This is a genomic window from Archangium lipolyticum (assembly GCF_024623785.1).
Lineage (GTDB): Bacteria > Myxococcota > Myxococcia > Myxococcales > Myxococcaceae > Archangium > Archangium lipolyticum.
In genome coordinates this window covers 1-113,992 of sequence record NZ_JANKBZ010000031.1, presented here as the reverse complement: position 1 = coordinate 113,992, position 113,992 = coordinate 1, and the positions used below count along the sequence as shown (strand labels likewise).

At 68.4% G+C, this 113,992-nt stretch carries 100 protein-coding genes and 1 pseudogene (1 of these 101 cut by a window edge); 64 read left to right on the top strand and 37 right to left on the bottom strand.

The window, feature by feature from the left end:
• The 5 genes from NR810_RS41535 to NR810_RS41515 form a co-directional block, all read right to left on the bottom strand.
• A protein-coding gene (locus NR810_RS41535) for a nucleotidyltransferase domain-containing protein (RefSeq protein ID WP_257460804.1) crosses the window boundary here: on the bottom strand, window positions 1-1,144 show its 5' portion. It extends 161 nt beyond the left edge of the window; the window shows 1,144 of its 1,305 coding nt (coding positions 1-1,144); it begins with the start codon at window positions 1,142-1,144; its stop codon lies off the left edge, out of view.
• A gap of 81 nt (window positions 1,145-1,225) precedes the next feature.
• Window positions 1,226-1,657 (bottom strand): hypothetical protein, encoded by a 432-nt coding sequence (locus NR810_RS41530; protein WP_257460801.1) that lies wholly within the window; start codon window positions 1,655-1,657, stop codon window positions 1,226-1,228.
• A gap of 128 nt (window positions 1,658-1,785) precedes the next feature.
• On the bottom strand, window positions 1,786-2,277 hold the full coding sequence (locus tag NR810_RS41525; RefSeq protein WP_257460799.1) for a serine/threonine protein kinase: 492 nt from the start codon (window positions 2,275-2,277) through the stop codon (window positions 1,786-1,788).
• Between the two features lie 14 nt (window positions 2,278-2,291).
• Window positions 2,292-3,209 carry a DUF2381 family protein gene (locus tag NR810_RS41520; protein ID WP_257460797.1) on the bottom strand — a complete coding sequence of 306 codons (918 nt, stop codon included), beginning with the start codon at window positions 3,207-3,209 and terminating at the stop codon, window positions 2,292-2,294.
• Between the two features lie 167 nt (window positions 3,210-3,376).
• Window positions 3,377-3,544, bottom strand: a complete 168-nt coding sequence (locus NR810_RS41515; RefSeq protein WP_257460795.1) for a hypothetical protein — start codon at window positions 3,542-3,544, stop codon at window positions 3,377-3,379.
• Window positions 3,545-4,028: 484 nt separating this feature from the next.
• On the opposite strand from NR810_RS41515, the gene NR810_RS41510 reads away from it, so the two are divergent.
• The 4 genes from NR810_RS41510 (at window position 4,029) to NR810_RS41495 (ending at window position 7,392) form a co-directional block, all read left to right on the top strand.
• Window positions 4,029-4,157, top strand: a complete 129-nt coding sequence (locus NR810_RS41510) for a hypothetical protein (RefSeq protein WP_257460793.1) — start codon at window positions 4,029-4,031, stop codon at window positions 4,155-4,157.
• A 179-nt stretch (window positions 4,158-4,336) separates the two neighbouring features.
• Window positions 4,337-5,995 carry a SitA5 family polymorphic toxin gene (gene sitA5 / locus NR810_RS41505; protein ID WP_257460790.1) on the top strand — a complete coding sequence of 553 codons (1,659 nt, stop codon included), beginning with the start codon at window positions 4,337-4,339 and terminating at the stop codon, window positions 5,993-5,995.
• A gap of 11 nt (window positions 5,996-6,006) precedes the next feature.
• Complete coding sequence (locus tag NR810_RS41500) at window positions 6,007-6,639, top strand: hypothetical protein (RefSeq protein ID WP_257460788.1); 633 nt, start codon at window positions 6,007-6,009, stop codon at window positions 6,637-6,639.
• Window positions 6,640-6,741: 102 nt separating this feature from the next.
• Entirely contained in the window at window positions 6,742-7,392 is a 651-nt protein-coding gene (locus NR810_RS41495; RefSeq protein WP_257460786.1) for a hypothetical protein, read from the top strand.
• Between the two features lie 54 nt (window positions 7,393-7,446).
• Here NR810_RS41495 and NR810_RS41490 read toward each other — a convergent pair whose 3' ends face one another.
• The gene (locus NR810_RS41490; protein ID WP_257460784.1) at window positions 7,447-8,244 is read right to left on the bottom strand and encodes an alpha/beta fold hydrolase; all 798 of its coding nucleotides are present in this window, start codon (window positions 8,242-8,244) and stop codon (window positions 7,447-7,449) included.
• A 290-nt stretch (window positions 8,245-8,534) separates the two neighbouring features.
• Here NR810_RS41490 and NR810_RS41485 point away from each other — a divergent pair, with 290 nt between their 5' ends.
• From NR810_RS41485 to NR810_RS41430, 12 genes are all read left to right on the top strand, one after another.
• Window positions 8,535-9,524: an AAA family ATPase gene (locus NR810_RS41485; protein ID WP_257460782.1), complete on the top strand. Its 990-nt coding sequence runs from the start codon at window positions 8,535-8,537 to the stop codon at window positions 9,522-9,524.
• A gap of 33 nt (window positions 9,525-9,557) precedes the next feature.
• Entirely contained in the window at window positions 9,558-10,439 is an 882-nt protein-coding gene (locus tag NR810_RS41480) for a DUF58 domain-containing protein (protein WP_257460780.1), read from the top strand.
• Window positions 10,436-11,449, top strand: a complete 1,014-nt coding sequence (locus NR810_RS41475; RefSeq protein WP_257460778.1) for a hypothetical protein — start codon at window positions 10,436-10,438, stop codon at window positions 11,447-11,449. The genes NR810_RS41480 and NR810_RS41475 overlap by 4 nt, the downstream gene beginning before the upstream one ends.
• Window positions 11,424-12,434, top strand: coding sequence for a vWA domain-containing protein (locus NR810_RS41470; protein ID WP_257460776.1), 1,011 nt, complete (start codon window positions 11,424-11,426; stop codon window positions 12,432-12,434). The genes NR810_RS41475 and NR810_RS41470 overlap by 26 nt, the downstream gene beginning before the upstream one ends.
• Complete coding sequence (locus NR810_RS41465) at window positions 12,434-13,489, top strand: VWA domain-containing protein (RefSeq protein ID WP_306818955.1); 1,056 nt, start codon at window positions 12,434-12,436, stop codon at window positions 13,487-13,489. Before NR810_RS41470 ends, NR810_RS41465 begins: the two co-directional genes overlap by 1 nt.
• 11 nt (window positions 13,490-13,500) lie before the next feature.
• Window positions 13,501-14,499 carry a tetratricopeptide repeat protein gene (locus NR810_RS41460; protein ID WP_407653881.1) on the top strand — a complete coding sequence of 333 codons (999 nt, stop codon included), beginning with the start codon at window positions 13,501-13,503 and terminating at the stop codon, window positions 14,497-14,499.
• Window positions 14,483-16,381, top strand: a complete 1,899-nt coding sequence (locus NR810_RS41455) for a BatD family protein (protein ID WP_257460772.1) — start codon at window positions 14,483-14,485, stop codon at window positions 16,379-16,381. Before NR810_RS41460 ends, NR810_RS41455 begins: the two co-directional genes overlap by 17 nt.
• Window positions 16,378-17,127 carry a tetratricopeptide repeat protein gene (locus NR810_RS41450; RefSeq protein WP_257460770.1) on the top strand — a complete coding sequence of 250 codons (750 nt, stop codon included), beginning with the start codon at window positions 16,378-16,380 and terminating at the stop codon, window positions 17,125-17,127. The genes NR810_RS41455 and NR810_RS41450 overlap by 4 nt, the downstream gene beginning before the upstream one ends.
• The gene (locus NR810_RS41445; protein ID WP_257460768.1) at window positions 17,124-17,816 is read left to right on the top strand and encodes an ABC transporter ATP-binding protein; all 693 of its coding nucleotides are present in this window, start codon (window positions 17,124-17,126) and stop codon (window positions 17,814-17,816) included. The genes NR810_RS41450 and NR810_RS41445 overlap by 4 nt, the downstream gene beginning before the upstream one ends.
• 273 nt (window positions 17,817-18,089) lie before the next feature.
• Window positions 18,090-21,140, top strand: a complete 3,051-nt coding sequence (locus NR810_RS41440; RefSeq protein WP_257460766.1) for a poly(A) polymerase — start codon at window positions 18,090-18,092, stop codon at window positions 21,138-21,140.
• A gap of 146 nt (window positions 21,141-21,286) precedes the next feature.
• A complete protein-coding gene (locus tag NR810_RS41435; protein WP_257460764.1) occupies window positions 21,287-24,145 on the top strand; it encodes an ELWxxDGT repeat protein in 2,859 nt (952 codons plus the stop codon).
• 83 nt (window positions 24,146-24,228) lie between these two features.
• Window positions 24,229-25,365: a hypothetical protein gene (locus NR810_RS41430; RefSeq protein WP_257460763.1), complete on the top strand. Its 1,137-nt coding sequence runs from the start codon at window positions 24,229-24,231 to the stop codon at window positions 25,363-25,365.
• 20 nt (window positions 25,366-25,385) lie between these two features.
• Here the strand turns inward: NR810_RS41430 and fliB are convergent, their stop codons facing one another.
• Entirely contained in the window at window positions 25,386-26,687 is a 1,302-nt protein-coding gene (gene fliB, locus NR810_RS41425; RefSeq protein WP_257460761.1) for a flagellin lysine-N-methylase, read from the bottom strand.
• 79 nt (window positions 26,688-26,766) lie between these two features.
• On the opposite strand from fliB, the gene NR810_RS41420 reads away from it, so the two are divergent.
• Together NR810_RS41420 and NR810_RS41415 are read left to right on the top strand one after the other, a co-directional pair.
• The gene (locus tag NR810_RS41420) at window positions 26,767-28,005 is read left to right on the top strand and encodes an amylo-alpha-1,6-glucosidase (protein ID WP_257460758.1); all 1,239 of its coding nucleotides are present in this window, start codon (window positions 26,767-26,769) and stop codon (window positions 28,003-28,005) included.
• Complete coding sequence (locus NR810_RS41415) at window positions 28,002-28,961, top strand: carbohydrate kinase family protein (RefSeq protein WP_257460757.1); 960 nt, start codon at window positions 28,002-28,004, stop codon at window positions 28,959-28,961. Before NR810_RS41420 ends, NR810_RS41415 begins: the two co-directional genes overlap by 4 nt.
• A gap of 15 nt (window positions 28,962-28,976) precedes the next feature.
• On the opposite strand, the gene NR810_RS41410 is transcribed toward NR810_RS41415, so the two are convergent.
• Window positions 28,977-30,689 (bottom strand): S8 family serine peptidase, encoded by a 1,713-nt coding sequence (locus NR810_RS41410; protein ID WP_257460756.1) that lies wholly within the window; start codon window positions 30,687-30,689, stop codon window positions 28,977-28,979.
• Window positions 30,690-30,942: 253 nt separating this feature from the next.
• Here NR810_RS41410 and NR810_RS41405 point away from each other — a divergent pair, with 253 nt between their 5' ends.
• Window positions 30,943-31,392 carry an inorganic diphosphatase gene (locus tag NR810_RS41405; RefSeq protein WP_257460755.1) on the top strand — a complete coding sequence of 150 codons (450 nt, stop codon included), beginning with the start codon at window positions 30,943-30,945 and terminating at the stop codon, window positions 31,390-31,392.
• On the opposite strand, the gene NR810_RS41400 is transcribed toward NR810_RS41405, so the two are convergent.
• A complete protein-coding gene (locus tag NR810_RS41400; protein ID WP_257460753.1) occupies window positions 31,373-33,052 on the bottom strand; it encodes a DUF885 domain-containing protein in 1,680 nt (559 codons plus the stop codon). The two genes, NR810_RS41405 and NR810_RS41400, sit on opposite strands and share 20 nt — an antisense overlap.
• Window positions 33,053-33,243: 191 nt before the next feature.
• On the opposite strand from NR810_RS41400, the gene NR810_RS41395 reads away from it, so the two are divergent.
• The 4 genes from NR810_RS41395 to NR810_RS41380 are packed head-to-tail and all read left to right on the top strand — an operon-like array spanning window position 33,244 to window position 37,772.
• The gene (locus tag NR810_RS41395; protein ID WP_257460751.1) at window positions 33,244-35,118 is read left to right on the top strand and encodes a serine/threonine protein kinase; all 1,875 of its coding nucleotides are present in this window, start codon (window positions 33,244-33,246) and stop codon (window positions 35,116-35,118) included.
• A complete protein-coding gene (locus NR810_RS41390) occupies window positions 35,115-36,110 on the top strand; it encodes a PEGA domain-containing protein (RefSeq protein ID WP_257460750.1) in 996 nt (331 codons plus the stop codon). Before NR810_RS41395 ends, NR810_RS41390 begins: the two co-directional genes overlap by 4 nt.
• A gap of 55 nt (window positions 36,111-36,165) precedes the next feature.
• Complete coding sequence (locus NR810_RS41385; RefSeq protein WP_257460749.1) at window positions 36,166-36,516, top strand: hypothetical protein; 351 nt, start codon at window positions 36,166-36,168, stop codon at window positions 36,514-36,516.
• A 17-nt stretch (window positions 36,517-36,533) separates the two neighbouring features.
• On the top strand, window positions 36,534-37,772 hold the full coding sequence (locus NR810_RS41380; RefSeq protein ID WP_257460748.1) for a substrate-binding domain-containing protein: 1,239 nt from the start codon (window positions 36,534-36,536) through the stop codon (window positions 37,770-37,772).
• Window positions 37,773-37,826: 54 nt separating this feature from the next.
• On the opposite strand, the gene NR810_RS41375 is transcribed toward NR810_RS41380, so the two are convergent.
• Genes NR810_RS41375 through NR810_RS41360 form a run of 4 tightly spaced genes read right to left on the bottom strand, consistent with a single transcriptional unit; the run spans window position 37,827 to window position 40,739 of the window.
• The gene (locus tag NR810_RS41375; RefSeq protein ID WP_257460746.1) at window positions 37,827-38,333 is read right to left on the bottom strand and encodes a cupin domain-containing protein; all 507 of its coding nucleotides are present in this window, start codon (window positions 38,331-38,333) and stop codon (window positions 37,827-37,829) included.
• A gap of 29 nt (window positions 38,334-38,362) precedes the next feature.
• On the bottom strand, window positions 38,363-39,094 hold the full coding sequence (locus tag NR810_RS41370; protein WP_257460745.1) for a hypothetical protein: 732 nt from the start codon (window positions 39,092-39,094) through the stop codon (window positions 38,363-38,365).
• Window positions 39,091-39,612: a hypothetical protein gene (locus NR810_RS41365; protein WP_257460744.1), complete on the bottom strand. Its 522-nt coding sequence runs from the start codon at window positions 39,610-39,612 to the stop codon at window positions 39,091-39,093. Before NR810_RS41365 ends, NR810_RS41370 begins: the two co-directional genes overlap by 4 nt.
• 5 nt (window positions 39,613-39,617) lie before the next feature.
• Complete coding sequence (locus NR810_RS41360) at window positions 39,618-40,739, bottom strand: hypothetical protein (protein ID WP_257460743.1); 1,122 nt, start codon at window positions 40,737-40,739, stop codon at window positions 39,618-39,620.
• Window positions 40,740-40,859: 120 nt separating this feature from the next.
• On the opposite strand from NR810_RS41360, the gene NR810_RS41355 reads away from it, so the two are divergent.
• Window positions 40,860-43,421 carry an ABC transporter permease gene (locus tag NR810_RS41355; RefSeq protein WP_257460742.1) on the top strand — a complete coding sequence of 854 codons (2,562 nt, stop codon included), beginning with the start codon at window positions 40,860-40,862 and terminating at the stop codon, window positions 43,419-43,421.
• Window positions 43,422-43,426: 5 nt separating this feature from the next.
• A complete protein-coding gene (locus NR810_RS41350; protein WP_257460741.1) occupies window positions 43,427-43,816 on the top strand; it encodes a response regulator in 390 nt (129 codons plus the stop codon).
• A 6-nt stretch (window positions 43,817-43,822) separates the two neighbouring features.
• Here NR810_RS41350 and NR810_RS41345 read toward each other — a convergent pair whose 3' ends face one another.
• Window positions 43,823-44,149 (bottom strand): PilZ domain-containing protein, encoded by a 327-nt coding sequence (locus tag NR810_RS41345; RefSeq protein ID WP_257460739.1) that lies wholly within the window; start codon window positions 44,147-44,149, stop codon window positions 43,823-43,825.
• A gap of 232 nt (window positions 44,150-44,381) precedes the next feature.
• Between NR810_RS41345 and NR810_RS41340 the strand changes: the two genes are divergently transcribed.
• The 11 genes from NR810_RS41340 to sctV all read left to right on the top strand — a co-directional run bounded on the left by NR810_RS41340 (window position 44,382) and on the right by sctV (window position 53,303).
• Window positions 44,382-44,849, top strand: coding sequence for a hypothetical protein (locus NR810_RS41340; protein WP_257460738.1), 468 nt, complete (start codon window positions 44,382-44,384; stop codon window positions 44,847-44,849).
• Window positions 44,850-44,860: 11 nt separating this feature from the next.
• A complete protein-coding gene (locus NR810_RS41335) occupies window positions 44,861-45,358 on the top strand; it encodes an ATP-dependent helicase HrpB (RefSeq protein ID WP_257460737.1) in 498 nt (165 codons plus the stop codon).
• Window positions 45,359-45,368: 10 nt separating this feature from the next.
• Window positions 45,369-46,163 carry a flagellar M-ring protein FliF gene (locus tag NR810_RS41330; protein ID WP_257460735.1) on the top strand — a complete coding sequence of 265 codons (795 nt, stop codon included), beginning with the start codon at window positions 45,369-45,371 and terminating at the stop codon, window positions 46,161-46,163.
• 19 nt (window positions 46,164-46,182) lie between these two features.
• On the top strand, window positions 46,183-46,707 hold the full coding sequence (locus NR810_RS41325) for a hypothetical protein (protein WP_257460734.1): 525 nt from the start codon (window positions 46,183-46,185) through the stop codon (window positions 46,705-46,707).
• Window positions 46,708-46,821: 114 nt separating this feature from the next.
• Window positions 46,822-47,976, top strand: a complete 1,155-nt coding sequence (locus tag NR810_RS41320; protein ID WP_257460733.1) for a FliM/FliN family flagellar motor switch protein — start codon at window positions 46,822-46,824, stop codon at window positions 47,974-47,976.
• An 8-nt stretch (window positions 47,977-47,984) separates the two neighbouring features.
• A complete protein-coding gene (locus NR810_RS41315) occupies window positions 47,985-48,389 on the top strand; it encodes a flagellar biosynthetic protein FliO (RefSeq protein WP_257460732.1) in 405 nt (134 codons plus the stop codon).
• Window positions 48,386-49,111, top strand: coding sequence for a type III secretion system export apparatus subunit SctR (gene sctR, locus NR810_RS41310; protein ID WP_257460730.1), 726 nt, complete (start codon window positions 48,386-48,388; stop codon window positions 49,109-49,111). The genes NR810_RS41315 and sctR overlap by 4 nt, the downstream gene beginning before the upstream one ends.
• Window positions 49,112-49,115: 4 nt before the next feature.
• Window positions 49,116-49,385 (top strand): flagellar biosynthetic protein FliQ, encoded by a 270-nt coding sequence (locus tag NR810_RS41305; RefSeq protein WP_257460727.1) that lies wholly within the window; start codon window positions 49,116-49,118, stop codon window positions 49,383-49,385.
• Window positions 49,382-50,176, top strand: coding sequence for an EscT/YscT/HrcT family type III secretion system export apparatus protein (locus NR810_RS41300; protein ID WP_257460725.1), 795 nt, complete (start codon window positions 49,382-49,384; stop codon window positions 50,174-50,176). Before NR810_RS41305 ends, NR810_RS41300 begins: the two co-directional genes overlap by 4 nt.
• A complete protein-coding gene (locus NR810_RS41295; protein ID WP_257460724.1) occupies window positions 50,173-51,219 on the top strand; it encodes an EscU/YscU/HrcU family type III secretion system export apparatus switch protein in 1,047 nt (348 codons plus the stop codon). Before NR810_RS41300 ends, NR810_RS41295 begins: the two co-directional genes overlap by 4 nt.
• Window positions 51,216-53,303, top strand: a complete 2,088-nt coding sequence (gene sctV, locus NR810_RS41290; RefSeq protein ID WP_257460723.1) for a type III secretion system export apparatus subunit SctV — start codon at window positions 51,216-51,218, stop codon at window positions 53,301-53,303. The genes NR810_RS41295 and sctV overlap by 4 nt, the downstream gene beginning before the upstream one ends.
• A 7-nt stretch (window positions 53,304-53,310) precedes the next feature.
• Here the strand turns inward: sctV and NR810_RS41285 are convergent, their stop codons facing one another.
• The 6 genes from NR810_RS41285 to ligA all read right to left on the bottom strand — a co-directional run bounded on the left by NR810_RS41285 (window position 53,311) and on the right by ligA (window position 61,286).
• Window positions 53,311-53,652: an HU family DNA-binding protein gene (locus NR810_RS41285; protein WP_204226152.1), complete on the bottom strand. Its 342-nt coding sequence runs from the start codon at window positions 53,650-53,652 to the stop codon at window positions 53,311-53,313.
• A 124-nt stretch (window positions 53,653-53,776) separates the two neighbouring features.
• Window positions 53,777-55,189, bottom strand: a complete 1,413-nt coding sequence (locus NR810_RS41280) for a YhjD/YihY/BrkB family envelope integrity protein (protein WP_257460721.1) — start codon at window positions 55,187-55,189, stop codon at window positions 53,777-53,779.
• A 126-nt stretch (window positions 55,190-55,315) separates the two neighbouring features.
• Window positions 55,316-57,943 (bottom strand): Rne/Rng family ribonuclease, encoded by a 2,628-nt coding sequence (locus NR810_RS41275; protein WP_257460720.1) that lies wholly within the window; start codon window positions 57,941-57,943, stop codon window positions 55,316-55,318.
• A gap of 576 nt (window positions 57,944-58,519) precedes the next feature.
• Window positions 58,520-58,966, bottom strand: a complete 447-nt coding sequence (locus NR810_RS41270; protein WP_257460718.1) for a DUF3052 family protein — start codon at window positions 58,964-58,966, stop codon at window positions 58,520-58,522.
• A complete protein-coding gene (locus NR810_RS41265; RefSeq protein ID WP_257460716.1) occupies window positions 58,963-59,247 on the bottom strand; it encodes an acylphosphatase in 285 nt (94 codons plus the stop codon). The genes NR810_RS41270 and NR810_RS41265 overlap by 4 nt, the downstream gene beginning before the upstream one ends.
• Before the next feature lie 11 nt (window positions 59,248-59,258).
• Entirely contained in the window at window positions 59,259-61,286 is a 2,028-nt protein-coding gene (gene ligA / locus NR810_RS41260) for an NAD-dependent DNA ligase LigA (protein WP_257460715.1), read from the bottom strand.
• 311 nt (window positions 61,287-61,597) lie between these two features.
• Between ligA and rho the strand changes: the two genes are divergently transcribed.
• Window positions 61,598-63,223 carry a transcription termination factor Rho gene (rho, locus tag NR810_RS41255; protein ID WP_257460712.1) on the top strand — a complete coding sequence of 542 codons (1,626 nt, stop codon included), beginning with the start codon at window positions 61,598-61,600 and terminating at the stop codon, window positions 63,221-63,223.
• An 11-nt stretch (window positions 63,224-63,234) separates the two neighbouring features.
• Window positions 63,235-63,549, top strand: coding sequence for a hypothetical protein (locus NR810_RS41250; RefSeq protein ID WP_257460709.1), 315 nt, complete (start codon window positions 63,235-63,237; stop codon window positions 63,547-63,549).
• Between the two features lie 200 nt (window positions 63,550-63,749).
• Here the strand turns inward: NR810_RS41250 and NR810_RS41245 are convergent, their stop codons facing one another.
• Genes NR810_RS41245 through NR810_RS41235 form a run of 3 tightly spaced genes read right to left on the bottom strand, consistent with a single transcriptional unit; the run spans window position 63,750 to window position 66,193 of the window.
• Window positions 63,750-64,940, bottom strand: coding sequence for an AI-2E family transporter (locus tag NR810_RS41245; RefSeq protein WP_257460708.1), 1,191 nt, complete (start codon window positions 64,938-64,940; stop codon window positions 63,750-63,752).
• Window positions 64,941-64,971: 31 nt separating this feature from the next.
• Entirely contained in the window at window positions 64,972-65,430 is a 459-nt protein-coding gene (locus NR810_RS41240) for a hypothetical protein (protein ID WP_257460706.1), read from the bottom strand.
• Between the two features lie 25 nt (window positions 65,431-65,455).
• Window positions 65,456-66,193 (bottom strand): glutamine amidotransferase, encoded by a 738-nt coding sequence (locus NR810_RS41235; RefSeq protein WP_257460704.1) that lies wholly within the window; start codon window positions 66,191-66,193, stop codon window positions 65,456-65,458.
• A gap of 117 nt (window positions 66,194-66,310) precedes the next feature.
• Here NR810_RS41235 and NR810_RS41230 point away from each other — a divergent pair, with 117 nt between their 5' ends.
• The 3 genes from NR810_RS41230 (at window position 66,311) to NR810_RS41220 (ending at window position 69,258) form a co-directional block, all read left to right on the top strand.
• Window positions 66,311-66,493 (top strand): hypothetical protein, encoded by a 183-nt coding sequence (locus NR810_RS41230; protein ID WP_257460703.1) that lies wholly within the window; start codon window positions 66,311-66,313, stop codon window positions 66,491-66,493.
• Window positions 66,494-66,548: 55 nt separating this feature from the next.
• A complete protein-coding gene (locus tag NR810_RS41225) occupies window positions 66,549-68,006 on the top strand; it encodes a glutamine synthetase family protein (RefSeq protein WP_257460702.1) in 1,458 nt (485 codons plus the stop codon).
• Window positions 68,007-68,073: 67 nt separating this feature from the next.
• On the top strand, window positions 68,074-69,258 hold the full coding sequence (locus NR810_RS41220) for an iron-containing alcohol dehydrogenase (protein ID WP_257460699.1): 1,185 nt from the start codon (window positions 68,074-68,076) through the stop codon (window positions 69,256-69,258).
• A gap of 106 nt (window positions 69,259-69,364) precedes the next feature.
• Here NR810_RS41220 and NR810_RS41215 read toward each other — a convergent pair whose 3' ends face one another.
• From NR810_RS41215 to NR810_RS41195, 5 genes are all read right to left on the bottom strand, one after another.
• Window positions 69,365-69,946: a hypothetical protein gene (locus tag NR810_RS41215; RefSeq protein WP_257460697.1), complete on the bottom strand. Its 582-nt coding sequence runs from the start codon at window positions 69,944-69,946 to the stop codon at window positions 69,365-69,367.
• Between the two features lie 140 nt (window positions 69,947-70,086).
• Complete coding sequence (locus NR810_RS41210) at window positions 70,087-71,922, bottom strand: ArnT family glycosyltransferase (protein ID WP_257460695.1); 1,836 nt, start codon at window positions 71,920-71,922, stop codon at window positions 70,087-70,089.
• Entirely contained in the window at window positions 71,919-72,881 is a 963-nt protein-coding gene (locus NR810_RS41205; protein WP_257460693.1) for a hypothetical protein, read from the bottom strand. Before NR810_RS41205 ends, NR810_RS41210 begins: the two co-directional genes overlap by 4 nt.
• On the bottom strand, window positions 72,868-73,380 hold the full coding sequence (locus NR810_RS41200; protein ID WP_257460691.1) for a zinc metalloprotease: 513 nt from the start codon (window positions 73,378-73,380) through the stop codon (window positions 72,868-72,870). The genes NR810_RS41205 and NR810_RS41200 overlap by 14 nt, the downstream gene beginning before the upstream one ends.
• A 43-nt stretch (window positions 73,381-73,423) precedes the next feature.
• Window positions 73,424-74,476 carry a CarD family transcriptional regulator gene (locus NR810_RS41195; protein WP_257460689.1) on the bottom strand — a complete coding sequence of 351 codons (1,053 nt, stop codon included), beginning with the start codon at window positions 74,474-74,476 and terminating at the stop codon, window positions 73,424-73,426.
• Between the two features lie 250 nt (window positions 74,477-74,726).
• On the opposite strand from NR810_RS41195, the gene NR810_RS41190 reads away from it, so the two are divergent.
• Window positions 74,727-75,542, top strand: a complete 816-nt coding sequence (locus NR810_RS41190; RefSeq protein ID WP_257460687.1) for a hypothetical protein — start codon at window positions 74,727-74,729, stop codon at window positions 75,540-75,542.
• 2 nt (window positions 75,543-75,544) lie between these two features.
• Here NR810_RS41190 and NR810_RS41185 read toward each other — a convergent pair whose 3' ends face one another.
• Complete coding sequence (locus NR810_RS41185) at window positions 75,545-76,255, bottom strand: peptidase associated/transthyretin-like domain-containing protein (RefSeq protein WP_257460685.1); 711 nt, start codon at window positions 76,253-76,255, stop codon at window positions 75,545-75,547.
• Between the two features lie 145 nt (window positions 76,256-76,400).
• Window positions 76,401-76,745 carry a hypothetical protein gene (locus tag NR810_RS41180; protein ID WP_257460683.1) on the bottom strand — a complete coding sequence of 115 codons (345 nt, stop codon included), beginning with the start codon at window positions 76,743-76,745 and terminating at the stop codon, window positions 76,401-76,403.
• A gap of 151 nt (window positions 76,746-76,896) precedes the next feature.
• Between NR810_RS41180 and NR810_RS41175 the strand changes: the two genes are divergently transcribed.
• Window positions 76,897-78,702: an acyl-CoA dehydrogenase family protein gene (locus tag NR810_RS41175; RefSeq protein ID WP_257460681.1), complete on the top strand. Its 1,806-nt coding sequence runs from the start codon at window positions 76,897-76,899 to the stop codon at window positions 78,700-78,702.
• Window positions 78,703-78,792: 90 nt separating this feature from the next.
• On the opposite strand, the gene NR810_RS41170 is transcribed toward NR810_RS41175, so the two are convergent.
• Complete coding sequence (locus NR810_RS41170; RefSeq protein WP_257460679.1) at window positions 78,793-79,515, bottom strand: PilZ domain-containing protein; 723 nt, start codon at window positions 79,513-79,515, stop codon at window positions 78,793-78,795.
• Window positions 79,516-79,624: 109 nt separating this feature from the next.
• Window positions 79,625-80,236, bottom strand: a complete 612-nt coding sequence (locus NR810_RS41165; RefSeq protein WP_257460678.1) for a hypothetical protein — start codon at window positions 80,234-80,236, stop codon at window positions 79,625-79,627.
• A gap of 346 nt (window positions 80,237-80,582) precedes the next feature.
• Between NR810_RS41165 and mraZ the strand changes: the two genes are divergently transcribed.
• The 17 genes from mraZ (at window position 80,583) to NR810_RS41080 (ending at window position 104,860) form a co-directional block, all read left to right on the top strand.
• The gene (gene mraZ, locus NR810_RS41160; protein ID WP_204226177.1) at window positions 80,583-81,035 is read left to right on the top strand and encodes a division/cell wall cluster transcriptional repressor MraZ; all 453 of its coding nucleotides are present in this window, start codon (window positions 80,583-80,585) and stop codon (window positions 81,033-81,035) included.
• A 63-nt stretch (window positions 81,036-81,098) separates the two neighbouring features.
• Window positions 81,099-81,476, top strand: coding sequence for an STAS domain-containing protein (locus NR810_RS41155; RefSeq protein WP_257460677.1), 378 nt, complete (start codon window positions 81,099-81,101; stop codon window positions 81,474-81,476).
• Between the two features lie 12 nt (window positions 81,477-81,488).
• Window positions 81,489-82,397: a 16S rRNA (cytosine(1402)-N(4))-methyltransferase RsmH gene (gene rsmH, locus NR810_RS41150; RefSeq protein WP_257460676.1), complete on the top strand. Its 909-nt coding sequence runs from the start codon at window positions 81,489-81,491 to the stop codon at window positions 82,395-82,397.
• Entirely contained in the window at window positions 82,394-82,798 is a 405-nt protein-coding gene (gene ftsL, locus NR810_RS41145; RefSeq protein WP_257460674.1) for a cell division protein FtsL, read from the top strand. The genes rsmH and ftsL overlap by 4 nt, the downstream gene beginning before the upstream one ends.
• A gap of 16 nt (window positions 82,799-82,814) precedes the next feature.
• Entirely contained in the window at window positions 82,815-84,821 is a 2,007-nt protein-coding gene (locus NR810_RS41140; protein WP_257460673.1) for a penicillin-binding protein, read from the top strand.
• Window positions 84,822-84,873: 52 nt separating this feature from the next.
• Window positions 84,874-86,391, top strand: a complete 1,518-nt coding sequence (locus tag NR810_RS41135) for a UDP-N-acetylmuramoyl-L-alanyl-D-glutamate--2,6-diaminopimelate ligase (RefSeq protein WP_257460671.1) — start codon at window positions 84,874-84,876, stop codon at window positions 86,389-86,391.
• A gap of 20 nt (window positions 86,392-86,411) precedes the next feature.
• Window positions 86,412-87,809: a UDP-N-acetylmuramoyl-tripeptide--D-alanyl-D-alanine ligase gene (locus tag NR810_RS41130; RefSeq protein WP_257460669.1), complete on the top strand. Its 1,398-nt coding sequence runs from the start codon at window positions 86,412-86,414 to the stop codon at window positions 87,807-87,809.
• Complete coding sequence (gene mraY / locus NR810_RS41125; RefSeq protein ID WP_257460668.1) at window positions 87,810-88,991, top strand: phospho-N-acetylmuramoyl-pentapeptide-transferase; 1,182 nt, start codon at window positions 87,810-87,812, stop codon at window positions 88,989-88,991.
• A gap of 20 nt (window positions 88,992-89,011) precedes the next feature.
• Window positions 89,012-90,388, top strand: coding sequence for a UDP-N-acetylmuramoyl-L-alanine--D-glutamate ligase (murD, locus tag NR810_RS41120; protein WP_257460667.1), 1,377 nt, complete (start codon window positions 89,012-89,014; stop codon window positions 90,386-90,388).
• 4 nt (window positions 90,389-90,392) lie between these two features.
• The gene (gene ftsW / locus NR810_RS41115; RefSeq protein WP_257460666.1) at window positions 90,393-91,565 is read left to right on the top strand and encodes a putative lipid II flippase FtsW; all 1,173 of its coding nucleotides are present in this window, start codon (window positions 90,393-90,395) and stop codon (window positions 91,563-91,565) included.
• Window positions 91,562-92,782 carry an undecaprenyldiphospho-muramoylpentapeptide beta-N-acetylglucosaminyltransferase gene (gene murG / locus NR810_RS41110; RefSeq protein ID WP_257460665.1) on the top strand — a complete coding sequence of 407 codons (1,221 nt, stop codon included), beginning with the start codon at window positions 91,562-91,564 and terminating at the stop codon, window positions 92,780-92,782. Before ftsW ends, murG begins: the two co-directional genes overlap by 4 nt.
• Before the next feature lie 15 nt (window positions 92,783-92,797).
• Window positions 92,798-94,228, top strand: coding sequence for a UDP-N-acetylmuramate--L-alanine ligase (murC, locus tag NR810_RS41105; RefSeq protein ID WP_257460664.1), 1,431 nt, complete (start codon window positions 92,798-92,800; stop codon window positions 94,226-94,228).
• Between the two features lie 3 nt (window positions 94,229-94,231).
• Window positions 94,232-95,164: a UDP-N-acetylmuramate dehydrogenase gene (gene murB / locus NR810_RS41100; RefSeq protein ID WP_257460663.1), complete on the top strand. Its 933-nt coding sequence runs from the start codon at window positions 94,232-94,234 to the stop codon at window positions 95,162-95,164.
• On the top strand, window positions 95,161-96,105 hold the full coding sequence (locus NR810_RS41095) for a D-alanine--D-alanine ligase (RefSeq protein ID WP_257460661.1): 945 nt from the start codon (window positions 95,161-95,163) through the stop codon (window positions 96,103-96,105). The genes murB and NR810_RS41095 overlap by 4 nt, the downstream gene beginning before the upstream one ends.
• A 126-nt stretch (window positions 96,106-96,231) precedes the next feature.
• A complete protein-coding gene (locus NR810_RS41090; RefSeq protein ID WP_257460659.1) occupies window positions 96,232-97,086 on the top strand; it encodes a cell division protein FtsQ/DivIB in 855 nt (284 codons plus the stop codon).
• A 45-nt stretch (window positions 97,087-97,131) separates the two neighbouring features.
• Window positions 97,132-98,364 (top strand): cell division protein FtsA, encoded by a 1,233-nt coding sequence (gene ftsA / locus NR810_RS41085; RefSeq protein ID WP_204226192.1) that lies wholly within the window; start codon window positions 97,132-97,134, stop codon window positions 98,362-98,364.
• Between the two features lie 517 nt (window positions 98,365-98,881).
• Window positions 98,882-104,860, top strand: coding sequence for an ATP-binding protein (locus NR810_RS41080; protein WP_257460656.1), 5,979 nt, complete (start codon window positions 98,882-98,884; stop codon window positions 104,858-104,860).
• Between the two features lie 15 nt (window positions 104,861-104,875).
• On the opposite strand, the gene NR810_RS41075 is transcribed toward NR810_RS41080, so the two are convergent.
• Window positions 104,876-105,847, bottom strand: a complete 972-nt coding sequence (locus NR810_RS41075; RefSeq protein WP_257460655.1) for a DUF2381 family protein — start codon at window positions 105,845-105,847, stop codon at window positions 104,876-104,878.
• A gap of 108 nt (window positions 105,848-105,955) precedes the next feature.
• On the bottom strand, window positions 105,956-107,725 hold the full coding sequence (locus NR810_RS41070) for a serine/threonine protein kinase (protein ID WP_257460653.1): 1,770 nt from the start codon (window positions 107,723-107,725) through the stop codon (window positions 105,956-105,958).
• A gap of 392 nt (window positions 107,726-108,117) precedes the next feature.
• Between NR810_RS41070 and NR810_RS41065 the strand changes: the two genes are divergently transcribed.
• Both NR810_RS41065 and NR810_RS41060 read left to right on the top strand, forming a co-directional pair.
• The gene (locus NR810_RS41065; RefSeq protein WP_257460651.1) at window positions 108,118-108,504 is read left to right on the top strand and encodes a hypothetical protein; all 387 of its coding nucleotides are present in this window, start codon (window positions 108,118-108,120) and stop codon (window positions 108,502-108,504) included.
• Window positions 108,501-108,971, top strand: coding sequence for an NUDIX hydrolase (locus NR810_RS41060; RefSeq protein ID WP_257460648.1), 471 nt, complete (start codon window positions 108,501-108,503; stop codon window positions 108,969-108,971). Before NR810_RS41065 ends, NR810_RS41060 begins: the two co-directional genes overlap by 4 nt.
• Before the next feature lie 183 nt (window positions 108,972-109,154).
• Here NR810_RS41060 and NR810_RS41055 read toward each other — a convergent pair whose 3' ends face one another.
• The 3 genes from NR810_RS41055 to sitA5 (NR810_RS41045) form a co-directional block, all read right to left on the bottom strand.
• A complete protein-coding gene (locus tag NR810_RS41055) occupies window positions 109,155-110,183 on the bottom strand; it encodes an Rpn family recombination-promoting nuclease/putative transposase (RefSeq protein WP_257460646.1) in 1,029 nt (342 codons plus the stop codon).
• A 110-nt stretch (window positions 110,184-110,293) separates the two neighbouring features.
• On the bottom strand, window positions 110,294-110,917 hold the full coding sequence (locus tag NR810_RS41050; RefSeq protein WP_257460644.1) for a hypothetical protein: 624 nt from the start codon (window positions 110,915-110,917) through the stop codon (window positions 110,294-110,296).
• Between the two features lie 11 nt (window positions 110,918-110,928).
• Window positions 110,929-112,599: a SitA5 family polymorphic toxin gene (gene sitA5 / locus NR810_RS41045; RefSeq protein ID WP_257460642.1), complete on the bottom strand. Its 1,671-nt coding sequence runs from the start codon at window positions 112,597-112,599 to the stop codon at window positions 110,929-110,931.
• A 249-nt stretch (window positions 112,600-112,848) separates the two neighbouring features.
• Between sitA5 (NR810_RS41045) and NR810_RS41040 the strand changes: the two are divergent.
• Window positions 112,849-112,995: pseudogene (locus NR810_RS41040) on the top strand (NUDIX hydrolase); the annotation flags it as partial.
• A gap of 256 nt (window positions 112,996-113,251) precedes the next feature.
• Window positions 113,252-113,659: a hypothetical protein gene (locus NR810_RS41035; RefSeq protein WP_257460641.1), complete on the top strand. Its 408-nt coding sequence runs from the start codon at window positions 113,252-113,254 to the stop codon at window positions 113,657-113,659.
• Window positions 113,660-113,992 lie beyond the last annotated feature (333 nt).

Sequence of the window (113,992 nt, the reverse complement as noted above, 5' to 3'; positions counted from 1 at the left end):
TGCGGTGGGCCTCTTCCAGCTCGGGTGCGAGGGCCTCGGCGTCGCGCAGCACCTCCTCCAGCGGGACGTGCCCGGCCTTGATGTCGAGCATGCGAGCCTTGTGGTGTCCGGAGACCTCGAAGGTGGGGACACCGTCGCGCAACCACCCGGTGGCGAGCACCACCAGGCGCAGCAGGTTGTAGGCGTTCTTCGGGCGCAGCTCGCGAGCGCTCGGGGGACGGCCGCCACCACTGCGCGCGTAGCGGGTGAGGGCGGCGAAGTCGTTGGCCTCGATGAGGCCCTGGTCCGAGAGCGAGCGGTAGAGCTGCTTGAGGTACGTCTTGGCCGCGAGCAGCCCGTCCTCGGGAGTGGGGGCGGAGCGCGGGGAGATGGCGGCGAGCCTTCGGGCCACCTCGTCGAGACCTGGCGCGGGCTCCTCGCACAACCATTCGAGGACCAGGTCGCGGTGCTCGGCGAGGCGCTGGCTGCGCGTGAGCTTGTCGAGCTGGCTCATGGCGTACCGGCCGAAGCTGCCGAAGATGGCCTTGGAGACGAAGGCATCGCGCTCGGCGAGGAGCCACTCGCCGAGCGGGTCCGAGGCGCGGGCGCTGGGGACGAAGAGCATCTCGAGGGTGTTGGGGTCGGCGCGCAGGGCCTGCTCCACGGCCTTGGAGAGCTCCCAGTAGGTGTGACTGCCGTCGGCGCTGACGAGATCCCGCGGCTTGTCGGCGAGGCCGAAGTGCCAGGGGAGGGGGAGGCCGAAGACGCCGCGCAGGTCGACGTCGGAGGACTCGTTGGCGAGGCCCCAGGCCTGAGAGCCGACCACGGTCTCCACGACGACGCACGGACGGAGGGCATCCCAGGTGGCGGCGCGCCGGAGGGCGAACTGGAGCTGACCCGGCTTGCGAGGCACCAGCTCATCGCGGGCGTACCAGAGCTCGCCGACGCCGACGACCTGGACGTCGAAGCCGCCGCCACGGGCGCGCACCACGCGGCCCACGACGCCCTGGGGGATGTGCCGGTCACCGGCCACACGCTCCACGCGGGTCGTGACTTCGGTGCCGTGGGGGAGGGGGACGGAGAGCTTGTCCACCTGCTCATAACCCCGGGGGCGGGTGGTTCCCTCGGAACGGTCCTGCTCGGGTGTCTTGGGTCCGCGGGTCATGAGTGCCTCCGGGTGAAGGGGACAAGGTTCTCATGGACGTTACAGGCGCGGGCTCCTGACTGACACCCTCTCAAACCCACATCAGAATGTCGCGAGCGACAGCACCGGGCTGCGACGCGCCACCGCCTGCCGGGCGAACTTCACCATCTCCGAGAGGAATTCGCGCAGTTCCTCCGGCGCGTGGTTCTCCTGGTCGATCCGTTCCGCCCAGGCCTGGGTGAGGCCGGGCACGTCCGCGTCCTTCACACGCGCCAGCATCTGGATGAAGGGCTCCACCACGCGCGCGATGATCAACCCGTCTTCCTCCCGGAAGATGAGCGGATCCTCCAGGGTGCGCTCGCCGGTGATGTCTTCCGTTCCCCGGAGCGCGGCGGACAGGGCCATCAGCTCCATCTCGATGAGCGGGATCTCGAGGTGCGTCCAGTCCTCCGGGGAGTGCTCCTCGGTCGTGACGATCGACTCGAGCGCCTCCACCTCTTCTTTTTTCGCGATGAACCAGGTCGTGATCTGCATGAAGGGGCTCCATGTTTTGTCCGGCACGACCCTATCACCGCATGACCTCTTGAGTAGAACTCTTTATGCTGTCCTCCCAGGACAGTTGCCCTCATGTCCTGGGGTGTGGAGAGGGTGTCTGTCACCCGCTAGCGGAACGAGTCGACGACGTAGACCCCCGCGACCGAGAACTCGACGATGGCCATGCCCGGCACGGACCCGGGCAGCTTTTTGAGCTGGCCTTTCGCGAGCCGGGCCACCGCGCAGATGGGGATCTTGTCACCATTCGGAGGGTGGGCCTCGTAATAGCGGATGACGACCTGCGGCCCCCCCGTCCAGACCTGCCCGTAAAGCCGGGTGGGCGATTCGAGCGGCCCGAGGTCATCGTTCAGCATGCTCTCAAGGGGTCCGTCGTACAGCCTGATGGGGCTGACGTCGGCCTGGTTCACGTCGAGATCCACCATGGCTCCATCGCCCACGTGCAAGCGCAGAATGCGCATTGCCTCCAGCGCCTTCGCTGGGCATTCCTGTGGTCCTGGGGTCCCGTCCGGTCGCAAGGCCACGCCGCCGGAAGTCGCGCAGCCCCAGCAGGTGCCGAGCAGGATGGCGGAGCAGAGGACGAACGCTCGATTCATGATCATGGCGACTGGATCTACTAACGCCCGATCGGCCGTTCCAGGACCACGTAAGCCTGCTGCAGCCCGTCAGACTGGAAGAGTTGGAGGACGAGTTGGTCGGTCACTTCCTCCGAGGTGAATGCACTCTTGTCGGCGACGACCGCGATACCACCCGAAGCTCCTGGGGATATCGAGTCCCGCTCCAGGCGGAGCGCGAACGGCCGCGACTGTCCCGTGTGCGGATTCACGAGGCGGGCCTCCCGAAACTTCCAGGATTCGTCTGGATTCTTGTTCGTGATGCGGAACACGACCGCGGCCTTGTGCTTGCTTCGAAAGGTTTGGAGTTCCATGTCCACCCCATCACCTTTGAGCACCCAGGAGCGCCTGGGAAGGAAAGGTGTCATCCCTACAGCGCCCTTCAATAAAAGCGCGGCGAGCGCGTGGTCTACGGAGTCCTCTTTCCGGTAGCGTTCGACTTCTTCCCTGAGTTCCCGTTCCCTTCCGAGGGAGTCATAGAGGGACGCGAGCACCGCATCCGGTGCCTTGCGGTCGCGGAACACGTTGATCTGTTGATCTCCGTCCCGGTCGGTGACGAGCTGCTTCCGTGAGGTCACGGTGAAGGGTAGCTCCGTTCCGTCCGAGAGCGTTACCAGCAGCAGCAGGCGGTCTTCAGGCTGAAGATCCAGGAGTGGCACCAGGACCACGGATTTCCCTCCAACCAGCAAGGGCTCGAAGCGACCTTCCCAGCCCAGCATCTTCGTCCGCTCCGGGTCACAGGGCTGCTCGAAGCGGAGGATGGTCGCGATGCGACCAGCGACGTACACGTTGGGCGCTTCGCTCCTTGGGTGGTCAGAGAGGTAGATGCTCCGCTCAACAGGTTCGTGTTCCTTGGCCATGGCCTCAGTGGCCACGAGGACAAGAAGCAAGGCAGACCGGAAAAGTAGGAGGTTCCGCATGGCGCGAGGTAACCTAACAAGACAGATTGCCGCGGCCAAGCTAAGATGTCGGCCTCAGTATGGAGCTCCAAACATGAGCACGGAGACGCGGTCGCGCGTTGAGGTTCGACCCGGCAGCGGCCAGTGGCCTGCCTCGATGAAGTGCGCCTGGCCTTGTGACTTCTTCTCTACGCGGCCATGTCCACCTTGAACGCGTCGAGCATCTCGCCAAGCCGGTTGGGCTCCTTGCAGACCATGAACGCCCAGGTGCCAAAACCGCCGTGGTGGTTCACGGCGCGAACCCACTTCTCGGCGGGTGAGGGACAGACCTCGAGCCCAGGGCCCGACAGCTTCACCCACCCGACAAGTCCCCTTCCCGCTCCGCTCTGGGCCGGGCACGCTCAAGGTATGTCCTGCGCCCAGGCCCTGTCGGCCCCGGAGCCGACAGGGCCTCACCGGAGGCAGCACATGCAGTCGACCCTCACGGCATGGAGTCCGACTCGTGCTCCGCGGGCCATGGCTGCTGCCCGCCCCCTGGCTGGCGGGAGCCGCTGACGGCACCGGCCGGGACCCTCGGCCTCAACGGCACGTCGACGCCGTCAGTCCCAATCTGATGCGAGTCCAACGCCAGCAGCAGCGCACCAGTTGGACCCCCAGCCATGGACCCTCATCGGCCGTGCCCTCCCCGCTCGCATGGATGATGAGGGCTCCATCACCGGGCCTGCTCCAGGCCCGCTCATCTTCATCGATGCCCATCAACCAGCCGGGCTAAATCTCCATCAACAAGCGTGTGCGGTAACAGTGCTCCGTTTGCAGGTTGCTGGGAGTGATTTGAGGTCGATGTCCTCCACGCACGCCGGCTACCGCAGCTTCGCGTTCTTCAACCGCAGGGACAGCTCGCGGTTCTCCCGCTGCATCCACTCGGCGTCCACCAGCAGCCCGACCAGCTCGGACGCACTGACGTCCTGAGTGGGAGGTACGTCCAGCCACCCTCTACGTGAACCAGCTCAAGCCCATCCCCGCTGAAGTCCACCTTTATGTCCTCCACTCCTCTCCCTACCCATTGGCTTGACGACCGCATCCGGGCTTCCGTGTACTCCGGGAAACAACCCGCGCCAGCCCCCAGCGGTTGGCGGAAGAGGTGCGGCATGTTTGCCCGTCGGAAGAGTCCCCACCAGGTGGGCCTGCTGCCGCATCGTTGCTGGATGCTGCCCGTCCTTTTGCTCCTCGCGGCATGTGCCACGGGACACCCGCCGGGCGGCATGCTGATGGGGAGCAGGCGCCCCTTGTCGCTCTCGCCCCCAGCGGCACCCAAGCAGGAGTCCTTCGCGCAGGCGGGTGTGGGCCAGGAGGGAGGGGTGCAGTACGAGGTGGTGGTGCTGGAGCCGGGCTCGGGCGCCAGCCGAGCCGTGCTGGTGAGCCGGGAAGACTTCCTGCGCGCGGTGCGGGACAACGCCCGGAGGACACAGCTTGACGGCAAGAGCCCCCGGGAGGCCGCGCGCGAGTGGCTGAAGGGACAGGTGGAGCAGCACCCGGAATGGGAGCAGAGGAGTGGGACGTGGGTGGCCGAGGTGTACAAGGGCAGCGTGCTGTCGCTGGTGCCCATGGACGAGGAGGGCGGCCTGACGACCGAGGCGAACGAGGCCGTGCGCCGCCACTACCTGGCGTGGTGCGCCCGTGGCCAGGGAGGCGGCGACTGCCTGCGCCTGCTGGACGACGCGCCCTACCTCAAGGCGGACGACCGGCGGACGCTGGCGCTCGCCCTGTCCTTTGGCTCGGTGCTGGAGGAGACGAAGCAGGCGCTGGGACGGGAGTTGGACCCGCAGGTGCTGGTGGCCTCGTGCATGTGGACGCTCGGGGCGTACCTGGCGCTCTGGCTGGTGCCCGAGCCGACGACCAAGCTGGTGGCCGCCGGGCTGTCGGTCGCGCTGGTGGCTTGGCTGGGGGTGGACACCCTGTGGGGGCTGATGGACGGCTGGGCGGCCATGGCGACCCGGGCGCACGAGGCCACCACCTTCGGCGAGCTGCGCGAGGCGGGCGAGGGCTTCGCCCGGGTGCTGGGCACGGACGCGGCGCGGGCGATGATTCTGGCGGTGGGGGCGTTGACGGGGCGCACGCTGGGGGACGTGGCGGTGCGGGTGCGCGCGCTGCCGGGCTATGGCGTGGCCAATGCGCGATGGCAGGCGCAGGGGGGGGCGGCGGTGCTGGAGCGGGTGGAAACCCTGGCGGCCCAGGAGGGCGCGCTGGCGCGGGCGGTGGCGGCGGTGGAGACGGTGGCGGCCACCTCGCACGGCCCTCTGGCGGTGGTGATGCTCAAGAAGGGGCGGGGCGGCGGGGCGTCCTCTGGAGGTGGCGCCTCGGGCACCGTCGCCATCCGTCACCGGGGAGGCAACCAGCAGGTGATTCTGCCCGATGGGCAGAGGTGGCACCTGCCTCCGGGCAAGTCCATCCACGACATCCCGGCCGAGGACGAGGTGGGTGACATGCTCCAGATGGCGGTGACCGAGGCGGCCCAACTCTGGGGGCGACACAGGCTCTCGGATAAGGAAGCCAAGGCCATCGACGACGCCCTCGAGAAGGGCGAGTATTGGCTGGCGCACCTGCTGGAGCGCGAGGCCCGGGGCCGCTTCGTGCATGCTCAGGTGAAAAAGCAGTTCGAGGGGATCCTTCGATTCCGCCACGAGGGTGTCGACGTGATTGACCCGAAAAACAATCGCCAGTACGAGATTCTCTCCGGGACGGCGTCGAATCTGGCGCGGCATGGCCGGCGTATGGCGGGCGAGTTCTTCCGGATGCTCACTTTCTGAAGGGGACTGACATGGCGTGGCTTGAGAACGTCATCTACAAGAATCAGGAGATCGAAAACGAGCGGTTGGAGCTGACTGACAAGAACTCGCTCTACTATCTCAGCACCAACCTGACGCTGCGCCACTGCACCGTCGTCCTGAAAGTTCCCGCCAGTCGCCTGATCATCAATCAAGCCCGGTTCATCGACTGCACCTTCGAAGTGAAGCAGGAGTTGAAGAACCATCAACAGTGGATAGGTGCGTCCCTGAAGGGCTGCCGGTTCAAGGGGCGGCTGTCAGGGTGTGACTTCGGGCACTGGCCAGAGTATGGGGATGGACCGGAGTACCAGATGGGAGCCATCGAGGACTGCGACTTCTCAGAAGCCCGCCTGGACGGCTGCCGCATCATGGGCTCCGACCCTGCCACGATGCGCTTTCCCAAGTGGCCCTGCTTCACCATTCTGGAGCCTGTTGGACGAGCCTCTGAGCTGAGCAGGGTCAAGTGGCCGGGCCGGTTCGGCCGTGTGGTCGTGGAGAACCTCCACAAGCGTCCATTCGCCACCAGATCCTTGACTGAATATGCTCCTACTATTGCCAGGCAGTTTGAGACCACCCCGGAAGAGATAAGAGCCGTCATCGAGCAATTCGATTTCATCGTCTATTGATGCAGCCGCGATACTTTCGGGAACGGCATTGAGATTGGCGCGGCATGGCTGGCGTATGGCGGGCGAGTTCTTCCGGATGCTCACCTTCTAGAGAAACTGCGGATGATTGCCAGAAAAGTCTTCTACGAGAACAAGCAGCTCAAGGACGAGCGGCTGGAATTGACGTACAAGGGCGCCATCTACTTCCTGGGCCGCGAGCTGACGCTGAAGAACTGCACCCTTGTGCTGAAGGTGGCCGCCAGCAACCTGTTCATCCGTGACGTCCGGTTCATCGACTGCACCTTCGAGGTGAAGCAGGAATTGAAGAACCATCAACAGTGGATAAGAGCCTCGCTGAAGGGCTGTCGGTTCAAGGGGCGCCTGTCGGGGTGCGACTTCGGGCACTGGCCAGAGTACGGGAAGGAACCGGAGTACCAGATGGGCGCCATCGAGGACTGCGACTTCACCGAGGCCCGCCTGGACGAGTGCCGCTTTCACGGGGATGACCCCCGCACCCTCCGGTTTCCCAAGTGGCCCTGCTTCACCCTCCTGGACCCTGTCCGTCGAGCCGACGAGCTCCGCAACCTCAAGTGGCCGGACCGGTTTGGCAGGTCGCTGGCATCCCTGTTGGATCAGAGTCCGGAGAAACGTATCAAGCACCCGCGCTCCACGATGGCCTTGAGCTACTACGCGCCCGCAGAGGCCAGGCGGTTGGGCATCTCGGAAGAGGCGTTCAAAGCCGCCATCGAGAAATGCGATTTCATCGTCTACTGATTCAGACGAGAGCCTCTCCGGAACGGCGTCGAACCTGGTGAGCCTTTGACCCACTCAGCGGAACCAGTCCGCAGAGAAAGAACCGTCCGTTTGCTCCAGGTGCGGACTGTGCCCGGCCGGCACCCGCACGAGCCTCGCACCCGGCATGAGCTTCAGCGCGGCCTCGGCGAGTGACACGGGCAGCACCGTGTCGTGCTCGCCCCAGAAGAGCAGCGTGGGCTGCTTCACCTCGCCCAACCGCGCGAAGCGGTGGAACACGTCTCCCGTGAGTGGCACCAGTGAGTTGAAGGCGCGCGTGGCCTCGGGTCTGCCTCCAGGCACCGTCAGCAGCTCATGGGCCAGCGCCATCAGTCGCCGGTTCACCGGACTGTCCGGCAGCGGCGCGATGCGCCCGAAGAGCTTCGGTCCCAGCACTCGCGCCACCCGCTCCGGGCCCACGCGGAAGAAGAGGCGCGCGTCCAGCCCCATCTCCGGGCCCAGCCCCATCGCGTCCACCAGGACCAGCCGCTCCACCGGCACGCGGCCCCTCAGCGCCAGTTCCAGCGACACCAACCCGCCCAGCGAGTGCCCCACCAGCGTCATCGGCCCTGGAGCCAGCGTGGACAGCACCTCCTCCACCGGCTCGACGAAGTAGCGCAGCCCGTCCTCGTCCGTCCGCAGCGGCCCCTGGGGCACCGAGGAGCTCCCAAATCCCGGCAGGTCCACCGCCAGCACCCGGTGCTTCCGGGCCAGTTCCGGGAGCAGGGGGAACCACATGCTCGCCGCGTTCCCCCGGCCGTGGAGCAGCACCACCGGAGGGCCCTCACCCCCCTCGAGGACCCGCAGGGTCCCGCCCCCCTGGAGCGGGTACATCCGGGACTCCCACCTCGGGCCCAGCTCCCCCAGCAGTTCCGCCTCCACTGGACCCGGCCCACGGGGGGCGACCAGGCCACCGTCTGCCCGGAGGCGGGGCTCCTCCACGGCAGAAGGTTGGCGTCCGGCGCCGCGATGTGGTTTGGGGTGTTCCCGCCGGTCCTTCCCGAGGCTTTCCGGGGCCATGGAGCCCCGAAATTACTGGAATGTCCGGCGAGATGCGCTGTTGAGCGGCGTACCCCATCCCCCCTAGGCTGCCCGCCTCCTCAGGGACGGTAGAGACGGCACATATGAACACGGACATCCGAGCACTTACCGAGCGCGTCCAACAGGAGAGCAGCTTCGTCGAGCTCCTCAACCAGGAGGCCGGCAAGGTCATCGTCGGCCAGCGCTACATGCTGGAGCGCATCCTCATCGGGCTCCTGTGCAACGGCCACGTCCTCCTCGAGGGCGTCCCCGGCCTCGCCAAGACGCTCACCGTGCGGACCATCGCCGACACGCTCAGCGCGTCTTTCATGCGCATCCAGTTCACCCCGGACCTGCTGCCGGCCGACGTGGTGGGCACCACCATCTACAACCAGCAGGCGGGCAACTTCTCCGTCCGCAAGGGCCCCATCTTCGCCAACATCGTGCTCGCGGACGAAATCAACCGCGCCCCGGCCAAGGTGCAGTCCGCCCTCCTGGAGGCCATGGCCGAGCGCCAGGTCACCATCGGCGACCAGTCCTTCCCGCTGCCCTCGCCCTTCCTCGTGCTGGCCACCCAGAACCCCATCGAGCAGGAGGGCACCTACCCCCTGCCCGAGGCCCAGGTGGACCGCTTCATGCTCAAGGTGCGGGTCGGCTACCCCACGCGCGAGGAGGAGAAGGTCATCATGGACCGCATGGGCGGCGGCAAGGCCCCGCAGGCCCAGAAGGTCATCGGGCTGGAGCAGCTCGTGCGCGCCCGCGAGCTCGTCCATCAGATCTACATGGACGAGAAGGTGAAGGACTACATCCTCAACGTGGTCTTCGCCACGCGCGAGCCGGGGCGCTACGGCCTCAAGGACCAGGCGGACTACATCCAGTTCGGCGCGAGCCCTCGCGCCACCATCGCGCTGAGCCAGGCGGCCCGGGCCCACGCCTTCCTGCGCCACCGGGGCTTCGTCACCCCCGAGGACGTCAAGGCCGTGGCCTTCGATGTGCTCCGCCACCGCATCGCCCTCACCTACGAGGCCGAGGCCGAGGAGCTCACCACCGAGAAGCTCATCCAGCGCGTCTTCGACCGCGTCGAAGTCCCTTAACCCGTCGCAGGAGAGAGGCCGAGGGAGCGCGCCGTGCTCGCCAAGGACATCATCCGCCGCATCCGCAAGCTGGAGATCCGCACCCGCAAGGTGGTGTCGGACATGCTCGCGGGCCAGTACCACTCGGTCTTCAAGGGCCGGGGCATGGCCTTCTCCGAGGTGCGGCAGTACCAGCCCGGTGATGAAATCCGCATCATCGACTGGAACGTCACCGCCCGTATGAACGAGGCCTACGTCAAGGTCTTCACCGAGGAGCGCGAGCTCACGGTGATGCTCCTGGTGGACGTGTCCGCCTCCAAGGAGTTCGGCTCTCGCGAGCGCTCCAAGTCCGAGGTCGCCGCCGAGGTGGCCGCGCAGATCGCCTTCAGCGCCATCGCCAACAACGATCGGGTGGGGCTCATCCTCTTCTCGGACCGGGTGGAGAAGGTGGTGCCGCCGCGCAAGGGCCGCACGCACGTGATGCGGCTGGTGAGCGACATCCTCACCTTCCAGCCCAAGGGCAAGGGGACGGACCTCGCCGCCGGGCTCACCTACCTGAACCGCGTGGCGCGCCGGAAGACGGTGACGTTCCTCATCTCGGACTTCCTCACCCAGGGCTACGAGCAGCCGCTGCGCCTGGTGGGCCGCAAGCACGACCTGGTGCCCGTGGTCATCGCGGATCCGCTGGAGCAGGAGTTCCCCCGGCTGGGCCTGGTGGAGATGGAGGACCCCGAGACGGGCGAGCGCTTCGTGGTGGACACGAGCGACCCGCTCGTCCGGGGCCGCTTCGCCCGCGCCATGCAGGCGCAGCGCGAGGAGCGGCGCAAGCTGTTCAAGAAGTTCGAGCTGGACCACGTGGAGCTCAGCACGGGCGATGACCATGGCATGGCCCTGGTGCGCTTCTTCCGCGCCCGGTCCCGGAGGATGGCGGCATGAGGTGGCTGGCGCTCTCCGCGGTTCTCTTCGTCTCGCCGGCCCAGGCCCAGGCCCCGGCCGCTCCCGCTCCGGCCCAGGCCGCCGCGAAGCTGCCGGAGGTGGAGCCCTCGGGCTTCCAGGCCAGCGTGCAGCCCGAGCGGGTGCTGCTCGGCGAGCCCTTCACCTACGAGCTCGTCATCACCCACCCGGCCAACCAGCGCTACGAGCTGGAGCTGCCGCCGGACCTGGGGGACTTCGAGCTGCTGTCCCAGGCGCGCACGCCTCCGCAGCCCGGCAAGGAGCCCGCCGTCACCCTGTTCCGGTTGAAGCTGTCCGCCTTCAACCTGGGCATGGTGACGCTGCCGGACGTGCCCTTCCTCGTGTCCACGCCGGACGGCCCCAAGCGCTTCGTGGCCCCGGGCCGCACCCTCGAGGTGGGCTCCACCCTGCCCGAGGACGCCGAGTCCAAGGGCGCCGACCTCAAGGACATCCAGCCGCCCACCGAGGTGGCCATCCGCTCCTGGATGCTCCTCTGGGCGCTGCTGGGGGTGCTGGCCGCCGCCGTGCTCGGATGGGTGGCGTACCGGCTCTTCCAGAAGTACCGCAACCGTCCCCAGGTGGCCGTGGAGCCGCCCGCGCCCCTGGACGTACGCACCCGCCGGGCGCTCGAGGCACTCAAGGCCGAGAACCTGCACGCCCAGGGCCGGGTGAAGGACTTCTACTTCCGGCTGTCGGAGATCGTCCGTGGCTATCTCGGCGAGCGCTACGGCTTCGACGCCCTCGAGTGCACCAGCTCGGAGCTGATGGCGAAGCTGCGGCGCATGCACACCCCCGGCTTGCCCGAGGATGGACTGCTGCGCTTCGTCTCCGAATCCGACATGGTGAAGTACGCCCGCGCCGAGTCCTCGCCGGAGTCCTGCGGCGCGGCGTTGGCCTTCGGCTACGAGTTGCTGGACAAGACCTGGCCCCCTCCACCGCCCCCCGGGGCCGCCCCCTCCGTGTCCCATGCTTCCGGACCTCGCGTTCCATAGCCCCGAGTACCTGTGGGGATTGCTGCTCGTGCCGGTCCTGCTGGCATGGGCCTGGCGTGAGCGGCGCTCCCGTGCCGCGCTGCGCTTCTCCGCGGCGCACGTGCTCGCCCGCCAGGGCCGCGGCCTGCGCACGTACATGCTGCCGATGCTGCCCTTCATGCGCGCCTTCGCGGTGGCCGCCGCCATCGTCGCGCTCGCCCGGCCCCAGTCCCGCGACGCGCGCGTGCGGGACTTGAGCGTCGAGGGCATCGACATCGTCGTCGCGCTCGACCTGTCCACCTCCATGGAGGCCGGCGACTTCCGTCCGCAGAACCGCCTCCACGTGGCCAAGGAGGTGCTCGCCGAGTTCATCTCCAACCGCGTCAACGACCGCATCGGCCTGGTGGTGTTCGCCGGCGCCGCCTACACGCAGGCGCCCCTGACGCTCGACTACGGCGTGCTCAAGGAGGTGCTGCGGCAGCTGCGCACCCGCGTGCTCGAGGACGGCACCGCCATCGGTGACGCGCTCGCCACCGCGCTCAACCGCCTCCGGGACTCCGAGGCCAAGAGCCGCGTGGTGGTGCTCATCACCGACGGCGACAACAACTCCGGCAAGATTTCTCCGCTGGACGCGGCGCACATGGCGAAGTCGCTGAACATCCCCATCTACAGCATCCTCGTGGGCAAGGGCGGTAAGGTGCCCTTCCCGCAGGGCACGGACCTGTTCGGCAACACCGTCTGGCGCGAGACGGAGATTCCCATCAACCCCGAGCTGCTGCAGGACATCGCCGACTCCACCGGCGGCGAGTACTACCGCGCCACGGATCCGGAGGGCCTCAAGCAGGGCCTCCAGAAGGTGCTGGACTCGTTGGAGCGCTCCAAGCTGATGGAGGGTGGGGCCACGGCCAACTACCGCGAGGACTACCACCCGTACCTGCTGCTGGCCTTCGGACTCGCCGCGCTGGAGCTCTTCCTGCGCGCCACCATCCTGAGGGTGTTCCCGTGATGCTGACGGACCCCTGGCGCTTCTCCATCCTCGGCTACCAGGTGGGGCTCGCGAAGCCCGCCTTCCTCGGCCTGTGCGCGGTGGGGGCCCTGGTGGGCACCCTGGCCCTCGTGTCCGCGCTGCGCCGCCGCGGCCGCGTGCGCGCGCTGCTGAATGAGCGGCTCGTGGACAAGCTGGCCCCTGGCACCTCGCGCTGGCGCCCGGCGGTGCAGGGCGGCTTCTACGGTCTGGGGCTGCTCCTCTTCGGGCTGGCGCTGGCCCAGCCCCAGTGCGGCACCAAGAGCGAGCTGACGAAGCGGCGCGGCATCGACGTGGTGGTGGCGCTGGACGCCTCCAAGTCCATGCTCGCGCGCGACGTGCAGCCCAGCCGCCTGGAGCGCGCCAAGCTGGAGCTCACCACGCTGCTGGACGAGCTGAAGGGAGACCGGGTGGGCCTGGTGGCCTTCGCGGGCGATGCCTTCATCCAGTCGCCCCTCACCTCGGACTACTCGGCGGTGAAGCTCTTCCTGCGCGCGGTGGAGCCGGAGCAGATGCCCCAGGGGGGCAGCAACATCGGCGACGCGCTGATGCTGTGCAAGCAGCTGCTGGAGAACGCGGACCGGGGCGCCAAGGAGAAGGTGGTGGTGCTGCTGTCGGACGGCGAGGACCTGGTGGGCGAGGTGAAGGAGGCCGTGGCCGCGCTCAAGGAGGCCAACATCCAGGTGCTCACCGTGGGCGTGGGCTCCGAGCAGGGCGAGCCCATCCCCGTCTACAACCGCCGTGGCGAGTTCGTGGACTACAAGAAGGACTCGAGCGGGGAGACGGTGATTACCCGCATGGACCGCGGGGGCCTCACCAGCATCGCGGAGGGCACGGGCGGCGAGTTCTATTACCAGCCTCGCGGCGTGGCGATGGCGCAGGTGCTGGATCGCATCGAGAAGATGCAGAAGAGCGAGCTGGAGAGCCGCGTCACCGTCCGCTACGACGAGCGCTTCCAGACGTTCGCCCTGCCGGGGCTGGCGTTGCTGGTGATGGGGATGTTGCTGCTGCCGTCCTCACGCCGGAGGTCGTCGTGAGCAGGGGAGTCATGGGCATGCGCGCGGGAGTCTGGGCGCTCCTGGCGGTGGCGCTGGCGCTGCCGTCCGGGGCGGGGGCCGCGGGGCTGCTGGAGAAGGAGCACCCGCTGATTCAGCAGGGGCGGCAGGCCTACGACGCCGGCCGCTTCGAGGACGCCCTGTCGGCCTTCGAGCAGGCGAAGAAGGAGCGGCCGAACGACCCGGCGGTGGAGTTCAACCGGGGCGACGCGCTGATGAAGCTGGGCCGCTACGACGAGGCGAAGCAGGCCTTCCAGAGCGTGTCGGAGGCCAACGCCAACCGGCCCGAGCTCCGCCAGAAGGCCACCTACAACCTGGGCAACGTCCACGCGATGACGGGCAACACGCGCGAGGCGCTGAAGGCCTACCGCCGCGCGCTCACCCTGGATCCGTCGGACGCGCAGGCCCGGCACAACTACGAGGTGCTGCTCAAGAACCTGCCTCCGCCCCAGAAGGGCGGCGCGGACGGTGGCACGGATGGAGGCCAGGACGGGGGCCAGGATGGCGGCCGCCCGGACGCGGGCCCGGATGCGGGTCAGCAGGATGGTGGTACGCCCAATGATGGGGGCTCCGACGGCGGCAGCGACGGAGGGATGGATGGGGGCCAGGACGGCGGGCAGGACGGCGGCGCTGGTGACGCGGGTCCGCAAGATGGTGGCGGGGGCGATGGAGGCCAGGGGGACGGCGGCCAGCAGGATGGGGGCGCCGATGCGGGTGGGGACGGCGGCCAGGGCGATGCGGGCGCGGACGGGGGCCAGGGCGATGGCGGCCAGGGAGACGGGGGCCAGGGCGAGGACGAGGGCCAGGAGTCCGACGGTGGCACCGAGGGCGAGGCGCAGGAGGTGGGCGACGCGGGTGTCAACCCGGAGGAAATCGATCGCCAGGAGGCCGAGCGCCTGCTGGATGCGATGAAGCAGAACGAGAAGAATCTCCAGCTGTGGCGTTTCCAGCAGAAGAAGCGGCCGAGGAATCCCAATGAGAAGGACTGGTAGCGGCCATGCGGCGCTGGCCGCGATCGCCCTGTTGCTCACGGCGATGCCGGCGTGGGCGGCCATCGAGTTCTACCAGGCGGTGGACCGCAACGAGGTGGGCACGGAGGACGTCTTCCAGCTCACCGTGGTGGTGGTGGATCCGCCCGACAACGCCCAGGTGCAGTTTCCGGCGCCCGACGACTTCGAGGTGCTGTCGTCCTCGCAGAGCACCCAGCGCTCCATCGAGATGAGCGGGAGCGGTCCGCCTCAAATCCAGACGGTGCGCAAGCACGTGCTGATGATGCGGGCCAACCGGGCGGGCAACCTGACGATTCCGCCGGCCGTGCTCACCTCGGGAGGCCGTACCTATCGGACCGAGCCCATCAAGATGACGGTGCGCAAGGGCCACGTGGGGCCTCCGCCCGGACAGGCGTCGCGCCAGCGCCAGCAGCTGCCGGATCCGTTCCGCAACTTCCCGGGCTTCGGCAACATGCCGGACCCGTTCGCGGATGAGGAGGAGCAGGAGGAGGACCCGCGGGACCCGGCGCGCGAGGACATGCGGATTCCGCGCGGGGACTCGGACCTGTTCCTGCGCGCCACGCTCGACAAGAAGCAGGTGTACGTGGGCGAGCAGGTGACGCTGTCGCTCTACATCTACTCGCGCGTGGACCTGTCCAGCGTGGACGCGGTGACCATGCCTAAGCTGGAGGGCTTCTGGAGCGAGGACGTGGACAGTCCCACGCAGCTCTCCGGTGAGCAGCGCATCGTCAACGGCGTTCCCTACCGCACCTACCTGCTGCGCCGCCGCGCCATCTTCCCGGTGAAGAGCGGCACGCTCCCCATCACCCCGGCCGAGGCGGACATCACCACCGGCTTCCTCTTCGCCGGCCACCGGGTGCACCGCGTCTCCAACGAGCTGAACGTGGAGGTGAAGCCGCTGCCGCCGGGGGCGCCCAAGGGCATGTCGGGCGCCAACGTGGGTGACTGGAAGCTGTCCATGGACGTGTCCCAGACGAAGGTGGAGCTGGGCCAGCCGGTGACGGTGAAGGTCATCCTCGAGGGCTCGGGCAACGTGAAGAACGTCACCCCGCCCAGGCTGGAGGCCCCCGCCGCGCTCAAGGTGTACGAGCCGAAGACGAGCGACAAGGTGGTGCCCAACAAGTGGCGCATCCAGGGCAGCCGGGTGCAGGAGTACCTGGTGATGCCGCAGCGCACGGGCTCCTTCACCCTGCCGGCACTCGAGTTCCCCTATTTCGACCCGAAGACGGGCCGCTACGAGGTGTCCCGCACCGAGCCGGTGGCGCTCACCGTGGAGCCCGGGGCGGGTGGGGTGGCGTCCGCTCCGGCCGCCTCGCCCACGCAGCTGGCGGACGCCGCGGCCGAGCAGAAGAACGTGCTGACGGCGGGAGGCCTGCGCCCGCTGCGCTACCAGGCCCGCTTCGAGGAGCCCGCGGCGGCGGTGTGGCAGCGGCCCTTCTTCGTGCCCGCGGTGCTGACGCCGGTGGGGCTGCTGATGGCCCTGGGCGTGGTGGGGCTGGTGCGCGGCCGGATGTCGCGCGAGGACGAGGGCAGCCGCAACCGGCAGCGGGCCAAGGCCGCGCGCAAGCGGCTGGCCGAGGCGGAGAAGCTGCGCGGTGGCAGCTCCAGCGCCTTCTACGGCGAGGTGGAGAAGGCCGTGCTGAACTTCCTGGAGGCCCGGCTGAAGGTGCCGGTGGGTGGCCTCACCCGCGACGCGCTGGAGGCGAAGCTGGCCGAGTCCGGAGTGGACGCGGAGCGCCGCCAGCGCGTGCGCTTCGTGCTGGAGGCGTGTGACGCCGGCCGCTTCGCCCCGGGTGCCGAGCCGGCCGCCCGCGAGCGGATTCTCGATGATGCCGCGGCCGTCATGGAGGGCTGGGACAAGTGAGCGCCATCACCGCCATCCTCGTGGCCACGCTGCTGGGGCAGGGCTACTACTCTCCCGAGGAGGCCCAGACCCTCTTCCAGCAGGCCAACGAGGCCTTCTACAAGCAGGACTATGCCGCCGCGCGCGAGGGCTACGAGAAGCTCGTGTCCCGTGGCTTCGGGGGCGCGGACATCCACTACAACCTGGGCACCACGTACCTGGCGCAGGGCGACCTGGGGCGCGCGGTGCTCTCCTTCGAGCGCTCGCGCCGGGCTGGCGGGGATGGCCCGGACCTGGAGGCGAACTTCGCGCTCGCCCGGGCGCAACAGCTCGACAAGGTGGTGGGCAACGCCCCCGAGGAGCCCTTCGTGCAGCGCGTGGTGGGCGCCACGAGTGGCAACCTGGTGGCGTGGGCCTTCCTCGGGACGTGGCTCGTGGGCTTCGCCTTCCTGCTCCTCTTCCGCTTCCTGCGCCCGGGCCGGCGCACCTGGGCGGCGGTGGTGGGGGCCGTGTTCCTGGTCGCCTCCTTGCCGTCCGGCGCGCTGCTGGCCGCGCACGTCTGGGTGCACGAGACGCTGCACGAGGCCGTGGTCGTCGCGCCCACGCTGCGCGCGCGTGAGTTCCCTCGCGACGAGGCCAAGGTGTCCTTCGAGGTGCACCCCGGCCTGAAGGTGCGCGTCATGGAGGAGACGGGACGCTACGTGCGCATCCGCCTGCCCAACGGTCTGGAGGGCTGGGCCGAGCGGGACGGGGTGGCGGAGATATGATCGAAGCCGTCGACGTGGCGAAGGTGTACCGGCGCGGGCGCATGGAAGTGCGTGCGCTGGCGGGTGTGTCGTTGACGGTGCCGCGAGGGGAGTTCCTCTCGGTGATGGGGCCCTCGGGCTCGGGGAAGAGCACACTGCTGAACCTGCTGGGCGCGCTGGACGTGGCGGGCTCGGGGTCGCTGAAGATCGACGGGCGGGAGCTGTCGCGGATGAAGGACGACGAGCTGTCCGCCTTCCGCCGCGAGCGGCTGGGCTTCGTGTTCCAGTTCTTCAACCTGATGCCCACGCTGACGGCGCTGGAGAACGTGATGCTGCCGGGCCTGCTGTCGGGCAAGGCGCAGGCGGAGCTGCGGCGGCGGGCCGAGGTGCTGCTGGAGACGGTGGGCCTGGGAGGCCGCACGCACCACCGGCCGGACGAGCTGAGCGGTGGAGAGATGCAGCGCGTGGCGGTGGCTCGGGCGCTGCTGGCGGAGCCTGCGGTGCTGCTGGCGGACGAGCCCACGGGGAACCTGGACTCGCGCACGGGCGCGGAGGTGCTGCGGATGCTGCGCGAGGCCACGCGGGAGCGCGGGCTGACGGTGGTGATGGTGACGCACGATCCGAAGGCCGCGGCGGTGGGAGATCGCATCGTGCGCCTGGCGGACGGGCGCATCGTCGGCGACGAGCGGGTCCAGGCTCAGGCTGCTTGAATCCGTGTAGGTCCCCTCTCCCTCTGGGAGAGGGCTAGGGTGAGGGTATTTGTTCCATTGCCCTCACCCGTGTGACAGCGCACAGGGGCAACCCGAGCGCTCCCCAGACCCTCACCCCGTCCCTCTCCCAAAGGGAGAGGGTCTAACTTGATTGGTCACTGTGTAGGTCCCCTCTCCCTCTGGGAGAGGGCTAGGGTGAGGGTCTTCGTCCCACGGTGTTTGTCAGTCCCGGTACGAGCGTGGCGTCTGGTGCGGCTCGCGAGGACCACGCCCATGTCTCAAGACAGATTCCAGACCAGCCGAGAGGTGTACCATCGCATCCGCTGGGACCCCCGATTCGACGGGCGTGAGTTCGTCATCGGCTTCGACGCGCACGGCGAGGCCCTGGAGGAGATTCCCTTCGTGGCCTTCGTCCCCGATGGGGAGATTCCCTGGCACCGCGTCTGGTACTTCCGGCGTGGCCACGAAAAGGTGTGGGACCGTCGCGAACGCATCGACCGGCTATCGACCCTCACCTTCGATCCTCCGGAAGAGCCCGCACCGCCGCCGGCTCTTCCTCCTCCTCTCCCGGTCGAAACGACTCCACGCTTCACGCCGCTGCCGTTCTACCGCTACGACACGCGAGCCAATGCCTGGGCCGGGGCAGAACGGATGATCGGCGGCACCGAGGCCCTTCCTTCTCCGGCGGAGCTCACGGTCGCCACGTTCAACGTCTTATATGACCTGTACGACCCGGAGTTGCTCGACACGGGCCGGCGGACCTCCGCGGCGATCTCCCTGCTGCGTTCGGTCGATGCGGACATCATCGCCCTGCAGGAAGTCACCGAGCCCTTCCTCCGCGCGTTGCTCGAGAAGCCGTGGGTGCGTGAGCACTACTTCCTCTCGGAAGGACCCTCCGCGGCTACCGTCCAACCCTACGGGCAACTCCTTCTCTCCCGCTTCCCGTTCACTTCACTGAGCCAATGCGTCTTCTCCCGTGACAAGCGCGTCATCGCGGGCGAGCTCACGCTCCCGGGCGGCACGCTCTGGGTGGCCACGCCGCACCTGACGAGCAATCGCGCTCCATCGGGCAGCGCGGCTCGAGCTGCTCAGGTCCGGGCGCTCATCGATTGGACACGGTCGCTCGGGAACGAAGAGGGTGGGGCGCCCGATGTGCTGCTGGTGGGTGACTTCAATTTCGGCGACGGCGCGCCCGAGGCCCAGGACTTCGAGAAGGCCGGTTTCGTCGATGCCTGGACGGCGCTGCGGCCGGGCGACGCGGGGTACACGTTCGACCCGTCCCGCAACTCACTCGCCGCGCTCACGACCACCTCTGGTCAGTGCCAGCGCTATGACCGGGTGCTCGTGCGTTCGGCATCCGGCCGGCTCGTCCCGCGCGAGGTGGGCCTCTTCGCCGAGGCGCCACTCTCGGGTCCCCCGGCTCCCGGAGGGGATGCGCTCTTCGCGTCGGACCACTTCGGGTTGAGTTGTGTGCTGCACCGTGGTGCCGCATCCGTCCGGACCCCGGCTCACGAGCCCCGTGAGGCCTCACCCCGGGTGCTCACGGTACCGCCCGTCCACCAGTCCGCCGTGGTGCTCATCCCACCCGAGGAAGCGTGGGCCCCCATCCAGGCCCTGCGCGCGGTGCACGACTCGAAGTACGAGCGCTGGATGCCGCACGTGACGCTGCTCTACCCCTTCGTGCCGGAGGAATACTTCGGCGAGGCGGAGGCGCTCATCGCGGAAGCGCTCCGGGACATCGAGCCCTTCGAGGTGATGCTCGCCGGCTTCGAGCACTTCGAGCACCGCGCCAGCGTGACGGCCTGGCTCCGCCCGGAGGACCGGCCGCACGGCGCTCTGAAGGCGCTGCAATCCGCGCTCGAAGCAGCGCTCCCCCACTGCGACGAGCAGGGCCGCAAGTCCGAGCGCGGTTTCACACCGCACCTGAGCATCGGGCAGCTCCCACGCGCGGCGGCCTCCGAGACCCGGCGCACCTTGGCGGCATGGGAGAAGGAATGGCGCCCGCTCCGCTTCGAGGTGCGCGAGGTCTGCCTCATCAGCCGGCGTGGAAATGAGCCGTTCGAGGTGCGTCGCCGCGTGCCGCTCGGCGGAGGCAGACGCTCCTCGGACGAGGTGCGCCGAGCGCGCCAGTCCGCGGTGGGCAGGTTCGAGTCCCTGTGCGCCCGGCTCGGGACGGCGCTCCACCCGTATGGCTCGTACCTGCTCGGCACGGACGATGCCGGGAGTGACGTGGACGCGGTGGCCATCGGACCCGCGAGTCTGTCTCGCGAGGACTTCGCGGGGGCGCTCGCCGGACTTCTGGGAGGGCAGGGCGGAGCCGCGAGCGCGCGCTTCGTGGCCGATGCCGCCATCCCCATGGTGAAGCTGGTGCTCGACGGCGTGCACTTCGACCTGTCGTACGCGCGCCGGCCCGAGGGTGTGGCGCCCTGTCCCCCCGCGGAGTTGCTGGAGCTGCATGGCGCGCAGCTGGACACCGCGAGCTTCCGCTCGGTCAACGGCTGGACCGATACGCGGGCGCTGCTCGACTGCGTGGAGCGGGAAGGGGCGGGGCTCGAGCGCTTCCGCACGGTGCTGCGCGCCGTGAAGGCCTGGGCCAGGGCTCGCGGCGTGTACTCGCATGCGCTGGGCTACCTGGGCGGGTTGTCGTGGGCGGTGCTGGTGGCCTGGGCGTGCACGCGCGCGCCTCGTGAGGCCACCCGCTCGGACAGCGCGCTGCTCGTGCACTTCTTCGAGACGTTCGCCTCCTGGCCGTGGCCTCGCCCCGTGACGATCACCCCCGAGACGGCGCGTTACCAGCTCGGCAACCTGCGAGACCTCATGCCGGTGGTCGCGCCCTCGCTGCCGCCGCGCAACACCGCGCGCAACGTGTCTCGCTCGACGCTCCAGGTGCTGGGCGACGAGCTCGCCCGGGCGCGTGACGTGGTGCGGAGGGCCCGTGCCGAGGGGGCCGTGGAGGCCTGGGACGCGCTGTTCGAGCCGGCGGACCTCGAGAAGGAGCTGCCCGTGCGGCTGGTGGTCTCCGTCGAGGCGCCCTCACCCGAGGCTCGCGAGGCGACCGCGGGCTGGGTGCTCGGGCATCTCACGGCGCTGGTGTACCGGATGGAGTCCGACCGCAGGCTCTTCGCGCGGCCCTTTCCGAATGCACGGTCCGAAGGCCCCTTCGTCATCGGCCTCTCCTCGCGGGGTCATGATGGCGCCGAGGTTCTCTCGATACGCCCTGGAAGCGCGCTCGCGCGGACGGTGGACGACTTCCACGCGTCCTTCCGGGAGTGGAGCCACCGCCCCGCTGGTGCATCACTCTCCGTCGAGCTCGTTCCGCGTTGACCCGGAGCATCAACTCCGGGCGGGCGCGCCCGTCTGGCATCCGACAGCCACCACCCTCCCTGGCGCGGTTGTTCCGGGAAGGCCGTGTACTCAGTTTACGTACCTCCTCGTGATTCGAGTGGTTTCACTCACCAGGAAGGTGCTCCATGTCGGCCATCTCGCAGACTTCGCGGCTCCTTCTTCCGGTACTGGCCCTCGCCCTGGCCTGCGGGCCCGTGTCCGCGCCTCCTGCCGAATCCGAGCAGGCAGGCGCGCCGGGCTCGGCCGCGGAGCATGCGGAGCTCTCCACATGGCGTGATGGCGTGGGCAACGCTTCCCGCGTGGAGGACATCGCCCGGGGTCAGCCCGGCTCGGCGCCTTCCTCGCTGACGGATGCCGCTGGGAGACTCTTCTTCATCGCCACCGACGCGGAGCATGGCACCGAGCTGTGGCTGAGCGACGGCTCCAGCCGAGGCACCCGCCTGGTCGAGGATCTCACTCCCGGGCCCGAGAGCTCGGAGCTGCACGCGCTCACCGCGGTGGGCCGGACGCTCTTCTTCGTCAGCGCGACTCCGGACTACCGCGCCGAGCTGTGGAAGAGCGATGGCTCCCCGGATGGCACCTCCCGTGTCATGGACATCGATCCTGGCACCAGCGTGTATGGGTCCGCGGAGCTGACCGCCTTCCGGGGGTCGCTTTTCTTCATCGCCACCGACGCGGAGCACGGCACCGAGCTGTGGAAGAGCGATGGCACTCCCGGAGGGACCTCCCGGGTGGTGGACCTCGTCCCCGGGCCCGCGGGCTCCTACCCCCGGGAGCTGACGGTGGCGGGGAGATACCTCTACTTCTTCGCCGCGCGCGCGTTGTGGCGGACCGATGGGACGGAGGCGGGCACGGTGCTCATCCGCCGGTTCGAATCCGAGGACCCGGATGAGTTTCCCTCGTTCCTCTCCGCGACCGGCGCGGACGGGACGCTCTACTTCTTCATGTTCTTCGACTACGAGGATCGCGAGGACCCGCCCCTCTCCGTGACGTTGTGGAAGAGCGATGGCACGCCGGAGGGCACGGTGGCCCTCGCGGAGGTGAGGACCCCGAATGAGGACCTCGACGCCTTCTCGATGACGGCCGCCGGGCGCCGCGTCTTCTTCCCCTCGAGTGACCCGGCCGCTGGCGTCGAGCCGTGGACGAGTGACGGCACGCCGGGTGGCACCCACCGGGTCGTGGACCTGCGGCCCGGTCCGGACAGTTCGCATCCCCGGGAGCTGACCGCGCTGGGCGGGGTGCTCTACTTCTCCGCGTACGTGCCGGGCCTCGGCGATGAGCTGTGGCGGAGTGATGGCACGCCCGAGGGCACCCGGCTCGTCAAGGACATCCGCTCCGGAGAGCGCAGCCCCAGCCTCGCCTTCCTGAAGGCCGAGGGCGGGCGCCTCTTCTTCACCGCCCACGAGCCGGGCAGGGGCCATGAGCTGTGGACGAGCGATGGGACACGCGGGGGCACCCACCGGGTGGACGAGCTCGCCCCGGGTGCCTTCTCCTCCTCGCCCCGCTATTTCACGCGCTCCGGCGCGCGGCTCTTCTTCGTGGCCCAGGACCGCTACCGGGGCGCCGAGCTGTGGTCCGCGAAGCTCGACTCCCGCGGCCTCCTCGCTGGGGCCGGGCTCCTCTCCTCGGCGAGCAGCTCGATGTCCTCGGGCTCGGGTCCCGCGTACCCGTTGCAGGACATCATCCCCGGCCTGGCGGATCCGTCCCTGTACTCGGCGGTCGACGCGGGCGGGCGGCTGTTCTTCTTCGCTCGCGACCTGAGCACGGGGATCGAGTTGTGGACGAGCGACGGCACGCCCGAGGGCACCCGGCTCGTCAAGGATCTCCGCCCCGGCCCCGAGGGCTCGATCTCTCCCTTCACCTATGCCCGGGCCATGGTGGCGCTCGGGAGGCGGGTCTTCTTCACCGCCGATGACGGTGTTCACGGAGACGAGCTGTGGACGAGTGATGGCACGGAAGCGGGCACCCGGCTCGTCAAGGACATCCTGCCCGGCTCCGGCTCGAGTGGCGCCGTCCCGTTCGTGGCGGGCGGCGTGCTCTTCGTCGTCGCCGATGATGGCGTCCACGGAAGCGAGCTGTGGCGGAGTGATGGCACGGAAGCGGGCACCGTGCTCGTCGAGGACATCCATCCTGGCGAGTCCGGTTCGGGTCCGTCCCAGTTGAATGAGCTCCGGGGCTCGCTCATCTTCCTCGCCAGCGACCCCGTGCATGGGCCCGAGCTGTGGCGGAGCGACGGCACGCCCGAGGGCACCTTCCGCGTGTCGGAGACCGACATCGGCTTCAGGTACGAGCCGATGAAGGTGGTGGGGGACCTGCTCTTCTTCACGGCCGAGGATTGGGTGCACGGCTACGGCGAGGAGCTGTGGCGGAGCGATGGCACGCCCGAGGGCACCTTCATGCTGGGCGACCTCGCACCGGGTCTCCAGGGTTCCTACCCCGCGACGATCACCGACGTGGACGGGAAGGCCTTCTTCTTCGCCTACAACCAGGTCCACGGCCGGGAGCCCTGGGTGAGCGATGGCACGCCCGAGGGCACCCACCTGTTGAAGGACGTGAGCCCCGGTGACTCCTGGTCGGTCTTCTATCCGGGAGTGGGTGCCGCCAACGGGGGGATGTTCTTCTTCGCCGCCCATGCCCCCGGCTACGGCGAGGAGCTGTGGAAGAGCGACGGCACCGCCGCGGGCACCGTGCTCGTCGAGGACATCCGTCCCGGTCCGGACTCCTCGACCCTCTGGTCCGAGCTGTACAGCGTGGAGGACACGCTCCTCTTCGGCGCCGATGATGGCGTCCATGGCGCGGAGCTGTGGATGAGCGACGGCACGCGCCGCGGGACACGTCTGCTTCAGGAGCTCGTCCCTGGCCTGAAGGGCTCGATGCCCTTTCCCCGGTACTTCATCCGCTCCGGGAGGAACGTCTTCTTCCTCGCCGATGACCTGGCCACCGGCAAGGAGTGGTGGGTCCTCCCCGTGCGTTCGTTGGACTGAATGGCCGGAGGATGTCTCCTCGGTGTCGGGGATGGAGTCTAGGCTCTGGATTGTTCCATTCAGAGCTTCCCCTTGGGGCGAACATGTCCGAGCAACACCCTTCTTCGAACCCTCCCCAGCCCTCCGGGCTCATCGAGCCGTGGGAGTACCGCGATACCGAGGCCTTCAAGGTCGTCGAGCGGCTCCACTCCAAGGGCGTGGAGGAGCTGATTCCTCCCAGCGCGACCCAGCATGACGCGGGCTTCGAGCTGCACAGCTGCATCGTCGAGCTGCACCGGACGATGCGGCAGAACTACCTGCAGATGATCCACCGCGTGGGCCGGAACATCTACCCGCTGATCATCGCGCGGGACACCGAGCCCGAGATGGATCGCTCCGACTTCGGCCGCCAGGGCGTGGGAGGCACGTACACGCTGTACCTGGAGAACGGCGAGACGCATTCCGTGCGGCCCACGCCTCGCGCGTACGAATTGCTCAAGTGCCTCGCGCACATGCCGCTGGGGTTGTTCACCCTCGTCAGTCCCTACTTCCAGAACCCGGCCGCCACTTCGTGGATGGAGGGGATGCTGGCCTACCAGCGGAAGGTGAAGCTCGCGCTGGAGTCCTTCACGCACGGCGCCGGGTCCCTGGACGCCGCGCACCGGCCCTGGGTCCAGTCCATGCTGGAGCTCACGGACGGCTATGTGGAGCGGACGCTGCGCAAGCGCAGTATCACCGTGGCCGATTACGAGGCCTACACCACCGCGATGCGGCCCCTCATCCGGCTGTCCATGGACACCGCGGGGAAGCTCCAGGTGGACGCGGTGATGACAGCCATGCTGCGGTGGAAGCAGATGCTCGGGCCCGCCGAGTGGAAGAAGCTGTACGTCGTCGTTCCCACCATCTGGCCGGTGGCCGAGTACAGCCCTCGCTGGCAGATCTTCCGCAGCATCATGGACCCCGAGGAGGTGGACCTGCGATTGCTGGTGGCCAATGGCATCACGGGTCCCAACATCGACGAGCAGATCCGCGACCTGTTGGGCCGCATCGTGGCGGACCGGCTCGCGGGGCGTCTGGTGTTCGGCGTCGAGGACGAGCGCGGCCGGCGGATGACGCAGTGTCTGTCGTCTCCGACGGACGTGGTCTCGGACTCGGCGTACAAGGCCATCCAGGAGTTCTCCGCGCGCTCCGGCGGGGGCTGCCCGGTGGCTCATGGGAACCGGGGCCCGGCGGGTGGGTAGCGGGGCCTCGCCCCCGCCGCTCAGAACGCCGCGAAGACGAGCACCTTGCCCAGCGTCTCCGCGCCGCGCCCCTCGCCCACGAGCCCCTCGGCGAGCGTGAGGAAGCCCGGCGCCTGCTCCACGTGCTTCGCCATGAGCTGGAAGGTCTCCACCGCCGCCCGGTCCAGTTGCTCCCGGGACCCGGCGGTGGGGGAGGGCTCGAGGCAGAGCTCCGCCACCCGGGGATGGCCCACGAGCGTCAACCGGAGCAGTCCCACCCGCAGCGCCAGGCGGAACACGTACGCGAGCAGGCTCGGCGTATCGGTGAAGGGGGCCCGCCAGAGATGGTGGAGGGTGGAGTTGTGGAAGTAGCGGTGCACCCGCTCGCCGTGCAGCGCTTCCAGGCGGTGCCACCGCTCGGCGTAGGTGCGCCAGGCCGTGTCCAGATCCGCCGGGCCGCCTTCGTCGAGCCGGAGCGACTCCAGCACGCCACGCACCAGGGTGGTGAACCGTTCTCCACGGCCGGTCGCCATCCGCGCCCTCAGCACCGAGGTGAACAGGCCCACGCACGGGCCCCCGGGGAGGGTCAGTCCGCCGAAGTCCCGGTGCACGGCTTCCAGTACCTCCGGGGACTCGACGCGCTGGAGCTCCTCGCTCAGCCGTACCTCGGCCCCGGTACGGGCCTCACCTTGGAAGGACTCCGTTCCCCGGAAGTAGAAGCCGTCCAGCCCGTGGGCCAGTTGCCCCAGCATCGCGAGCCGCGAGGCCAGTGGATACTCGCGCCGCCGCACCAGTCGCAGCAGTGCCGCGCGCACCGTCTCCGCATGGAAGGTGTACGCGTCCTTCTCGTGCACCGGGAGGGCTCTCGCCGCCTCCGGCCGCGGGACGTACCGTGACAGGGCGGGCACGGGCTCCGGCTCCACCGCGTCCTCTTCCAGCAGACACTGGCGCGCCACCTCCGGGCAGGCGAGCGTCCCCGAGACCTCCACCCGCTCGCCCCACTTCGTGACGACGCGCGGGAAGTTGGCGCAGATGTCCGGCAGCACGGCGTCACCGTGACGGCGCTGGAGGGCGCAGAGCCGCTCCGTATCCAGGAAGGGGCAGTGCCCGTCCGGACGCATCTGGATGAAGGCCCGCTCCGAGGGCGCTCCGCCGGGATTGGGCTGGAGGTGCTGGTGCAGGTGCGCCGCGTCCTCCGGGCTGTTCGCCACCGCCTCGTGCATCCGGTGCAGGTGCGCCTCGCCCACCGGCACCTTGAGTCCCGTGCAGCAGGTGTCCTCACAGCGCTCGGCAATGCAGCGGAAGCGGGTCATGTAGCGCAGCAGGGTGGTTTCAGTGGACATGGAGTGTTCGGAGTCTACCTTCATCCGGAGCCAACCCGGCTTCGACCCTGGCAGCTCGGCTAATCTTTCTCGGTCTCCCATGGACGACATCGCCTATGCCCGCGCCAGGAAGCTGCTGTCCGACTCCGTTACCGGGGAGGGTTTCCTGGCCAGCCTCACGCCCACCACCAACTACCGGCGCATCTGGGCCCGGGATGGAATCGTCTGCGGCCTCGCGGGGCTGCTGACCGGAGAGGCGCGTCTGGCCGAGGCACTGAAACGGACCCTCGAGACCCTCGCCGCCCACCAGTCTCCGCTGGGGCACATCCCCTCCAACGTCCACGAGGAGGCCGGCACGCGCCGGGTGAGCTTCGGCGGCCTCGCTGGCCGGGTGGATACGGTCCCGTGGTTCATCATCGGCGTGTGCCAGTACGCCCACTTCACGGGAGACCGCTCCTTTTCCCAAGCCCTGCTGCCGGCGTTGCGCAAGGGGTTGCGGTTGCTCCAGGCCTGGGAGTTCAACGAGCGGGGTCTGGTGTACGTGCCACAGTCCGGTGACTGGGCCGACGAGTACATCCTCCACGGTTACGTGCTCTACGATCAGGTGCTGCGGCTCTGGGCCCTGCGCTGCTTCGCGGACCACTTCCAGGAGCCGGCCGTGGCCGAGCAGGCCGTCCGCCTCACCCGGCTCATCCAGACCAACTACTGGCCCGTGCCGGAGGCTCCTCGGGAGGAGGTGTACCATCCCCGGGCGTACAGCCTGGCCCTGGAAGGGCAGGGGCCGGGGTCCTACTGGCTGAGCTCCCTGGCGCCAGGGGGCTACGACACGAAGTTCGATCTGCTGGCCAATGCGTTGTGTGTCCTGTTGCGGCTGGGCGAGGCCGGGCAGGACGCGCGGCTGGCCGCCCATGCGCGGCGGCTCGCGGAGCCGCCCACGGGACTGCTGCCCTCGTTCTGGCCGAGCATCCTTCCGGGCGAGGAGGGCTGGAGCGCGCTCCAGGCCAACTGCCGCTATGGCTTCCGGAACGCCCCGGGCGAGTTCCACAACGGTGGCCTCTGGCCGGTGTGGAATGGCTGGTGGGGCGCGGCGCTGTGCGCCCTGGGAGAGCGGGAGCGGGCTCGGGAGCTACTGTCGGCCATCCACAGGCTCAACCAGCTGGATGCCGAGGGCTCCGAGTGGGGCTTCTATGAGAACTTCCATGCGCGGACGGGCCAGCCGTTGGGGACTCGCGTCTGCACGTGGAGCGCCGCCGGGGCCGTGTTGCTGCACCACTTCCTGGAGGGGAAGTCCCTCTACTTCGGTGAGGCGTCCTCCAGCCCACCCGGTCCACGGCCATGAGCACAGAGGGTGGGGACACGGTTTACGGCCTCGTGGCCGCCGGTGAGCTGCTGGTGGATCTCATCGGACAGGAGCCGGCCGGGAGTCTCGGGCAGGCACGCACCTTCGAACGCTTCCAGGGAGGCAGTCCCTCCAATCTGGCCGCCAACATGGCGCGTCTGGGTCAGCGGGTCGCCGTGGTGTCCTGCGTGGGCGATGACTCGCTGGGGACGTACCTGAAGGAGCAGGTGGCCGCCACGGGCGCCGATACCCGTTACATCGCCGTCGACTCCGTGGCCCCCACCAGTCTGGTGGTGGTGTCCCGCTCGGAGGGCACGCCCGACTTCGTCGCCTACCGGGGGGCCGACGTCCAGCTCCAACCCCACCACCTCCCCCAGGAGCTGTTGCGGCGGTGTGCCGTGCTCCACACCACCTGCTTCGCCCTGAGCCGCGAGCCGGCGCGCTCCTCCCTCCTGGATGCGGCCCGCGAGACGGTGGCGGCCGGGGGACAGGTGAGCCTCGATGTGAACTACGCCCCTCGCATCTGGCCCGATCGGCGCGAGGCGCTCGAGGTGGTGGCCGCCTGGTGCTCGCACCGGGCGCTGGTGAAGGCCAGTGGTGATGACGTGGAGCGGCTCTTCGGAACGGGAGCGCTCACGCGGGAGCAGGCCCTCGATGCCTTCCACGACATGGGCGCTTCCCTGGTCTGTCTGACGCTCGGGAAGGAGGGCAGCCTGATCTCCACGCGGCGCGGCGAGACGCCCCTCCGCATTCCGGGCAGGCCCATCCAGGTCGTCGATGCCACGGGAGCGGGCGATGCGTACTGGGCCGGCTTCCTGACCGCGTGGTTGCGCGGTCATCCGCCAGCGCTCTGCGGGAAGGCCGGCGCGAACCTGGCGGCCCTCAAGCTCGGGTGGCTCGGTCCCCTGCCGGCGAGCCTCCCCGAGACGGTCTTGTTCGAAGAGCCCCGTGGTTAGTGGCTGGCGTGGCGCTCACGGGCGCTTCTGGAGTGCGTCGAGCGCCGCCTTCGCCTGCACCAGCCCGTGGCCGGATTGCGCGTCGTGGCCCTGTTCGCCCAGGTCCCTCGCCGTTTCCTCCAACAGCGAGCGCACCTCGGAGGCCTTCATCGCCGGGCGCGCGCTCCACACCAGTGCCGCCACACCCGACACGTGCGGAGCGGCCATCGAGGTGCCCGGGAAATAGGCGTAGTCCACGCCCCGCAGGTTCACGTGCGTGTCCCGGCCCAGGTGCTTGAGCACGGATGCGCGCGACTCCCGGCCCACCGCCAGTGTCGGCACCCAATTCTTGCCCGGCCCATCCAGGGCCAGCTGCCAGTCCTGGCTCTCGGACTCGTCCGTCCCGAAGATGATGGCCCGCGCGCCCTGCCGTATCACGCTCTGCGCGATGCGCGAGGCCGAGCTGCTCCCGGTGAGCCGCACGTAGGCCACGAAGCCATCACACGTGCCTCCCTTGCACCCCTGGCCCTCGCCCATGCCGCAGTCGATGAGCTTGCCCGTGTACTCCCCCGCCGGCGCGAAGAAGAGCGAGCGGGAGTCGAACGGCTGCCCCTGCGCGTCGAGCTGCGCCACCGTGGCCCCCTGGAGGGTGACGGAGGAGAGCACGTTCACGCCGGGGGCCATCAGGCTCAGCGTCTCGCCCCCGTTGGAGAAGGCGGCCACCTCTTCCAGCTCGTCCACCGCGCCCACGGCCAGCACCGAGGGGAAGGCCGCCGGATAGCTGAGCGGCGCCTGGTTGCCCGGGCTGCTGTCGTTCCCCGCGGCCGCGACGACGAGCATCCCCGCGTCGCTCGCGGCCTGGAAGGCCTCCTGCGCCGTGCGCCCCATGTTCACCGGCGAGCCGAGCGACAGCGAGGCGATGCGTGCCCCCTGCCGCTGGCACCACTCGAGCGCCAGGAGCACCTTGCTGACGCTGGCGCGCTCCTGCACGTTGAGCACCCGGGCGATCAGCAGCTCCGCGCCGGGGGCCACGCCCACCATGCCGTTCGGGCTCGAGTTCGGGTACGTCGCGCCCCCCGAGGACAGCTGGGCCGCGATGATGCCCGCCACGTGCGTGCCGTGGCCGATGCCCCGCACGCCGTCCGTCTCGTCGCTCGGGTCCTCGTCGTCGTCCACGAAGTCGTAGCCGGCCACGTAGGGAATGGTCAGCTCGGGGTGCCGCCGGTCGATGCCGCTGTCGATGACGCACACGCGGATGCCCGCGCCGACCGGCGCTCCCGTGTCGAGCACGCCGTCCTCGTTGGCGTCCCAGACCCCCGGTGCCTGCACCATGCGCACCGCGCTGGTGTACTCCTCCACCGAGCCGGCCAATATGGGCGTGCCGAGCGCCCGCAGCTCCCCATCCGGCTCGATGCGCTCCACGTCTGGATCCTCGGCGAGCCGGGCCCGTTCCTCGTCCGTCAGGCGCGCGGCCACCGCCGGGATGGAGCGGTACTGCGCCTTCACCTGTCCGCCCAGCCGCTGGACCGCGGCGGCGCTCACCCGGCCGCCCTGGCGGTAGCGCACGATGAAGGACTCGCGGCCGTCCCTGGGCTCAGGCGTGGACCGGGGCGAGGCTGGCGCCGGCTCGGGAACGGCGCCCGCGGCCACATCCGTGCACGCCTTCTGGCGCTGCTCCGAGATGTCGTACTCCGAGTTCGAACACGCCGTCAGGAACAGAAGCCCCAGAAGTCCCCATCGCCGCCCCATCGCCGCCCTCCTTCGCCGCATCGGGAGGAGGTGGGACGCGGCCCCCGTGGAGACCAGGGGCGGTCAAAGCTTCCAATTCCACGGAAGTACCCGGGTTCACAATGTCCGCGCCGAGTGTGGAGCACTCTCCATCGTGAGCGTCCCCTCGTGGACGGTTGGCGGGGGATGCGGGCCCGGAGGCCTGGACGTCCGGGGCTCGCCGCTCCGTCGGCGGCGGGACGAGCAAGGGGCCTCTTCATGCTACACAGCCCGTGTGCCCGACTCCTCCCTTCCTCCGGAGCTCCCGCGCGAGCCCGAAGTCCTGATCGAATCCCCTCGCTGGTCCCTGGTGAAGCGGCGCGCGGACGGGAGCGTCGACTTCGTCTCCCCGCTGCCGTGTCCCTACAACTACGGGTGCATCCCCGGGCTGGGCTCGGGAGATGGAGATCCGCTCGACGTGGTGGTGCTCGGTCCCCGCCTGCGCCGGGGCGATCGCCTGCGCGTGCCGGTGGTGGGGGTGATTGGCTTCCTCGACGCGGGGGAGGCCGATCCCAAGGTCATCTGCAGCACCCGGCCGCTGCGCCCGGTGGACAGGGCGGGCCTGGAGACCTTCTTCCGCGCCTACGCCCTCTTCAAGCGGGGGCTGCACCGGGTGCGCGGCAGGCGGAGCGGGGACACGCGCTTCCTGGGATGGCTCGCCGACTTCACGGCGCGCTCAGCATGAAGCGCCGCAGGAGCGCGGGCGACACCGGGCCGAACGAGAAGAGCTCGTCGTGGAAGGCGGCCTCGTCGAAGCGGCTCCCGCGCTCGCGCCGGCAGTCCTCCGCCAACCGCTCGAATTCGAGCGCGCCGAGCAGGTAGGTGATGGCCTGCATGGGGATGCGCTTGTAGCGGAGCACCTCGCGCTGCGCGTTGGGCTCCGGCATGCAGGCGTGGTGCATCAGGTAGCGCACCGCCGCCTCCTCGTCCATGCGCCGGGTGTGGAGGCCGATGTCCACCACCACGCGCACCGCGCGCAGGGCCCGGGCCACGAGCGCCGTGAGCGACTCGGGGGCGGTGTAGAAGCCCTCGCGCCGCATCCGCTCCTCGGCGTAGGTGGCATGGCCCTCGATGTTGAGCATGGGGCCGAAGTTGCCGCGCGCCATGGCCACGTGGTCCGTCACCAGGAGGAAGCGGACCGGGGCGGGGTGCTGGGAGAAGCCACGCTGCCAGGCGACGCTCTGCAGGAAGTGGCCGGGGATGCCCTCGTGCACCGCCAGCAGCGCGGCCCAGACCGTGGGGTGGGCTTGCGCCATGGGGGCCAGCACGAACCAGCCCACCTTGCGCGGATCCAACAGCGGCGCGGGCCAGTTGGTGCCTCGCACGTCCACCATGCCCGGGGGCATGGCCTTCAGTCCCAACCGGTAGCCCGCGGGCACGTCGAACATCCCCCGCTCGTGGATGAAGCGCTCGGCGCGCTCGATGAGCCCCCGGTAGAGGGGGATGACGTCCTCGTCCCGGGCCGGGTTCTCCGTCTCGAGCTGGGAGAGCAGCGCCCGGGCCTCGGCCAGATTGGAGAGCGGCGCGCCGAGCTGATCGGCGAGCTGGATGATGGAGGCCTGGGTCCGGGCCAGCACGTCCTCGGCTCGCCGCACCAGCTCCTCGGGGGGGGTGGTGAGCCCGAAGGTGTTTCGCAGCCGCCACTGGTACTCGTCCGCACCCAGCACGACACTGGAGCCCGCGCGGGGCAGCACGCGCTCGAGGAGGAACCGGTGGTGCTGGGCGAAGGCCTCCCGGGCCTCCCAGGCCGCCTGTTGGAGCTCCCGGGTTCCGGCCTGGGAGAGCGTCACCTGGTGCGCTTCGGGCAGGGCCGGGAGGTGCTCGAAGTACCGCACGATGACGGGCAGCTGGTCGTCCGCGATGTCCTGGACGACGTGCACGTCGGGCGTCTCGCCCGTGGCGAGTCCCTCGGCGAGCAGCTGCTCCTGTTGCCGGAGGAACGTGGGGATGCACGCGACGCGGCTGGCGATGGCCGCCCAGTCCCCGGCCGTCTCGGCCTGGCCGAGCTGGTACTGCAACATGGTGTGCGGATAGGTCGATAGCTCGACGTTCCGCCGGTGGTCGCGCAGGTCCTCGTAGGTGTGGACGTGGAACCGGGTGACGCCGAGCATCGACAGCCGGTCGAGCTGCGCGTCCGCCGGGAGCTCCTCGGGTGGCAGCCGCTCGAGCCGGGCGAGGGCGTCGCGATGGAAGGCGTACTCATCCCCCAGCGCGGACCCGGAGAGATCCTTCAGCCGGTCATCCAGATGGTGCAGCCCGAGCGTGGTGGCTTCCTCGGGCTGTGTCTGGAGATAGCGCTCGAAGAACGAGGCGCGGAGCCGGACGAAGGCATCGAGGGTCGTCATTCTCTCCCCTGTGGCGTGTGACGAATGTGTGACTTTGAGTCGTGTCACGAAAGTGTGACGTCGCTCGTGTCACGAAATCGTGACTGGCTTCATCACTGTTCCGGTCAAGTCAATACATTGTGTCTGGGTCATCTCGACAGAGTGACGAAAACACGTTATTCGCACTTCAATTATTGACGCCGAGGTAACAGGTGCCGGACGCCCGAGACAGTGTTTCGAACAGCCCACGGTTGGGCCGGTACGAGCTGCTGGGAGAGCTTGGGCATGGAGGCATGGCCAAGGTCTACCGGGCGCGCGTGGCGGGCCCCATGGGGTTCGAGAAGACCCTGGTGGTGAAGCAGATCCTCCCGCATCTGTCGGATGAGCCCCAGTTCGTGGAGATGTTCCTTTCCGAGGCCCGGCTCGCCGCCCAGCTCAACCATCCCAACATCGTCCAGATCTTCGACTTCGGCGAGGCGGACGGCGCGTACTTCCTGGCCATGGAGTACATCGATGGCCCGAACCTCCGCGCGCTGATGCGCAGGGCCCACGCGGCGGGCCGGCCGCTGCCGCTGCCCCACTGCGCGAAGCTCGTCTCCGCCATCTGCGAGGGGCTCACCTACGCGCACGAGTTCGCCGATCCGTTCTCCGGGGAGCCGCTGGGGTTGGTGCACCGGGACGTCAGCCCCGACAACATCCTCCTGGCGCGCACGGGGGCCGTGAAGGTCGTGGACTTCGGCATCGCCAAGGCGACCAACCAGGTGCACCAGACGCGTGTCGGCACGCTCAAGGGGAAGGTGCCCTACATGGCGCCCGAGCAGCTCCGCAACGAGCCGCTCGACCTGCGCATCGACATCTACGCGCTGGGGGTCGTGCTGTATGAGCTGGTGGCGGGGCGCAAGCCCTTCGAGGCCAGCAGCGAGGTCGCGTTGATGAACGCGATCCTCCACGAGCCCTTCACGCCCGTGTCCGACAGGCGCGCCGATGTGCCCGAGCCCCTGCGGTACATCATCGAGCGGGCGCTGGCCAAGGACCGAGAGGAGCGCTACCAGAGCTGCCGGGAGATGCAGGCGGACCTGGAGCGGTTCCTGCTCGGGAGTGGGCAGTCGGTGGGCGCCTTCCAGCTCGCGGAGCTCATCTCGCAGCTCTCGATGCCCTCAGGGATGTCGGCGCCGATCGGCACGCCGGTTTCCGGCAATGGCAGCAAGCCGCGCCGGAGCCAGCTGGGGGTCGTCGTGCCCTCGATGCCGACGCGGCCGCCGCCTCCTCCCCCCGAGGACTCCCTGTCCGCGCCGCGTTCCCGGGTGCTCGAGGTGGAGCCTCCCACCGAGGCGCATATCGTCTCCCATGTCTCCCTGGCGCGGGTCCCCCCCCAGCGGCGCTGGGTGCTGCCCGCGGTGGGAGCGGCCCTGCTGCTGGTGGCCGGAGGCGTGGCCCTGGTGTCCGTCTCCCGGCCTCGAGAGCCCTCGTCGCCGGCCGTGTCCGCCATGGCGGTGGCCGCCGCGGCTCCCACGCCCGCTCCGCTGCCCACTCCCCCGGCCGAGGTCCTGGCCTCCTCGTCCCAGGTGGTGGCTCCTCCCAAGCCCGAGGCGGTCGAGCCGCCCGCGCGCGAGGAGCCCCCCGCGGAGGAGATCGAGCTGCACATCCAGGTGGTGCCACGCGGCGCCGTGGTGCAGCTGGACGGAGAGGTGCTGCCGTCCAACCCCTACACGGGCAGCTTCCCCCGGGATGGCGCCGTGCATCAGCTGCGCGTGAGCGCCGCCGGTTTCACGCCGCTGGTGAAGGAGCTCCGCTTCGAGAAGGACCTGATGCTGGAGCTCAACCTGCAGCGGCGGAGCGTGGAGGTGCGCCGGGAGCGTGTCTCCAAGACCCGTGCTCCCGCCCCATCGCCGCAGCCCACCGCGGCGCCGGCCGACGATGGTTTCTCCGAGCTGCCGTCGAAGCCGGCGGCCGTCTCCGGCAAGGCGAAGCGCGGTCTCGACGCGGACAACCCCTGGAGCGGCGGCGACAAGCGCGGCCTCGACGGGGAGGACCCGTGGAACGGCGGTAGCCGCAAGCTGGATTCGAACAACCCATGGAAGGAATGATGATGCGTCTGTCCAGGTCGCTCGCCCTCGCCCTCGCGCTGGCGCTGTCGGGCGGGAGCGCCGGTGCCGCGGGGCGTCCCAAGGGCTCCAAGGCCAACCTCGAGGAGGCCCAGAGCCGCTACCAGCGCGCCAGGGAGCTCTACGAGGAGAACGACTTCCAGGCCGCGCTGGTGGAGTTCCAGCGTGCCTACGAGCTCGCGCCGAGCTACCGGCTCCTCTACAACATCGCCCAGGTGCAGTATCAGCTTCAGGACTACGCGAGCGCGCTCGGCAGCTTCCAGCGCTACCTCGATGAGGGTGGGGGAGAGCTGCCCGCCCAGCGCCGCGACGAGGTCCAGCGCGAGGTGGATCGGCTCCAGGCGCGCGTGGCCACGGTGCGCGTCACCGTCAACAAGCCCGGGGCGGAGATCTCCGTGGATGACGTGCCGGTCGGCACCTCGCCCCTGCGCGCGCCGCTGCAGCTCAACGCGGGACGGAGGAAGCTCTCCGCTGCCCTCTCGGGTTTCCCGCCGGTGACGCGGGTGGTGGACGTGGCGGGGCGCGACAGCCTCGACGTGTCCCTGGAGATCGCCGCGCCGGTCGCGTCCGCCGCGCCCGCCGCGCCCGCGCCGTCCCCGCGGTCCGAGGCTCCCCGGTCCGCCGTGGACACACGGCCCGAGGTCGTCAAGGCCCAGCGGAGCACTCCCTGGGTGCCGTGGATCGCCACCGGTGGGCTGGCGGTGGCCACGGGGGTGACCGGCGTGCTCGCGCTGAAGGCCTCGGGTGACCTGAAGGCCCGGCGCGACACCTTCGGGGTGAGCCGCGCCGATCTCGACCAGGCCAGTGGCCGGACGCGTACCCTGGCGCTCACCACGGACGTGCTCGCGGGCGCCACGTTGGTGGCCGCCGGAGTGTCCACCTGGCTGACCCTTCGCGAGCCGCAGCCCGCGCCTTCCGCCGGAGTGCAGGTGGGGGTGGGGCCGGGCGGCGTGGGCGTCGCCGGCTCCTTCTAGCGCCGGGGCCCGCTCCCGGGCCGCCGGCTTCCCTCCCTCATCACGAGACATGTGTATGGACCTTCGACCTGACAGGTGCTCCTCCCGTGGCTACTGGCCCGGGTGGGGCTTGCTGGCGGTGCTGCTGCTGGCGGGCACGACGGGCTGCTCGCTCGTCCTAGACAGCGGCGCCGCGCAGTGCGCCACGGACGAGGACTGCGTCCGGTTCGGCTCCTATCCCATCTGCCAGGAGGGCCTCTGCGTGCCCTCCGGGCTGGGCCCTCCGGGGTGTTTCCGGGGCGAGCCCTCCTCCGAGGAGCAGTACCGCAACCAGTGCACCCTGGCGCAGTGCGTTCCCTTCGACAACTGCGCGCGGCTGGGGCTGTGCGACGGCGCCAGCCTGCCTCCGCTCGTTCCCAAGCCTTGACCATGGAGATCCGCAGCATGAGACACGACCTTCGCCGGCGCGCGCCGGGGAGCTGGCTGGGCGCGCTCGCCCTGGCCCTCACGAGCGCCATGGCGCATGCGCAGACCAACACGCCCACCATCAGCTGCGCCGGGCCCAACACCATCTATGTGGCGGGCTCCTCCGCCGTCCGTCCGTTCCTCGGCGTGGTGGCGCAGCTGCTCGCCCGGGAGTCGCCTCCCTGGAGCATCGTCTATCAGTCCCAGGGCTCGTGCACGGGCGTGAAGGCCATCTTCAGCACGGATCCGAGCGCCCGCGTCATCAAGGACATTCCCGCCAGCGGTGGCCGGGCGGCCAACTACGCCATCCTCTTCCGCGCGGACGGCTCGGCGCAGGAGTGCTCCCTGGCGACGGAGGGCAACGTGGTGGATGTGGGCGTCTCGGACGTCTACGCCTCCACGTGTGACAGCACGGCGCCCGCGAACGTGCAGATCGCCGACTACGAGGGCCCCATCCAGCCGATGACCTTCGTGGTGCCGGCGGCCTCCTCGCAGCGCAGCATCAGCGCCGAGGCGGCCTACCTGGTCTTCGGCACCGGGGGCAACAAGGGGGCGGCCGCTCCGTGGACGGAGCAGAACCTGTACTTCGTGCGCAACGCCAGCTCCGGCACGCAGCAGATGATCGCCCGGGCCATCGGCGTGCCCGCGGACAAGTGGTGGGGCGTGGACCGGGGCGGCAGTGAAGGCGTGCGCCGCAACATGAAGGTCCTCCTGGATTCGAGCACGGCGGAGAAGGCCATCGGCATCATCTCCACGGACATCGCGGACGAGGAGCGCAGCAACCTGCGCATCCTGGCGTTCCAGGGCACTGGCCAGTCCTGCGGCTTCCTGCCGGACTCCACGGCCTTCGCCAAGGACAAGCAGAACGTGCGGGATGGGCACTACCCCATCTGGGGCCCGGTGCACTTCTACACGCGCACCGAGAATGGCCTGCCTGGCCCGGCCGCCGCCGCGCTCGTCAGCCGCTTCGCCGCGGCCCGGTTGGAGAAGGAGCTGCTGGACGTCATCATCCAGAAGCACCTGGTGCCCAAGTGCGCCATGAAGGTGAAGCGCTCGTCGGAGATGGGGCCGCTGAGCCCGTACTCCACCGACTCGCGCTGCGGCTGCTACTTCGACCTGGTGGCCAACGGGGCCAGCTCGTGCAAGACGTGCAACGGGCCGGCGGACTGCCCGTCGTCCGCGCCCGCCTGCAACTACGGCTACTGCGAGGCGCTCTGAGCGGTGCCTGCGCGGAGGCCCGAAGGGGGGGCCTCCGCGGCGTTCCCGCCCAGCTCACTCCTCGATGCCGGGAATGGTGAAGCTCTGCACGGTGTCGACCGGGAAGAAGGAGATGGTGGCTCCGACGCGCACCATGCGCTTGCCGTGGCGCGGGAAGTCGGCGACCTCCATCTCCCGCCGCTCGCCGCCGGACAGGTAGACGAGCTCCTCGGAGAAGGGGTTGCGCAGGTGGTGTCCGACGGACGGGGTGGTGAAGCCGAGGAAGTCTCCCGGGCCCACCTCGTGCTGCTCGTCACCAATCTCCACGATGCCGCGGCCGGACAGCACGTACATCCACTCCTCCTCCAACTGGTGCGAGTGGTAGACGAAGGACTCCTTGCCGGGCGGGATGCGCAGCAGGTGCACGCCGGTGCGCCGCAGGCCCACGAAATCGCTCAGCGAGTGACCGCGGATCTCCGAGTTCGGATTGAACGGGTGCTGCTGCGACTGCTCGGGAAGCTGGGCGCGGTCGGCGGCGCGGAAGAGCGGCGATTTCGGAGCGGCGGGCTTCTTCTCGGACATGGGAGCCTCCAGTGGGGTGGGGGTGCGATTCAACGCCAGTACATGTCGAACGTCAGCATCACGGGACCGATGGATTCCACCAGGATGACGCCGGGCCGGTGGCGGTAGCCGATGCCGAAGCGCACGTGGCCCGTCTTGTCGAAGAGGTGATCGCGCGCGAGCATCACGCTCCACGCGGAGACGTCGTCCAGCGCGAGGGTGCCCTCCAGGACGCGGTTGCCCAGGACGCTCTCGGCGCGCGTGCGTTGGATGTTGAGCAGGGGCGCCTTCGCGGTGAGGAGGAAGGCGCCGCGCGAGTCATGGCGCACCAGGGTGGCCTCGGCGTGCAGCAGGTTGCGGTTGAGGGACGTCCCGTCGGTGTCGAGGGCGAGGTGCTGGTAGCCCGCCCCGAGGTTGAGCTGCAGGTTGTCCGAGAGGGGCACCGTGCCGCGGGCGGCCAGGGGGAAGGCGAGCACGTGCACGCCGAGCAGGCTTCCGGCGGCGAGCCAGTAGCCCCCGCCCTCCACGGAGACGCGCAGCTCCGGCCGGTCGAGCACCTGGACCTTGGCGGAGACGTTGACGAGCGAGATCAGCAGCGGCGTGAGGTGGCTGGAGACCTGGACGCCGGGCAGGATGCCGCGCGAGTACTGGCCGAAGAAGATGTTCACCTGGGACTCACCTGGCTCGAGCACGTCCGCGCTCACGTCCAGGAGGGCGTTGCGCGGGGTGGCGGCGAGCACGGGCGAGCACAGCAGCAGCAGGACGAGGGCGGAGGCCTTCATGGAGCCCCTCCGAAGGAGAAGAGCGCGCCGAGGCCCACGGAGACATCCATCCGGCGGGCGGCCCACACCAGGTCCACGCCGGTGCGCAGGGTGAGGGGCTCGAGGTGGATGTCCACCGCGGCGCCGCCGGAGATGCCGAGGCGCGTATAGGTGGTGGAGACCCGCGAGCCACTGCCGCCCAGCGTGGTGTGGAGCAGGGTGAGGGCGGGGCCGGCGGCGAGCACGAAGTCCGTGGTGCGCACGGGGATGTGGAGCTCCGGGCGCAGGCTGGCGCGGTGGTACTGAGTGGTGGCGCTGGCGACGGTGCCCTCGGAGGACCAGGCGAAGCGGTAGTCGGCGGACAGCGCGAGGTAGCGCCCCAGGCCGAGGGAGACACGCGGGCCCCCGCTGACGAGGCCCGTGCGCTGGCCACCGGCCTCCTGGCGCAGCAGCAGGGCCACGTCCACGCCCGCGCGCAGGGGAGTGGCGCCGGCCGCTCCGGCCAGCAGCATCACGAAGAGGGAAAGGAAGCGGCTCACGGGAGTCACTCGCAGGAGGTGAAACGGGAGGCCAGTGGCTTCAGCCGGGTGCGGAGGACGGTGCACGCGGCACCGCGCTCCTCGGCCGTCAGGTGGGTCACCAGCGTGTTGGGGAAGGAGGCGAGGGTGAAGGAGTCCTTCTCGAACTTCAGCGCGCGCAGCGTGGCGAGGGTGGCGTCGAGCAGCCGCGCGCGGCCCTCGGGGGTGATGCGGCCCTGGGCGTCCTTGGGCCACAGCTCATAGACGGCCCGGGCCATGAGGGAGCCGTGGAGGTGCGGATCGAAGTCGTCTCCGCCGAGGATGAGCTCCTCCAGGTTGGCCGCGGTGTAGTCACGCGGCTCGGCGAGATCGCGATCGACGTCGGCGGTGGCGCGGATGAAGTCCGGATCTCCCGTGGCCACCAGTCCGAGCAGATCCGCCACGCCCTCGTGCATGGAGGACAGGTGGCGGTGGGCGGCCTCCCAGTCCGTTTCGCCCTCGTGCGGCGCCTCTTTCGCGTCGCCGAACAGCTCCTGGTGGATGACGGCGTGCCCGTACTCGTGCGCCACCACGCCCTCGTTGAGCAGCATGGGCAGGTCGCTGAGCACGAAGGTGGGCACGAGCAGGAAGCACGGCACCAGCGAGACGTAGGCCGCGTTGTCGGTGAACTCGGCGCGGCCATCGCCGGTGATGATGTTGTCGAAGCGCGGGTAATAGAAGATGTCCAGGCGCTTGAGCGGCACGTGGCCGTGGGCGCGCAGCAGCGAGGCCGTCCTGTCCAGGCTCCGGTACAGGCTGAGCGCGTACATCGAGTGCAGATCCCCGGGGACGATGGTGCCGTCTGCCTCGCGCGTGTACTCCAGCGCGAAGGGCGAGCCGCGCACGACGTCGATCTCCCCACCGAGGCTGAGCTGATTCAGCTCGGCGCCCATGCGGAAGTCCAGGTCGCGCCCGCGCAGCTCGCGCAGCGATTCCAGGTTGTCCACCGGGTGCCGGCCGAGCGCGTACTGGCCGGTGGCCTCGTCGCGCGCGAAGACGTACGCCATCACCGAGCCGGAGGTGTCCTCGGGGGCACACCCCACCAGCCCCAGGCACAGGAGCGCCGAGCCGAGGACGCCCCTCCACTTTCCTCTGAGAGCATCGAGCATCACGGGGCTTCGGCCTTAGCATGCCCCTTCGCCCGGGGAGAAGAGCGCCGGCCCGCCTGCCCTGCCTCCGAGCGCCCCCTCCAACCCGGAGAGACGCGGAGCGGTTAAGGTGCAGGAGACATGCTCGCGCTGCTCCGTCTCGTCTCCCTGCGACACATCCTGGGTGCGCCGCTGCGTACCGGCCTCACGGTGCTGGGCGTGGCCGTGGGCGTGGCGACCATGGTGGGCGTGATGTCCATCAACGGCTCGGTGCTGGAGGCCTTCCGCTCCACGGTGGATGCCATCGCCGGGAAGGCGGACCTCACGGTGGCGGGCGCGCAGGTGGGCTTCGACGAGTCCGTGCTGGAGCGGGTGCGGGCGGTGCCCGGAGTGGCGCATGCCTCGGGCTCGATGACGACGATCGCCCCGGTGAAGGGCGCGCCGGGCGAGCGCTTCTATGTCATGGGCGTGGACCTGCTGGATGACGGCCACTTCCGCACCTACGAGGGCGTGGACAGGGAGCTCGGCGTGCTGTCGGACGACCTGGAGTTCCTCAACTCGACGGACCGGATGCTCGTCTCGGAGCGCTTCGCGCGCGAGCACGGGCTGAAGGTGGGGGACGGCTTCCAGCTCATCACCGGGAACGGGCCGCAGGACTTCGTGGTGCACGCGCTGATCCGCGAGGCGGGGCCGGTGAAGGCCTTCGGCGGCTCGGTGGGGGTGATGGACGTGGCGTCGGCGCAGGCGGCCTTCGGGCGCGAGCGGATGCTGGACCGGATCGACGTGGCGGTGGACCCGGCGGTGGGCGTGGAGGCGGTGCAGGCGGCGCTGCGGGCGGCCCTGGGAGGCGCCTTCGAGGTGGAGCGCCCGTCGCGCCGGGGCGGCTCGGTGGCCACCATGGTGCGCAGCTTCCAGATGGGGCTGAACCTGGGCTCCGGGGTGGCGCTGCTGGTGGGGGTGTTCCTCGTCTACAACACCATCGCCATCAGCGTGGTGCAGCGGCGCAGGGAGATCGGGACGCTGCGCGCGCTGGGGGCCACGCGCCTGCGCATCCGCGCCCTCTTCACGCTGGAGTCGCTGGTGCTGGGTGGGGTGGGCACGGTGCTGGGGCTGCCGCTGGGCGTGCTCGTGGGCCGGCTCGCCATCGGCTGGGTATCCAGCGCCATCTCGAGCCTCTACGTGCAGGTGAACGCGAGGGACGTGACGGTGGGCCCGCTGGAGCTGGGGCTGGGCGTGGCGCTCGGGGTGCTGGGCAGTGGCTTCGCGGCCTTGCGCCCGGCGGTGGTGGCGTCGAGCGTGGCGCCCGTGGAGGCGCTGCGCCGGGATGCGGCCCAGGGCGCGGAGGTGCGCGCGCGCTCGTTGCCCACGGTGCTCGGGGTGGGGTGCCTGCTGCTCGTCTACCCGGCCTCGTGGCTGCCGCCGCCCCTGGAGAACCTGCCCGTGGGGGGCTACCTCTCGGTCTTCCTCGTGCTGATGGGGACGACGCTGCTGGCCCCGCTGGTGCTGCGCGTGCTGTGGCGTGTGTACCAGCGCCCGGGCGAGGCATTGCTGGGCGTGAGTGGCCGGCTGGCGGCGGACAACTTCGCGCGCGCGCCCGGCCGCACGGCGGTGCCGGTGTCCGCGCTGGCCATCGGCGTGGCCATGTCCGTGTGCCTCTCCGGCTTCGTGGGCTCGTTCCAGGCCTCCTCGCACCGGTGGCTGGAGCAGTCGGTGCCGGCCGATCTCTTCCTCACCTCCGGGGCCCGCACCGCTGGCAGCCGCAACCAGCCCATGGCGCCGGACCTGGCGGAGCCGCTCGCGGCGCTGCCCGGGGTGGCCCAGGTGGACCTGGTCCGCGTGCTGCCCCATGACGTGCTCGGCCTGCGTGCCTACGTCATCTCCCTCATCCCCGAGATCTACGAGCAGTACGGGCGGCCCGAGCTGCTGGAGGGACGCCTGCCCACGCGCGAGGAGCGGCTGGCCGGGCGGGTCATCATCTCGGAGAACCTCTCGCGCCGGCGCGACCTGCACGTGGGGAGCACCTTCGAGATGTCCACGCCCACCGGTGCGCGCACCTATACGGTGGGGGCCGTGGTGGTGGACTACACCTCGGACCAGGGCGTCGTCTTCCTGTCCCGCGAGGTGTACCAGGCGCACTTCCAGGACGACCGGGTGGACACCTTCGAGCTGTACCTGTCGGACCGCTCGAAGCTGGACGCGCTCCGCCACGCCATCACCGAGCGGTGGGGGGAGCGCCACCAGCTCTACGTGTTGAGCAACGCCGACCTGCGCGAGGAGGCCACCGCGCTGATCGACGATGCCTTCGCCATCTCCTACGCCATGGAGGCGGTGGCGGTGCTGCTGGCGCTGCTGGGCGTGGTGAACACGCTGCTGGCGGCGGTGCTGGACCGGACCCGGGAGATCGGCCTGCTGCGGGCGGTGGGCGCGGCCCGGTCCCACATCGTCCGACTCTTCGTGGCGGAGGCTGCCTTCATCGGCCTGTCAGGAGGGCTCATCGGAGCGCTGGCGGGCCTCTGGATGGGCGTCCTCATCACCCAGGTGATTGGCAGTCAGGCCACCGGATGGAGCTTTTCGTACATTTTTCCCGTCCGCCTGGCCGTGACGATGGGGGTCGCTTCCACCCTGTGCGCCATCCTGGCCGGGCTGTATCCTGCGCGCCGTGCCGCCACCCTGAATGTGGTAGAGGCGCTCGCATACGAGTGAGTCCCATGGTCGCCAATCCGCAGAAACCCTTCCACATCCTCCTGGTCGAGGACGAGCCCGTCATCCGGGAGCTCGTGCGTTCCATGCTGAGCGACGGGGCCGTGGAAGTGGTGTGCGCGGCCAATGGCGTCGAGGGCCTGAAGCTGGCCAAGAGCCGTCCCTTCCAGCTGGTGCTGATGGACGTGGTGCTGCCGCAGCTGGACGGCATCTCGGTGTGCCGGATGCTCAAGAGCGATCCGACGACGTCGAAGGTGCCCGTCTACATGCTCACCGCCAAGTCCAAGAAGTCGGACATGGAGAGCGCCACGCTGGCGGGCGCGGACGGCTACATCCAGAAGCCCTTCAAGGGCGCGGAGCTGATGGCGCTGGTGGAGCGGCTGCGCAAGGTGGCCTGAGCCGGCTCAGGGCAGGCGCGGGTGGAGGTAGCGCGCCAGCAGCAGGAAGTAATCCCAGTCCATATCCTCGAACTCGAGCGCCACGCCCTGCGCCTCGCGGCGGACGATGGTGCACGTGGCGGGGATGTCCCCGATGCCGGGCAGCGGGAGCGTGAGGGTGAGCTGCCGGGTGGTGTCCGGGGGGTGGCCATGCAGGAACAGGCCGGCCATGGACAGGTCGCGCGCCTTGACGAGCACGATGCGCTCGCCGAGGTGCACCTTGACCATCCAGTTGGCCTCCACGCGCGGGTGGTAGCGCTCGGGGGGCCGGGCGGGGGTGGTGGATGGCGTCATGAGGGGGCTCCTCGGGGTGCGACAGGGGACTACGAGTGTGGAGCAGCCCCCGGGGGTCGCAACTTTTCGTCCGGGGCCGTCCACCCGACCGTCCGCGCGTGTGGATGCGCACTCCGCCGCGTGGAGGGCCGGGGGAGGGGGGGCTGACGCCAAGTGCCCGGGATGACTCCGCTCGCCGGCTGGCATGCCGGCTGAAAAGCCCCTGACGCAACCCAAGCGCAGGAGGCTTCACGTGGAGAACGGCAATCGGATTGGCTCGCTGTCCATCACCCCGACGGTGGGCAGGCAGACGCCGCAGAACGACTTCGGCACGGTGTTCGCGCGCACGGCGCAGGAGGTGGTGAGGTCGGGCGCCGGAGTGATGGCATCGCTGGTGCCCGGAGGCCCTGTGGTGAGCGCGGCGGTGTCGAGCATCAGCAAGGTGGTGTCGACGGCGGCGACGGCCCGGAGTGCCTCGGCGATGCCGATGCCCGGGGGGACGGGGGGCGCGGGCGGCGTGACGGGCACCACGGGGCAGGGGGACCAGTGGGATCTGCTCGCGGCCCAGAAGGAGATGCAGGCCGAGGGGATGAAGATGAACCTGGCCTACATGGATCTGCAGAACGACATGCAGAAGGAGAGCCGCGCGCACAACGCCATCTCCAACATCATGAAGGTCCGCCACGACTCCGCGAAAGCGGCCATCAACAACATCCGCTAGGGGGGCACGCCATGGCCATCGACAAGGTGGGGGCGATTGGCGGGGCGGGAGCGACGCCCGCGCTGGAGCCCTCGGGGAAGGCGCGGTTCGGCGAGGTGCTGGAGGGCGTGAAGGGCCCGGGGAAGCAGCCGGGGCCCCGGGTCGCCAGCGAGGGCGCTCCGCAGCTGGCGCCGGCGGACAAGGCCGAGGCGGCGCGCGGGACGTGCAAGGCGGAAGGAGTGGGGCGGGCGACTGCGGGGACCTCGGAGGTCCAGGCCGGGAGCCGGGTGGACTCGGTGCAGTCGGCGCGTGCGCAGCAGGCGGTGCAGGTGTTGGACCGTGTGGGCGAGGCGCAGAAGCGGTTGGACCACATCCTGGCGCTAGCCGAGTCGGGCAGGTCGTTCTCGCCGACGGAGCTGCTGGCGCTCCAGGCCCACGTGTACCGGGCGAGCCAGGAGCTCGATCTCGCCGGCAAGGTCGTCGAGAAGGCGACCGGCGGCGTCAAGCAGGTACTGCAGACCCAGGTGTGAGGAGCTCTCCATGTTCATCCGACGCTGTCTCTTCGTCCTGCTCCTGTGCGCCACCGGGTGCGGGGAGCGCATCCAGCACGGCCTGGACGAGCGCCAGGCCAACGAGTTGCAGACGGTGCTCGTCGAGCGGGGGCTCGACGCGCGCAAGGTGCCCGAGACGGGCAAGAAGCCCACGTGGGCCATCGAGGTGGCCGAGGAGCAGTCCTCGGACGCGGTGCGGATCCTCGCGGAGCTGGGGTTGCCGAGGCCCGCGGCGGAGGAGGGCTGTGACGTCTTCGGCGGGGCGGGGCTGGTGCGCTCTCCGGTGGAGGAGCAGCTGTGCCGGGTGCGGGTGATGGAGCGGGGGATGGAGAAGACGCTGCAGACGGTGGAGGGGGTGATCCTCGCGCGCGTGCACCTGGTGGTGCCTCCGCCGCCGAGGCCCGGGCAGCAGCCGGTGCCCGCGAAGGCCTCGGCCATGCTGCGCGTGGCGCCCGGCCACGCGGAGCAGGTGAAGGGCTCGCGGGAGCTGCTGCGGGCGCTCATCGCCGGAGGGGTGGAGGGGCTCGCCCCCGAGTCGGTGGCGCTCATGGTGGACGAGGTGTCCACGCGGGTGGTGGCGCCCGCGCCGAGCGGCTCTCCGCTGATGCGGATGCGGGTGCTGCTGGCGGTGCTGTCCCTGTTGGTGACGGGGCTGGCCGTGGGGCTGAGTCTGATGACGCTGCGCCTGCGTCACTACCGGGCCAGGGCGGAAGCGAAGCCCGCCGCTCCGTCGGCTCCCGCGCGTCCCGTCGTGGCGGCCGGAGCCGCGCGCAAGGTGGCGTGAGCCTCCTGGAGGATGAGTCATGGAAGCAACGCGTATCATCCGTAGCCCTCGTCCCGGTGCGAAGGGGCTGGGAGACCCGCGGACGGTGGTGGTCCGGGCTCCGGTGAAGCCGCTGCCCGGACCTCCGAAGAGGCCGCCGTGTCCGGAGCCCGTGATGACCCCACCTCGGGTCTCCTTGCCCCTGGAGCGGATTGCCCTGGTGGCCCTGGTGTTCGGGCGGGAGCGGGCGGCGATGCTGCTCGAGGGTTTGAGGGAGCCCGAGGCGCAGCGGGCGAAGGCCTACCTGGCCGGGTTCGCCGTACTCTCCTCGGCGAGGCGGCAGGCGCGGGTGGCGGTGGATTTCGGAGTGCGGCCGGATGCCTCGGCCCGGCTGAGGGCGGTGATGGAGGAGGCTCCAGAAGTGCTGCGGCGGGAGATCTTCCGGAGACTGCCGCCGTATCACCGCAGCCTCTTTCCGGAGCGCGAGGTGGAACCGCCCGGCGCGGCGGCCACCCCGGCGGTGTGCGCGCTGGCCGAGCGGTTGGTTCGCGAAGCCACGCGCTGAGACCCGCCGTCCCGACCCGAGACGCCCCCTGACATCCAACCCCTCGATTTCACACGCGCGGCCGCTGGCATCGGCCGTGAACGGGAGGGGCACGTCCGAAGCACGGAGCGAACCATGCGGAGTCCTGTTGGAGATGGCACCCAGTCCACGACGTTGAAGCCGATGAAGCTGCGCCGGCTCGGCACGCGCCGGCTGTCCCGAGCCCACGTGACGTTGAACGAGCGGCCCGAGGCGGTCCGGCTGGCGAGGAAGGCGCTCGAGCTGGTGTGCGAGTCACTCAGCCAGGAACTGGGCTGTCCCGTCCGGGCGGAGGCGCGGTTGTTGGATGCGGTGGTGATGCCGGCGACGGGGTTGGCGCATACGGCGGCCTTCGCCCTGGTGGATCTGGCGGCCACGGGAGGGACGGCCGTGCTGGAGCTGGAGCCGCCGGTGCTCTTCGCCGCGCTGGAGCGTCTGGCGGGAGCGGAGACGAGCTCCGGACCCATCACGGGCCTGACACGCCTGGAGGAAGCGTCCTTCGCCTTCCTGGGGTTGTCGGCGCTGTGCGCGCTGCGTGAGCAGCGGGAGTTGCAGCGGCGGTTCGGTCCGCGCCTCACGGGGGTGACGATGAACCGCACGGAAGCGCTGGCTCGCCTCGATGCCCGGCAGCGCCACCTGGGTGTGGATCTGATGGTGACGGTGGGGCAGACGACGGCGGGAGGGAGGCTGGTGCTCCCCTCTGTGGTGATCGAGGGAGCGCTGAAGGATCTACCGGTGGCGCGTGAGCCCGCGATCGCACCCGAGGTGAGTGCGGCCCGTCTGCGAGCGCGCTGTCTCGTGGGCCGCACGTCGCTGCCGCGCGAGGCGCTGGAGTTGCTCGGACGGGGGGACGTCGTCCTCTTCGAGGGGCTGCGCCGGGATGGCACGCACCTGGTCGGCCCCGGGCGGCTGGTGCTGCGCGGCTTCGATCTGATGGGGGACTTCACCCCCAAGGGTTTCTCACTGAAACGCGCGCATGTGCGCGCACTACTCCAGGAGTCGGACATGGTGGACGTGAACGGGCGGAGCGAGGGAATGCCCCCGCTGCCGGTGGAGGTGGAGATCGAGCTGACGCGGCTGCTGTTGCCGATCTCCGAGCTGGCGGGGCTCAAGCCAGGCGCGCTGTTGCCGCTGCGCATCAACGCGAGCGAGCCGGTGCTGCTGCGCGTGGGGGACCGGGTGGTGGCGAGGGCGGAGCTGGTGGACATCGATGGTGAGGTGGGGGCCCGCATCCTCACCCTCATTCCGTGAGCACTCCCATGAAGACCCTGCTCGGTTCCGCGTCTCCGCGGACCAAGATGCTCCTGGCGGCCGGGCTTCTCCTGGGCCTGGCTGCACTCGCCCCGCTGGGAGGGATGTCGGCGACCTCGGTGGCCCGGGGACTGCTGGGGGCCATGGCCCTGGTGGGGCTTGGCTGGTGGCTCATGCGCCGAGGACGGACCGAGTCCCGCTTCGAGCTCTCCGAGCCGATGCGGGTGGTGTCCCGGACGGGGCTGTCCCAGCGCTGCGGACTGGCGCTGGTGGAGGTGGAGGGATGCCGCTACCTCGTGGCCTATGGAGACTCCTTCGCGGAGATCCGCCGGGCACGTACTCCCGTGCGAGTGAAGGCCCGGTCGCGCCGCAAGGTGGTGTCTCTCGTGCGGGGTCGGGAGACCGTGTCATGAGCCGCATGGTTCTCGTGGCGGGCGTCCTCGCTCCCGGGCTGGCCCTGGCGGCGGAGCCGTCGCTCTCGCAGATGTCCTTCGCCGGCAGCCCGGTGTCGATGATGGGGATGCTGGCGTTGATGTCGCTGCTGCCCTTCGCGGTGCTGATGCTGACCAGCTTCTCGAAGATCGCCGTGGTGCTGTCGCTGGCGCGCTCGGCGATGGGAACACAGCAGGCGCCGCCGACCATCGTCCTCACGGGGCTGGCCGCGGTGCTGACGGGTCACATCATGGCGCCGGTGATGGAGCGCATGTACGACGTGGGGCAGGCCGTCTACCAGGACGTCGGCACGGGTGCGCAGATGCTCAGCGCCGCGGGCAAGGTGACCGAGCCGCTGCGCACCTTCCTGGTGAAGCATGGCAGCCCGGAGGAGCGGGCGCGCTTCCTGGACCTGGCACGTGAGCTGAGGCCGCCGGAGGAGGCCGACCAGGTCCACGAGGAAGACCTCTTCGTGGTCATCCCGGCCTTCGTCATCACCGAGCTGAAGGAGGCCTTCCAGATCGGCTTCCTCGTCTTCCTCCCGTTCCTGGTGCTGGACATGGTCGTGGCCAACGTCCTGCTGGCGCTCGGGATGCAGTCGCTGTCCCCGAGCCAGGTGAGCCTGCCCTTCAAGATCCTCCTCTTCGTCGCCGTGGATGGATGGTCGCTGCTCGCGCGCGGCCTCATCCTCGGCTACCGGTGATGCCATGACCCAGGACGTCCTGCTGTCGCTGGGCCGCGAGGCGCTGCTCCTGATGGTCCTCGCCTCGCTGCCGCCCGTCGGGGCCAGCCTGGTGGTGGGCTTCTTGATGAGCCTCTTCCAGGCCACCACGCAGTTGCAGGAGAGCACCCTCACGGTGGTGCCCAAGCTGTGCGCGGCGGTGCTGGCGCTGGTGGTGGCCGGGCCATGGATCGCCGGCCAGCTCACCCTCTTCACGCAGCAGGTGCTGCGGGTCATCGCGGAGGTGGGCGGATGAACCTCGAGCTCCTTCACGCCCGGCTGGAGCTGCTGGGCCCGAGCGTGGTCGCGGTGGCCCTGTGCTCCGCGCGGCTGCTGCCGGTGGCCTTCCTCTGCCCGCTGTTGGGAGGACAGGCGGCTCCGACGACGGTGAAGCTCGCCTTGGTGTTGAGCCTCGCGCTCTTCCTGCACCATGTGGCGGGAGTGGCTCTGTCCGAGCCGGTGGAGACGCCGCTGCAACTGGCCGCCCTGGCGATGAAGGAGCTCACCTACGGCACGTCCGTGGGTCTGGTGGCGGCGCTGCCCTTCGACGCCGCGCGGATGGGAGGGCGCTTCATCGATCTCTTCCGGGGCACCTCGGCGGAGGCGAGCCTGCCGGTGGCGGGGACGCGCGAGTCGGCCACGGGAGATGCGCTCTACCAGCTCCTCGTCGGACTGGTGGTGACGGGGGGATTCATGCCCGTCGTCGTCTCGGGGCTGGTGCGGGGCTTCGGATGGGTGCGGCTGGGCACGTACGTGCCCACCGAGGCGGCGGTGATGCACGTGGTGGGGCTGGCTGGGGGCGCGATGGCCACGGGGCTCGCGGTGGGAGCACCCATCGCCGCGGCGGTGATGGCGGTGGACTGCCTGCTGGGCATGGTGTCGCGCGCCGCGCCCCAGGTGAACCTCCAGGACGTGGGCGCACCGCTGCGCATCCTCGCGGGAGGGTCGTTGCTGTGGCTCGGACTGGGCATCCTCTGTGAGCGGCTGCTGGCGAGCTTCCTCTCGGTGGTCACCGCGCTGCTCCAGCTTGGGCAGGTGGCGCGGTGAGCGAGAAGACGGAACAACCCTCGGCGAAGCGTCTGCGCGATGCGCGCCGCAAGGGACAGATTCCGCGCAGCCGTCTCCTGTCCTCCAGCGTGGTGACGTTCGGAGGACTGCTCGGCCTGAGCCTGTCGGCGCCAACGGGGTTCGCGCGGCTGAAGGAGTGGACGGCCCGGCTGATGCTGCATCAGGAGTCCACGGGAGCGTGGCAGGAGGCGGGTTGGGTGATGGTGCTCCTGGCGGGGCCCGCGCTCGGTGGGGCGCTGGTGGCGTCTCTCGGGGTGTCCGTGGCCACGGTGGGCTTCGAGCTGAGCACGGAGCATGTGACGCCGAAGCTCGAGCGCATCAATCCTGCGGAGGGTTTGAAGAAGCTCTTCAGCGTGAAACCCTTCATCGAGGTGGGCAAGGCCCTGCTCGTGGCGGCGGTGGTGGTGTGGCTCGTCTGGAGCGCGGCCGTGGAGGCGGGGCCGGACGTGCTCCGCTCGGCCTGGCTGGAGGGAACGCTGGGGCTGGAGCTCGCCCTGGGCCTGCTCGGACCGCTCGTCATCCGGCTCGCGTGCGTCCTCATGGTGTTGGGGGTGGGGGACTACGCGCTCGCGCGGCGGCGGCACGTGAAGGAGCTGATGATGACGCGCGAGGATGTGAAGCGGGAGCACAAGGAGAGCGAGGGCGACCCGCACCACAAGAGCCAGCGCAAGGCGCTGCACCGGCAGTTGGCCGCAGGAGGCGCGGCACGCGGGGTGCAGAAGGCGAGTGTCGTGGTCGTCAACCCTACGCACATCGCGGTCGCGCTCCGCTACGCCACGGAGGAGTGTGAGGCGCCCTATCTCGTCGCCAAGGGGCGCGAGCAGGACGCTTTCAAGTTGAGGCGCGAGGCCGAACGGCTCGGAATCCCAGTGGTTCGGGACGTGCCGCTGGCCCGCAGCCTCATTCACTACGACGTCGGCGAGGAGATCCCCGAGGAGCTGTACCAGGCCGCCGCAGCGGTCCTCCGGGTGGCGCAGGAGTCGCAGGACGTGGACGACCGTCCACGGAGGCAGATGTCATGAACCAGTTGGTGAAGCTTCTCATGAGGGCTCGCAAGTCCTCGGACGTGGTACTGGCCGTGGCGATGGCCGCGGTGTTGGGTGCGCTCATCATCCCGTTGCCACCCTGGCTGCTGGACATGGGGCTGGCCATCAACCTGGCGGCGGCGGTGGCACTGCTGGTGGCGGCGCTCTACGCCCGGGACGCGCTGAAGGTGACGTCCTTCCCGACGCTGCTGCTGTTCACCACGCTGTTCCGGCTCGCGCTCAACGTGTCGTCCACGCGGCTGGCGCTCGCGGAAGGGCACGCGGGAGAGATCATCCAGGCCTTCGGTGAGTTCGTGGTGCGGGGCGACTACGTCGTTGGCGCGGTCATCTTCGCCATCCTCACGCTGGTGCAGTTCCTCGTGGTGGCCAAGGGCGCCGAGCGCGTGGCCGAGGTCTCCGCCCGCTTCACCCTGGACGCGATGCCGGGCAAGCAGATGTCCATCGACGCGGACCTGCGCGCGGGAGCCATCGATCAAGCGCAGGCCCGCCGCCGGCGGCGCGACCTGGAGCGCGAGTCCCAGATGTTCGGCGCCATGGATGGCGCGATGAAGTTCGTGAAGGGAGACGTCATCGCGGGCCTGGTCATCGTCGCGGTGAACCTCCTGGGCGGTATCTGCATCGGCATCCTCCAGAATGGGATGACGATGGCCGAGGCGGCCTCCACCTACGCGCTCATCGCCATCGGTGATGGCCTGGTGTCGCAGATTCCCTCGCTGTGCATCGCGGTGGCGGCGGGCCTCGTCGTCACGCGCGTGGCCTCGGAGAAGGAGGAGGACTCGCTCGGTTCGGAGATTGGTTCGCAGCTCTTTGGCGAGGCCAAGGCGCTCTGGGTGGTGGCCGCGCTCTGCGTGGCCCTCGCCGCGATGCCGGGCATGCCGCACCTGACGTTCCTCGGGCTGGGGGCGGCCCTGGGAGGCCTCGCGCATGCCCTCAAGAGTGTGAAGGCCGCCGCGATGGAGGAGGAAGCCGCCGCGGCCCGGGTCGGGGGCAAGCCCGAAGCGGGTGCGGCGGCCCAGGGGGGTCCGGGCGCTCCCCCGGAGAGCGTGGCGGCGCCGGTGGGAGTGACTCCGCTGACGGTGGATCTCGCGCCGGACCTCACCCCGATGGCGCAGGAGCAGGGCGGTGCGTTCGTGCACCAGGTGCTCAACCGGGTGCGGGACGAAGTCTTCTACGAGCTCGGCGTGCGCGTACCGGGCATCCGGGTGCGGACCGAGGCCGCGTATCTGCCCGCGGGGACCTACCGCATCCTGGTGGATGAAGTGCCCGCCGGCATGGGGCAGGTCGTCCCTGGAGCGCTCTACGCGGTGGCGCAGCCGGAGGAACTGGCCTTTCTGGAGCTGAAGGGGGAGCCGGCCGTGGAACCTTCCACCGGCAGGCCCATCAGCCGCGTGCCAGCGGACGGGCGCGCGCGTCTGGAGATGGCGCAGGTCCCGGTGCGAAGCGCCGGGGAACTCATCGCCGAGCACCTGCGCAGCATCATCCGCGGCCGCGCGGCGGGGTTCCTGGGCATCCAGGAGGTGCAGGGGCTGCTGGATGGGCTCGAGGCGCAGGCTCCCACGCTGGTGAAGGAGGCGCTCCAGAAGGTCCCGCTGCCGCTGCTCACCGAGGTGCTGCGCAAGCTGGTGGAGGAGCAGGTGAGCATCCGGAACATGCGCGCCATCCTCGAGGCGCTGGTGGCGCCCACCACCGAGGGGGATGCCACGGCCCTGGCCGAGCGCTGCCGCCAGGCGCTGTACCGCTACCTCAGCCACAAGTTCGCCCCGTCCGGGCCGCTCTTCGCCTACCTCGTGGATCCGGAGATCGAGGAGACCCTGCGCGCCGCCGGGCCACGCGGACCGGCGCCTTCGCCGGAGCGGGTGGCGGAGATCCTGGAGGGGGTGAAGCGCATCGCCTCGGGCGGGCAGACCGTGCTGCTCACCGCGCCGGATGTCCGGCGCACCCTGCGCAAGCTGTGCGAGGGCGCCTTCCCGGACGTCGCGGTGCTCACCTACGGCGAGCTGGACATGAACCTGCAGATCCGCCCGCTGGGGCGGCTGTCACCCGCCGCCCTGGGGCGCTGAGCGGAGGCTAGTAGCTGGTGCCGCTGCCGCTCTTGGGATCGAACGAGATGTCGGACTGCGGGGTCTGCGGGGCCGGGCGGTTGACCCGGTCACGCAGCTCCTTGCCCGTGCGGAAGAGCAAGCCTCGCTTGGGCTTCACGGGGATGATCTGCCCCGTCTTGGGATTGCGGCCCTGGTAGCCCTGGTAGTTCTTCACGTGGAAGGCGCCCAGCCCGCGGATCTCGATGTTCTCGCCGCGGCACAGGGCCTCCTTCATGGACTCGAAGATAGTCTCGACCGTCGCCTCGGCCTGCTTCTGGGTCATCCCCTTCTTGGAGACGAGGACGTTGATCAGATCGGACTTCAGCATCGCATGCTCCCGCAAACCGCCTAACCCCTCGGAAACAGGGCGCATGGCCCGTGGTCGAATCCCGGAAACATAACAGAACGAATGCCGCGTGCAAGCCACGAGGCCCGCCAACCTCCCAGAAACGTTACGGATTTCCGCTTCCCGTCGCCGCCACGGCCGGCTCCGGGGGGGCAGCCGCCGCCACCTCCGCGAGCCCGGGGCGCACCAGGATGGCGAGGTCCAGCCACCGGGTCCGGCGCAGGACGTCGAGGCCGGCCCTGTCGGACTCCCCGAAGAAGGCCTCCAGGGGCTCGAAGCCCGGGGCGCGCGGGGTGTTCCAGGCCTGGGGCTCGACGGGGTTGTAGACGCCGTGGACGGCGAGCGTCAGGTCGGCCAGGGTGAGCTCGGCGGGGGGACGGGCCGGTAGGATGCCTCCCTTTCGCTGGCGCTCGATGAGCCCCGCCCGCTCCATGTCGTCCACCACCTCGTGGACGAGTGACTCGGCGACCCGGAGTCGGAGGGCCAGGTCCCGGGGAAGGGGAGGTGTTCCGCCGTCGAACCACACCAGCGTGGCTTCCTGCGCCACCCGTGCGGCCACCAGCTCCCGGGCCCGGGGATGGGTGCCAAAGGCCCACAGCGAGTCCCGGAAGGTGGCGTGCTCCACCGCGTACGAGAGGCGTCCGCCGGTGAGGATGAGGAGCCAGTCCACGTACAGCCACGCGAGGAACATGGGCAGGGCGCCCAGCGAGGCATAGAGCGGGTTGTGGCGGAAGCTGTACGCGGCCGCCCCCGTGTACACATGCCGCGCCACCCACCAGGCCAGGCCCGCCACCAGTCCGCCCGCCAGCGCCGAGCGGAAGCGCAGGTGGGTGTTGGGCGTCACGTAGTAGAGGATGGTGAGCCCGATGACTCCCGTGAGCGGAGACAGGGGCCCGAAGAGCTGCTCGGAGAGGCGCAGGAAGACGGGGGCCTGGGTCTCCTGCAGGAAGGAGCGCACCTCGCCCGTTCCCGCGAACGAGATGGCCAGCAGCAGCGGCCCCAGCAGCAGCAGCCCCGCGTAGATGAGCGCGCGCAGCAGCCACGGGCGGTTGTTCTTCACGCCCCAGATTTCATTCAGCGACTCGTCGATGTTGTGCAGCAGCGAGCCCGCGGAGAAGAGCAGCCCGAGGAAGCCCGCGCTCCCGATGGCCGTCGTGTGTCCCGGTTGCAGGAATCGCTGGAGGAACGCCGCCGACTCCTCGCGCACTCCGGGGGCCAGCACCGCGAAGATGATCTCCCGGAGTCGCAGCTGGACGGCCTGCTGGTGGTAGGCCCCCAGCAGTGCCACCACCACCGTCAGCAGTGGCACCAGGGAGAAGACGCTGATGTAGGTGAGCGCCGCCGCTCGCAGGCGGATGTTCTCGCCCAGGAAGCCCCGCGCCAGCGAGCGCACCGCCAGCAGCGTGTCCACGGCGAAACGGCCCGGGCGCGTCTGTCCCAGGGGCTCCCAGGTGCGGCGGGCCCACCGGAACGCGCTGGCGCGCAGTCGCTGCACGGAGAGAAGGGAGAAGGACCGCATCCGGTGGCGACAGGGTAGCCAATGCCGGGGCGGTCCGGCCAGTGGGGGAGGGTACTCACGGACCCGAGCAGGTGGGTCCGGTACCCTCACCCCGTCCCTCTCCCGGAGGGAGAGGGGAGAGCGGGCTCAGGTGTTGTCGCTGGACCCGTTGCCGTTCCCGTTTCCGGACGACGTCGGGGGCGTGCTGCCCGCGGCGGGCTGCTCTCCGCCTGCCTGCTGCTGGGCCTGGGCCTGCTGCTGCCCACGCCCCTCCCGCTGCTCGGGCCGACGCTGCTGCTCGCCCCGGTTGCGGTCACGGTCGCGGTTGCCTCCCCGGTCACGGTCACCCCGGTTGCCACCCCGATCTCGGTCGCGGTTGCCACCCCGGTCACTCCGCTCACGGTCGCCGCGGTTGCCACCCCGGTCGCCCCGCTCACGGTCGCGGTCACGGTCCCGGTCGCGGCCACCACCGCCCTCGCGGAAGCCACGCTCGCCACCGCCACTCTCCGGCCGGCGCTGCATGGACAGCTCGCCATCGCCCGAGCCCGGCGACGAGGCCACCTTGTGGTCCCCGCCCTGCGCGCTGCGGCCGTAGATGTCGTACTGCTCGCGGTGGTAGTTCTGCTGCGCCTTCACCTGGATGGATTTGTTGTAGCGGTCCATCAGGTGCCGCAGCTCCTGCCGCTCCTCGCCCTGGAGCAGCCGCGCCACCTCGGCGTTGCAGTTGATGACCAGCGTCGGGTCCTTGTAGCCCGGCGCCTCGCGGCGGATCTCCCCGAAGATCTCGTAGGCCACCGTGGTCGCCGTCTTCACGAAGCCCTTGCCGTCGCAGTACGGGCAGTCCTCGTGCAGCACCCGGCCGATGGACTCGCGCACGCGCTTGCGCGTCATCTCCACCAGGCCCAGCTCGGAGATGCGCAGCACGTTCGTCTTCGCCTTGTCCCGGCCCAGCGCCTCCTGCAGCGACTTGAAGACCTTGTCCCGGTTCTGCGGCTTCTCCATGTCGATGAAGTCGCAGATGATGATGCCGCCGATGTTGCGCAGCCTCAGCTGGTAGACGATCTCCTTGGCAGCCTCGACGTTGATCTTGGTGATCGTCTCCTCGAGGCTCTTCTTGCCGACGTAGCGGCCCGAGTTGACGTCGATGGCGGTGAGCGCCTCGGCCTGGTCGATGATGAGGTAGCCGCCGCTCTTGAGCCACACCTTGCGCTGGGTGGCGCGCTGCAACTCGTGCTCGATCCCATACGCGTCGAAGATGGGCTCTTCCGACTCGTGCAGCACCACCCGGTCCTTGAGCGCCGGGTCCTGTGCGTTCACGAAGCCGAGGATGCGCTCGTACTCCTCGCGGTCATCGACGACGAGCTTCTCCACGTCGTGGGCGAAGAGGTCGCGCGTGGCGCGCAGGATGAGGTCCAGGTCCGGGTGCAGCAGGCCGCCGCCGCCGCGCTTCTCGTTGCGGCGCACCACCTGGTTCCACACCTCGATGAGGAAGCGGATGTCGCTCTCGAGCTTCTCCTGCGGCACGTTCTCCGCCACCGTGCGCACGATAAAGCCCGTCCCGGGGGGACGCAGCCGGTCGACGATCTCCCGCAGGCGCTTGCGCTCCTTCTCGTTGGAGATGCGGCGGCTGATGCCCACGTGGTCCACCGTGGGCATGAACACCAGGTGGCGGCCCGGGATGGAGATGTGCGAGGTGAGGCGCGCGCCCTTGGTGCCGATGGGATCCTTGGAGATCTGGACCACGACCTCCTGGCCCACCTTCAGCAACTCCTCGATCTTCGCCGTCTTGCGCGGCTTGGACTTCTCCTCGTCGCGCTTGCGCTGCTGCTCCTCGCGCTGCTTGCGGCCCTTGTCCTTCTCCCGCTCCTTCTCGCGCTCGCGGTCCTTGTCCTTCTGCTCGCGGCGGGCCTCGCGGGCCTCACGGGCGGCCTCGCGGTTCTCGCGCGGGGCGCGGCGCTCACCGGCGGCCGTCTCGGGACGCTGCTGCGGGGCGGCCTCCGCCGGAGTGGGGGCGGCCACGGCACCCGGCTCGCTCTGGGGCACGAGCGCCGGCTCGGGCTGCAGCGCCAGGGCCACCGAGCCCTCGGTGGCGGGCATCGCCGGGGCAGTCTCGGCAGCCGCCTGGGCCGCGACGCTCACGGGCGCGGACTCCACCGGCGCCACGGAGATGTTCATCGGCTCGGGCGAGGCCGAGGCCTCGACGGTCACCGGCTCGGCCGACCCGGTCGCCGTGACGGCGATGGGGGCGGGCTGCTCGGCGGGTTGCTCCGGCGTCTCGGCCGTGGGCGCGGGCTGCGGCTCGGCGAGACGCTCCGGCTCCTCGGTCCGCGGCGCGGGCTGCTCGGCGCGCACCTCGGGAGGGGCTCCCACGGGGTCGGGCATCTCGCCACCACTCTTGGCGGCGTGCTCGTGCACCTCGGCTTCCACGTCGGCGCCGGCCTCGTGAGCGGCCTCGGCGGCAACGGCCTCGGACTCCTCCGGCACGTCCGGGGCGTCTTCGTCGTGCTCGCCCTCGGTCAGCTCGAACTGGGCGCGGGCGAAGTCCGGGTCGTAGACGACGTCACTGACGTAGAGGAAGGCCGCCTTCTCGAGTCCGATGTCCACGAAGGCCGCCTGCATGCCCGGGAGAACCCGGACGACACGGCCCTTGTAGATGTTACCGACGATTCCCTTGTCCTTCTTACGCTCGAGGTAGAACTCCGCGATGTGACCGCTCTCGACGAGGGCCACGCGGGTCTCCCGGCCCGCCGCGTTGATGACGAGGATGCTGCTCATTGACCAGTCCTGGGCGCGCGCGCGGATGCGTGAGCTCCGGCGGACGGGAGGCGACGGCGTCTCCCGCTTCCGAGCGCGCTGCGAGGGGAGAGGCGGGCCCGGCTCCTCCGCGCGCACGGACGAAGGTCGGCCCGGGTGTCCGGGAGCCGGCTGTGTCCGCGCGGGTGGGGGTTGAGGGGACCACGACCTGCTCCTCCGAGTTCATGTCGCCCCGCGTTGTCCGGCACCCTGCCAGGCGGGGACTCACTTCCAATCGAGCGCTCCGAGGGCCCCTGGCGCTCGTGCCGCCCCGCCTCTTCCTTCCTCACCCGGTCGGTGCCCATCCGCGGGCGCCTTGGGGGGGCGATAGAAGCTCGGTGCAGCCGGCGCGCCCTGGTGTCTGGGAACGCACCCGTCTCAAAAATCAAGAATCCATGGACCCCAAACGCCCCGCCCCTGGCGGAACGTCCCAAGGTCCGAAAACACCAAAAGGTTTTCACGCCTGATACGACCTGTAAAGGCGAGACATGGAAAATGTCGGCCGGTCGGCAGCTCGGGAAGCCCTCCGGATGGGGGGCAGGGGCCCAGGCTCGGGGGTCAGGCCTGGGCGGTCGGCAGCCGCTTGCGGTTCTCCGGCTTGTCCAACCGGCCCCGGGGGCGGCGCACCAGACGCAGGCCGGTCCAGGTGCTGTCGATGAGGCACAGCTTGTTGTCCACCATGCCGATGTCGAGCGCGGCCTGGCGGATGAAGTCCTCGGAGAGGGACGTCTTGATGCCCTCGCCGCTGGGCCAGCACACCCAGATGCCGCCGGTGAGGGCCATGGCGCGCGACAGGGCCGGCAGGCGCTGGACGAGCTCGTGCGCGTCCTGGGTGAAGAAGAGGATGACGTCCAGGCCCGTCTGGGCGGTGATGAGGAACTCCACGCCATCGGGCAGGGGGTTGAGCCGCTGGACGAAGCCCCGGGGTGGATTGATGACCGAGACCTTGCTGCCCGCCTTGATGCCGAGCATGGCCGGCAGAGAAGCCATCGCGTAGGGGTTCATGAGCTGCGCTCCACGGTGAAGGTGCTGAACTCCCCGCGCGCCTCCGAATCGACGCGCTCCACGTCCGTCACCCGGGCCTGGGGTGGGCCCCGGTGGCACCAGGTGACGAATGCCTCGAGGGCCTCGGGCGCTCCCTCGACCACTGCCTCGACGGACCCGTCCGAGAGGTTGCGCACCCAACCCGTCAGGCCGAGGCGTACGGCCTCGGTGCGGGCGCTCTCCCTGTAGAACACCCCTTGCACCTTCCCTCGAATGCGGAGGCTTGCTCGCCGCCTGTCCATGGTGCCGGCCCCTACCCTCTGGCGTCCGTCTGAAGCAGCTGCAGGAACGCCTGCTCGTCCAGGATTCTTAGCCCGAGTTCCTGGGCCTTCTTCAGCTTGCTGCCCGCATCCTCGCCCGCCACCACGATGTCAGTCTTGCGCGAGACACTTCCAGACACCTTACCGCCCCGGCGTTCGATTTCCTCCTTGGCCTGCTCGCGGCTCATCCCGGTCAGGCCGCCGGTGAGCACCACCGTCTTGCCGGCGAAGGTGCCCGTCTTGACGACGCGGGGAGCGGCGGGGGTGATTCCGGCCTCGAGCAGGGCATTGATGGCGTCGCGGTTCTGCGGCTCGCGGAAGAAGGCGTGGATGACCTGGGCCATGGTGGGGCCCACGTCCTTGACGCGGGTGATGTCCTCCAGGCTGGCCTCGTACAGCTGGCGGACGTCCGGGAAGGACTCGGCGAGCGTCTTGGCGGTGGCCTCGCCCACGTGGCGGATGCCGAGCGCGTAGAGGAAGCGGGGCTGGGTGGTCTGCTTGGAGCGCTCGATGTTGGCCAGCAGGTTGTCGGCGCTCTTCTCGCCCATGCGCTCCAGCTCAAGGAGCCGGCCCCGGGTGAGGTGGTAGAGGTCCGCGAACGTCTTCACCAGCCCCTTCTCCACGAGCTGGCCGGCCAGCTTCTCGCCCAGGCCGTCGATGTCCATGGCGGTGCGCGAGGCGAAGTGGCGCACCTTCTCCACCATCTGCGCGGGGCAGGTGGCGCCGGTGCAGCGGATGATGGCGCCCTCCTCGTCCCGCACGGCCGCCGCGTGGCAGACGGGGCACTGGCGGGGGAACTCGAAGGGCTGGGCGTCCGGGGGACGCTTGGACTCCACCACCTTCACGATTTCGGGGATGACGTCCCCGGCGCGGCGGATGAAGACGGTGTCGCCCTTGCGCACGTCCTTGCGGCGCAGCTCGTCCTCGTTGTGCAGGGTGGCGCGGCTGACGGTGACGCCGCCCACCTTCACCGGCTTGAGGTGCGCCACCGGCGTGAGCGCGCCCGTGCGGCCCACGTACACCTGGATGTCCTCGACGAGCGTGGCCTCCTCCTCGGGGGGGAACTTGTAGGCCACGGCCCAGCGGGGGCTCTTGGAGACCTGCCCCAGCCGCTGGCGCAGGTCCTCCGAGTCCACCTTCACCACCATGCCGTCCACCTCGAAGGGCAGGGCATGGCGGCCCTCGACGGACCTGCCATACTGCTCGCGCACCCCCTCCACCCCCTCCACGCGCACGTACCGGTTCACCGGCAGCCCGAGCGACTTGAGGTACTCGAGCTTCTCCGTGTGCGAGCGGAAGGCGGGCACGCCCTCACCGGGCACGCACTCGTACAGGTAGATGGAGAGCGGGCGCGAGGCGGTGATGCGCGGGTCCAACTGCCGCAGGCTGCCGGCGGCGGCGTTGCGGGGGTTGGCGAAGAGCGGCTCGCCCTCCTGCTCCCTCGAGTCGTTGAGCTTCTTGAAGTCCTTCTTGGAGATGAAGACCTCGCCGCGCACCTCGAGGCCCCCGGGCACCTTCACCCCGTCCTGCGGCAGCAGCTCCATGGGAAGGCTGCGGATGGTGCGCAGGTTGGCGCTGACGTCCTCGCCCTCGGTGCCGTCGCCCCGGGTGGCGCCCCGGGTGAAGCGCCCGTGCTCGTAGTGCAGGGTGACGGCCAGGCCATCGAGCTTGGGCTCGCACACATAGGCGACCTGCGCCAGCCCCGTCTGGCGGCGGATCCGCTCGTCGAAATCGGAAAGCTCTTCGTGGTTGAAGACGTTGGCCAACGAGAGCATCGGGACGCGGTGGACCACCTTCTCGAACTTCTCGGCCGGCGAGCCACCTACCCGCTGGGTCGGCGAGTCCGGGGTGATGAGGTCGGGGTGGCGGGCCTCCAACTCCTGCAGCTCCCGCATCAGCCGGTCGTATTCCGCGTCGCTGACCTCCGGTGAGTCGAGCACGTAGTAGCGGTGGTTGTGGTGGGCGAGCTCGCGGCGGAGCTGCTCGGCTCGGGAGGCGTCGGCGGTCTTCGAGGAGTTCACGGATGAAGGCTCGGCGGATGAACTGAATTGATTCGGGGCGTCGGCTGCCTGATTGGGCAGGAAGCGAGGATGCCTTGACAGCTCCGGAGGTGGTCAATAACCTCTTGCAGCGGCTCATGAGGGTTGTTGTCGCACCTCAGGCGCCATCTCTTCCCTGTACATGGTTCCACCACCCGCGAGGTCCCGGCAAGAAGGGATCCAGGGTGACCCTCTGAGGGCGTTTCGCGTTTCGCGTACCCCACGGACATCTTCCACGACATTCCCGTGCGCGCCCCACAATCAGGGCGCCCGCCAGTAGCCCCCCCAATCACATGGCCAAAGCCCGTTCCCCCAAAGAGAAGGTCCTGGACACCGCAGTCATCGAGGCCGAAGAAGAAAAGCCCAAGCGTCGCACGACGCGGGCCAAGGCCGCCGACCGGGACGATACCGACAAGCCCTCACGCCGCCGGACATCCGCCCGTCGGGAAGAGGACACCGAGTCCGAGGCTGCCTCGGAGGCCGTCGCCGAGACGCCGCGCCCGGTGCTGACGCCGATTCCCTCCCACCCGGTCCGGGACGAGGAGTACCAGGAGGTCCGCGCCCAGGCCACGCACGAGGAGCCCGCCGCGCAGCCGGCGGCCCCCGAGCCGGTCGAGGCGCCGGTGGTCACCGAGGTGACGCGTGACGGCGCCCCCATGCAGGTCATCAAGCTCAATGACCTGAAGCGGATGAAGATCACCGACCTGGCGAAGATGGCCCACGACTTCAACATCGAGGGTTATCAGGGTCTCAAAAAGCAGGATCTCATCTTCGCGCTGCTGTCGGGCATCGCGGACAAGAAGTTCGAGGTACACGCCGAGGGCGTGATGGAGCTGCTGAGCGACGGCTTCGGCTTCCTGCGCAGCTCGGACAGCGACTACCAGCCGAGCCCGGACGACATCTACGTGTCGCCGTCGCAGGTGCGCCGCTTCAACCTGCGGCCGGGCGACACGGTGACGGGCCCCATCCGCCAGCCGCGCGAGGGCGAGCGCTTCTTCGCGCTGCAGAAGGTGGACAAGGTCAACTTCGCCGACCCGCTGTCCGAGGCGGCGCGCGAGCGCATCCTCTTCGACAACCTCACGCCGCTCTACCCCACGCGCAAGCTGAAGCTGGAGCACGAGGGGTCGGAGATGACGACGCGCATCATCGACCTGTTCTGCCCCATCGGCCTGGGCCAGCGCTGCCTCATCGTGGCGCCGCCGAAGGCCGGTAAGACGGTGCTGCTGCAGAACATCGCGCACGCCATCTCGAAGAACCACCCGGACGTCTACCTCATCGTGCTGCTCGTGGACGAGCGCCCCGAGGAAGTGACGGACATGGAGCGCAACGTGCGTGGCGAGGTGGTCAGCTCCACCTTCGACGAGCCGGCCACGCGTCACGTGCAGGTGGCGGAGATGGTCATCGACAAGGCCAAGCGCCTGGTCGAGCAGAAGTACGACGTGTGCATCCTGCTGGACTCCATCACCCGTCTGGCGCGCGCCTACAACACGGTGGTGCCGGCTTCGGGCAAGATTCTGTCCGGTGGTGTGGACGCCAACGCGCTGCACAAGCCCAAGCGCTTCTTCGGCGCCGCGCGCAACATCGAGGAGGGCGGCAGCCTCACCATCATCGGCACCGCGCTCATCGACACCGGCAGCCGCATGGACGAGGTCATCTTCGAGGAGTTCAAGGGCACCGGTAACTCGGAAATCGTCCTGGACCGGAAGCTGATGGAGAAGCGCATCTTCCCGACGCTGGACATCAACAAGTCCGGTACGCGTAAGGAGGAGCTGCTGCTGACCCCGTCGGACCTCATCCGCATCACGGCGCTTCGTCAGGTACTGCACCCGTTCACGCCGATCGACGCGATGGAATTCGTGCTCAAGCATATGCGTCCGACCGCTTCGAACGCCGAATTCCTCGGCTCGATGAACCGGTAAGGAGTCGACATATGCGCCGCACCCGCTCTGTTCCACTCGCCGCCCTCGTCTTGGGGGCGGTGCTCGCAGGGTCCGCCGGGTGCGGTCCAATAGAGGGGGACTTCGGCATCACCCCGGAGCCCCTGTCCAACCGCGTCTGCTACGAGGACGCGGACTGCATGGGGAACGCGTGCTGCGGCGAGGGCACCAACCCCACCCACGTCCAGGACGGGCCGAACTGCGCCAACGTGCGGTGCTCTGGGACGTGTCCGGTGAACGGCATCGACTGCGGGCGTTGCCTCGTCATCTGCCGGGACTCGCGGTGCGAGGCCGCCTGTAGCGGCTGAGGCCGCTTCGTTCCCTGCTCTTTCCGAACGCGGAGCTCGAGTCAGACCCTCTCCCTCTGGGAGAGGGACGGGGTGAGGGTCTACCGTTCTCTTCTCGGGTTGCCCGGTCGAGGCACGGTGGAATGAGGGGAACACCCTCACCCTAGCCCTCTCCCAGAGGGAGAGGGGACACACACGGATTCAGCCTGTGTGACTCAGGGCTACTTCGACGGCTCTGCCTTCTCGAGCTGCACCTCGGCCAGCGTGGGCTGGGCCTTGAGGCGGGCGTAGTCGAAGCAGGCCACCACCAGCGAGGCCACGGGCACCGCGAAGAGCGCACCCACCAGGCCGAACATCTTCTCCCCGGCGATCAGGCTGAAGGCCACGATGACCGGGTGGATGCGCGCCGCCGAACCCATGATCTTCGGGTTGAGGAAGTACGCCTCCAGCGCGTGGATGCCGATGATCCACAGCAGGATGGCGACGCCCTTCTGGAAGCCGTCGGCCAGCGCGATGAGCACGATGGGCACCGAGCTGAGGATCGTCCCGAAGATGGGGATGAGGCTGAAGACCGTGGCCACCGTGGCCAGCAGGAAGGCGAACTTCACCCCGAACAGCAGCAGCCCCACGAAGGTGAGGACGCCATTGACCAGGCAGATGGTCACCTGTCCGCGCACCACGCCGGACAGCGAGCGATCGATCCGCTCCAGCAACAGCTTCGCGTCGGTGCCGTACTCGGCCGGCACGAGGCTGAGGAAGTAGCGGACGATGGCCTGCGCATCGATGGAGAAGAACGCGGCCACCATCAGGATGAAGAACATCATGAACACGCCGGCCACCACCGACGTGATGATGTTGCGCGACACGGTGACGATGTCGCCCAGGTGCTCGCGCGTCAGGGCCGTGAGGCTGGCGGCCACGTCCTGGATGACCTGCTCCAGGTTCAGCGAGAAGCCGGTGCTGGACACGCCGGTGCGGATGTCCTCGGGCGTGGCGATGGCCACTGGAATCCCATTGGCGCGCAGCCAGTCCTCGGCGCGGTCGGCGAGCACGTGGATGCGCTCGGGGGTGAGCGAGTTGATGAAGGCCACCCCATCCCGGCTGATGCGGGCCAGCTCGCGGTAGAGCTGCGGCACCATGGCGATGAAGAAGAGGTACAACGCCAGGAAGAAGAGCGCGTAGATGAGCAGGATGCCCACCCAGCGGGGGATGGGGTACCCGCGCACCTTCACCTGGGTGATGCGCGTCACCAGCGGGTGCACCAGGTACGCGATGAGCGCGGCGCTCGCGAAGGGCAGCAGCACCGAGTGGAACAGCGCCAGGATGACGGCGACCGTCAGCCACAGTCCCGCGAGGATGTAGATGCGCTTGCGGCGTTCCGCTGGAACGTTGAGCTCGTGATGCTGCAGCATGCGCGGCTTATCGCAGAGGGACCGTCCGGGCTCAAGCGAAGGGCGTCTGAACCAGCCGCAGGCGAGCTTCCAGGCGGTCGAGGCATTGCTGCATGAGCCGCCGGTTCACACGTCCCTCCGTGGCCTCTCCCAGGCCGAGCATCTGGTCGACCAGCCACCGGTTCAGGAAGAGCAGGGTCAGCCGGTCGGTCGGGGCCAGCCCCCGTGCCAGGTAGCGCTTGTTGCGCATGTAGTCATCGTAGGCATCCAGCTCCCGGGCCAGCTCCCAGCGCGACAGCCGCAGCGCCTCGTCGTAGACGGCCGGGGCGGGGCGTGGGGGCGGCTCGGTGAAGAGGGGCGCGAACTGGCCTCCCACCTCCAGGTCGATTTCCTGGACCGGGGGCGGCCACTGCTGCAGGTCCTTCGCGAGCAGCTTCGCCACCTCCTCCAGGAGGTGGTCCATGAGGGGGATGGGCTTCGTCTCGAAGAGGTAGTCCCAGCGCGAGGCCATGCCTCTACCTACTTCAGCCCTGTTCTCAGGTGAACCGCTCGACGAAGTTGCGCAGGATGCGCTGCCCGGCGGGCGAGGGAGCGATTCCCGCCAGCAGCCGGGGTACCCGTTCTCCACACCCGTGACCCCGGGCCCTTGCTTCGACCTCCAACTTCTCCGCCCGGGCCAGAATCAGGGCACGCATGGCGGCCGGGTGGACCTCGGGGTGGAACTGCACCCCGCGGATGAGGGGCCCGAAGGCGAGCGCCTGGACGGGGGTGTTCGCGTTGCCCGCCAGCACGTTGGCTCCGGTGGGGGCCTGCTCGACGATGTCCTCGTGGGTGGCCTGGACCACGAAGCGCTCGGGCAGCCCGTCGAAGAGCGGATCCTGCCGTCCCTCCTCGCTCAAGGAGACCTCCACGGTGCCAATCTCCCGGCCGTGGTGGTTGCGCACCACGCGCGCCCCATGGGCATGCGCGAGCAGCTGGTGCCCGAAGCACACCCCGAGCACCGGCACCCCGTGGGCCGCCGCGCCCAGCATGAACTCCGCGGCGCGCTCCATCCACGGCTCCGGCTGCGTCACCGAGGCGGGTGAGCCGGTCATCATCACCGCATCGTAGCCTGCGGCACTGTCCGGCAACCGGGCGCCCCGGTGCACGTGGAGGATGTCGAACCGGCAGCCTCCGGGAGCGAGCGACTCGACGAACCAGTGCTCATAGTCACCTACGCCGAGCCTCACGGAGTGGGCCGCATCACCCGCTTTCAACAGGAGAACGTTCTTCATTGTCCCTCTCGGTGCGTCGGGTTGCCGCGTTGGATGCCGCTCCCTAGCTTCGGCTGCCGCTTGCTGTTGACGCCCGCACGCACCTCCGATGTGCGCCCGGGCTTCCGAGGTGTCTCCATGTCCGACGCTCGCACGCTCCCTCCCTGGCTTCCGGTGCTCAAGCTGCTCATCGGCGGCCAGGATGTGGACCCCGGCAAGGCGTCGCGCGAGGCGCTCCGCAGCGGTGGCTTGTCACATCACGTCCTGGGGGGCCACCTCCAGGTGAAGGCTGTGTGGACGAAGTTGCCCTCGGAAGTGTGAGGGGAAAGGTCCGGGCGCGCACATGGGCGTCGGGCGAAGGAGGAGGAGGAGGCCAATGGCGAACCGTTCCAAGGCGAAGGTCATCACCCTGCCGCAGCCCGCCGGGAGGCGTGCGCGCTCGAAGGACAAGGGCGACACGGTCCGGCACCTGCGTGAGCCCTCGGGCACGGACCTGCTGCACAAATGGTTCGAGGAGAAGGGCGTCAAGCAGGTGAAGATCGGCGCGGTGGACGTGGACGGCGTCTGGCGCGGCAAGTACGTGTCCGTGGAGAAGTTCTTCTCCGCGTGCAAGAGCGGGCTCGGCTTCTGTGACGTGGTGTTCGGCTGGGACATCACGGACGAGCTGCTCGACAACACGCGGGTGACGGGCTGGCACACCGGCTACCCGGACGGGCACGCCAAGGTGGACCTGTCCACCGGCCGCATCATCCCGTGGGAGCCGGACACCGCGGCCTTCCTGCTGGACTTCATCAACCCGGACGGTACGCCCTTCGAGCCGAGCCCCCGGCAGCTGCTGCAGAAGATCGGCCAGCGCGCGCGCGACATGGGCTTCCTGCCGAAGTTCGGCGCCGAGTACGAGTTCTTCATCTTCAAGGAGACGCCGCAGTCGCTGAAGGAGAAGGGGTACGAGCGCCTGACGCCACTGACGCCGGGCATGTTCGGCTACTCGTGGCTGCGCACGTCGCTCAACGCGCCGCTGGTGCACGCCATCATCGACGGGTGCCGCGACTTCGGCGTGGAGCTGGAGGGCTTCCACACGGAGACGGGCCCGGGCGTCTTCGAGGCCGCCATCCGCTACGACGATCTGGAGAAGGCCGCGGACAAGGCGGCGCTCTTCAAGACGGTGGTGAAGGAGATCTGCGCGCGCCACGGGCTCACGGCCTGCTTCATGGCGAAGGTGGATCCGAAGCTGCCGGGGTGCTCGGGACACATGCACCAGTCGCTGTGGACGTTGAGGAGCGACGAGAACGCCTTCCACGACGCCGAGTCGGCCGATGGCATGAGCACGACGATGCGGCACTACATCGGCGGGGTGATGGAGCTGATGCCGGAGCTCACGGCGCTCTACTGGCCCACGGTGAACAGCTACAAGCGCAGCGTGGAGAACACGTGGGCGCCGGTGACGGCGACGTGGGGCCGGGAGAACCGGACCACGGCGGTGCGTGTCATCGGGGACAGCCCGAAGTCGATGCGGCTCGAGTACCGGCAGACGGGCGCGGACATGAACGCTTACATCGGCATGGCGGCGAGCCTCGCCGCGGGCCTGTGGGGCATCGAGAACGAGGTGAAGCCGCCCGAGCCGTGTGCCGGCAATGGGTACTCGGTGGATGCGCCGCGACTGCCGCGCTCGTTGAGGGAGGCGGTGACGCTGCTCGAGAGGTCGAAGCGGGCGAGGCAGATCCTGGGCGAGGAGTTCGTGGACCACTTCGTGCGCACGCGCGACTGGGAGGCCCGCCAATACGAGCGAGCCGTCACGAACTGGGAGCTGGAGCGCTACATGGAGCTGATCTGAGCAAGCCCCCTCTCCCTCTGGGAGAGGGCTGGGGTGAGGGTCTTCATTTGTTGTCACGGGAGTACCGATGAAACCGTTCGACATGCCGAGCGAGCCGCGCATCACCGAGCTGTCCTGGCCCACGAAGATCGTCCTCGGGGCGGGAGCGCTGCAGCGGCTGCCCGCCCAGGTGGCGAGGCTGAACATGAAGCGTCCGCTGGTGGTGACGGACGCGGGCGTGGTGAAGGCGGGGCTCGCGCAGCGGCTGTACGAGGTGTTGAAGGCGGCCGGAGTGGGCTTCACGGTGTTCGACCAGGTGAAGCCCGACCCGACCGAGCGCGACGCCTTCGCGGGGCTGGAGATGTACAAGGCGGGCAGGTGCGACGGCATCATCGCCCTCGGCGGAGGCAGCCCGCTGGACGCGGCGAAGCTGGTGCAGGTGCTCACCACGCACGAGCCGCCGCTGTCGCGCTACGACGACGCGACGGGCGGTGACCAGTACGTGCTGGACAACATGCCGCCGCTCATCGCCATCCCCACGACGGCGGGGACGGGCTCGGAGGTGAGCCGCTCGGGCGTGGCGACGCTCTCGGACACGGGGCGCAAGACGGTCATCTTCAGCCCGTTCCTCATGCCGAAGGCGGCCATCTGCGATCCCGAGCTCACGCTGGGGCTGCCGCCCGGGCCCACCGCGGCCACGGGCATGGATGCCTTCACGCACTGCCTGGAGGCCTACCTGTCCAACGGCTTCCACCCACTGGCGGACGCGGTGGCCATCGACGGCATCGGCCGCGTGGCGCGCTCGCTGCCCAGGGCCGTGGAGGAGGGGAGCAACCTGGTGGCCCGCACCGACATGATGGTGGCGGCGATGGAGGGCGCCATGGCCTTCCAGAAGGGGCTCGGGGCCTGCCACGCGCTGGCGCATGCGCTCACGCCCATCTCCGGCGTGCACCACGGTCTGGCCAACGCCATCGTCCTGCCCGTGGTGATGGAGTTCAACCGCCCCGTGAGCACCGCGCGGCTGGCGCGCGTGGCCCAGGTCATGGGGGATACGTCGAACGCTCGTGAGGAGGTGCTCGCGGGTAATGCCATCGAGCGGGTGCGCAAGCTGAACGCCACCATCGGCATTCCCTCGCGCCTGCGCGACGCGGGTGTGCAGGAGAAGGACCTGGTGCGCATCGCCGAGAAGTCCTTCGTGGATGCCTCGCACCGCGGCAACCCGCGCCCGTGCACCCAGGAGGACCTGCTCGCCATGTTGCGCGAGTCGTTCTGACGGGCCCGGATACCCTCACCCCGACCCTCTCCCAAAGGGAGAGGGAGAGGGAAGGGGGGCGGACACGGTCACTTCGTGGTGGCCGCCTCCGTGCCGCTGCCTGCTTTCATTGGGCGGGCGGCGGTGCCGTGTTCTGCGCGGGCTCCTCCACCTCGGCCTCCTCGGTCTGGCTTTCCTCGGGCGCGTTGCCCTCGGTGGCGATGTCCGTGGTGCCCACCACCGCGCCCGTCACCGGCTCGCCTCCTGGCTGCGGCGTGAACTCAAGCATCTCCACCGCCACCGCGCCCGGCAGCCGGAAGTCCATCGCCGACACCCGCTGCTTGTCTCGCAGGTCATACAGCTGCTGCGCCACCGAGCCCGCCTGGATGCGCTGGTCCGAGAAGAAGACGTACGCCCGGATCTTCCCCTCCTCCACCGGGATGCGGAAGCTCGAGTTGTAGATGCGCTTGCCGGTCTCGCACTTGATGGACCGGTTCTCGCGCGTCATCGTCAGCTGCCGGATGACACCCTTCTCCGACACCGTGAACAGCATGCAGTAGGGGTGCTGTCCGGCCTTCGGGATGAACTCCACCGTGGAGCCCCCCAGTGCCTTGATCTCCGCGCGCGTGGGAATCGCTGGTTTCTGCTCGTTCTGGCAGCCCACCCCACCCAGCGCGACCATTGTCACCGCCCACATCCACCGAGTCATGTGTCCCTCCTCGAGACGTCAACCACGGTCGTGACCCGAGCGTAGCCCGGATACCCCGGGTTCCGCCCCTGGGGGCACTCCGCCGTCTCCGCCTGAACAGTTCGTGAAGTCCGTTCCACCGTGGCGCACCGCGCCATGACTCAGCGTTGCCGCTGGTAGACGACCACCTGCGGCGTCTCGTCCAGGTACAGCCCCGTGGCCGGTGTCCGCGTCCCGTAGGACTGCCACACCTGGAACTCGTGCTCGCGGAACTCCTGGTGGTACTGGTACGCCGCGACGTCCGAGTCGAACGGGCCGCCCGGTTGCAGGTCCCCGCGCAGCATCCCGTTGCGCTGGTAGTCGCGGAACGAGAGGCCGTTCACCTCGTGCAGGAACACGCGCCCGTTGCGCGGCGCGTGCTCGTTGATCCACGGCAGCACCGCCGTCACGTTGCTCGACCAGAACTGGCGCTGCATCCCCAGCGACGCCGCCCCCGGCACTCCACCCGCCAGCTCCGAGTAGAAGCTCGTGCCGTAGGGGAACACGCGCACCAGTCCGAGGAGCGCCGGCAGCATCAGCAGCGCGAAGACGGGGGCCGCCACCGCCGTCAGGGACAGCCCCGGCCAGCGGGCGCGCAGCCGCTCCACGAGCGCCTCGCAGCCCCGCGTCACCGCCACGCCCGCGAGGATGCCCAGGAAGGGCATCGCCGGCAGCCAGTGCTTCACCCCTCCGAAGTGCGGCACCTGGGGATGGCTGATGATGAGGATGGAGGCCACCGCCTGCACCCCCATGAGCCCCTCGGCCAGGGACGGCATGCGCACCAGGGACCGCGTACGCTCGAAGAGGCTCAACACCGCGCGCCCCGCGAGCGCCAGCCACCCCGTCACCATGGGCACGAAGAGGCTGGTGGGCACGGTGAGCGCTGTCTTCACCAGCACGTAGTCCAGGGGGAAGGGCGGCTCGCGCAGCAGCTTCCCCAGGTAGAACCAGGCGTAGTGGTTGTGCGTGGCGTGGAAGTTCAGGTACCAGGCCGCCCGCTCCACCGGCTGGTGCCAGAGGTAGGGCCAGTGCAGGTAGAAGGCCGCCGGTCCGCACACCACCATGGTGGCCATGGGCAGCAGGGCGAGCGCCGTGGGCGCGCTCACCTCGTTCAGCTTGTGCAGCATCCCCAGGCAGCCCACCGCCAGCACGACGAAGAGCAGCGTGTGCGGGCTGAGCAGGAAGAACTTCCGTTGGAAGCCCACCGGCCCCAGGCTCACCCACAGCAGCCCGTACAGCACCGCCACGGCGGCGACGAGGCCCAGGACGCGCAGCAGGCCGGTGCGCGCGGCGGGCTGGCCCTCGCTGGCCGTCCACGCGCGCCACAGCGCGAAGGGCGCGAGGGTGAAGGGGAGGAAGAGCGCGTTGTGCTTGGTGCACAGCGCCAGGCCGAAGAAGACGCCGCACAGCACGCCCCAGCGCCTGTCCTCCAGCGCCCGCCAGAAGGCGTAGACGACCAGCAGCCACATGGCCGCCACGGGCATGTCGAAGCAGGCCAGCTCCGCGTTGAAGTACTGGCGCGGGACGAGCAGGAAGGAGAGGGCGGCGAAGAGGCCCACGGCGCGGCCGTACACCGCGCTCCCCAGCAGGAAGGTGAGGGCCGGCACCAGCGCCGCCATGGCGAAGGCCGGCAGCCGGAAGGCCGCCGCCGAGCGCATCCACCCCAGCGTCTCGTGGAAGAGCAGGTGCGACAGCCCGAAGAGCACCTTCATCAGCACCGGGTGCTCGTGGTTGTAGTCCCAGGCGCGCACGATGGCGCCGTCGGTGAGCGCTCGCGCCGGCTCCCGGAAGAGCTGCTGGAACCAGCGCGCGTAGCTCTCGCCCGCGTAGAAGTAGACGCTCTCGTCGCGCGTGAAGCCCACCGCGGCCTCGGTCGCCCACAGCGCCGCGAAGGCCAGCACCCACAGCGCCAGCGCCAGCCAGCGCTCGTCCCGCGTCGCGGCCCGGCCCACCGTCATGTGCCCTCCCTGGAGACGACTGCCCCGTCCCCGAGCGCGAAGACGTCCAGGCACACCTGCCGCGTGTCCGCGTTGTCCGCCTGCACCCAGACCTTCACCGTGCGAGGCTCGCCCGGCGGCAGCGCGCGCGAGGCCTTCTGCACGCCCTCCAGGCCCGGCGGCTGGGCAATCTGTACCAGCGACTCGCGGCTGGCCACGTCCTCCACGCCGTAGTGCGTGGTCCTCAGGTGCGGCGCGCGCTGGACGGCGTACTCGAAGACGATGCCGCCCTCGAGCCGCAGCTCCGTGCCTCCGGGCACCCCGTCGAACTCGGCCACCAGCCGCTGCTTCCCGCCGGGGGCGTGCATCCACAGGCAGCGGCGCGGCTCGTAGTAGATTTCATGCCACTCGGGGGCCACGTAGAGGTGCGGAGGCCCGGGGCAGCGGTGCACGCGCCCGTCGAAGGGACAGTCGACGCGCGAGCCGTCCGGGGACTCCAGATAGACGCGGGCCTTCGCGTACGCCTCCGAGGCCACGAAGCGCCGGGGCCGGTAGCGGCCGTTCTCGTACAGCGTCAGCTCCAGGTTGCCCGCGCGGCGCGGAGCACCCACGGCGGTGCGCCGGGGCAGGAAGGCGGCCCGGAAGCCCGCTTCATCGGCCCGGGGCAGCTCGGGCTGGCCCAGCACCCAGACGCGAGGGTGCGCGCTCAGGTCGTCCTTGTCCGAGCCGAGATAGCCGTACACCGGCAGCTCCGGCGGCAGATGGAGCCGGGCCTTCTCTGTCCACCAGGGGAAGAGGAGCACCGCGTCGCCGGGGCGGGCCTCGGCGCGCAGCTGGTCCGCCACGGTGCGGTAGTCCGCTTCCGAGGGGAGACGGCCGGGCAGGCGGAGCTGGAAGACGAGGCAGGCGAGCGCGACGAGCAGCAGTCCCCCCAGCTCCACCAGGGGGAGGGCGCGCCTGATGGAATCAGGACTTCGCAAGGCGGAGCTTCTGCTCGCTCTTCTCGCGGCAGAAGGTGCAGAAGGAGGCCTCACCCTGGGCGAAGGACGGCGTCCAGGGTGGATACATCGAGCAGCGCGGATCCAGACAGTGGTGCAGGCCCCACAGGTGGCCGAGCTGCTGCAGCGCGTTGCGGGCCACGGGCTTGAAGGACGCCTCGAGGTCCTTGTACCCGTGGGTGCTGATGATGGCGCGGGCCTTGTTGTAGATGGCGTAACCCGGGGTGGGGGCCTTGCCGGAGGCCAGCTCGCGCTCCTTGAGTTTGCGCGAGGTGATGAAGAGGACCTTGTCGTCCTCGTAGGCCCGCACGCCCTTCATCTCCGCGAGCAGCTTCTCCGCGTCCAGCGGCTCGGACATGCCCGCGGGCACCTCCAGCTGGCCGGAGTGCTCGCTGCCCACGCCGAACGCCGTATAGAGGGTCTGGCAGAGCTTCGCGATCTGCTTTTCGTCGAAGGAGTCCAGCGTCACGACGCGAATCACGGGGCGTCACCTCGAAGGGGGGACCACGAAGTCCCTGGGGGTGTCACTCGTCGGCCTCGATGTCCTCATCGAGGTCGGAATCCAACTCGCTCTCCTCGGCCTCCTCGGGAGGCTTCGCCTTGGGCGGGCGGCCGCGCTTCTTGGGCGCGGCGGGAGCGGCCTCGGCACCCTCGGGCTTCGCCTTGGGCGGACGGCCGCGCTTCTTGGGCGCGGCGGGAGCGGCCTCGGCGCCCTCGGGCTTGGGCTTGGGCGGACGGCCGCGCTTCTTGGGCGCGGCGGGAGCGGCCTCGGCGCCCTCGGGCTTGGGCTTGGGCGGACGGCCCCGCTTGCGCTTGGGTGCCTCCTCGCCCTCGGCCCCACCCTCGGCGGGAAGCGCCGCGGCCTTCTTCCGGGCCTTGGGCTCGCCCTCCTCGCCTTCCTCTTCGCCCGCTTCCTCGGAGGACTCCTCCTCCTCAGCGGGGGCCTCCTCCTCGTCCGGAGGCAGGTCCAGCTCGCTGTCGAGCCCGAGCAGGTCGGCATCCAACCCGAGATCCTCGTCACCCTCCTCGCGCGTCTTGAACTCGGCGGCGGTGCGCTTGGGGCGCTCGCGGCCGGGCGGGAAGAGCACGATGTCGATGGAGTCCTCGGCGTTGCATTCGCTGGTGTTGAGCGCGGCGGCGATCTCCGAGACCAGCAGGTGGCGCGCGTTGTCGTACAGCTCGCGCTCCTTGGCGGGCAGCGGGCGCAGCTCGCTGAGCACCTGCAGTCCCTTGACGACCTCGGCGAGCCCGACCAGCCCACCCTGGGTCATCCGGTCCAGGTTGGTCCGGGCGCGCTGCTTCCAATCCAGGTCGGCCTTGTCACTGTCGGAGCGCAGGAACTCGAAGACCTGGGTGACGTCCTCAGGTCCGGCGATCTTGCGCACACCGATGGTGAGCACCTTGGCCTGGGGGACCATGACGACGGCCCCATCTTCTTCGCGGCGCATGGTGACGAAGGTGAGCTTCTGTCCAGCCACCTCCTTCACATCGATGGCCGAAACGCGGCAGACGCCCTGATTGGGGTAGACCACCCGGTCGCCAACCACGAGCTGGAGTGACGCGGAGCCTTCTGGCATGTCCCCCTCGATGATGCGAGAGCAGTAGAGGTTCGTAGCATCAAGCTACACAGGATGCCACGACTTACCTGAGGCGGTTGTCCGTTCTCCGGAGGATCGAGCATCCAGCCGAGCGCATGCTCCGGGGGCACCAGGGCAGGGCAGGGTGGATGACCGCTACAGGACGTCACGGGTCCGTAGCGCAAGAGGGTCTCCGGGGCAAGGGTCGCGGGTATCATGCGCGCCGGGTCGGGAAGGACACGCCATGCGCATGAAGCGGATACTGTTCACGGGATGGCTCTCGCTGCTGGCGGTGGGCTGCAAGGAGGAGAAGCCGGCCGAGCCGCTCTCGTCGCTCGTGCCCCCGCCGCTGCCGAGGGTGAGCGCGCGGACGCAGGGGGAGAAGACGCGTGAGGCGCTCTTCGAGGTGACCCCGGCCGAGGTGTACGGCGAGCCCGTGCCGGACAAGCCGCTGCGGGTGGAGCTGGCGGGAGAGTCCGTGCGGCTCGGCGCGGAGCGCTTCACGCCCTCGAGGCCCGAGGAGCAGGCCCGGTTGCGCGAGCGTGTGAAGGAGCAGGTGGTGCTGGTCGTGCCCGACGCGGACACGTTCCTCGCGCAGACGTCCGAGCTGTTCGCCACCCTGCGGGATTCCGCCCGCGAGGCGTGGCTGCTCCACCCGGATGCCCCGGTCGCCTACAGGTTGGTGCTGCGCGACGAGCAGGGCTTCCAGGCGTGGCTGGCCGAGGTCGCCCCCGGCAAGCTGCGCATCATCCAGCGGCAGGACGGCTTCGAGCTCACCACCAGCGTGGGGAAGCTCCCCGGTCCCGACGCCAACGGCCCCTCCGTCCCCGTGCGCGGTGGGAAGCAGGACATCGCCACGCTGCGCACGGGGCTCGGGAAGCTGAAGGGGCGCTTCACCACCTCCGAGGACATCTGCCTGGTGCCGTCCTTCGGCACGGAGGTGGCCCAGGCCGCGCGGGCGCTCGGCGGCGTGTACGTGGCGCCCGGCGAGCCCCTCTTCGAGACGCTGTGCTTCATCTACCCGACACCCCGGCCTCCCGTGGCCGGGGCGCCGGCGGGACAGTAGGGCTACTCGACGACGACGGTCACCTCGACCCTCTCCGAGACGAGGGCGTCGCAGGCGATGAAGCCGTCGCACGCCTCCACTCCAGCGTTCCCCTGGCCGTACACGCTCACCACGTAGCGGCCGGGCCGCACCTGGGGGAGGGTGAAGCGGAGGTGGCTGCCCTCCACCTGGAGATCCTCGAGCGACGACACGGACTGACCGCTACCCTCCACCTCCAGGTGGGCATCCGCCCGGGTCAGCCGGTCGGTCGCAGGCAGCCACTCGAGCTCGACCACCTCTCCCACGCGAAGCGGGGCCTGCTCCTGGCCCTTCACCTGGATGCGCCGCTCGGCGTGGAGCGACTGGAAGACAACGCGTTTGCTCGAGTGTCCATCGGTGAGGACGAGCTCGGTGCGCGTTTCGCTCGCCGGACGCACGGGGCCCCGGAAGCTGGCCTTCTTGCAAGAGGAGACGCCATCGAAGCTCAAGGACGACTCTCCCCGCGCCTCGAGGACATAGCTGTCTCCGTTGGCGGTGAGGCGGGTGTCCTCGGGGATGCGGTAGCAGGGGGAGTCGCGGTCCCAGTCGAATCCGAAATAGAAATCGGTCTGGTCACTGAACGAGCTGATCCGCGTGAGGATCGTCGGGCCCGGGATGTCCTTCAGCTCCCGGTCGAGGGTGGCGGGTCCGCAGGCCGAGGTGAAGAGCGCGAAGAGAGGGACGAGCTTTTTCATGTGCGGGCCCCAAAGCACGCACCGCGCCAATGCCTCGAAACAGGGGTTTACGCGGTGCGTCGTGCAGGGGCATGCACAGCGGTGTCACACGAGGGACGCGCGATGCACAGCGCGCGTCCCTCGTCCCGGGACATGAGAAGGAGACTCAGTCCGCGGCGACGCAGATGGAGATGGGGTTGTTCTTGAAGCCGCCCACGCACCGGTAGCCGGTGCGGCAGTCCGCCTGCGTCTCGCACTTGAGGAAGCAGGCCGACACGTCGTTGGAGGCTCCCTCGCTCACACAGGTGCTGCCCGAGGGACAGGTGTCGTCCTTGCCGGGCACGCAGCTCTGCGAGCAGTAGCCTCCCGGCGTGTAGTCCCGGTTGGTGATGCAGAAGCCCATGTCCCCACAGTCGTTGTCCGTCGTGCAGGCGTCGCCCACCGTCGAGCCACAGCCCACGAGTCCAAGCCCCAGCAGCACCGCTCCCAGTACGTTCCAGCGCAGCTTCATGGTGTCACTTCCTCCGCGAGTGCCAATCAACCTCGGTTGAGAAGGGGCGGGTCTGTCGCTACTTCCGCCCTGATGCACCGCGCCATATCTTGCCCTGCGCGGTGGCACAACTGCCTCCCGAGGGGGGAGGCAACCTCCTGGAGGATTCCGAATGGCCGCAGTGCTCGAGCAGGCTCATCCCGGTGAGGTTCCCGTCGGTGGCGCCTTCCTCTTCAGTGACGTGGGCTCGGTCCGCATCATCACGCCCGAGCTGTTCAGCGAGGAGCAGCGTCTGTACCTGAAGACGGCGCTCCAGTTCTCCCAGGAGCAGGTGCTCCCGCAGGCGGAGAAGATCGAGGCGAAGGACAACGCGCTGCTGCGCGACCTGCTGCGCCGCGCCGGTGAGCTCGGACTGTTGATGATCGACATTCCCGAGGCCTATGGCGGCCTGGGTCTGGACAAGACCACCTCGTTGCTCATCGCCGAGGCCATGAGCCTCAATGGCTCGTGGTCCGTGTCCTTCGGGGCGCACACGGGCATCGGCACGCTGCCCATCGTCTGGTTCGGCAACGACGCCCAGAAGCGCAAGTACCTGCCGAGGCTGGCCACCGGTGAGCTCGTCGCCGCCTACGCCCTCACCGAGCAGGGCAGTGGCTCGGACGCGCTGGGGGCCAGGACGAAGGCCGAGCTGTCCCCGGACGGCAAGGAGTGGATCCTCAACGGCTCGAAGCTCTACATCACCAACGCGGCCTTCGCGGACGTGTTCGTGGTGTTCGCCAAGGTGGACGGGGACAAGTTCACCGGCTTCATCGTGGAGCGCGGCACGCCCGGCTTCACGGTGGGACCCGAGGAGCACAAGATGGGCATCCGCGGCTCCTCCACGTGCCCCCTCTACTTCGAGGACGCGCGCATCCCGCGGGAGAACCTGCTCGGGGAGGTGGGCAAGGGGCACAAGATCGCCTTCAACATCCTCAACTATGGCCGGCTCAAGCTGGGGGCGGGGGTGATCGGCTCCATGAAGCTGAACCTGCGCAACGCGCTGCTCTTCGCGCAGGAGCGCAAGCAGTTCAAGGCGCCCATCGCGAGCTTCCCGCTCATCCGCGAGAAGCTGGCGCGGATGACCACGCTCATCTACGCGGTGGAGAGCATGACCTACCGCACGGCGGGCCTGGTGGACGCGGCGCTCGCCGGGGCGGACAAGACGGCCGCCGACTACGAGGCGCGCCTCATCGCGGCCATCGAGGAGTACGCCATCGAGTCCTCCATCATGAAGGTGTACGGCTCGGAGGCGCTCGGGTACCTGGTGGATGACGCGGTGCAGATCCACGGTGGGGCGGGCTACATCGAGGAGTACCCGGTGGAGCGCGCCTACCGGGATGCGCGCATCAACCGCATCTTCGAGGGCACCAACGAGATCAACCGGATGCTCATCGCGGGCATGCTGCTCAAGCGCACGATGAAGGGCACGCTGCCGCTCTTCGAGGTGGCGCAGGCGGTGGACGAGGATCTGGTGGGGGGGCGGCTGCCGAGGGCGCGGGTGAGGGACGAGCTGGCGGCGGAGGAGCTGGCGGCGGAGAACCTCAAGCGGCTGGCCATCTACACGCTGAAGGTGGCGGCGGAGGCCTTCGGTCCGAACATCGAGGAGCAGCAGGTGGTGCTGGCCACGGTGGCGGACATCGTGATGGACGCGTACGCGCTGGACTCGATGGTGACGCGTACGCGCCAGGCGGAGGTGGAGGGGAAGCTCGACGCGGCGCGGGTGGCGATGACGCGGCGGTACAGCACGGAGGCGAACGCCCGCTCGTACGACCGGGCTCGGCTCGCGCTGTGCGCCGCCGCGAAGGGAGACGCGCTGAAGGAGCACCTGAAGAAGGTGGCACCGCTGGAACTCTTCACGCCGTACGATCCGGTGGAGCTGCGCGAGACGGTGTTGAAGTCCGTGGAAAAGGCCACCGGCTACCCGCTCTCCGCGGTGTAGCCCTGGCCAACCCCAATCCCCATCCCTCCCTCTCCCTCTGGGAGAGGGTCGGGGTGAGGGTATCCAGCTCCGTGTTCCGCTACCCGAGGCTCACGGCATCTTCATCACCGCATCCATGCCGAAGCAGATGCGGGCGCGCCAGGGGGGAGGCGGCATGGACTCGAGGGAGAGCAGCTTCTCCAACCGCTCCGTCGTATCCGGGCGGAGGGTGCCGAAGGTGACACCGAAGGTGGGAAGCACCTCGGGGCCACCGGCGGAGGTCCAGGCGATCTCCCCGTGCAGCATGAGCGTTCCCAGAGTCAGCTCCATCTCCAGCAGGAAGGGCATGCCGACCTTCACCGAGGTAGGCAGGGCGGGCGCCTCGACCTCGAGCCCCACACCGCCGCGCGACAGGTCGCGCACGAAGAAGGGGGGAGCGAAGGGGGTCTCCTCCTCCATGGCCGGCAGGTGCAGGGGGATGCGGGGGTAGCGGCGCAGCTTCTCGAAGGCCTGCAGGTCGAAGACGCGCTGCAGCACCGCGTCCAGCCCGCCCCGGTCCTGGCCGGGGTCGTACTTCACGGTGATCATGTAGCGCTCGCCGGGCTGGGGCGTGACGCGTACCACCTCGCCCACCACCTCCACGGGCGTGGTGACGCCGGGGTTGTGCATCTCGAAGACGAAGCGCGTGCCCACCGGCAGGCTCTTGCGCGTCTGCAGCGTCACGCCTCCCCGGCCGATACTGCGGGTGTACTCGCTCAGCAGGGCCTCGGGCTTCTTGTAGGCCACCTTGAGGCGGACCTCGCCGAGGGCTTGTTTCGTCGCGGTCTGGCTCACGGGTGCTTCTCCCCTGGAAGGGCTGGGTCTCTGGATCATAGGACAAAAACGAGGCCGGGCCTCCAGAGTGGAAGTCCCGGCCTCGGGAAGACGACAGCACGCAGAGCGGCTAGGCCTGCGGCAGCTCACCCGCGACGATGGTGAGGGTCTCGTTGTTGTAGGTGAAGCTGCCGTCCGAGGTCTTGATGGAGCCGTTGGTCACGAGCTTCACGCTGCCCGAGCGCATCGAGGAGGCGCTGATGTCCATGGACAGCGTCACGTCCGCGTCGATGAAGTCGGAGACCTCGCCCTCGATGGTCAGCCTGCCCTTGAGCACGGTGACGAACGAGAGGCTGGCGTTGCCGCCGCCCACCTGAGCGTCGAACAGGAGCGCGGTGGCCATGGTGCCATTGTACTCGTTCTTCCCGTCCTCGCTGCAGGCGTCATAGGTGACGCTGTACTTGAGGCTGCCGACCGGGCCGGCACCGTTCAGGTCCAGTGCCAGGCTCACCTCGCCCCCCTGGCTGCACTTGGCGCTGATGGCGATGGTGGTGGCACCGCTGGCCAGGGCCTGGTCCAGCAGCCGCTGCGCGGTCTTGCCGTTGCGGCCCAGCGGCTGGGACGCCTGGAACGCGGCCTGGGCCGCGCCCTCCTTGCCACCGCCCAGCTTCGCACCACCACCGCAGGCCGTCAGGCCCGCCATCATCGCGGAGACAACCATCAGACGAGAGAAGCGCGTCATGCGTGTACCTCTTCCTTACCTTGGCAGGGCCCGTGGGCCCTCCATTGGGAGTGCCTCGCCCCCCGGCCAGGACGCGAGGCGTGAGCCGCCCCCCTCCGGGGTGCTCAGCGGGCGGCAGTAATGCAGAGCCGCTCCTCCGGGGTCAATTCCGCGCCGGGTCGCTCCACTTCTTCCCACTTCCTGAGTCCGCACCCGTCTTTCCCCCGGAAGACACGGGCTTGTACGTGCCTGTTGCATTTCTTGACCGGGTAGGGGGCCGCGCGTATTTTCCGCCGCCCAAGTGGATCGGAGTGGGAAGGGGTGGCGTAATGTGGATCGGCCGGGCTGACAGGGTGGACCTCTCCGCGTGTTCCGAGGCGTCTATGAGCACCAGATCGACGCGAAGGGGCGAACGAGCCTCCCGGCAAAGCTGCGCGAGACGCTCGTGGGCGGGTACGACGAGCGCCTCATCATCACGACGGCGTTGGACCCCTGCCTGCACGCCTATCCGGTGCGGGAGTGGGAGCAGCTCGAGGCGGCGCTCGCCAAGCGCAACCCGATGGAGCCGGGGGTGAAGACGCTCATGCGGCTCTACGTGGCCAGCGCCCAGGAGTGCCCGCTGGACAAGCTGGGGCGCGTGCTGATTCCGCCGTCGTTGCGGGCCCACGCGGGGTTGGACAAGGACGTGGTGTGGGCGGGGATGGTGAAGGTGATTGAGCTGTGGAGCCGCGAGGGCTGGGCCAGGGCCCAGGAGGAGGCGCGCAAGGAAGCCTCCAGCGCGGACGTCATGCGCGTGCTCACCGAGTTGCGCTCGCTGTAGCTGGCTGTAGCGCGCTGTAGCAGAAATCTGGACGGGATGCGGAAATCCCGGGAAGGTGGCGACATGAACCAGGCAGCCGAGTCACAGGGCATTCGCGCGGTCTCCAGCGGGCGCGTGGAGACCCTCATGCTCGAGGGGGAGCTTCTGGAGAAGGACCTCGCCCGGGTCTGCGAGGAGCTCGTGCGCCGCATGCAGCGCGGTCTGCGCAACGTGGTTCTGGACTTCAGCGAGGTGGACCACCTGGACTACCGCGGCGTGCCGGCCCTGGTGGCTCGCGCCGAGGCCTTCCGCAAGGCGGGCGGGGACATCAAGCTCGCGGGGCTCTCGCCCTACCTGGCCGCCATCCTGCGCGCCGCGGGGGCTCATGACGTCTTCGAGCTCTACCCCCACATGAACGATGCCCGGGCCGCCTTCGCCATGGCGCGGGCTCCCTTCGTCTGATGCGGGCGTCCCTTGGCTGACTTCAGCCACCAGACCGTCCTCCTCCAGGAGACGGTGGACGTCCTTCGACCGGGAGCGGGGAAGGTGATCATCGACGGCACACTGGGTGGTGGTGGTCACACCGAGGCGCTCCTCGCCCGGGGTGCGACCGTCCTCGGAGTGGACAGGGATCCGGTGGCGCTCGGCGCCGCCCGCGCCCGCCTCGCCGGCTACCCGGCCTTCAGCACCCGCCAGGGCAACTTCGGGGACCTGCTCCACGTGGCCGCGGACGTGCTGCCGGTGGACGGCGTGCTGGTGGACCTGGGTGTGTCCTCGCCCCAGCTGGACGTGGCCGAGCGCGGCTTCTCCTTCCAGAAGGACGGGCCGCTGGACATGCGCATGGGGGACACGGGCCGCACCGCCGCCGAGCTCATCGCCGAGGAGGACGAGACGGAGCTGGTCCGCATCCTGAAGGAGTACGGCGAGGAGCCTTTCGCGAAGGCGATTGCCCGCGAGCTCAAGCGCACCCCGCCCGCGCGCACCCTGGAGGCCGCCGAGGTCGTCAAGCGCGCCGTGCCGCGCAAGGCCTGGCCCAATAAAATCCACGTGGCCACCCGCACCTTCCAGGCGCTGCGCATGGCGGTGAACCAGGAGCTGGAGTCCCTGGAGTCGCTGCTCGCCGCGCTGCCCCGGCTGCTGAAGGTGGGGGGCCGCGCCGCCGTCATCTCGTTCCACTCGCTCGAGGACCGGAAGGTGAAGGAGACCTTCCGGGAGCTGGTGGGCACCTGCAAGTGCCCGCCCGGCATGCCGGTGTGCGTGTGCAAGGGCCAGGGGGACTTCGCCCTGGTGACGCGCAAGGCCATCGCCCCCTCGGACGAGGAGATTTCCGCCAACCCCCGTGCCCGCAGCGCGCACCTGCGCGTGGTGGAGAAGGTACGATGAACCACAGCAAGCCCGTCATCCGTGGCAGTGGAGTGTCCGTCGGCAGTGTGCTGCTGCACCTGCTGCCCGCGGTGCTCCTCTTCGCCCTCTTCGCTGGCGTGGGCATCCTCCATGTCACGAGCCGCGTGCTGGTGGTGGACATGGGCTACCGCCTCTCCAAGGCCGAGTCCGAGGAGCGCGCCCTCACCCGGGAGAACGACCGGCTGAAGCTGGAGCTCGCCACGCTGAAGAACCCGGCGCGGCTGGAGAAGCTGGCTCGCGAGAAGCTGGGCATGGCCATGCCCGCGGGCCCCCTCGTCATCGCCCTGCAGCCGGAGCTGCCGGGCAGCAAGCGTCCCACCCGCGTGGAGGCCCGCGAGGCCCGCACCGTACGCGTGGCGGAACGCGGTTCGTCGCACTGAGGGGGGGGGACGGGTCGTGAGGGACTTCAAGACGGCGCGGGCCCCGGAGCCCAATGGGAAGTGGCTGAGGCTTCGCGTGAAGCTGCTGGCCTTCTTCTTCGTCGGCCTGCTGCTGGCCGCCCTCGGCCGCGCCGTGTTCCTCCAGGTGTACGAGCGCGACAAGCTGCGCGGGCTCGCCCAGGACCAGTACGTCCGCCAGATTGAAATCCCCGCCCGCCGCGGTGACATCTTCGACCGCCGCGGCACGCCGTTCGCCCAGAGCGTGGAGGTGGACTCCATCTGGGTGGATCCCTCGATGTTGCCGGACGTGAAGCAGGCCTCGCGCTCGCTGGCCAAGGTGCTCAAGCTGGACGTGGAGGACCTGTACGCCCGGCTCTCCCGGGCGAAGCGCTTCGCCTGGGTGAAGCGCCAGGTGACGCCTCGCGAAGTGGAGGCGGTGAAGGGCCTGGGGCTGCCGGGGTTCGGCTTCACCAAGGAGCCCCGGCGCTTCTACCCGCAGAAGGAGCTGGGCGCCCACGTGATGGGCATGGTGGGTCTGGACGGCCATGGCCTCGAGGGCCTGGAGCTGGCCTTCGAGGACGAGCTGTCCGGGCAGAACTCGCGCCTGTCCGGCTTCCGCGACGCCAAGGGCCGCAAGCTGCTCGTCTCCGGCGCTCCGGACACCCTGGAGCGTCAGGGCGCCTCCGTCACCCTCACCCTCGACCGGCACCTCCAATACGTCTCCGAGAAGGCCCTGTCCCGCGCCGTGGAGGAGTCCAAGGGCGTGGCGGGCATGGCCGTCGTGTTGGATCCGAAGACGGGTGAAATCCTGGCCATCGCCAACCACCCGCGCTTCAACCCCAACACCCCCGGCCAGGAGGCCCGCGCCAGCATCCGCAACCGCGCCGCGCTCGACGCCTTCGAGCCCGGCTCGACGATGAAGGCCTTCGTCGTGGCCGCCGCGCTGGAGCAGAAGGCCATCAAGTCCGAGGACACCTTCTTCTGCGAGAATGGCTCCTGGGGCGTCGGCAAGCACACCATCCACGACACCCACGAGTACGGCTGGCTCTCCCCGCAGCGCATCCTGCAGGTGTCCTCCAACATCTGCGCGGCCAAGATTGCCCAGCAGCTGGGACGCGAGCGGCTGGTGAAGGCCTACCACGACTTCGGCTTCGGCGAGCGCACCGGCCTGTCGCTGCCCGGCGAGGCCCGCGGCTCCATTCCCTTCCCCAAGGCGGAGGTGTCACTGGCCACCCAGTCCTTCGGCCAGGGCATGACGAGCACCGCGGTGCAGCTGGCCTCCGCCTGGGGCGCCCTGGCCAATGGGGGCCTGTTGATGCGGCCCTACCTCGTGTCCAGGGTGGTGGACCCGGATGGCGTGGTGCTGCTGGAGAACCGGCCCACCGAGGTGCGCCAGGTCGTCTCGACCGCCACCGCCCGGAAGGTCATCTCCATGCTCGAGACCGTGGTGACCAAGGAGGGGACCGCCCCCAAGGCCGCCATGGAGGACTACCGGGTGGCCGGCAAGACGGGCACCGCCCAGAAGGCGGATCCGGTGGCCCGGGGGTACTCCGACAAGCGGCTCGCCTCCTTCGTGGGCGTGGTGCCAGCCGAGAATCCCCGCGTCGTCATTCTCGTGATTGTGGACGAGCCGAAGACGGACGTGTACGGGGGACTCGTGGCCGCCCCCGCATTCAAGGAAATCGCAACCGCCGCCATGGCCCACCTGGCCGTCCCGCCCTCCCGTGAGGTGCCGCTGCCGCCCACCGCCCTGCCGGTGGCGGCCGCCCAGCCCCCTCCCGCGAAAGCGGTACCGGCCAGGCCCATGGTGGAGGAAGCTGTCGCCGAGAACGTGGAGCCGGGCTCCATCCGCGTTCCGGATGTCGTGGGTCAGGCAGGGCGCGAGGCAGTGACGAAGCTGCTCTCCTCGGCCCTGGAGCCACATTTGTTGGGTAGTGGACGCGTAGTCTCGCAGAGTCCCGCCGCCGGTTCGCTGGTGGAGAAGGGTGCGCGGGTGACGCTCGAGCTGGCAGCGCGGCAATGAGGCCGCCCCTGAGCTCGGCCTCGCGCTTGCGGCAGCATGTGAAGGGGAAAAGATGAAGCTGACGGATGTCCTCGCAGGGTGTGGTGCCGAGCAGACCTCGGGGGGCAGGACCTCGGTCGACGTGACGGGGGTATCGCAGGACTCGCGCAAGGTGAAGCCGGGCGACCTCTTCGTCGCCGTGCCGGGCTCGAAGGAAGATGGTGCCCAGTTCGTGGGCGAGGCTGTCTCCCGTGGCGCCGTGGCGGTGGTGTCGGAGAAGCCGGTGGCCTCACAGGTGCCCTTCTTCAAGGTGTCCAACGCCCGCAAGGCCCTGGCCCTCATCGCGGCCAACTTCTACGGCCGTCCCGCCGACCAGCTCACCCTGCTGGCGGTCACGGGCACCAACGGCAAGACGACCACCACCTATCTGCTCGAGGCCATGGCCACCGCGGCCTACTCCTCCACGGGGGTCATCGGCACGCTGGGCTACAAGGTGGGCGGCCAGTTCCACCCCACGGCCCACACCACGCCGGATCCGCTGGAGCTGCACCGCATCCTGCGCGAGATGGCGGACGCGGGCGTGGAGACGGTGGTGATGGAGGTGTCCAGCCACGCGCTGCTGCAGGAGCGCGTGCACGGCATCACCTTCAAGGCGGCCGCCTTCACCAACCTGACGCGCGACCACCTCGACTACCACAAGGACATGGAGGAGTACTTCCAGGCCAAGCGCAAGCTGTTCCTGGAGAACCTCTCCCAGGGCGGCGTGGCGGTGGTCAACGGTGACGACACCTACGCCATCCGCATCTACAACGAGCTGCGCGGCCAGAAGCGCATGGCGTGGAAGTTCAGCCGCCAGGGCAACGGGGAGATCTCCTCCGCGGACGTGTCCTTCTCCCTGCAGGGCATCAAGGGCGTGCTGAAGACGCCCGCGGGCGACATCCCGGTGAAGAGCCGGCTGCTGGGGCCGCACAACCTGGAGAACATCCTGGCGGCGGCGGGCCTGGCGCTGGGCGCGGGCTTCGCGCGGCGCAAGGACGTGCAGCTGGGCATCGAGCGCATGGGCGGCGTGCCCGGCCGCATGGAGCGGGTGGAGAACCACGGCCCCGCGCAGGCGCCCTCGGTGTTCGTGGACTACGCGCACACGGATGACGCCCTCAAGCGCGCGCTGGAGGCGGCGCGGACCATGGCCAAGGGCCGCGTCATCGTGGTGTTCGGCTGCGGCGGTGAGCGCGACGCGGGCAAGCGCCCGCTCATGGGCTCCGCGGCCGCCGAGAACGCGGACCTCGCGGTGGTGACGAGCGACAACCCGCGCACCGAGGATCCGGAGGAGATCATCTCCCAGGTGACTCCGGGCCTCGAGAAGGGCGGCCTGCGGCGCATCTCCGCCGGCAAGGCCAAGAGCGGTGAGAAGGGCTACCTCGTGGACGCGGACCGCAAGGCCGCCATCGAGACGGCCATCTCCCTGGCCAAGGAGGACGACGTGGTCCTCATCGCCGGCAAGGGGCACGAGACGTACCAGATCATCGGTACCGAGAAGCGCGCCTTCGACGACCGCGAGGTCGCGGCCCGGGCGCTCGCCATCCGCACCTGACGGAGAACCGCTGAGCCTCTATGGCCGCACGATTCACGGACGAGCAGGTGGTGCAGGCGACCGGGGCCACCCGTCGCGGTAGGCCCGCGGCGGAGTATCCGGCCGTCTGCACCGATACGCGGGCCCTGGTGCCCGGGTGCCTCTTCGTGGCGCTGCAGGGCGAGCGCTTCGATGCCCATGACTTCCTCGCGCAGGCCGCCAGTGGTGGCGCGGCCGGCGCGGTGGTCAAGAAGGGCAGGGCGCTCCCCCAGCTCCCCGAGGGCCTCGCCCTCTACGAGGTGGAGGACACCCTGGCGGCGCTCGGCGCCCTGGGCCATGCGCACCGCGAGCGCTTCCGGATTCCGGTGGGCGCCGTGGGTGGCTCCAACGGGAAGACGACCACCAAGGAGATGGTGGGCGCCATCCTCGCCACGCGCGGCCCCTCGCTGAAGACGGAGGGGAACCTCAACAACGAGGTGGGCGTCCCCCTCACGCTCTTCCGCCTGGAGCCCTCGCACGTGGCGGCGGTCATCGAGACGGGCATGAACCAGCCGGGCGAAATCACCCGGCTCACCCGGGTGGTCCGGCCGGACGCGGGCATCATCACCGTGGTGCAGCCCGAGCACCTGGAGGGCCTGGGCAGCATCGAGGGCGTGGCCGAGGCCGAGGGCGAGATGTTCCGCGAGCTGCCGCCGGAGGCCGTGGCGGTGGTGAACGTGGACGACCCGCTGATCCCCGGGCAGGCCGCGCGCAGCCGGGCGAAGAAGCTGTCCTTCGGCCGGTCCGCGAGCGCGGACGTGCGGCTGGCGGGTGTCACCCCGCGCGGCCGCGAGGGGCTGTCCCTCACCATCCAGTACAAGGGCCGGGACTGGCCGGTGAAGCTGTCCTTCATCGGCGAGCACAACGCCCTCAACGCCACGGGCGCCTTCGCGCTGTCGGTGGCGCTCGGCTACTCCCCCGAGGAGTGCGTGAAGGGCCTGGAGGCGGCGCGGCCGTACGCACGTCGGCTCAACGTGGTGGATGGCCTGCACGGCACCACCGTGATCGACGATTGCTACAACGCCAACCCCGCCTCCATGGGCGCGGCGTTGGACACGCTGCGCTCGCTGGTGCAGCCCGGAGGCCGGGCGGTGGCGGTGCTCGGCGACATGCTGGAGCTGGGGCCCGGCGAGCTGGAGGAGCACACGAAGCTGGGGGCGCTCGCGGCGGGCAAGGCCCAGCTGGTGGCGTTCTTCGGGCCGCGCTCCCTCAAGGGCCACGAGGCGGCGGGCCTGGGCGCGAACGCGGCGCACTTCACCGAGGTCGAGCCCCTGTTGTCGTGGCTCCTGCCGCGGCTGAAGGCGGGGGATATGGTGTTGGTCAAGGCGAGCCGAGGCATGAGGCTCGAGCGGGTCGTGGCGGGCCTCACCGGCGCCGCCTCTGCTGGAGGAAGCCACTAGGTGTTGCTCCTCATCTACGAGTGGATTCAGGGCACGGAAGCGGCGCGGTTCCTGAACTTCCTGCGCTACCCCACCTTCCGCATCGTCGCGGCGGCGGTGGCCTCCCTGCTGCTGGGCATGTTCGTCGGCCCGAAGCTCATCGCGCGGCTGCGCCTCAAGCAGCACGGGCAGAGCAACGTGCGCGAGGACACGCCGGACACGCACCAGAAGAAGAAGGGCACGCCCACCATGGGTGGCGCGCTCATCCTCATGTGCATCGCGGCCGGCACCTTCGTCTTCGCGGATCTGAAGAGCCGCGCGGTGTGGGCGGCGCTGCTGCTCACCCTGGGCTACGGCTTCATCGGCTTCCTGGATGACTGGCTGAAGCTGTCCAAGCGCAACTCCAAGGGGCTGGCCGGCCGCTACAAGATGATTCTGCAGACGGTCTTCTACCTGGTGGCCGTCTTCGGGCTGATGTGCTCGTGGACGGGGCCGGATGGGGCCTTCACCGGGCCGAACCTGCTCATCGACACGAAGCTGACGCTGCCCTTCGTGCCCACGCGCCACTTCAACCCGGACTTCGGCTGGTTCTACGTGGTGTTCGGCTGGGTGGTGGTGGTGGGCACGTCCAACGCCGTCAACATCACCGACGGCCTGGACGGCCTGGCCATCATGCCGACCATCATCGCGGCCACCACCTTCACCATCCTCTGCTACGTGGCGGGCTCGCTGACGCGCATCGCCGACGTGGAGACGGTCAATGGCGTCGCGCAGGTGGTGGGCGTGCCCCTGTGGCGCTACCTGGGTGTCCCCGAGGTGCCCGGCGGTGCCGAGCTGTCCGTCTTCTGCGCCAGCATCGTGGGCGCGGGCATCTCCTTCCTCTGGTTCAACGCCTACCCGGCCTCCGTCTTCATGGGCGACATCGGCTCGCTCGCGCTGGGTGGCGCGCTCGGCGGGCTGGCGGTGCTGTCCAAGAACGAGGTGGTCTCCGCCATCATCCACGGCGTCTTCTTCGCTGAAATCCTCAGCGTGATGATCCAGGTGACCTCCTTCAAGCTCACCGGCAAGCGCGTCTTCAAGATGGCGCCCGTGCACCACCACTTCGAGCTCAAGGGCATGGCCGAGCCGAAGATCATCGTCCGCTTCTGGATCGTCGCCATCCTCTGCTCGGGTGTGGCGCTGCTGTCACTCAAGCTGCGTTAGACAGAGGGGGCTAGGCGCGCATGACGCCCGACCTGAAGGACCGCGATGTCGTGGTGTATGGGCTCGCCAAGAGCGGGCTGGCCGCCATCCGCCTCTTGCAGGCGAAGGGCGCGCGGGTGACGGCGCTGGACGCGCGCACCGAGGAGGCCCTGGGCGACACGGCGCGCGAGCTGAAGGCGCGCGGCGTGACGCTCGTCACCGGCCCCACGCCGCCGGGGCTGCTGGAGTCCAAGCAGCTCGTGGTGGTGAGCCCGGGAGTGCCGCTGGCGCTGCCCGACCTCCAGAAGGCGCGCGCCGCGGGCGTGCCCATCTGGGGCGAGGTGGAGCTGGCCTGGCGCTACCTCTCGCACGTGCCGCTCATCGGCATCACCGGCACCAACGGCAAGAGCACCACCACGGCGCTCACCGGCGAGCTCTTCCAGAAGGGCGGGCGGCGCACCTTCGTGGGTGGCAACCTCGGGCGGCCGTTCGCCGAGGCGGCCCTCACCCCCGGAGACTGGGACGCGCTGGTGGTGGAGCTCTCCAGCTTCCAGCTCGAGGGCATCGACACGCTGCGGCCCCGGGGCTCCACCATCCTCAACCTCACGCCGGACCACATCGACCGGTACGAGAGCCACGCGGCCTACGGCGCGGCCAAGGCCCGCATCTTCCGCAACCAGGCGCAGGGCGACTTCGTGGTGGTGAACGCGGAGGACGCGGACGTGATGCGGCTGGCCGAGGCCGCGAAGGTGCCCGTCTACGGCTTCAGCCTCTCGGGGCGTCCCGTGGCCGCGAGCCCCACGCTGGCCGGCCAGGCGGTGGCGAGGCCCGGCGGCTTCCGCTTCGAGGGAGTGGGGGAGAAGGGCGAGTCCTTCACCCTCACCAACCGCGCGCTGCGCGGGGGCCACAACGCGCAGAACGCCATGGCGGCGGCGCTGCTGGCGCGGCTGGCGGGCGTGCCCCACGAGGCGGTGCAGGCGGGCCTCGACAGCTACCCCGGCCTGCCGCACCGGCTGGAGAGCGTGCGCGTGCTGGATGGCGTGGAGTGGGTGAACGACTCCAAGGCCACCAACGTGGACTCGGTGCTGGTGGCCCTGCGCGCCTTCGAAAAGGACGTGCTCCTCATCGCCGGGGGCAAGGGCAAGGGCGCTCCCTACAAGCCCATGGTCGACGAGGGCCGCGGCAAGGTGAAGGGCGTCCTCACCATCGGCCAGGACGCCGACACCCTCGCCCAGGCCTACGAGGGGACGGCCCCGGTGTACGCCTGCGGGACGCTCGCGGAAGCTGTACGGCGGGCGAGAGCCCTGGCAAGATCCGGTGATACTGTACTTTTGTCGCCTGCATGTGCCTCGTACGATCAGTTCCAGAACTTCGAGCACCGGGGCGACACGTTCAAACGCCTCGTCGGGGAGCTCTGAATCCATGAAGGCCATCGCTCCCTCCTCCACCGCCCCGGTGCGGTTCGATGCGCTGTTGCTGTGCGCGGTCCTGTCGCTCGTCTCGCTCGGCCTGGTGATGGTGTACTCGGCCAGCGCCGTCATGGCGCAGGACAAGCTGGGTGACAGCCTCTACTTCCTCAACCGGCAGCTGATGGCGGCGGGGATGGGCGTGGTGGCGATGGCGGTGGGGATGAAGGTGGGCTGGCGCCGGCTGGCGCGGTTCGCGTACCCGCTGCTGCTGGTGACGCTGGTGCTGATGGTGGCGGTGCTGATTCCGGGCATCGGCACCACGGCGGGCGGCGCGCGGCGGTGGATCCGCCTGCCGGGCTTCGGCCTCCAGCCGGCCGAGGTGGCCAAGGTCGCCTGGGTCGTCTACCTGTCCTACTCGCTGGCCAAGAAGCGCGAGAAGGTGGCCAGCTTCTCCGTGGGCTTCCTCCCGCACCTGCTGCTGTGCGGCCTGCTGGTGGGCCTTTGTATGTTGCAGCCGGACTTCGGCAGCTCGGTGCTGCTGGTGTTCCTGCTCTTCGCGCTGCTGTTCGCCGCGGGCACGAAGCTGAGCTACCTGGTGGGCTCGGTGTTGCTGGCGCTGCCGCTGGCGTACGCCGCCATCGCCAGCAGCCCCTACCGCATGAAGCGCGTGCTGGCCTTCCTGGACCCCTGGGCCCACCGGCACGACATCGGCTACCAGGTGGCCGAGTCCCTCATGTCCATCGGCTCGGGCGGCCTCACGGGGCTGGGCCTGGGAGATGGGCGCCAGAAGCTCTTCTTCCTCCCCGAGGCGCACACGGACTTCATCTTCGCCATCATCGGCGAGGAGCTGGGCCTCATCGGGGTGGTGCTGCTGGTGTCGCTCTACGCCATCGTCATCTGGCGGGGCATCCGCGCGAGCCTCGCCGCGCCGGAGACATTCGGCACGTACCTGGGTCTGGGGCTCACCTCCATCATCGCGTTCCAGGCCACGGTGAACATGTGCGTGGCGATGGGGCTGTTGCCAACTAAAGGACTGACGCTCCCCTTCGTGTCCTACGGAGGCACCTCCTTGGTGGTGCTCATGGGTTCGGCCGGTGTATTGCTCTCGCTGAGTGCCAGCGCGGAACCCGCCGCTGGGAACCGGACCTTGCGCTCCGGCGGTGACATGAGGGAGGTGGCGGCGTGAAGGTGCTCATCGCGGGAGGCGGTACGGGTGGTCATCTCTACCCCGGCATCGCCCTGGCCGAAGAGGTGGTGACGCGCCACCATGCCAACCAGGTGGTGTTCGTGGGCACCGAGCGCGGCCTGGAGGCGCGGGTGGTTCCCCGCGAGGGCTACCCGCTGGAGACCATCCGGGCGCAGGGCCTCAAGGGCAAGGGCTTCGTGGGGCTCATCAAGGGCCTGCTCGCGCTGCCCATGGCCTTCATCGAGTCCTTCCGCATCCTCCAGCGCCAGAAGCCGGACGTGGTGGTGGGCGTGGGCGGCTACGCCAGCGGGCCGGTGGTGCTCGCGGCGGCCATCCTCGGCATCCCCACCGCGGTGCAGGAGCAGAACGCGCTGCCGGGGCTCACCAACAAGGTGCTCGGCAGGTTCGTGCGCGTCGTCTTCACCGCCTTCGAGGAGGCGGGCGCCTTCTTCCCCTCGCGCAAGGTGCAGCTCGTGGGCAACCCCATCCGCCGCAAGCTGATGGAGAACTTCCTGCGCTCGCGCGTGGCGCACGAGAAGTTCTCCCTGCTCGTCTTCGGCGGGAGCCTCGGGGCGCGCGGCATCAACCAGCGGATGATCGACGCGCTGGACCACCTTCAGGACATCAAGGACCAGCTCCACATCATCCACCAGACGGGGAAGAACGACCTCGAGACGGTGCGCAAGGGCTACGCGGACAAGGGCTTCGAGGCCCAGGCCCAGGTGGTGGAGTTCATCGAGGACATGTCCAGCGCGTACGCCAAGGCGGAGCTCGTCGTCTGCCGGGCGGGCGCCACCACGCTGTCCGAGCTGACGGTGGCCAAGAAGGCCAGCATCCTCATTCCCTTCCCCTTCGCCACGGACAACCACCAGGAAGTGAATGCCCAGTCGCTGGTGAAGGCCGGCGCGGCGCTCATGTTCCGCGAGTCGGAGCTGACGGGGGAGAAGCTGGCCGCGGAGATCCGCCGCCTCAAGGAAGACCCGGAGAAGCGCCGCCAGATGGAGAAGAAGGCCGGCCTGCTGGGGCGTCCCGAGGCCTCCAAGGAGCTGGCGGACGTGCTCGTGGACCTGATGGTGAAGACGTACGGCCCGTCCGGCCGTGCCGAGGCCCGCGGCGAGGACCCGAACCCGAAGAAGCCCTCCAAGAAGCCCGAGGGTGGCGACAAGCCTCCGAGCGGCGGCGAAAAGCCGGCGGGTGGCAACGAGAAGCAGGCCTGAGGAGACAATACACCCGTGACGACCCAACGCCCCGCTCGGCCCGCGAGCCTCTTCAAGACGCGTCATGCCGCGCACGTCCACTTCGTGGGCATCGGCGGCATCGGCATGAGCGGCATCGCCGAGGTGCTGCTCAACCAGGGCTACCGGGTGTCCGGCTCGGACCTGAAGGCCAGTGAGATCACCCGCCGCCTGGAGCGCCTGGGCGCCACCATCTTCGAGGGCCACCGGGCGGAGAACCTCGTCCACGCGGACGTGGTGGTCATCTCCTCGGCGGTGCGCAAGGACAACCCCGAGGTCGTCACCGCGCGCCAGCGGAAGATTCCCGTCATCCCCCGGGCGGAGATGCTCGCGGAGCTGATGCGGCTCAAGTACGCCGTCGCCGTCGCGGGCAGCCACGGCAAGACGACGACCACCTCCATGGTGGCCACCGTGCTGTCCGCCGCGGGGTTGGATCCCACGGCCGTGGTGGGCGGCAAGGTGAACGTGCTCGACTCCAACGCGAAGCTGGGCAAGAGCGAGCTGATGGTGGTGGAGGCCGACGAGAGCGACGGCAGCTTCCTGCACCTGCACCCGTCCATCTCCGTGGTCACCAACATCGACCCGGAGCACATGGACCACTACGGCACGCTGGACAAGCTGAAGGACGCCTTCACGGCCTTCTGCAACCGCGTGCCCTTCTACGGCCTCAACGTGCTGTGCCTGGACAACCCCAACGTCCAGTCGCTGCTGCCGCACATCGAGAAGCGCTTCGTCACCTACGGCAGCTCGCACATGGCGGACTACCGGCTGGAGGGCGTGCGGCTGGAGGGCTTCACCACCCGCTTCGAGGCCTTCCGGCGCGACGAGCCGCTCGGTGAGTTCCGCGTGCGCATGGTGGGCGCGCACAACGCCCTCAACGCCCTGGCCGTCATCGCCGTGGCCGAGGAGATGGACATTCCGCTGGACGTGGTGCGCAGCTCGCTGGCCGAGTTCGGCGGCGTGCAGCGGCGCTTCACCGTGCGCGGCGAGGTGGCCGGTATCACCGTGGTGGACGACTACGGGCACCACCCCACGGAGGTGCAGGCCACGCTCGCGGGTGCCCGGCGGGCCTTCGGCAAGCGGCTGGTGGTGGCCTTCCAGCCCCACCGCTACACGCGCACGCATGACCTGATGAAGGAGTTCGCCACCTCCTTCAACGACGCGGACGTCGTCTTCGTCACCAGCGTCTACGCCGCGGGCGAGGAGCGCATCCCCGGGGCCACGGGCGACGCGCTGGCCGAGGCCGTCCGCGCCCACGGCCACCGTGACGTCACCTTCGTGGAGAAGCGCACCGACATCGCGAAGACGCTGCTGCCCCGGCTGCACGAGGGCGACATCGTCCTCACCCTGGGCGCCGGCGACATCACCCAGGTGGGTCCGGAGCTCGTCGAGCTCCTCAAGCAACGCGGCGTGGCGAAGGGCGACTAGGGCATGGTGTCGTTCCTCTCATCGTCCCTGTCCGAGCGGGTGGGGCGCCTGACCGGCTGTGACGTGACGGCGAACGCGCCGCTCGCGCCCCTCACGAGCGTGCGCGTGGGAGGCCCCGCCGAGGCGCTCGTCCGTCCGCGCTCCGCGGATGCGCTGGTGGCCCTGCTGCGCTTCGTGCGCGAGGAGGGCGTGCCCCTCACCGTGCTCGGCGGGGGCGCCAACACCCTGGTGGGCGACGGGGGGATTCCAGGCGTCACCGTGAAGCTGCCGGGGGACCTGTTCCCCGAGCAGGCCGACGTGGGCGCGGAGGAGGGGAGACTCATCCTCGGCGCGGGCGCGGCCATCGTCCGGCTGTGCAACCAGATGCGCTCGCACGGGCTGGTGGGCGCCGAGTTCCTCGCGGGCATCCCCGGCACGCTCGGGGGCGCGGTCACCATGAACGCGGGCACCAAGAATGGCGAGTGCTTCCGCGTGGTGGAGGCGGTGGAGGTGGCCACCGCGGACGGGATCGGCTGGCTCTCCAAGGAGCGGATTCCCCACCGCTACCGTCACTCGGAATTGCCCCCGGGCGCCGTGGTGACGCGGGTGCGCTTCCTGCTGCGCAAGGGCGACCTCGAGGCCTCCAAGAAGGTCATGGACGAGGACCTCGCCTACCGCAAGCGCTCGCAGCCCCTGAGCCAGCCGAACTTCGGCAGCGTCTTCACCAATCCGCCGGGCGACTTCGCCGGGCGGCTCATCGAGAGCGTGGGCCTCAAGGGCCACGTCATCGGCCGCGCGCAGGTGTCCACCCTGCACGCCAACTGGATCGTCAACCTGGGCGGGGCCACCGCCCACGACGTGCTCTCCCTCCTCACCCTCATGCAGTCCCGGGTGCGCGAGGAGCGGGGCGTCGAGCTCCAACCCGAAGTCAAGCGTGTAGGGGTCTTCCAGCCATGAGCGGCTTCACCCAGGACGAGCTGAAGCGGAAGAAGGTGGGAGTATTGCTCGGGGGCATGTCTTCCGAGCGCGAGGTGTCCCTGCGCACCGGCGCCGCCGTGGCCAAGGCCCTGCGGGGGCTCGGCTACGACGTGGTGGAGATCGACGTGGGCAAGGACCTGCCCGCGCGCCTGGCGGCGGAGAAGGTGGAGGTGGCCTTCATCGCCCTGCACGGCCGCTACGGCGAGGACGGCTCCGTCCAGGGTCTGCTCGAGTGCATGTTCATCCCCTACACGGGCAGCGGTGTGCTGGCCTCGTCGCTGGGCATGGACAAGGTCTTCGCCAAGCAGGTCTTCGTGGCCCACGGCATCCCCACGCCGCCCTACCGCGCCTTCAAGACCGCGGAGGAGGCCCGGGCCGCCGTGGACTCGCTGCCCTTCGGCCTCCCGGCCGTCGTCAAGCCCTCGCGCGAGGGCAGCAGCGTGGGCGTCCACATCTGCAAGACGCGCGAGGAGTACCTCGCCGCCGTGGAGGACGCCTCCAAGCTGGCCGGTACGATTCTGGTGGAGCAGTACATCAAGGGCCGCGAGGTGCAGGGCGGCGTCCTGGACGACGAGGCCCTGGGCGTCATCGAGGTGGTGGCCGCGCGGGAGTTCTACGACTACGAGGCCAAGTACAAGTCTGGTGGAACGACGAAGTACCTCTTCCCCGCCCCCCTGCCGCCGGATCAGTATGAGCGCGTGAACCAGGTCTGCCTTGCCGCCCATCAAGCACTCGGGTGCAGTGGAGGCTCCCGCTCGGACGTCATCCTGACGCCGTCGGGCGAGGTCTTCCTGCTGGAGATCAACACGCTGCCGGGAATGACCGAGACCAGCCTGCTGCCGAAGATCGCCGCGGGCCGGGGCATCGACTTCCCCGCCCTCTGCGAGCGGCTGCTGCAAGGGGCCAGTCTCAAGGCCTGAGAAGGACCGTCTACCGTCCGAAGTGGGAGACCCGGTCCCTTGTGGATCCGGGAGCTACAGCCACGTGTCTGTAGCGAAAAACTGGCGAGGAGATCCAACCGCGCGCAGCATGCGCCGACGCACACCATGGCTTTCGGTAAGTCCAAGAACCGTCGTCGTCAGGATGCCGCCCAGCAGAAGGAGGCGGTGAAGGGGGCCGTGCGCACGCATGGACCCGGCCTGCTCAAGGCCATCCTACTGACGGGTCTGACAGTGGCCCTGGTGTGGGGCGGAATCGAGCTGCGGCGCTGGGCGCTCACCTCGCCGACCTTCCTGTTGAAGGAGACGACCTTCAGCGGGCTGCAGCGGGCCAGGCCGGCCGAGCTGCTCAAGCTGTCGGGGCTGACGGTGGGGCAGAACCTGTGGACGCTGGACGTGGGGGCGCTGGAGCGCACCATGTCCACGCACCCCTGGGTGCGCACGGTGGAGGTGCGGCGCCACTTCCCCTCGAGTGTGTCGGTGGAGGTGACCGAGCACGTGCCGGCGGCGCTGGCGGTGCTGGGAGACCTGTATCTGGTGAACGAGGAGGGCGAGCCCTTCAAGCGGCTGCAGCCCGGGGACTCGCTGGACCTGCCGCTGGTGACGGGAGTGGACCGCGAGGGGTACCTGGGGGACGAGGGGCGCACGCGCGAGCAGTTCCGCCGGGCGCTGGCGGTGGCGGACGCCTACGCGGCGACGCAGCCGCCCAAGCGCGAGCGGCTGAGCGAGGTGCGGGTGTCGCCCGAGGGGATGGTGCTGGTGACGGCGGACGGGTTGGAGGTGCGGATGGGGGAGGGGGAGACGGACGCCAAGCTGGAGCGGCTGGCGCGGGTGCGCGGGGAGCTGCGTGCTCGCGGGCTGTCGGCGCAGGTCATCCACCTGGACAACCGGGCGCGGCCCGGCTGGGTGGCGGTGAAGCTTTCGAGCCCCGTGTCCGAGAGGAGCGGGGCCTCGGCGCAGTAAGGTACGCGCCCCTTTCACGAGAGTGGGGGGCCTGGGAGGGTTGTCATGGCGAAGCAGAAGTCCGGGGAGATCATCGTCGGCCTCGACATCGGCACGACGAAGATCTGCGCCATCGTCGGGGAGCTGACCGACAATGGGATCGACATCATCGGCATCGGGACGCATCCCTCGAAGGGCCTGCGCAAGGGCGTGGTGGTCAACATCGAGGCGACGGTGTCCTCCATCCGCCGGGCGGTGGAGGAGGCCGAGCTGATGGCCGGGGCGGAGATCTCCCACGTGTACACGGGCATCGCCGGTGGACACATCAAGGGCTTCAACTCGCAGGGCATCGTCGCGGTGAAGGACAAGGAGGTCCGCGAGGCGGACATCGCGCGCGTCATCGACGCGGCGAAGGCGGTGGCGATTCCGCTGGACCGCGAGGTGATTCACGTCCTGCCGCAGGAGTTCATCATCGACGACCAGGGCGGCATCAAGGAGCCGCTGGGGATGGCGGGGGTGCGCCTGGAGGCGAAGGTGCACATCGTGACGGGGGCGGTGTCGAGCGCGCAGAACATCGTGAAGTGCGCGAACCGCACGGGCCTGAACGTGGCGGACATCGTGCTGCAGCCGCTGGCGTCGGCCGAGGCGGTGCTGGGAGAGGACGAGAAGGAGCTGGGCGTGTGCCTGGTGGACATCGGCGGAGGCACGACGGACATCGCCATCTTCTCGGGCGGGTCGATCGTGCACACGGCGGTGATCGCGCTGGGCGGCAACAACCTGACGAGCGACATCGCGATTGGCCTGCGCACCCCGGCGCACGAGGCCGAGCGCATCAAGCAGAAGTTCGGCTGCGCGCTGGCGTCGATGGTGAACAAGGACGAGACCATCGAGGTGCCGAGCGTGGGCGGCCGTCAGCCGCGGGTGCTCGGGCGGCAGATTCTGTGTGAGATTCTGGAGCCGCGGGTGGAGGAGATCTTCCAGCTGGTGCACCGGGAGATCCAGAAGTGCGGCTACGAGGACCTGCTGGCCTCGGGGGTGGTGATTACCGGTGGCTCGACGCTGCTGGCGGGGATGCCGGAGCTGGCCGAGGAAGTGATTGGGCTGCCGGTGCGCCGGGGCATGCCGAGGGGCATTGGGGGGCTGGTGGACGTGGTGAAGAGCCCCATGTACGCGACGGGCGTGGGCCTGGTGGTCTACGGGGCGAAGCACCTGGACCGGCGGATGTTCCGCATCCGCGAGGAGAACGTCTACAAGAAGGTCAAGGGCCGCATGCGCGAGTGGCTCGAGGAGATCTTCTAGGCAGTTCCGTCAGTCTTGCAGTACCCACCGGGGCCGCTCTCCTCCCAGCGGCCCCGGTTTTTTTGTGGTTCCCAACGTCCTCGGTCTAGTCCATCACCAGGACCAAATACGCGTCAACTTTGAGGTCGATGACGTCGAATGGTTCGCCACGAACCCGTGTCGGCTTGTTGAGGATGTCACACCCACCGGTCCACTCGTACCGAACTAGGCCCTCCAATAAGGATGCCCAGGAGTGATGCCTCGTTGATATGTGGACGAGCCGGGCGAGGTTGAGGTGCAACTCTCCTTCGAGAATCTCCGCAACCATTTCCTCCGAGCAGCTTGCAATGCTGCCTCCATGCATAGGGAGTTTTGCTCGGTGTATTTAGATTCCGGAGGGTAACGGGTACCCAGGAGAGGAGATTCCTGTGTTTAGAGCAATAACAAAATATTCTACTACTTTCTTGCGTGCTGTTATGCTTCCTCTATGGCCCGAGGAGATCTTGCTGCAGCACACCGTGGCTACGCATACCAGGACTTGATTACCGCTTATTTGTTGGCGGTTGGCCTCGTAGAGCGCGTGGAGAGTTTCACGGTTGATCGCAAGGAGTTTGAAGGCGACAAGTTTGATGATCTCACTATACAGACTGCCTCATCTGTAGTCCGGAGGCAGGTGAAGTGGAGCCAGGAAGGTGCGCGTGAACTGACTCTGTCCCACTTTGTGGATTCAAACAGTAGCCTTCGAATTGATTACCTTGTTCGCAGCTACACTCAAGCTGCAGTTGGAGCGAACGAATATCGGCTATCAACAGTTTGGTCTCTTCCTTCTGACTTAGAACTCCTAAACGTACTTGAGCCATCCACTGCACAGCCCACGCTTCCTCGCAGTGACGCAAGGCTGTTTCAACTGCGTGCTTCAGAACTCTGGCCAGAGGGGGCAGACCCACGCTGGCATCTGCTTGCAAATGTTGCTCGAGACGAGTTCCTTGCCTTTGCTGAGCGGTTTGTAATCGAGCTAGAACTCCCACAGTCGTCTAGCGATCTTTCGGCACCGGGACCACTTGAACTGCAACTGCTGGATTTTCTCGTAAGTCGAGTAGGCATTGGCTCATATCCCAATCATCATCGTCTTCCGGCAGATGTTGCTGCTCAACTTATTGTGCTCGCTACCTCTGCGCGTAATCGGCGCAGAACATTCACCCCAGCCGAGGTGATCTACGAAATTGGACTCCGAGTAGATGATGGCAGGATTTCGCAGCAGTTTCCGATTAAATCGGATTATCAAGTAGACCGTAAAAAATTTAAAGTAGCGCTACGCACTGTACTTGAAGGCGGAAGAATAATCCTACTTGTCGGTCTTCCTGGCGCTGGCAAATCCTGGGAACTCACCGCATTTGGAGACGAGTTGCGCAAAGATGGATACCTTGTCGCTCGTCATTATTGCTATTTGGAGCCTGGTGATCCGCTTGTTGAGCAACGGGTAACTATTAACGTTCTTGTTGGGAACCTCCTTGGAGAACTGCTAGCGCAGGCTCCGCTATTGCGCGAGGAAAAGGGGCGCGCCTTTGCATCGACTCCGGATGAGCTCGTTCGCGTGCTACGGGCTGCCTCTCAACAAGACCCAAATCGTCCTGTTGTATTGATAGTAGACGGACTAGACCACATATCTCGCGTCCGGACTGAGGCAAGACATCTCACTCTCGGAGAGACCGCAATCGTCGAGGAACTCTCGTCATGGGTGCTCCCCGAGAATGTATGCCTCATTATTGGCTCGCAACCTGGGAAGCACCTTGAGCCTCTTGCTAGCGACGCAGTGAAATTTGATTTGCCAAACTGGTCGCTCGAAGAGATCTGGAATTTGGCTGAACGATATGGATTGTTACAACTCCTAGAGCAGGTTCGCATCGAGCCATCATCTTTAGTCAAAACCATAGCAGAGCGTTCAGAGGGAAGCCCTCTATATGCGACATTCCTTATGCGAGAGCTTCTCGCACGGGTGAGAACTGGAGAACTCCTAGATCCTCAACAGTGGTGTGTCTCTGTTATTCCGCTGCAGGGGGACATTAACCATTATTATGGATATTTGTATCAGCATGCCGAAAGAATAGCGCAATCTGTGGCTGATATCTTGGGAGTTATCGATTTCGCAGTTACCGAATCGGAACTCAGAGAAATTATCCCACCGCTCAATCGACCGCGGTTGGGGGCGGCCCTCTCCTCCATCCGGCCTGTTCTGCAGGAGATAGCAGGCCAAGGCGGCTTCCGTGTGTTTCACGAGAGCTTTCGACGGTTCATTGTGGAACGGTTTCGCGAAGCCGATCTAACCTTGGCAGACGCACTGGATCCAGTAATACAGTGGCTAAATCGTAGAGGATTTTTTAACGACGCCAAGGCATACCGGTATCTTCTTCCCGCGCTCTGGCGAGCAGATAGAGCAGAGGAGTTGTTGGCGAAGGTAGGAACAGACTTTATTGCAATGAGTGTTGCGGCTGGCCATGCTCATGCGGCTGTAGAGCGAAATCTTGCCATCGCTCTTGAGGTGGCTGCTCGTGCTCAGCGCTGGCCAGAGTTGGTTCGCTGTACGGAGCTACATCGTGCGCTTCGATACTGCTTCGAAGATCATCTTTTCAATCGGTGGCTTTATTGGCGAACCCTCATTGAAATCGCGGGAGCAGAAGCCCTAGCTCAGCGACTGGTTTTTGAAGGTCGGCCTACATTTCCGAAGCTACTCGGACTTGTCATTTGCTCGTGGATAGATGATTTGGGCCAAGTGCCTCCATGGGAGGAGTACCTCGGGCTTCCCGAGGTACCGGTGGAACTTGAACCTCCCGAGTTGGGTACCGTTCTTATTGCCAAGCTGCATGGCACCCTCCGGATAAAGGGTAAGCAATCCGGGCGAGAATGGCTAGTTCGTGTGCTCAAAAACCCTGAAATTCCGTTAGTAGCTATCCGATTTTTAATTAGGAAGTATGGGCAGATTGAGGGTGCGGGGGCCGTGATTGCTCTTGATGCAGACGAATTTTCGCTGCACTGTCGAGCACTGATTTTTATTGAAGCAGCCCGCCTGCTAAAGGAAGAAGGTAGTCTAGCACAGGCGAAAATTGCAGCTGATAGGGTGCTCCAATTTTCGCCCAGATTGCCAATACAATTCGAAGCGATCGAATTCGGGGTTTCGGTCGCGGGACTTCCGGGAGCAACTGCCTCGCTTCATAGTCTTAATGTTGGCCTCAATGGAGAACGCCACTTCATCGACGAGACTGCGATACAAGATTGGATCGCTCTTTGTGGTATTGTCGCATCCATTGATCCGGCCCAATTGGATGCTTATAGGCCATTGCTCAATGGTCCCGGGTGGTACCGTGGTTGGTTGAGATACGTCCTTGGAATCATTTATGCTGAGCGTATAGCTCAAGCGGAGCTTAGAGCAACGACAGTGCGAAATGCATTCGCCGAATTGATTGGCGACATGCGTCCGTTTGTTGGAGCCCCTCGGTTAATCGATCTGACCCAACATCGGCTGTTGATTCGCTCCACGCTAGAGCGTGGGCTCCGACTGCTCACGAGCGAGAGTGACTGGGGCGAGGTCCTAGACATTCTTGAGAAATTACTAACCGGTACTTCTATTCGTCTGCGAGGATACCCTGCTGGCCCTGTGTTGCCAGAAGACCTCGGCGAAATCTTGCTTCCCTACGCTGCGCGCTTAGATGTGCGAGAGAAGATTCAGAGAGTAGTGGTTACCCAGGTTTCTGGTGCTGAGAGTCGTAGAGAATTTTTTTCTAACCAGGGTGATGTTGAATTGATGCTTGCGCGAGTGCTTGCTGCTGCCGACCAGCGGGATAATGCACGGATACACTGGGAGAAAGCGGCCCGATACTTTGCTGCATATGGATATAGACGGGACCACGCAATTTACGAGATTATTCGTGGACTTCCGGATGCTCCCGCATCCAGGTCCTGGCGTCTTGATGCTATTGAGCGTCTTCAATCTCTCGCCAACTCGGTGCTCGAACACACCGACGGCAAGGACACTCGCTACGCTCTGAATGCGTGGTTTGATGCATTGCTCAAAGCAGATCCGGCAGCCGCACTCTCGCTGCTGGCTCAGAGCATGAGTTTGAATGCGGGTGTGGTGGATTGGCGTTTGGAGGATGCTCTAACTTCTTCTTTAGCGCAGCTTGCTGGGCTGGCAGATCCTATTCTCCTCACGGCACTCCAAGAGGCTGTGCGGTTCGAGTTCGAGACGGAAAGCGAAGTCCTTCCCTTGATTCAGGAGCGAATGGTTGTTCTTGATAGACTGCTTGCTCAAGAACCAAGATTCGGAAGAGAGGCGCTTCGCAGGTTCTTCGCGCAGGTCGAGGGTGACCCTAAATATTTTCACCCCAATGCATTTGAGTGGTTGCGTCAAATTGCCCAAGAGCGAGGAATGTCAGTTCCTTATGTGTCCGAACCAGTTGGCAACCCAGTCAGAACTGAGCAAGCGCTTGGCAGGGTTAGGTGGACTGCGCTTGTTGATGACCTTAAGGAGAAAAATGCTTTTCCTGTGGATTGCTCGCCAATGCGGTTTGTTGCGCGGGCGCGTGAACTCCTGTCTGAGAGTTGGCAGGGACTATCAGTTGATGAGCGTGATCATGTTGTGAACGCAATTGGCTACCGGTTTCTGGAAATGCTCCAGGCCGGGCAGTCTGAGGAAGTTAAGAGGCTCCTGTCTCTCCTTGCTCAGGCGGTTCCGAACGTCAGTATTGATGGCGTTTTGCCACTCATGGAAATTGCTGAAGGACTTCGTCGCGCAGGATTTGCCTGTGAAGCTTCAGTTGCACTGTCGCTAGCCTATGCTCGCTCTCCCAGTAAGAGTGTGTTCGTGGTCTTGGGGGATGTAGACAGTGCGAAATGGTTCAAAGAGGCGGTTGTCCTAGATCGCCATCATGCTCTTGAAGCCCTAGCGTTGGAAATTGTTCGGCTGGTGTGTGATTCGGGTTATACTACGGGCATTGCGAGGAATGTAATGCGCCGCTTCGATGACATTGGAGAGAATGAGCTGGCGCAATTTTGTTGGGAGGCGGCATTTGAGGTGATTCAATATAGGCTTCCGAGTAAGTCGAGCAAGAATGGGGTGTTCATTCCATTTAGCGTTGCTGGCACGCCAAAATGGTCGGTAGAAGAAGGGCTGGTGGCGATTCTGCTTGCACGCATTCAACATCCAGTTCTTGATGTGAAACGGAGGGCGCTGTTCGGATTTGCCGGTATCATTCAAAATCGACCGCAAGTAGTCCCCAATCCGCTTCAACGCTTTCTTGCGCGAGACTCCACTTCTACATCAGCGCGGATGGTTCTCCACGCGCTTTGTTTCTCGGAGCAATCCCCTTTCATTATTACTCAGGCTATTCGCTCTGTGCTCGAGAGCTACGCTCAAAGTGAGCTTTGGGGTGATAGAGTTCTCGCGCGAAAGCTTCTGGCGCGTATTGATGTGCATCCAGCCGATACCGCCCCGGAAATCTGGATGCCGGTGCTGGCTGCGACGTCCGCCCAGCGAAGTGTTGCTGAACAGCTCGACTGGGGAGAACGGCTAAATGCTCTCAATGATTTGATGCCATGTTTTGTGGATTTGATTGCAGCAGGATACGGGGGACCGTTCAAAGAGGGAACGATGCATGCTGGACGAGAGCTAGATCGTTTCGAACTCGCTCAACATCCCGCTGACAGGGATATGCCACTCGCCCCGGTTCTGCATTGGTCGACAGAGATGTTCGAAACCTACTTGCAAGAAGCTTTGAACCAAGTTCAGGCGTACCTTCGGCTGCAAGGACGGGTGTCCGAAGTTCAGTTCGAAAGTTGGTTGCCCAGGCTTCTTCCTCGTCTTCGGATACAAGTAGGGTTGGATGCGAGCCGTTCACTCCGTCCGATTCTGCCTCTGCCCTCCGTGGTTATGGATGGCGCAGGAGAACCGCCTATCCTGCCTGCCGAAGATGAGTTTGCGGGTTGGTGTCGAATTGGGTACGTCGAAACTGAGATAATAAAGTCGAGACAGGATGTTTGGAGCGCACCTGCCGGCAGATTCATCGTAATGGCCGGGGCAGTGCTCGTTGCCAGTATCGATGATGTGAGCCAAGGGATTCCGTGGGGGCATTGCTTGGATCCAGAGCAGTGGTTCGAAACAGCTCAGGCCCCAGTTGACTCAATCAACCTTCAAGGAGTCTACGGGCCACTGGTGGCAGCATGTCTTTGGAGGGACGTGCTAGGACCCTGTTGGATGCTTGTCCCCCCCCAACGGATTGCAGCACGATATGGGCTTAAGCCTGGTAATTGGCCGGGGCCGTTAACATGGGTGGATCATGCAGGGCAGTTGATGCTAGCCGTGCGCTCGTGGCATTTAAGACCTATTGGCGGCGCTACAGCAGCGGGTGGAGTGCCGACTCTAGCTGGGTGCGAACTCTTGATGCATCCGAGGCTTCTTGAGGAGATTTCTCGTGAGTCTGGGCGCACTGTCAGTTTTCAAATCAGGGTCGAGCGGCTCTCTTGAGCAAATAGGGATGTGTTAGTGGCGGATTCCATGATTGGAATAGTCTTGCGGGAACGTCACGCCATCGAAGAGTTCGCCCGCGGCACTACCTTCCTGGCTCCAAAGTTTCAGGGTGAAGGTGCCGTGCGCCTCGTTCTCCTTCGCCTCCACTTCCACCACGATTCGGCCTTTCTCAACCGGAGCAATGGGCTCTTTCGGCCACACGCCGAGCACATTCAGTTCCACGTGCTTGGGCCCCAATAGCACCGCACCGGCGGGCTTCCAGGGTGTCTCACCGTTGTTCCTCAGCATCAGTTCCATGGCCAGCCGCACTACCTTCTGCCCTCCCTCCTGGCGCTCGGTGTTGGAGCGGTAGCTGCTCGCCCTGGTTGGAGTCAGTGTATTGCCCGGACGCGCGGTGACATCGAAGTCGAGCATCTTGAAAGCAACACCCGTCTTGCCCAGTCCCTTGGCGATGAGGCCCGTGAGCCCTGCCTGTTCGGCGCACTCCGCCTGGATGCGTGCCTTTTCCTCCCGGCATTGCCGGGCCTCCGCTTGCGCCTGCTGCTCGCCCTCCCGGTAGGAGGTGAGCGTGCGCGGCTGGCGCGTCACTTCCACCTGTCCCTCGGCCTGGGTGGGGTGCACCCACAGTTCGAAAGTGGCACTCGCGGGGGCCGCGCCGTCCTGGAACCAGGCCGTCACCGGCACGCGCTCCCCATCCTCCAGCGCCTCCGTGGGAACGAGCGTGAGGGCCGTCTCTCCTTGCAGCACCACCCGGAACCGTTCCCGCACGGCCAGTTCCACGCGTGCCAACTTCGAGTCGAAGAGCAGGTTGGTGGACAGTCCCGGGTGGATGCACACCGTGTGTCGTTTGTCGGCGGCGTCCGCGGTGAGCTCGACGTGGCGCACGCCCGTCTCACAAGTGGGAAGCGGGGACTGAACGGCGGCATCGGCGGGCGTGGCCAACAGGACCACTCCCACGAGGGCGGTGGAAGACAGGGCGAACACGGAGCGGGGACTCCCAGACAATGTGGAGGAGACTGGAAACGTGGTCCTCTACCACACCTCCTACCCGGTAGTGTATGGCGGCTCCCAGCGCCGTGTCGCTGGCTGTCCCTAGTCGAAGTGGTCCACCACTCGCACCTGCGCGACGGGTCCGACCAGCATGTTCCCCGGCTCGCTGCCGGGCTGAATGGGGGTGCCGGGCTCGTAGTAGTACAGGTCCATGCAGACCCGATACGTCTCCCCGCTGGGCGTGCGTGCCTCGGTGAAGCGGCCGTACACCTTCTTCTCGCCGAAGTAGAGCCGCCCGTGGAGCCGGGTGTTGTTCGGCAGCGCGAGCTGGCGGGTGGAAGCCCTCCAGTTGCCAGCGATGATGACAGGGGTGTCTTCGCGCACGGGAACGGGCCTGCCCCGCACGTCGGACCACTCGACCTCCGTTCTTTCTCCAATGCGCAGGCCCAGCGTCTCGGTCATGGTCTTCACGGCGCCCGCCGGGCACTCCTGGGGTGGAGGCTCCGAGCGTACGGGCGGCACCTGCTGCTGCGCGCTGAGGCAGGCCTGAAGGGCGGCTCCCGTCAGGCCCAGACACACGTTGCGCGCGGCGGCCTCCGCGCGCTTGGGCTGCACTTCCCGCTGGGGGCCGGTCGTCTTCTGCTGCTTCTTCACGGCGGCTGTGTCCTTTCCGCTCGCCGCGGGCGAGGCGGCGGCCGCGAGGGGAGGCTCCACCGGCGGCGGAGTCGCGGCCCGAGCAGACTCCGGCGGCGGCTCCGGGGGCGCCACTTCCTGGCCAGCGTTGGCCTCCCGCGTTGGCGGCTTGGCGGGCGACGTGACGGGTGAGGAGACGGTGGCCACGTCGCGCCCGCCACACCACTGCCCCGCGAGCCACCCGCCGCCCAGCACCAGCCCCACCCCCATGCCCGCCCAGGCCGTCGCACCTCGCCCTCGCGCCCACCTCTTGCCGGCCACTTTTGCTCTGCCGTGCAGTGGCACCTTCCAGGACTCGTCCGGCCAGGCCCTCAGCGCCTCCAATGCCGCGCACAGCTCCACCGCGCCCGGGTAGCGGTCCTCGGGCTTCTTCTCCAGCAGCCGCAGACACACCGCTTCCACCGCCAGGGGGACGCGCGGGTTGACGAGGTGCGGCGGCAGCGGCGCCTGGTGCAACACGGCCTCCACGTCCACCCCTCCGCGCTCGCCCAGCAGGAAGGGGTCTCTGCCCGTCAGCAGCCGGTAGAAGACGACTCCCAGCGCGTACAGGTCATCTCCCACCCCGGCCCGGTAGTGCGCCCCCTGCACGTCCTGGTTCTCCCGGCCGAAGCGCCACGCCTCGGGGCTGCGGTAGCGGGGCGTGCCCGGGGGAAACAGTCCCTCGGTGAGGGTGGGCGCCCCCTCGTAGTAGCCCACCCCGAAGTCCACCAGCACCGCCTGCCCGTCACTCTTGCGCACCAGGATGTTGGCCTCCTTCACGTCCCGGTGCACCACCCTGGCCTCGTGCACCACCGCCAGGGCCCGTGACACCTCCAGCACCCTGTCCACCACCTGGTGGGTGTCCACGGCGTGCTCGCGCGCCCAGACGTCCAGCCTCACTCCGTCCACCAACTCCTGCTTCACGAAGACGAAGCGGGGGTCCTTGTCGGGCCAGCTGCCCGCGCCCAGCACCCGCGCCAGGTTGGGGTGGTTCAGGCTCACGCGCGAGCCGATGAGGGCCTCGCGCCAGGCTCTATCCTCACCGTTCTCCACCGGCACCATCTTGAGGGCGGAGCGGTGTCCTTGGGGGCCACGTACCTGGTACACGATGCCGAAGCCGCCCGAGCCCAGCACGGCTTCCACCACGTCACCCGCGATGAGCGTGCCGGGCGGCAGTGGCGGCATGTCGAGCGCATTCATGGCGCCCTCGCGCCACAGGTCTCTGGAACAGGGGAATTCAGATGTGAGGTCATGGGCCTACCTCCCAGGACCTCAACTTAGCAGGTTCTGCGCCCGGAGCGCCTCTCTTGATGCGGCTCCCTCGCCAGTGCACTTCCCCGGTTCAACACGCTCTAAAGTTGGCCGGAATACGCATAAAGGGCATGGCAATGGGTCCTGGGGCATCCCGGCGGGCGGCACGTTGTTGTTTCCGGCAACCGATGGCGGGCTGTGCCCGGGAGAGCCTTCTCTACGGTGGGCCTGGGTGGACCATGTGCACTGACCTGCTACGGGCCCTGCGGGCGGGCCTGCTGCTCGTCGTGGCCCTGCTTTCCGTCGGCTGTGCGTCGCTGACGCCACCGTCCGGCTAGGGGATGAACCTGCGCTACACGCCGCATGAGGCTTCGGGGCCTTCGTTGGTCGAAGGGCCGAGCGATGAGTCTCCTCCGCTCGCCTCTACCCACCGTCGCCGGGGCTCGCGGGAGGCTGTGTCGGCGGCGGGCCCTGGCGGCGTTATGGATATCGACCAGTTCTGCGTCAAGCTCGAGCAGGCACACCACCAGGCAATACACGGAGGTGGGAACTGGAAGCTGGGGCGCGTATGGCCCGGTGAATGGAACCGGATGAGCATGAAGGCGCTGCGCGACGCCGAGGTTGAAGCTGGACGGATGTTGACGCGCAACGAGGTCTTGGACATCGTCGCTGAGAGCATGAAGGAGTACAGGATCTCGATGAACTTCATTCGCTGGAGAGGGCGATGAGCGACGGAGATGCCTGGGAAGGCAACTGGCGGGTCCGCCTGTACGAGCGGGTCCGCGAGCGGGGTTACTCCTCGCTCACCGCCTTCGCCGAGGCGCGCCCCACCGCCTCGCTGGTGGCTCTGGCCGATGAGCTTGGCGAGGACGATGTCGCCGGAGTGCAGGTGTTGAGCGGGTTGCTCGCCGAGGCGGAGCAGCGGAAGCAGGTCACGCGCTTCGTGCGCGATGTGCTCGTGCGCATGTTGTCCCAGAGTCTTCCGGATGGCTGGCCGGCTGTCCTGGATGACGCCAACCGGTTCAAGGTTGCCAAGGCAATCGGTCGCTGGTCCGCCTATACACCAGAGACGCATCAGAAGCGCGTCGAGCGAGCCAGGGCAGCGCTCCGTGCTTCACCGCCTCCGCCTGGCTGGCGGCCGATCGGCCCCGACGACGAGCTCCTGCTTACGATCCTGCCCGACGAGGAGGCGTGAGCTTCGCCAGCACCTCGCGCGAGAAGAGGTCCATGACAACAGCCAGGTACAACCAGCAAGCGAGGAGGAGCCACCCTCCTGGTCTCCCTCTGCCGAATACGAAGGGCACCCCGAGGAGGGCCCCGAGGTTCGACACCGCGTTGACGGTGGGACGAGCCGGGTGAGGGCCGAGGTGCAGCTCACTTACTGAGCCAGGTCATCCAGGACGTCGGAGAGGGTGGAGGCGCGCAGGGCCCGATCGAACCAGAGGTCGAGGGTGTCCAGGTCCGAGCAGGTGAGAATGCGCCGGCGGGCCTCGTCGTCGACGTGCACGCCGCGCGCGGCGAGAATCCGGACAACATCCTCGGCTCGTCCCTCGGCTCGTCCCTCGGCTCGTCCCCGTGCCAGCCCCTGCTGGCGGCCCTGCTCGCGGCCCTGCTCGATGAGCTCCTCGCCATAACTGCGCATCAGTTCCTCCGCGCGTTGCGTACCCAAGACCGAATGTAGCACCTGCCCCGTGGCGCCACGTACCGTCCTGTCTCCAACCAGGAGCAGATAGCGCACGACCATGAGCAATTCCTCCTGCCCGTTGGGGCTGGCCTGCACCTGGGCGAAGAGCGCCGTCCAGTCCGGCAATCTCCGGGCCAGCTCCTCGGTGCGTCCGTAGCGCAGCACGAGCAGGGCCAGCCGGGCCAGGGGCGGGCCAGGACGCGCCATCAAGGCCTCGGCTCGCTCGGTCGTCAGATCATCGAGCAGGTATTCGAAGCGCGGCACCAGCGAGCGCCACTGCTCCCGCTGTGTCGCGTCCTCTGGCAGGTCGAAGAGGTCCTCCACCCGGCGCGGCGCCGTCCAGGCTCCCTCTGGCCCGTGGTACATGACGAGCGGAAGGATGAGGGGAAGCAGCGTGCTGTCCGGATGCTCCTGGCGCCAGCGTTCCACCTGGCGCACCACGTAGCGCAGCATTCTCAGAGCCATCCACCTGTCCACCGACGATTGGTGCTCGAGCAGCACATAGAGGAGCAGCGGTTGACCGGTGCGAAGGCGGGCCGAGAAGAGCAGGTCGCTCTCGGTCTCCCGCAGCTCCGGGTCCACCACGCTGCCGGGCTCTCGCCGCAGGGACGTCCAGTCCACTTCGGAGACGACATGCGGGGGCAGGACGGCCCGCAGTTCGGCCGCGGCCCGCTCGGGATGGCCGAAAGTATAGCGGGCGAAGAGGTCATGGGGTCCGGACATGGGGAGGGACCCCAAGCACGTGGCGAGCCAATCCACCCGCTGGTCCGGCGCGCCCTTCGGGAGGGCTCGCGAATCAATCAAGGAACCGCCGGGCCCAACCCATGGCTACGTCAGTAGACGATGCAGTCGAACTGCTCGACGACCGCTCTGAATGCTTCCTCGGTGGTCTCGCGTCGTTTGGCGAGGGTCGGAGCGTAGAGCGTTACTGCCGTTGTGCAGGGAGGATCCCTGTACTGACCCTCCACGACAATGGGGCGAAAACCTCCCGGCCACTGGACGCTGTTGAGCTCGCGGGCTCGCCTGATGGGGTCCAGGAGGGTGAAGCAGGGCCACTTGGGAAAGCGAATGGTGGAAGGGTCCGACCCCATGATGCGGCAGCCATCCAGGCGGGCCTCGCTGAAGTCGCAGTCCTCGATGGCCCCGTGCTCCCAACCCGTGCCGTAGTCGGGCCAGTGCCCGAAGTCGCACCCGGTCAGCCGCCCCTTGAAGCGGCACCCCTTTAGAGAGGCCTTCACCCATTGTTGGTGGTTTTTCAGCTCCTGCTTCACCTCGAAAGTGCAGTCGATGAAACGGGAGCCGGTCAGAAACAGGTTCCTACCCGAGACCTTGACGACGACCGTGCAGTTGCGGAGCGTCAGCCCGGAGCCGAGGAAGTAGAGCGAGCCTTTGTCGGTCAGCTCCAGTCGTTCGTTCTCGATTTCCTGACCCTGGTAGAAGACCTTGTTGTAGAGCATGCGCCGCCCGCTCAGAAGGTGAGCATCCGGAAGAACTCGCCCGCCATGCGCCTGCCATGACGGGCTAGATTCGAGTCCGTCCCGGAGAGAATCTCGTACTTGTAGCCTCCGGGGACTTCTACATCGATCCCTTTGTTCCGGCTGAAGTTGTAGAGATGTTGGAACTGTTCTCGCACCTCGTTTTCCACGTAGCGCCCCCGGGCCTCGCGTTCCAGCAGTCTCGCCAGCCAGTATTCGCCCTTCTTCAGGGCTTCGTCGATGGCCTCTCGCTCGTTGCGCGAGAGCCTGTCGGGCCCCCACTTCTTGGCGGCTTTGGTGACGGCCTCCTGGAGCATGTCGCCAATCTTGTCCTCGGCGGGAATATCCGCAGCCGACTTGCCGCGTGGCAGGTGCCAGCGCTGCCCGTCGCTGAGCTCCACCTGCCGGTTGCCGCCTCGGTGACGAATCACGGTTTCGGCGGAGCGGCCCCCTGGGGCTTGTCCCGCCCCATGGCCCGTCCCCTTCTTGAGCATCACCAGGGCCATGGGGCCTTGCGGTGAGGTAGCTACCGTTTCCGCCGCCGCCACGGCCTTGGCCAGGGCACCCTCCGTCGCGAGCGCAGCCTCCGTGAGCTCCAGGCGCCCCATGACTGCTGCGCCGCCCTGGGCCTCGAACTGCGCTCCCGCGAGGTTGAAGCCCGGCAGTGACTTCACCCGCGCCACCACCTGCCCCAGCGTGTGCCCGCTGAGAGCGGCTACGGCGAGGAGCATGGCCCGCGCCGCGTCCTCGCCCAGTACCTTGCCGAACGCCTCGCCCGCCGCGCGCAACTCGTCGAAGGTGGTGGCCTCGTGGGCCGCATGGGCCATGCGGGCCCAGCCGTCCATGAGGCCGTACACCGTCTGGAGGCCCAGGTAGCCCACGATGAGGAGGGTCAGGCTGGCGGCCAGGGCCTTGGTCGTCGGCTCGGGCACCACCCACATCATGCAGTAGAGGGCGACCGTCCAGACGACCATGGAGACGAGCGCCTGCACGCTGAGCAACTCCCGGCCCAGGGCGGCACGTGTCTCGTCGAGCACGGTGCCGAAGGCCAGTGCCAGGGCGAACGTGCGCCGGTCATCCGCGCGGAGGTAGGGCCCGTCGTCCAGCAGGCCCAGGCAGTCGCCTCCGCCCCGCGGCTCGCACCAGCGGAGATACCTTTGCTTGAGGGTTTCATCCGCCTCGGGGGTGAGGAACACCGGACCCTGCTGGCGCTCGGGCACCAGGGTGTAGCCCCGGCCCCGGTACGTCTCCAGGTTCCAGTCCCCCGTGCTCGCCACCGTCTCTACCTCCTGCGGCGGCTGGCGCGAGAGGCGCAGCAGCTCGAGCGCGGCTTCACGTGGACGGAGGTGCCCCAGCCGCACGTCCTGGGCGAGCCATTGGAAGGCCCGCTGGAATTCGGGCCTGGGGATGGGCACCGGCCGGGTGGCGACGGCACCGGGCTCCAGGAAGTCCACCTCGTATGCGGTGGCCGATTCCAGGCCGGGCTCCACCCTCCGCTCCTTGGGCGTTGGTGGGGGCGTGAGCGAGTTGTCGCGGTAGGCCACGAAGCTGCGTGGGGTGCCTGTGGCACATGCGAACTGGAAGAGGATGAGGAGGGCCCAGGCGCCAAGGCAGGGGCCCAGTCGTTCGCGGGTAGGGCGCGCGCCGGGAAGACGGTTGGACACGGCGCACCTCCGGAAGCGACGCATCCCGAAAGCTGTCGCCCCGGAATTACACGGAGCGGCGGGTGGCTCGTCAAGCCGCCAGGTCGGTCACGGACGGGAAGACGCAGCGGGTAGGTTGCCAGGGGGGCAGTGGCCCCGCGCGGGGCGACGCTGCCTCACGGGCCGGATGGCCGTGTCTGTCACCCTGGTTCAACACGCTGAGCGGATGGAATACAGGATCTCGATGAACTTCATCCGCTGGAGAGGGCGATGAGCGACGGAGATGCCTGGGAAGGCAACTGGCGGGTCCGCCTGTACGAGCGGGTCCGCGAGCGGGGTTGCTCTTCGCTCACCGCCTTCGCCGAGGCGCGCCCCACCGCCTCGCTGGTGGCTCTGGCCGATGAGCTTGGCGAGGATGGAACGTGTCGCGGACGAGGGTAGGGGCGTGGGGAAGGTGTTACGCTCCCATGGTGCCTGGGGAACGACGAGCCGGAGAGCCCCTCAGCACCATCCAGATTTCCGATAACTCCGTTCACTTCGCGGTAAAGATCAAGGATCGTGTTTACGATGCCATGACCGGACCCACGGGGTTGGCCGTGACTGAATACCTGGAGCGCCAGAAGTCTCCCGGGCAGCTCTCGATGCAAGTGGTGCGCGAGCTGCGATGAGCCCTGTGAAGCTCAATGCCGGAAGCCTGTTCGAGCACATGCGCCACATCTGTATGCGCCCGAGGATGTTTGCCCCGGACTTCACGCTCGAGCATCTCTCTCTCTACATCATGGGCTACGATGATGCCCTTGGGGATTCAGGGCGGAAGGGCCAGCACGAGTATTTCCGGGAATGGATCTACAAGCGGCACCCGACGTGGCGGTCTCTACCCACCTGGTGGGGCCAGCAAGTCTACGAAGCCAACGCGTGCGACCTGGAGCGCACGCTGGACGCCATCATCCGTCTGCTGGATGAGTTCCTGGCAACGGAAGGTGCCGGGTTCGTCCGCTCTCCCACCCGGGAGACCTCGTACGACATCATCATCCAGAAGCCCAGACGGCGTCCGAAGCGGAGTCCGCGGTCCAAACGGTGATGTGCTGACGATTGTGTTCCGGAGACCCCGGGGGGAGTGCTCCCCCGGGGTCTTCGTCTACTGAGCCTGCCCCGGTTTTGTGGCGCTCCCGCGCCTGATGTGGTTCAGCGGCGACGAGGAGGCATGCCTCCTTCATGCGGTCAGCCGCATGAGCCCAGACTCCACACGAACCGCGGGAGCACCACGTAACCGGGGCAAGCCCAAGGGTAACCGTTCACCGCCCAGGCTCGGTTGATGAGGAGGCAGAGGGGAGGTGACCGGAGAAGTGGTGCTGGACAAGGGGACGGCAGACGTGGTGTAGCAGAAGCATGGCCGAGGTGGACCCCCGAGACG

Bases quoted from the DNA above. Each gene is read 5' to 3' on its own strand.
- NR810_RS41530 (WP_257460801.1), bottom strand. From the start codon at position 1,657: ATGCAGATCACGACCTGGTTCATCGCGAAAAAAGAAGAGGTGGAGGCG.
- NR810_RS41525 (WP_257460799.1), bottom strand. From the start codon at position 2,277: ATGATCATGAATCGAGCGTTCGTCCTCTGCTCCGCCATCCTGCTCGGC.
- NR810_RS41520 (WP_257460797.1), bottom strand. From the start codon at position 3,209: ATGCGGAACCTCCTACTTTTCCGGTCTGCCTTGCTTCTTGTCCTCGTG.
- NR810_RS41510 (WP_257460793.1), top strand. From the start codon at position 4,029: ATGTCCTCCACGCACGCCGGCTACCGCAGCTTCGCGTTCTTCAACCGC.
- sitA5 (WP_257460790.1), top strand. From the start codon at position 4,337: ATGTTTGCCCGTCGGAAGAGTCCCCACCAGGTGGGCCTGCTGCCGCAT.
- NR810_RS41500 (WP_257460788.1), top strand. From the start codon at position 6,007: ATGGCGTGGCTTGAGAACGTCATCTACAAGAATCAGGAGATCGAAAAC.
- NR810_RS41495 (WP_257460786.1), top strand. From the start codon at position 6,742: ATGATTGCCAGAAAAGTCTTCTACGAGAACAAGCAGCTCAAGGACGAG.
- NR810_RS41490 (WP_257460784.1), bottom strand. From the start codon at position 8,244: ATGTACCCGCTCCAGGGGGGCGGGACCCTGCGGGTCCTCGAGGGGGGT.
- NR810_RS41485 (WP_257460782.1), top strand. From the start codon at position 8,535: ATGAACACGGACATCCGAGCACTTACCGAGCGCGTCCAACAGGAGAGC.
- NR810_RS41475 (WP_257460778.1), top strand. From the start codon at position 10,436: ATGAGGTGGCTGGCGCTCTCCGCGGTTCTCTTCGTCTCGCCGGCCCAG.
- NR810_RS41470 (WP_257460776.1), top strand. From the start codon at position 11,424: ATGCTTCCGGACCTCGCGTTCCATAGCCCCGAGTACCTGTGGGGATTG.
- NR810_RS41465 (WP_306818955.1), top strand. From the start codon at position 12,434: ATGCTGACGGACCCCTGGCGCTTCTCCATCCTCGGCTACCAGGTGGGG.
- NR810_RS41460 (WP_407653881.1), top strand. From the start codon at position 13,501: ATGGGCATGCGCGCGGGAGTCTGGGCGCTCCTGGCGGTGGCGCTGGCG.
- NR810_RS41455 (WP_257460772.1), top strand. From the start codon at position 14,483: ATGAGAAGGACTGGTAGCGGCCATGCGGCGCTGGCCGCGATCGCCCTG.
- NR810_RS41445 (WP_257460768.1), top strand. From the start codon at position 17,124: ATGATCGAAGCCGTCGACGTGGCGAAGGTGTACCGGCGCGGGCGCATG.
- NR810_RS41440 (WP_257460766.1), top strand. From the start codon at position 18,090: ATGTCTCAAGACAGATTCCAGACCAGCCGAGAGGTGTACCATCGCATC.
- NR810_RS41435 (WP_257460764.1), top strand. From the start codon at position 21,287: ATGTCGGCCATCTCGCAGACTTCGCGGCTCCTTCTTCCGGTACTGGCC.
- NR810_RS41430 (WP_257460763.1), top strand. From the start codon at position 24,229: ATGTCCGAGCAACACCCTTCTTCGAACCCTCCCCAGCCCTCCGGGCTC.
- fliB (WP_257460761.1), bottom strand. From the start codon at position 26,687: ATGTCCACTGAAACCACCCTGCTGCGCTACATGACCCGCTTCCGCTGC.
- NR810_RS41420 (WP_257460758.1), top strand. From the start codon at position 26,767: ATGGACGACATCGCCTATGCCCGCGCCAGGAAGCTGCTGTCCGACTCC.
- NR810_RS41415 (WP_257460757.1), top strand. From the start codon at position 28,002: ATGAGCACAGAGGGTGGGGACACGGTTTACGGCCTCGTGGCCGCCGGT.
- NR810_RS41410 (WP_257460756.1), bottom strand. From the start codon at position 30,689: ATGGGGCGGCGATGGGGACTTCTGGGGCTTCTGTTCCTGACGGCGTGT.
- NR810_RS41400 (WP_257460753.1), bottom strand. From the start codon at position 33,052: ATGACGACCCTCGATGCCTTCGTCCGGCTCCGCGCCTCGTTCTTCGAG.
- NR810_RS41390 (WP_257460750.1), top strand. From the start codon at position 35,115: ATGATGATGCGTCTGTCCAGGTCGCTCGCCCTCGCCCTCGCGCTGGCG.
- NR810_RS41385 (WP_257460749.1), top strand. From the start codon at position 36,166: ATGGACCTTCGACCTGACAGGTGCTCCTCCCGTGGCTACTGGCCCGGG.
- NR810_RS41380 (WP_257460748.1), top strand. From the start codon at position 36,534: ATGAGACACGACCTTCGCCGGCGCGCGCCGGGGAGCTGGCTGGGCGCG.
- NR810_RS41375 (WP_257460746.1), bottom strand. From the start codon at position 38,333: ATGTCCGAGAAGAAGCCCGCCGCTCCGAAATCGCCGCTCTTCCGCGCC.
- NR810_RS41370 (WP_257460745.1), bottom strand. From the start codon at position 39,094: ATGAAGGCCTCCGCCCTCGTCCTGCTGCTGCTGTGCTCGCCCGTGCTC.
- NR810_RS41360 (WP_257460743.1), bottom strand. From the start codon at position 40,739: ATGCTCGATGCTCTCAGAGGAAAGTGGAGGGGCGTCCTCGGCTCGGCG.
- NR810_RS41355 (WP_257460742.1), top strand. From the start codon at position 40,860: ATGCTCGCGCTGCTCCGTCTCGTCTCCCTGCGACACATCCTGGGTGCG.
- NR810_RS41350 (WP_257460741.1), top strand. From the start codon at position 43,427: ATGGTCGCCAATCCGCAGAAACCCTTCCACATCCTCCTGGTCGAGGAC.
- NR810_RS41345 (WP_257460739.1), bottom strand. From the start codon at position 44,149: ATGACGCCATCCACCACCCCCGCCCGGCCCCCCGAGCGCTACCACCCG.
- NR810_RS41335 (WP_257460737.1), top strand. From the start codon at position 44,861: ATGGCCATCGACAAGGTGGGGGCGATTGGCGGGGCGGGAGCGACGCCC.
- NR810_RS41330 (WP_257460735.1), top strand. From the start codon at position 45,369: ATGTTCATCCGACGCTGTCTCTTCGTCCTGCTCCTGTGCGCCACCGGG.
- NR810_RS41325 (WP_257460734.1), top strand. From the start codon at position 46,183: ATGGAAGCAACGCGTATCATCCGTAGCCCTCGTCCCGGTGCGAAGGGG.
- NR810_RS41320 (WP_257460733.1), top strand. From the start codon at position 46,822: ATGCGGAGTCCTGTTGGAGATGGCACCCAGTCCACGACGTTGAAGCCG.
- NR810_RS41315 (WP_257460732.1), top strand. From the start codon at position 47,985: ATGAAGACCCTGCTCGGTTCCGCGTCTCCGCGGACCAAGATGCTCCTG.
- sctR (WP_257460730.1), top strand. From the start codon at position 48,386: ATGAGCCGCATGGTTCTCGTGGCGGGCGTCCTCGCTCCCGGGCTGGCC.
- NR810_RS41305 (WP_257460727.1), top strand. From the start codon at position 49,116: ATGACCCAGGACGTCCTGCTGTCGCTGGGCCGCGAGGCGCTGCTCCTG.
- NR810_RS41300 (WP_257460725.1), top strand. From the start codon at position 49,382: ATGAACCTCGAGCTCCTTCACGCCCGGCTGGAGCTGCTGGGCCCGAGC.
- sctV (WP_257460723.1), top strand. From the start codon at position 51,216: ATGAACCAGTTGGTGAAGCTTCTCATGAGGGCTCGCAAGTCCTCGGAC.
- NR810_RS41285 (WP_204226152.1), bottom strand. From the start codon at position 53,652: ATGCTGAAGTCCGATCTGATCAACGTCCTCGTCTCCAAGAAGGGGATG.
- NR810_RS41280 (WP_257460721.1), bottom strand. From the start codon at position 55,189: ATGCGGTCCTTCTCCCTTCTCTCCGTGCAGCGACTGCGCGCCAGCGCG.
- NR810_RS41275 (WP_257460720.1), bottom strand. From the start codon at position 57,943: ATGAGCAGCATCCTCGTCATCAACGCGGCGGGCCGGGAGACCCGCGTG.
- NR810_RS41270 (WP_257460718.1), bottom strand. From the start codon at position 58,966: ATGAACCCCTACGCGATGGCTTCTCTGCCGGCCATGCTCGGCATCAAG.
- NR810_RS41265 (WP_257460716.1), bottom strand. From the start codon at position 59,247: ATGGACAGGCGGCGAGCAAGCCTCCGCATTCGAGGGAAGGTGCAAGGG.
- rho (WP_257460712.1), top strand. From the start codon at position 61,598: ATGGCCAAAGCCCGTTCCCCCAAAGAGAAGGTCCTGGACACCGCAGTC.
- NR810_RS41250 (WP_257460709.1), top strand. From the start codon at position 63,235: ATGCGCCGCACCCGCTCTGTTCCACTCGCCGCCCTCGTCTTGGGGGCG.
- NR810_RS41245 (WP_257460708.1), bottom strand. From the start codon at position 64,940: ATGCTGCAGCATCACGAGCTCAACGTTCCAGCGGAACGCCGCAAGCGC.
- NR810_RS41240 (WP_257460706.1), bottom strand. From the start codon at position 65,430: ATGGCCTCGCGCTGGGACTACCTCTTCGAGACGAAGCCCATCCCCCTC.
- NR810_RS41235 (WP_257460704.1), bottom strand. From the start codon at position 66,193: ATGAAGAACGTTCTCCTGTTGAAAGCGGGTGATGCGGCCCACTCCGTG.
- NR810_RS41230 (WP_257460703.1), top strand. From the start codon at position 66,311: ATGTCCGACGCTCGCACGCTCCCTCCCTGGCTTCCGGTGCTCAAGCTG.
- NR810_RS41225 (WP_257460702.1), top strand. From the start codon at position 66,549: ATGGCGAACCGTTCCAAGGCGAAGGTCATCACCCTGCCGCAGCCCGCC.
- NR810_RS41220 (WP_257460699.1), top strand. From the start codon at position 68,074: ATGAAACCGTTCGACATGCCGAGCGAGCCGCGCATCACCGAGCTGTCC.
- NR810_RS41215 (WP_257460697.1), bottom strand. From the start codon at position 69,946: ATGACTCGGTGGATGTGGGCGGTGACAATGGTCGCGCTGGGTGGGGTG.
- NR810_RS41210 (WP_257460695.1), bottom strand. From the start codon at position 71,922: ATGACGGTGGGCCGGGCCGCGACGCGGGACGAGCGCTGGCTGGCGCTG.
- NR810_RS41195 (WP_257460689.1), bottom strand. From the start codon at position 74,476: ATGCCAGAAGGCTCCGCGTCACTCCAGCTCGTGGTTGGCGACCGGGTG.
- NR810_RS41190 (WP_257460687.1), top strand. From the start codon at position 74,727: ATGAAGCGGATACTGTTCACGGGATGGCTCTCGCTGCTGGCGGTGGGC.
- NR810_RS41185 (WP_257460685.1), bottom strand. From the start codon at position 76,255: ATGAAAAAGCTCGTCCCTCTCTTCGCGCTCTTCACCTCGGCCTGCGGA.
- NR810_RS41180 (WP_257460683.1), bottom strand. From the start codon at position 76,745: ATGAAGCTGCGCTGGAACGTACTGGGAGCGGTGCTGCTGGGGCTTGGA.
- NR810_RS41175 (WP_257460681.1), top strand. From the start codon at position 76,897: ATGGCCGCAGTGCTCGAGCAGGCTCATCCCGGTGAGGTTCCCGTCGGT.
- NR810_RS41165 (WP_257460678.1), bottom strand. From the start codon at position 80,236: ATGACGCGCTTCTCTCGTCTGATGGTTGTCTCCGCGATGATGGCGGGC.
- NR810_RS41155 (WP_257460677.1), top strand. From the start codon at position 81,099: ATGAACCAGGCAGCCGAGTCACAGGGCATTCGCGCGGTCTCCAGCGGG.
- ftsL (WP_257460674.1), top strand. From the start codon at position 82,394: ATGAACCACAGCAAGCCCGTCATCCGTGGCAGTGGAGTGTCCGTCGGC.
- NR810_RS41135 (WP_257460671.1), top strand. From the start codon at position 84,874: ATGAAGCTGACGGATGTCCTCGCAGGGTGTGGTGCCGAGCAGACCTCG.
- NR810_RS41130 (WP_257460669.1), top strand. From the start codon at position 86,412: ATGGCCGCACGATTCACGGACGAGCAGGTGGTGCAGGCGACCGGGGCC.
- murD (WP_257460667.1), top strand. From the start codon at position 89,012: ATGACGCCCGACCTGAAGGACCGCGATGTCGTGGTGTATGGGCTCGCC.
- ftsW (WP_257460666.1), top strand. From the start codon at position 90,393: ATGAAGGCCATCGCTCCCTCCTCCACCGCCCCGGTGCGGTTCGATGCG.
- murB (WP_257460663.1), top strand. From the start codon at position 94,232: ATGGTGTCGTTCCTCTCATCGTCCCTGTCCGAGCGGGTGGGGCGCCTG.
- NR810_RS41095 (WP_257460661.1), top strand. From the start codon at position 95,161: ATGAGCGGCTTCACCCAGGACGAGCTGAAGCGGAAGAAGGTGGGAGTA.
- NR810_RS41090 (WP_257460659.1), top strand. From the start codon at position 96,232: ATGGCTTTCGGTAAGTCCAAGAACCGTCGTCGTCAGGATGCCGCCCAG.
- ftsA (WP_204226192.1), top strand. From the start codon at position 97,132: ATGGCGAAGCAGAAGTCCGGGGAGATCATCGTCGGCCTCGACATCGGC.
- NR810_RS41070 (WP_257460653.1), bottom strand. From the start codon at position 107,725: ATGAATGCGCTCGACATGCCGCCACTGCCGCCCGGCACGCTCATCGCG.
- NR810_RS41065 (WP_257460651.1), top strand. From the start codon at position 108,118: ATGAACCTGCGCTACACGCCGCATGAGGCTTCGGGGCCTTCGTTGGTC.
- NR810_RS41060 (WP_257460648.1), top strand. From the start codon at position 108,501: ATGAGCGACGGAGATGCCTGGGAAGGCAACTGGCGGGTCCGCCTGTAC.
- NR810_RS41055 (WP_257460646.1), bottom strand. From the start codon at position 110,183: ATGTCCGGACCCCATGACCTCTTCGCCCGCTATACTTTCGGCCATCCC.
- NR810_RS41050 (WP_257460644.1), bottom strand. From the start codon at position 110,917: ATGCTCTACAACAAGGTCTTCTACCAGGGTCAGGAAATCGAGAACGAA.